The organism is Rhodococcus rhodochrous (assembly GCF_900187265.1).
GTDB lineage: Bacteria > Actinomycetota > Actinomycetes > Mycobacteriales > Mycobacteriaceae > Rhodococcus > Rhodococcus rhodochrous.
Window position 1 is genome coordinate 2,412,437 of sequence record NZ_LT906450.1, and the last position, 115,343, is coordinate 2,527,779.

The window sequence follows — 115,343 nt, forward strand, 5'->3', positions numbered from 1 at the left end:
GCCACGGAGCGGGCGCGGACAGGCCACAGGACGCGGTCCGGATCCTCGCCGCGACGCATCGCATCGACCACCGCATCCGCCGTGGACAGGGCGGTCGCCACCGCGTATCCCGTTGCGGGATGCATGAGGCCACCGCGAGCGCCGAAGCCGACCACCCCGGGTGCCGTCGGTGCGCCCTCGACGGCGAAGCGCACCCGTTCGACCACCTCGTCGCCGGTCGTACGCACGCCGCGCGCTTCGAGGCGGACGTGCAGGCGCCGTTCGAGTTCGCCGAGACCGAGTGCCGGGCGACCGACGAGGCAGGTCTCCTCGACGATCGTGCGTCCGTCACCGGCGGGCACCGCGTACAGGAAGGACGGCACGTCGTCGGGGCCGGTGCCGTTGTCGCGACGCCAGTCCATGAACCAGGCGGCGTGACCGTCGAGCGCCGGAGAAGCGATCGCATCGTCCACGATCAGCCCGAACGCCGTCTGCTGAGCGTGTCCCGGATCGGCGGGAACCCCGCGGGCATCGACGACGTAGCGCGCAGGCATCCTGCGACCGTCCCCGAGGACCACACCGTCCGCATCGACGTCGCGTACCCGGCCCGTCACCACCGTGACCTCATCGAGGGCGAGGAACTCCTGCAGGCGCGTCGTGTCCAGCACCCGGTAGGCGCGATCGACGGTGTGGGGTCCGGTCGTCCATGCTGCGGGGCTGTCGATGTGCGCTGCCACCACCTCGTCGGGCAGCCAGGCGGGTAGTTCGTCGGCCCACGCCGCGTAGGTCGCGGTCCACCGGCGCTGCGGGCGCACGTCGACGGCCGTCACCGACAGTCCGGCCGCGGCCGCCCGGAACGCCAGCGCACGGCCGGCGGGACCGAGTCCGGCCACGACGAGGTCGGTGGGGGGAAGGTGGGTCACGGGCGCCAGCCTAGGTCGCGTGCGGAGAGCTCCCTGGCTGCGCGTGGTCAGGGGTAGCGCATCTCACCGTGGGGGAGGGGCGCTGTCACGGTAAAATGAGTGGTTCGTGTGCCCGGCTGTTTGCCACCATGGCACCCAACCATCGTCTTTCTTCCTAGGAGCCCGTGCGTGATCACCGCTACCGACCTCGAAGTCCGCGCCGGCGTGCGGACGCTGCTCACCGCCCCCGGCTCGGGGCTGCGGGTGCAGGCCGGGGACCGGATCGGCCTCGTGGGGCGCAACGGTGCCGGCAAGACCACGACCCTGCGGATCCTCGCGGGTGAAGGCGAACCCTACGCCGGCACCGTGATCCGTTCCGGAGACATCGGGTACCTGCCGCAGGATCCCAAGGAGGGCAATCTCGACGTCCTCGCCAAGGAGCGCGTGCTCTCGGCGCGGGGTCTCGACGAGATCATGCGCAGCATGGAGAAGCAGCAGGCACTCATGGCGGAGGCCGTGGACGAGAAGATCCGCGACCGTGCCGTCCGTAAGTACGGTTCGCTCGAGGAACGTTTCGCGACGCTCGGCGGTTACGTCGCCGAATCCGAGGCCGCGAGCATCTGCCACAGCCTCGGTCTGCCCGACCGGGTCCTCGGCCAGCCCCTCCACACGTTGTCGGGTGGTCAGCGCCGTCGTGTCGAACTCGCCCGCATCCTGTTCGCGGCCTCGGACGGTTCCGGTGGGAAGTCCGACACCACGCTGCTGCTCGACGAGCCGACCAACCACCTCGACGCCGACTCGATCACCTGGCTGCGCGGTTTCCTGCAGAACCACGACGGTGGGCTCATCGTCATCAGTCACGACGTCGACCTGCTGGCCGATGTGGTGAACAAGGTGTGGTTCCTCGACGCGGTGCGCGGCGAGGCCGACGTCTACAACATGGGCTGGAAGAAGTACCTCGACGCGCGCGCCACCGACGAGCAGCGTCGTCGCCGCGAGCGCGCGAACGCCGAGAAGAAGGCGTCGGCTCTGCAGAAGCAGGCCGCGAAGCTCGGAGCGAAGGCCACCAAGGCCACGGCCGCCCAGAACATGGCCAAGCGCGCCGAGAAGCTGCTCTCCGACCTCGACGACGTGCGCGTCGCCGACAAGGTGGCCAAGATCCGGTTCCCCACGCCGGCCGCCTGCGGCAAGACCCCGCTGATGGCCAAGGAGTTGACCAAGGTCTACGGCTCCCTGGAGATCTTCACCGGCGTCGACCTCGCGATCGACCGGGGCAGCCGGGTCGTCGTCCTCGGACTCAACGGTGCCGGCAAGACGACGCTGCTGCGACTGCTCGCGGGTGTGGAGCAGCCTGATCTCGGCGAGCTCGTGCCCGGTCACGGTCTGAAGATCGGTTACTTCGCGCAGGAGCACGACACCATCGACGACTCGGCGACGGTGTGGGAGAACATCCGGCACGCCGCTCCGGACGCCGGCGAACAGGACCTGCGAGGCCTGCTCGGCGCGTTCATGTTCACCGGTCCGCAGCTCGAGCAGCCGGCGGGAACGCTCTCCGGTGGTGAGAAGACGCGACTCGCCCTGGCGGGACTCGTGTCGTCCGCGGCGAACGTGCTGCTCCTCGACGAACCGACCAACAACCTCGATCCCGTCTCGCGCGAGCAGGTGCTCGATGCGCTGCGCAGCTACGAGGGTGCCGTCGTTCTGGTCACCCACGATCCGGGTGCGGCCGAGGCCCTCGACCCGGAACGGGTGATTCTGCTTCCCGACGGAACCGAGGACCACTGGTCCCAGGAATACCTCGAGCTCATCCAGCTCGCCTGATCGGGCTGCCGGTCGGATCCGCCCCCTGATCCGCTCCCGCTGGTCCGATCTGCGTCCGCGCAACCTGACAGTCCTCTAGCCTGGGAAAGGGACCTTTGGCGAGGGCGCAGGGAGGATCCGATGGCGCGAAATTCCGGTGGTGGAGAGACGACCTACGCGAAGGGAGCCCGAGTTACAGGCGAATCGCGGGACCGCTTGCAGGAGGATCTGAAGCGCCGCTACGAGGAAGGCGCGAGCATTCGGAGGCTCGCGCAGGAAACCGGTCGATCCTACGGTTTCGTGCACAACGTTCTCGTGGAGTCGCAGGTGCGGCTGCGGGGCCGCGGCGGCCCGAACCGTCGTCGGGCGGCAGCGAGCGACGAGAAGGCGTGAGGAACGGATCCGGCGCGTCAGTCGCGGCGACGCACGGATTCCTCGACGAGGTCGAGAACCGCGACGAGGTCCTGTTCGGTGTGCCCTGAAGCGAGGCGGGCGACGAGCCCGTCGAGCACGAGGTCGAGATAACCCAGAACGACTTCGGTCGGCACGTCGTCGCGTAGCCGGCCCGCTTCGCGCTGCCGTTCGAGGCGCCCGACGGTGGCCTCGGTGAGTTCGGCCGAATGCTGCATCCACGCCTTCGCGAACTCGGGGTCGGTGCGGAGGCGGCGCGTGATCTCGAGCCGAGTCCCGAGCCAGTCGAACTGGTCGGGGGAGGACAGCATGTCGCGCATGACCTGCACGAGACCCTCGTTGGCCGCGACGTCGGCCATCCGTCTCGCATCCTCCTGGGCGAGGGCGAGGAACAGTCCGTCCTTGTCCTTGAAATGGTGGAAGATCGCGCCACGGGACAGACCCGTGGCGTCTTCGAGCAGTCGCACGGTCGCGCCGTCGTAACCGTATTCGGCGAAGCAGCGACGGGCACCGTCGAGGATCTGCCTGCGCCGCGCGGCGAGATGGTCCTCACTGACCTTGGGCACGCGCCACTTCCTTTCGGCTCGATGGAGACGGCGGGCCCGAGACGAGTCTCGTCCCGGGCCCGCCGCTTCACACGGATGTGACCGATCGGGTCACGAGCACTGCTCTCAGCCGCGGATCATGTTCCGCAGCACGTACTGCAGGATGCCGCCGTTGCGGTAGTAGTCGGCCTCACCGGGGGTGTCGATGCGGACGACAGCGTCGAAGGTGACCTTCTCGCCGTTGTCCTTGGTCGCCGTGACCTTGACGGTCTTCGGCGTGACGCCCTCGTTGAGCTTCTCGATGCCCTCGATGTCGAAGACCTCGGTGCCGGTCAGGCCGAGCGACTTGGCCGACTCGCCCGCCGGGAACTGCAGCGGGATGACGCCCATGCCGATGAGGTTCGAGCGGTGGATGCGCTCGAAGGACTCGGTGATGACGGCCTTGACGCCGAGCAGGCGGGTGCCCTTGGCGGCCCAGTCACGCGAGGAGCCGGAACCGTACTCCTTGCCACCGAGGACGACCAGCGGGATGCCGGCCTTCTGATAGTTCTGCGAGGCGTCGTAGATGAACGCCTGCGGAGCACCGTCCTGGGTGAAGTCGCGGGTGTAGCCACCGGAGACACCGTCGAGCAGCTGGTTCTGCAGACGGATGTTCGCGAAGGTGCCGCGGACCATGACCTCGTGGTTGCCACGACGCGAACCGAGCGAGTTGTAGTCCTTGCGCTCGACACCGTGGGCGTCGAGGTACTGCGCGGCCGGGGTACCCGGCTTGATCGGACCGGCCGGGCTGATGTGGTCGGTGGTGACCGAATCGCCGAGCAGCGCAAGGACGCGAGCGCCCTTGATGTCGCTGACCGCGTCCGGCTCCATCGTCATGCCCTCGAAGTACGGAGCCTTGCGGACGTACGTCGAGTCCTCGTCCCACGCGAAGGTGTCGCCCTCGGGGGTCTCGAGGTTCTGCCAGCGCTCGTCGCCCTTGAAGACGTCGGCGTAGGACTTGCGGAACATGTCCTGGTTGATCGCCGACTTGATGGTGTCGTCGATCTCCTGGGCGGAAGGCCAGATGTCCTTCAGGAAGACGTCGTTGCCGTCCTTGTCCTTGCCCAGCGCGTCGGTCTCGAAGTCGAAGTCCATCGTGCCCGCGAGCGCGTACGCGATGACCAGCGGCGGCGAGGCCAGGTAGTTCATCTTCACGTCGGGGGAGATACGACCCTCGAAGTTGCGGTTGCCGGAGAGCACCGCGGTGACCGAGAGGTCGTTGTCGTTGACGGCCTTCGAGATCTCCTCGGGCAGCGGGCCGGTGTTACCGATGCACGTGGTGCAACCGAAGCCACCGAGGTAGAAGCCGAGCTTCTCGAGGTACGGCCACAGGCCGGCCTTCTCGTAGTAGTCGTTGACGACCTGCGAACCCGGAGCCATGTTGGTCTTGACCCACGGCTTGGTGGACAGGCCCTTCTCGACGGCGTTGCGGGCGAGCAGTGCAGCGCCGAGCATGACCGACGGGTTGGAGGTGTTGGTGCAGGAGGTGATGCCCGCGACCACGACGGCGCCGTGGTCGAGGACGAACTCGCCGCGCTCCTCCGAGACGACCTTGACCGGCTTGGTGGGGCGACCGTGCGAACCGTTGGCGGCCGAGTGGACGTCGACTGCACCGTCGTCCGCGAAGGACAGCACGGCCGGGTCGGACGCCGGGAAGGACTCCTCGACGGCCTCGTCGAGCTTGCTGTGCTCGGCCGGGAGGTTCTCCTCCACGTAGTTGTGGATGTCCTTGCGGAAGGCGACCTTCGACTCCGACAGCAGGATGCGGTCCTGCGGACGCTTCGGGCCGGCGATCGACGGGACGACCGTCGACAGGTCGAGCTCGAGGTATTCGGAGAACTCGGGCTCGCGGCTCGGATCGTGCCACAGGCCCTGCTCCTTGGCGTACGCCTCGACGAGAGCGAGCTGCTCGTCGCTGCGGCCGGTCAGGCGCAGGTAGTTGATGGTCTCGCCGTCGATCGGGAAGATCGCTGCGGTGGAACCGAACTCGGGGCTCATGTTGCCGAGGGTCGCGCGGTTGGCGAGGGGGACCTCGGCCACGCCGGCGCCGTAGAACTCGACGAACTTGCCGACGACGCCGTGCTTGCGCAGCATGTCGGTGACGGTGAGCACGACGTCGGTCGCGGTCACGCCGGGCTGGATCTCACCGGTGAGCTTGAAGCCGACCACGCGCGGGATGAGCATGGAGACCGGCTGGCCGAGCATCGCGGCCTCGGCCTCGATGCCGCCGACGCCCCAGCCGAGCACGCCGAGGCCGTTGACCATCGTCGTGTGCGAGTCGGTGCCGACGCAGGTGTCGGGGTAGGCCTGGCCGTTACGGACCATGACGGTCGGGGCGAGGTACTCGATGTTGACCTGGTGGACGATGCCCATGCCCGGGGGCACGACGCGGAAGTCGTCGAAGGCGCCCTGGCCCCAGCGCAGGAACTGGTAGCGCTCACCGTTGCGCTCGTACTCGAGGTCGACGTTGCGCTCGAGAGCGTCGGCGCGACCGAAGTAGTCGAGGATCACCGAGTGGTCGATGACCATGTCGGCGGGGGAGAGGGGGTTGACCTTGTTGGGGTCGCCGCCCAGGGCCGTGACGGCCTCACGCATGGTGGCGAGGTCGACGACACAGGGGACACCCGTGAAGTCCTGCATGATCACGCGGGCGGGCGTGAACTGGATCTCGATGCTCGGGTCGGCGGAGGGATCCCAGTTGGCGATGGCCCGGATGTGATCGGCCGTGATGTTCGCACCGTCCTCGGTGCGCAGCAGGTTCTCGGCCAGGACCTTCAAAGAATAAGGAAGTTTCTCGGTGCCGGGGACGGCCGACAGGCGGAAGATCTCGTAGGAGTTGTCTCCGACCTGCAGCGAACCCTTGGCGCCGAACGAATCACTACTGGTGCTCACGTCAGCTCCACTCGTCGTTTCGGCTGGCCGCCGACGGGGCTGTGTCGACGGCTGAAGCGAGGCACACGACGTCCACCCGCGGCCCGTGGCCCGGATGCAGAAGTCGTGGCGTCTCGCACTCGATTCTAACAGTACGCTTGTCCTGTAATGAACCGAAGTCGGGTCCGTCGTCCCGACGAGGCGTCGCGCCGGCATCGGTCCTGCTCGAGGCGAGTGCTTGGAGCCGCCGTCGCGCGATCGCGTAGTGTTCTCCCTTGCCGCACGGGTGTGGCGCTTCGTGTCGTCTCCGCGCGGCCGGATCACCGTATCGCCCGGCTTCTGCCCCAGCACCACCGGAGAGAGATGTCTGCGCCACTGCTTCGCATACCGGGCCCTGCGCTCACGGATCTTCCTGCCGGGGTCTCGGTCGAAAAAGTGCTCGCCGATCTCGCCGACGACCAGGTGGCCGCACCCTCCCAGTACGTGGACGATCTCGTCGCCGAGGTGCAGCGCGCGCAGGAGAACGGCATCGACCTCAGCGTGGTCGTGCTCGATCGGGATCCCCGTATGGATTCGCAGCTGCGCGACCTCGCGACGGAGGTCGGCGCCGAGGACGGCGGAACTGTCCTGGTCCTCAGCCCCGGATGGGTCGGAACGTTCAGCGCGGATCTCGACCGCGTCACTCTCGAGGCAGCGCAGGATCGCACCTATACCGGCGATCCGGTGGTCTCCACTCGCAACTTCGTCGATTCGGTGCTCGAACCGTCACCGCCCTGGACTCTGATGACGTTGCTGATCGTCGCGGTGGTCGCCCTCGCGGCCGGCGCGACCTATCTCGCCAAACGCCGCCGCGCAGCCGGTGATGCGACCGTTGCCGGAGGTAACGGATCGTCATCGTCCACGGACGTCTGAGGTCTCTTTCGCGTCACCGCGGGCGTGATTTCGGGGCTGTCCGCGCCTCTTTCGCGACGGAACCCGGCAGGGAGGATCGTTCGGCATCCTCACGGTCTTCCTCGGTGTCCTCGCCGTGTTCGTTCGGCGTTCTTTCCGCCGATCTTCGTGACTGTCATGCGACATACCCCTGTGGTGTCGTACGGTTCTCATGACGCTCTTGGGGAAGGTGTGTCACAACCCGGCTCGTGGGGACGCTGCCCACGACCGGTGTACGACTGCAGCGTGTGAGCCGTGGGGCACCCACGGCCGGCGGATGCTGCCTGCCTTCCTCGGGTCGTCTGGCCGGATGTCTCGGCCACCAGGTGCGACCGAGGGAGACGCAAGTGAGACGGTTCGGTATCCACGGAGGGATTCCGCGACGGTCGGGGCCGGACGGCACCGCCACGACGCTCACTGCAGGCCGTCGACCCGACGGACCGGCACCCGGTCGCGCCCCGCGGACGCGTACCGGCACGCTCCTTGCCGGTTTGGGGTTGGTCACAGCCGTGCTCCTCACCGTGACCACCACGGCGTCCGCCGCACCGCCCCCGCCGCCGAACCCCTCCGACGCCGAGATCGACCGCGCGGGTGCAGCGGTCGCGGCCAACATCGATCGGGTCGGGCAGCTGATCGTCCGGATCGCCGACGCGGATCAGCAGCTCGCCGAGCTCGATGCGCAGGTCGCCATCCGCCGCGAGGACGTCAACCGGGCGCTCGTCGACCTCCAGAGCGCGCGCGACGCGGCGGACCTCGCCGAGCGGGTGGTCGTGGACTCCCGCCGCGCACTCGACGACGCCGCCGACCGGATCGCCGCTGCCCAGAAGAACTTCGACGCGTTCGTCCGCGACAGCTACACCCGCGGCGCCAACTCGGTCTCCCTCGCGGCCTTCCTCGATGTCGACGGGCCCGACGATCTGCTCGACCGCGCCCAGGTCATGCGACTGCTGTCGGCCGGGCGCACCGCAGTGCTCGATGCGCTCCAGCGCGCCCGGGCCCAGGAGGCCAACTCCCATTCGCGGGCACGCGCAGCCAAGCTCGAGGCCGATGCGGCAGCGGAGGCCGCCGAGCAGCGCAGGGCAGAGGCAGAGGCCGCGATCGCCGTCGCGCGAGCCGAACTCGGTCGGCAGGCCGTCGAGAAGTCACGTATCGAGCAGGAACGTGCGAGCGCGCAGAGCGAACTCGACCGGGCCCGCGTCAACGTCGCGGGCCTCGAAGGGCAACGCGCGCAGTACCAGGACTGGGAGCGTCGCCGCGCGGCCGAGGAAGCAGCTGCCGCAGCGGCCGCAGAGGCGGCACGGGTCGCGGCGGCGGAGGCGGCCGAGCGGGTCGCCGCCGACGCCGCAGCCCGAGCGCGCGCGGCGGAACTCGCCAACGGCCGGCGCCCCCACACCCTGATCGAGGAATCTCCGTCGACCGGCGGCAGCGACGTCACCTCACCGGGTGAGGTCACCACCGAATCCGGAGCGTCGGACGGCAGTGACACCGATGCGAGTGGCCCCGATAGGAGTGACACCGACGCGAGTACGCCGGATTACACCGAGGACGTCACCGTCCCCGATTACGGCGACCGGGGAAGCGTCCTGGACGACGTTCTGGACGACACGGACAGTGGAACGGTCCCGGATTACGACGACGGTGGAACCGTCCCCGATGACACCGACGACACCGTCCCGGACGATACCGACAGCGGCACGATCCCGGACGAGGACGACGACGAGGGCACCGGTAGCGACGGTGGGATCGACTGGGACAACCCGGATCCGGGCGACCCCGTCTTCGAATCCCCGGGATCGGGCACCGGAGGATCGGGTTCCCGTCCCTCCACACCGAATTCGACGCCCAGCACCCCGTCGCGTCCGTCCGTCACCGGTCCCGCTGCGGTGGAGATCGTCATCGACCGCGCGATGTCCCAGATCGGCGTCCCGTACGCCTGGGGTGGTGGAAACGAGAACGGCCCGACCCGCGGTATCCGCGACGGCGGCGTCGCCGACGTCCACGGCGACTACGCCAAGGTCGGCTTCGACTGTTCCGGGCTGATGATCTACGCATTCGCGGGCATCGGCATCTCGCTCCCGCACTACACCGGCTACCAGTACACGGCAGGCACGCAGGTCCCGTCGTCGCAGATGAGGCGGGGCGACATGATCTTCTACGGGCCCAACGCCAGCCAGCACGTCGCGTTGTATCTCGGTGACGGACAGATGCTCGAGGCGCCGCAGTCGGGATCGTTCGTGAAGATCTCGCCGGTACGCTGGGGCGGCATGACACCGTACGTGGTGCGCATGGTGTCGTGAGGGCGAGGTTTGCCGCGGCCCTCGCACCACCGAGGAGGGGCTTCATCCGGTCGTTTCCGGGTGCCGTCTCCCGGTCGGTGCAGGGGCGACGACACACCGAGCCGGCACCTGCAATAGTGGTGCAGCAGGTGTTTCCAGCGGAGCGACGTAGGCGAAAGCGGTGGATTGTTGGTGACCTCACGCGAGGGTGGGACGTCCGGTTCGGCAACGCCGGGCAACGAGGGCGGTAACGACGGACGCAAGAACAACCAGGCTGCGGCGGGCGCCGCGCCGGCGCCGAAGGCGGCCGGCGTGAACGGTCCGGCCCCGCAGGGGTCCGGTGCGAACGCCCAACCGGCTCCGCAGGGGCCCGGTGCGAACGCCCAGCAGGGACCTGGTGCGACCGCTCAGCCGGCAGCCGGCGTGAACACTTCGCCTGCTCCGCAGACAGCCGGCGCGAATATGCGGAAACCCGGCGACGCTCCCGCGAAGGCGTACGACCCGGCCGACGACGTCCGTCTCCTCGAACGGGCCATCTACGAGGTCAAGCGTGTGATCGTCGGCCAGGATCTGCTGGTCGAGCGGATGCTCGTCGGTGTGCTCGCGCGCGGGCACGTGTTGCTCGAAGGCGTTCCCGGCGTCGCGAAGACGCTGGCCGTCGAGACCTTCGCGAAGGTCGTCGGTGGATCGTTCTCGCGCGTGCAGTTCACTCCCGACCTCGTGCCGACCGACCTCGTCGGTACCCGCATCTACCGGCAGGGACGCGAGGAGTTCGACACCGAACTCGGACCCGTCGTCGCGAACTTCGTGCTCGCCGACGAGATCAACCGCGCCCCGGCGAAGGTGCAGTCGGCGCTGCTCGAGGTGATGGCCGAACGCCACGTCACCATCGGCGGCAAGACCTTCCCGATGCCCGAGCCGTTCCTCGTGATGGCGACGCAGAACCCCATCGAGAACGAGGGCGTCTACCCGTTGCCGGAAGCGCAGCGCGACCGCTTCCTCTTCAAGGTCCTCGTCGATTACCCGACGGTGGAGGAGGAACGCGAGATCGTCTACCGGATGGGTGTCGCCGCTCCCGAACCGAAGCAGGTGCTCGACAACGAGCAGCTCCTGCGCCTGCAGAAGATCGCCGGACGTGTGTTCGTGCACCACGCGCTCGTCGACTACGTCGTGCGGGTCATCTTCGCGACGCGTCGGCCCGCCGAGCTCGGCCTGCACGACGTGCAGGGCTGGATCGCCTACGGTGCCTCGCCTCGCGCGACGCTCGGCATCATCTCCTCGGCGCGTGCCCTGGCGCTCGTGCGCGGCCGCGACTACGTGGTGCCGCAGGACATCGTCGACGTCATTCCCGATGTGCTCCGTCACCGCCTGGTGCTGTCCTACGACGCGCTCGCGGACGATGTCTCCCCGGACCAGATCATCACGCGCATCCTGCAGACCGTGGGTCTTCCGCAGGTCGCCCCGCAGGCCAACGCACCCGTACCGACCGCGACTCCCGGCCCGGCGCCCGCGGATCCGCGGGCCGTTGCCGGTCAGCAGGCGCCCGTCGGTGCACCCGGTCCGCAGGGAGGTGCGGGCGCGCGGTGAGCACACGTCCTCACGACGGGTCGCCACCGCGGTTCCGCTCCGGTGAACTGCGCGATCCCGCGCTCACCGCCGCGCTCCGCACCCTCGAGCTCACCGTGCGGCGCCGTCTCGACGGCGTCCTGCACGGCGACCACCTCGGTCTGATCCCGGGCCCGGGTTCCGAACCGGGGGACGCCCGCGAGTACCAACCGGGCGACGACGTGCGGCAGATGGACTGGTCGGTCACCGCGCGCACGACGCACCCGCACGTGCGGCAGACGGTCGCCGACCGGGAACTCGAGACGTGGCTCGCGGTCGACCTGTCGGCCAGCCTGGACTTCGGTACCGGCATGTGCGAGAAGCGCGACCTGGCGATCGCAGCGGTGGCCGCGCTCGCACATCTGACCACCGGCGGTGGAAACCGGATCGGCGCGGTGATCTCCACCGGCAGCGAGACGATCCGCGTCCCCGCGCGCGGCGGACGGCTGCACGCCCAATCGTTGCTGCGTACCGTCGCGACCACCCCGCACGCACCCGACGGGACCCGTGGCGATCTCCAGGGGCTCGTCGAGTCGCTGCGACGTCCTCAGCGCCGCCGCGGTCTGGCTGTCGTGGTGAGTGATTTCCTCGGTCCGCTCGACTGGGAGCGATCCCTGCGGGCGCTGTCCGGCCGGCACGAACTGCTCGCCGTCGAGATCATCGACCGCCGCGACCTCGAACTGCCCGATCTGGGCGACGTGGTGCTGCACGACCCGGAGACGGGCCGCACCCGCGAATTCACGACCACTCCCGAACTGCGGGCCGATTACGCGCAGGCCGCCGCCGAACATCGCGCGGCCGTGCACCAGGCGCTGCGCAGTTCCGGTGCACCCGTGCTGACGTTGCGCACCGACCGCGACTGGATCGGCGACGTCGTCCGGTTCGTCGCGGCCCGGCGACACAGCTTCGGCGCACCCGCACGGCAGGGGGGACGATGAGCCTGTCCGGTTTCACCTCACCGTGGTGGTTGCTGCTGCTGTTCGTCGTCGCTGCCCTCGGCGGCGCCTACGTGCTGGTCCAACGCCGGCGCCAGACGAACACGCTGCGCTTCACCAATCTCGAGCTGCTCGAGAAGGTCGCACCCGCCCGCCCGGGACGCGCCCGGCACATCCCCGTCGCGTTGTTGCTCGTCGGCCTCGTCTTCCTCACCGTGGCGCTCGCCGGCCCGACCGCCGAACAGCGGGTGCCGCGCAACCGGGCCACGGTCGTGCTCGTCATCGACGTGTCGTTGTCGATGGAGGCCACGGACGTCGCACCCACGCGACTCGCGGCCGCGCAGGAGGCGGCCAAACAGTTCGCCGACGACCTGACGCCCGGCATCAACCTCGGTCTCGTCGCATTTTCGGGGACCGCCTCGGTCCTGGTCTCGCCGACCACCAATCGGGAGGCGACCAAGTCCGCGATCGACAACCTGCAGTTGAGCGAGCGCACCGCGACCGGTGAGGCGATCTTCACGGCGATGCAGTCGATCGACACGCTCGCCGCCGTGCTCGGCGGCAGCGACCAGGCGCCGCCCGCGCGGATCGTGCTGCTGTCCGACGGCAAGCAGACCGTCCCCGAGAGTCCCGACGATCCCCGCGGTGGGTTCACCGCGGCGCGACAGGCGGCGGAGAAGGGGATTCCGGTCTCGACCATCTCCTTCGGCACCCAGACGGGCACCGTCACCATCGAGGACGATCGGATCCCCGTGCCCGTCGACGATCCGTCGCTCAAGGAGATCGCGAACCTCTCGGGTGGGAGTTTCTTCACGGCCGCCAGCCTCGAGGAACTCGAGGACGCCTACAACACGCTCGAGGAACAGATCGGTTTCGAGACGACCCGTGGCGATGCCAGCCGTCCGTGGCTCATGCTCGGAGCGCTGTCGGTGATCGCGGGGCTCGGCGCGGCCATGGTGTTGCGCCAGCGGCTGCCCTGATCCACCTTGTGCACGCTCACTGAGCGTTTTCCGTACCGGACCGGCCACCAGATAGGTTGGAATGCATGACTGACGCAGAAAGTGCCGCAGCGTCCACGCGCGCGGGTGTCACCCCCCGATCCGTCCTCGTCACCGGCGGAAACCGCGGAATCGGCCTCGCCGTCGCCCGTCGCCTGCAGGCGGACGGCCACAAGGTCGCCGTCACCCACCGCGGTTCGGGCGCGCCCGACGGCCTGTTCGGTGTGCGGTGCGACGTCACCGACGCCGACTCGGTCGACGCCGCGTTCAAGGAGGTCGAGGAGCATCAGGGCCCCGTCGAGGTGCTCGTCGCGAACGCGGGCATCACCGACGACACCCTGCTGATGCGCATGACCGAGGACCAGTTCAGCTCGGTGATCGACGCGAACCTCACCGGCGCCTTCCGGTGCGCCAAGCGCGCCAACCGCGCGATGCTCCGCGCCCGCTGGGGTCGCATGATCTTCCTCGGCTCCGTCGTCGGCCTCGCCGGCCAGGCCGGCCAGATCAACTACGCGTCCTCGAAGGCCGGCATCATCGGTCTCGCCCGCTCGGTCACCCGCGAACTCGGTTCGCGATCGATCACGGCCAACGTCGTCGCTCCCGGCTTCATCGAGACCGACATGACCGCGGATCTGTCCGACGACCTGCGCGACACCGCGAAGAAGTTCATCCCGCTGCAGCGACTCGGCAAGCCCGAGGACGTCGCAGCCGTCGTCAGCTTCCTGGCCTCCGACGACTCCGCCTACGTCTCCGGCGCCGTGATCCCGGTCGACGGCGGCATGGGCATGGGCCACTGACGGTCTCGCGACCACATCCGAATCTCACTGGAGGACCGACACACTCATGGGCGGACTGCTCGAGGGCAAGACCATTCTCGTCACCGGCATCATCACCGATGCCTCGATCGCCTTCCACACCGCGAAGGCCGCGCAGGAACAGGGCGCGAAGGTGATCATCACCGGCTTCGAGCGACTCCGGTTGATCGACCGGATCGCACAGCGTCTCCCGCAGCCGGTGCCGCCGGCGATCAGCCTCGACGTGCAGAACCAGGAGGATCTCGACGGTCTCGCCGACAAGATCCGCGAACTCGCACCGGAGGGGATCGACGGTGTCGTCCACTCCATCGGCTTCGCACCCCGGTCGTGCCTGGGCAGCCCGTTCCTCGACGCGCCGTGGACGGACGTCGCGGTGGCGCTCGAAGTGTCGGCCTACTCCTACGGCGCGCTCGCCAAGGCCGTCCTGCCCGTCATGAACGAGGGCGGTTCGATCGTCGGAATGGACTTCGACCCGTCCCGGGCCGTTCCGTTCTACAACTGGATGGGTGTCTCCAAGGCGACGCTCGAGTCGGTCAACCGCTACGTGGCCAAGGAGGTCGGCCCGCGCGGTATCCGTTCGAACCTCGTCGCCGCCGGCCCGATCAAGACGCTCGCCGCCAAGGCCATCGCGGGCGACGCGACCGGCCCGGGCGCGGAGATGAACCGACTGAACGAGGGTTGGTCGGCCGCGTCCCCGATCGGCTGGGACGTCGACGATCCGACGCCTGTGGCGAAGACCGTGTGTGCGGTGCTGTCCGACTGGCTACCCGGGACCACGGGATCCATCGTCTACGTCGACGGTGGCTTCCACTCCCAGGTCGGCTTCGGTAGCTGACCGCACCACGGAAGGCACTTCCATGACGAACACCCCCGGGGCGTACGACGCGCTGCTGCTGCTGTCGTTCGGCGGACCGGAAGGACCCGACGACGTGCGGCCGTTCCTCGAGAACGTCACCCGCGGACGTGGGATCCCGCCGGAACGACTCGACGAGGTCGCGCAGCACTATCTGCACTTCGGGGGTGTCTCGCCGATCAACGCCCTGAACCGGGCGATCATCGACGACGTCCGCGCCGAGTTCGACACGCACGGTATCGATCTGCCGATCTACTTCGGCAACCGCAACTGGCATCCCATGGTCGAGGACACCGTCGCGCGGATGCGCGACGACGGGATCCGTAACGCCCTGGTGTTCGCGACCTCCGCATGGGGCGGCTACTCGGGATGCCGGCAGTACCACGAGGACATCGCCCGGGCGCGGGATGCCGTCGAGAACGCGCCCCGGCTGACGAAGCTCCGGCACTTCTACGACCACCCGTTGTTCCTCGACGCCGTCACCGACGCCGTGCGCGCCGCCCGCGTCGAGCTCGCCGACGAGGTGCGCGATTCCGCGCGTGTGGTGTTCACCGCCCACTCCGTGCCGACCTCCTTCGACGCGACCGGTGGTCCGCCGGAGGAGGGTGGCCGTCTCTACAGTCGGCAGGTCGCCGAAGCGGCGCGGTTGGTGGCCGAGGCTCTCGGCGAGGACGACTACGACCTGGTGTGGCAGTCGCGATCCGGTCCGCCGCAGGTGCCGTGGCTCGAGCCCGACATCGTCGACCACATCGACGCCCTGCACGAACGGGGGGTCCGCGCCGTCGTGGTCGTGCCGGTCGGATTCGTCTCCGATCACCTCGAGGTCGTGTGGGATCTCGACACCGAGGCCCGCGACCGTGCGGCCGAACTGGGCATGGGCTTCTCGCGTGCGGCGACGGCCGGAACCGACCCGCGCTTCGCGCAGCTGGTCCGCGAACTCGTCGAGGAACAGCGCGAGGGGGTCACCGCTCGCCGCTGCGGCACCGAACCGCTGCTCGGGTCCGCGTGCAACGGGAGCCTGTGCGCCGTGGGATGCTGCGAGCCGCCGAAACGCCCGTCCCGGCCGGCCGCGAACCGATAGATCCCCCCGCCTCACCGGGTGGCGTGCCCGGCCGGTGAGGCCAGAGGAGAGTCGAACCAGCGCGGCAGAGACCGGCGCAGAGCGCTCGGACCGTCGACGACCACGGCGCCCGAACGTAGTGCGTCCGGCCAGGTGGCTTCGCCACGCCAGATCTCGGTCAGCTCCCGCATCCCCGCCGTCACCCGGATCGAGACCTCGAATCCCGGATCCTCGTCGCACACGTCGACGTCGTGCGGCGTGATGACCATCCACCACCGGCGCGACGCGTGGGTGACCGCGGGGAAGACGAACTCCACGACCACCCTGGAGTCCGGCAGCGCCGCGTGGTCGACGTGCCGGTGCATGTCCCACATCAGCAGCCGCGGATCGAGGTCGACGTCGCCGAGCTTCCCGGTCCACCGCGTACCCCAGGCACCGAGTGCGTCGACGACGGCCTCGAGATCGCGTCCCGCGGGTGTGAGCACGTATCGGACGTCGGCCCCGTCCTCGAGACGCCGCACGATGCCCGCTGCCGTGAGCTGGTGCAGTCGCTTCGACAGCAAGGTCGGCGACATACGGGGCAGGCCGCGTCGGAGATCGTTGAACCGTTCGCTGCCGAGCACGAGTTCGCGCACCACGAGCAGCGTCCACCTCTCGTCGAACAGTTCCATCGCCTTGGCGACGGGACAGAACTGGTGGTAGGGCGGGCCCATGATCGGATCGTAGGCCGGTCGGACCGCGGTGACCAGCACGAATGTGCGGCCGTGCAGTACAGATTGTGTACTGGAGGACACTGCGCCCGCGTTCCTACAGTCGATCTGTGACCCGGACCGCCTCTCCGACGGCGCCGACGCCGGGTCCCTCGACAGGAGGAATCCTCTGATGACCGACATCTCGACGACACACGACGCCGATCTCGCCCTGAAGGCCAAGCACCGGGCGATGTGGGCCCTCGGCAACTATCCGGCGGTGGCGACCGAGGTCATCGCCGAACTCGGCCCCACTCTCGTGGCCGCCACCGGAATCGGTCCGGACGACCGCGTCCTGGACATCGCCGCCGGATCGGGCAATGCATCGATCCCCGCCGCGCTCACCGGTGCGACGGTGCTCGCGACCGACCTGACCCCGGAACTGTTCGAGGTCGGCCGCCGTGACGCCGAAGCGGCAGGTGCGACGCTCGACTGGCAGGAAGCCGACGCCGAAGCGCTCCCGTTCGACGATGCGAGCTTCGATGCCGTGATCTCCTGTGTGGGAGTGATGTTCGCGCCCCATCATCGGGCCGCCGCCGACGAACTGCTTCGGGTGACCCGGCGGGGCGGACGCATCGGCCTACTGAGCTGGACCCCCCGCGGCTTCATCGGGCAGATGTTCGCGACGATGAAACCGTATGCGCCACCGCCTCCGCCGGGTGCACAGCCGCCGCCACTGTGGGGCGACGAGGTGCACGTGCGCGAGCTGATCGGCGACCGTGTCACCGACCTGCAGGTACGCACCGACAATCTGCGCGTCGAACGCTTCGCGACCGGAGAGGACTTCCGCGAGTTCTTCAAGTCCGCCTACGGTCCCACGATCGCGGTGTACCGCAACATCGCGGACGACCACGAACGGGTCGCTGCTCTCGATCTCGACCTGCTCGAGCTCGCTCAACGTCACGATCTCGGTGGAGGAGCTATGGATTGGGAGTATCTGCTCGTCACCGCGCAACGGAGTTGATGCGCACTGCCGCCGCGGTCAGTGATGGTGCTCGGCCCGCAGAGCCGCCGCGACCGCACCGGTGCGGGCCTCGCGCACCGCGGCCCACAGGGGCTGCAGCGCACCATCGCGACCGGTGGTGGCGGACGCCGAACCGGCCCGCAGACCCCCTCCGCGGCCGGCCACGGTGAGGATTGCCGCGACCTGGTCGGCGGTGTCCAGCACGCGCACGGCACGTGGGGGCAGTGACGGGGGGTAGCGGTGCCGGGCGAGCTCGGCGGCCTCCTCGGCGATCTCCGCCCGCGGATCGGCGCGGCGACCGTCCGTTCCCACCGTCGGGATCCCGCTCAACGCGGAGGCGGCCTCACGCACCGCCTCTCGGATCGCGAACTCGGCCGCACCGAGACCACCGTCGACGGCGATCTCGGGGACCGCCGGCAGCGTGAAGACGTTCCACCGCAGGACGTCCGGGCCTTCGATCACGGGCACCAGACCCAGTCCGGGGGCGCCGGGCGCTCCCACCACGACGCCCTCACCGGCCGCGAGCGCCGCGGAGGCGAAGGCTGTACCGGCGGGCAGTGCGCGGACGTCGCCCGGGGCGGGAAGGACGAGATGCAGACCGGCGCCGGCGGCGGAGTCGACGCGGCGGATCAGGGTGAGCAGCAGGGCGGCACCGTCGGCCACACCCCGGTCGGGCAGACCCGCCGCGGAGGCCGTCGCCGCGTCGTGGGCACCCACGAGATGCATCGGCGCCCACTCGTGCAGCGCATCGATCACATCGTCGGGTGAGGCGTGACCGGACAGCCAGGACCCCGCCCACACGGTCAGCGTCAGGCTCGGAGAACTCACCCCGAAAGCATACGGCGACCCGGTGCAGCGGTCCGGCGTGGCAGCGTGAGCGGTCCCGCGCGATGTCCTAGGGTCGACTGGCGTGAGCCCACGCGATATCTACGGCGGCGACATCTATGCCGGTCACGCCCGCACCAAGAAGAAGGCCGTCCCCGAACTCGCGGCGGAGCGCGGTGTCGTCGTCGAGGACGCCGCATCCGGTTGGTGCGGCGCGATCGTGGGGATCGAGAAGACCTACGACGGCGACTTCGTGCGGCTCGAGGACGCACAGGGGCGCACCCGGTTGTTCGCGATGCGCCCTGCGGCCTTCCTGGTCGACGGAGCACCCGTCACCCTCGTCAAACCGAAGATCCGTCCCGCCTCCGTACCGACGAGATCCGCCTCGGGGTCCACCCGGGTGGACGGTCTGCGCGCACGCGTGGCGCGGGGGAGCCGGATCTGGGTGGAGGGCGTGCACGACGCCGCCCTCGTCGAACGGGTGTGGGGGCACGACCTGCGGGTCGAGGGCGTAGTCGTCGAACAACTCGAAGGCCTGGACAATCTCGGTGTCCGGCTCGCCGAGTTCGAACCCGGCCCGGGTCGGCGGGTCGGTGTCCTCGCCGACCACCTCGTCACCGGGTCCAAGGAAGAGCGCCTCACCGCGAATCTCGGTCCGCATGTGATGGTCACCGGCCATCCCTACATCGACGTGTGGCAGGCGGTGAAGCCGAAGGCCGTCGGCATCGACGCCTGGCCCACCATTCCCCGAGGCCAGGACTGGAAGACCGGTGTCTGCCGAGAACTCGGCTGGGGCACCCCGCAGGACGGCTGGCGGCGCGTCTACAACGCCGTGAACTCGTTCCGCGATCTCGAATCGCACCTCATCGGCGCCGTCGAGCGCCTCGTCGACTTCGTCACCGAACCCGACGAGGGCTGACCGACCGGAAACTCAGCGGCCCCCGTCCGCCGGCGCCGGCGCAGGTTCCGGCTCCCCGGTGCCGCCCGGCAGGCCGGTGCCCACCCCGCCGACGTCGGTGATGGTCCAGTCGGACGCGCGGTCCATCGTCACCGTGTAGGTCGCGGTGGCGGCGACACCGTCGGGTGTCTGCTTGCTCGTCGAGATCATGTCGACGAAGACCTGCACGACGAAGGTGTCGCCGTCGTTGCTCGCCACCTCGGCGGCGAGCAGACGGGCATCGGCGGTGTACTCCATCTGCGTCAGCCACGGAGCCACGACGTCCACGGCTCCTTCGAGTTTCGGTGCGAGTTGCTCGCTGACGCCGTCGGTGAGCGCCGCCCGCCAGGCGTCGAGGTCACGGAAGTCGACCTCGGAGACGCTCAGCGCGTAGTCGGAGGCGACGGCTTCGGCCTCGGCCTCGGTGTCGAGCCGGCTCTGCAGGGCCTGCAGCTGCTCGGACGAGTCGTCGGTCGCCCACAACACCCCGAAGGTCACCGCGGCGACGACGGCGAGCACCGTGACGACCGCGAGGGCACGCACCGACGACCACCACGGACCGCGGCTTCCCGCCTCGGTGGCAGTGGAGGTGGAGGTGGAGGTGGACGTGGAGGTGGCCTGATCCTGTTCGGTGAAACCGGTGTTCGAGGGGCCGGTGTTCGACATGACGCTGTCTTCCTTCTTCATCGGGGTACGTTCACGGTGAATCGGACACTGTCGCCCGGCATGGTCGCGATGGCCTGTTCGAGCAGGGTACCGAGATCCATCCGGCCCACCACGGAACCGGTGGCCTGGGTGACCGGGCGGAGCGCGACGCCGATCGCACCGAGTTCGGGCGCGAACCGCCGGAGGAAGTCGGCGAGTTCGATCTCCTCCTCGCGCCACGAGCCGAGGATCTCCTCACCCTTCAGGACCGAGGACCCCTCGAAGAGGTACTCGTACGAGACACCGAGCGTCTCGCCGAACCGATCCAGCATGGGAGGTGCCGCGACCATCGCGGGCCGGACCCAGTCGACATCGCCCATCATCCACATCAGGTCGCTCAATACCGTTTCCAGCGATCCCTCGTGCCGGGTCAGGGTCGACAGCAGCAGCTCGGCCCCACGTCCCGCCGCAGGCATCGTCTCCTCGAGACCCGCAACCGATTCGGTGAACGTCGCGACGAGCTCGTTCAGCGATTCGGCGTCGGTCTGTTCGAGCAGTTCCGAGGTGGTCGCGAGCAGATCGGGGACCGAGATGGGCAGCTCGACGATCTCGGTCAGGTGGGCGCCGTCCTCGAGATAGGGCCCCTCGGCCGAGGCCGGTAGGAACGAGAACACCGGTTCGCCCAGCGACGACAGGTTCTCGACGCGCATCGTGCTGTCGACGGGGATGCGGTGTTCGGCCTCGTAGGAGATGTTCATGCGGACGAAACCGTCGAGGTTCTCCATACCGTCGACCCGCCCGATGTTCACCCCGCGGTAGACGACGCTCGATCCGGTGCGCAGTCCTGCCGCGTCGCGCATGTCCACCACGGCGTGCGCGCGGGGCCGGGTCGGATCGATCTGCAGCACACCGACGACGAGATACCAGGTGCCCAGGATCATCACGAGGACCAGGGCGAGTGCGGACATCCAGGCCGGGATTCGGGTCACGGGATCGCTCCGATCATGCGCAGGAGAACCAGTCCGTCGGCCGCCGGACTCCCCTCGTTACCGGCGATGGTCACCTCACGGATGTCGATGCCGGGTTCGAGCAGGAAGGGGACGAGCTTCTCGTCGACGAGTTCGACGAGTTCTGCTGCGTTGCCGCGCAGTTCGGCGGCGCTCGGCGACGGTTCGCGCAGCAGCGGTGTGAGGATCTCGAGGTTGTCGTTGATGTGCGGGAGGCGGGGGATCAGCCATTCCAGGCCTGTGACCATGGTGTTCACGTCGATGACGATGTTGAGCACGGCCTCCATGAAGTACGGCACCCGGTCGAGACGTCGTCGCGCGGTGTCGGAGAACAGGAACCCCACGTCGTCGCGAGCGGCATCGAGCCGTTGGGACAGGTCCTCCGTCGCGACGACGATGCGATCGATCTGGTCCAGGTTGGCCGCTGCGTCGCTCAGATCATCGGAGACGACCGCCGACAACTCGCGGGTCTCCTCCGTGTCCTCGGGCAGCACGTCGTTCAGTCGCGCGAGCGAATCCTGCAGGCGGGTCAGGCTTCCGCCGTTGACGAACATCGCGATCCGTTCGAGCATGTCCTCGATCTGCGGACCCGGGTCCGTGTCCCGCAGTGGGATCGTGTCGCCGTCCTGCAAGGGCGCACCGCTGCCGTCCTTCGGCGGGAGCAGAGCGATGTAGATGTCGCCCAGCACTGTGTTCTGCCGCAGTTCGGCGCGGGTGCCCGCCGGCACGACCACCGACTCGCGTACGTCGATCCGGGCGACGGCGCTGTGCGGTTCGAGATCGATCGCCCGCAAGGTGCCGACGGAGATGCCTTCGGAGCGGACGTCCGCCCCGGCCGGCAGGCTCAGCAGCGATTCGAATTCGAGGTTCAGCCGGTAGGTCGGGCCGCGCACCCCGGACCCGGGCAGCGCGTGGTCGCTGGGATCGAAACTGCATCCGCACAACGTCACCAGAGCGGTGAGGACCGCACCGATGAGAAGGCGGGACGGGAAGAACGAACGGGTCACGGCGTTGCTCCGATCGTCGACAGGACCAGCTGGGGCAGCGGCACCGACACCGAGCGGGAGGACACCACGGTGCAGCTGTCGGGTGCGATCTGCTCGAGCGCCGTGCAGGTCAGCGCGGCGTCGGGAGCCGGCACTTCGGCACGGGCTGGGTCGAGTTCGAGGGCGATCGAGCCGGGACGGGTCTGCACCATGGTCTCGAGCATGGTGATCGTGCCCGGAATGGTGGCGAGCAGTTCGCTCGAGCTTTCCGCCTGCGTGCGCAGCATCGTCAGCGTGGGCAACGTCGAGTTCAGGGCGTTCATCAGGTACGGGAAGTGCTCGTTGAACAGCCGGTCGAGCGGTCCGACGGCCAGTGACAGCTTCTCGACGAGGATCTTCGCCACGACGAGCATCTGCTCGATGCCGGCCAGGCCCGGAGCGAACGTCCGGATCGTGGACTCGACGTTCTCCCAGTCGCCGGTGAGCAGGGTCGTCATCTCGGCCGAGTTGTCGAGGACCTGTCCCAACTGGTCCATGAAGTTGTCGGGGGAGGACAGCAGGTCTGCGAGGTCGCGCAGTTCGCGGTTGAGCGTCGGCCCCAGGTCTTCGAACTCGCGGCCCGCGTCCTTCAGCGCGGATTCGAGCGGCGCGGTCCCGTCGGGCCCGCGCTCGGTCATCTGACGCACGAGCTCGGAAAACGAGCCGAGCGCATCCGACACGCTCACGGGGGTACGGGTGTGCGCCGTGTCGATGCACGTCTCCGGAGACAGGGTCGGTCCGGGCCGGGGATCGGCGTCGACGAGTTCGAGCCTGCGGTCGGTGAGGATGGACGCGTTGGTGATCACCGCACCGGTCTCGGCGGGAAGTTCGCGGTCGCCGACGGTCATGTCGACGCGCACGCGCGCACCGTCGGGTTCGATCCGGTGCACGGTCCCGACCGAGATGCCGCGGATGGTCACCGGGGAACCGGGGTAGAGGCCGTAGGAATCCTCGAAGTACGCGCAGATCGAGGTGTCGTCCCCCGAGGTCGCGGCGAAGGCGGTCGCGCCGGCCACGGCCAGCGCCACGACCGTCACCGCGGGAACGAGTCGTCGTGTATTCGTTGTCGGTGTTCGCACGTCAGCACCGTGTTCCCGGCATCGGGAGACAGACGTCGGGTCGCTGGACCGTCAGTCCGCTCTGGTCGACAAGGGCCTGGCCTTCGGGACCGGCGACGGCCGCCAGTCCTGTGAGGGTGGAACGGAGGGATTCCGTCATCGACTCGACGGAGGCCGACAGTTCCGCGCTGCTGTCGGCGGCTTCGACGAGGTGCGGGATGATCGGTTCGACCTTCTCCTGGTACGGGCCGCTGAGGAAGTCGAACAGCAGCCCGGCGAGCCCGGAGAGTCCGTCGGCGAAGATCTTCACGTCCTGATGTGCCTCGACGATCTTCGGGCCGAGGATCGCGTAGCCCCGGATGATCTCGAGCGCGAGCTCCTTGTTGTCGTTGGCGGTGCGGAGATACTCGTTGGACAGCTCGAGCAGGCTCTCGATCTGGTCCTTCTGATTCGCGATGACGTCCATGACCGCTTCGAGATCGGTGACCGTGATCCGCACCGAATCCGGGGATTCGCCGAGCAGCGCCGCGGTCTTGTCCAGGGCGGTGCGCAGCGCCTCGGTGTCGAGTTCCTCCACCACCTCCGTGGCCTCCTCGAACATGTCGTTCACCAGGAACGGTAGTGCTGCGCGGTTCTCGGGGATCGGCTCTGTGAGCGGCTGCCGGCCGGCCGGGTGCACCGCGAGATACAGGCCCCCGATGGGGGTGAGCATCCGCACCGACACGGAGGACTGATCACCGACGAAATGCTCGGAGTCCACGGTGAACTCGACGTCGACGTGGTCGTCTGCCAGCTGCAGGCCGGTGACCGACCCGACCGGCACACCCGCGATGCGCACGTCGTCGCCCGCAGCGAGCCCCGCCGATTCCGGCAGTTCGAGTCGGTAGGTCGTCGAACCGACCGGTCGCAGATAGAGCACGAGGACGATGCCTGCGACGAGGGCGAGAACGATCAGACCCGACAGTGCCCACCACATCTGGGTGCGGGGATCGGCGTCCTCGGCGCCGAAGTCGAGTCGTCCGAACAGGCGGGTGCGCATCAGGCACCTCCGTTGCAGATGGTCAGGGGACGGCCCCGGAGCAGCACGTCGGCCTCGATCGGCAACTGCACCGCGCCGTTGCTGCACTGGCGGGACTCGTCCACCTGCGGCACCAGTGAGTTGATGCCCTCGAAGATCCCCGGCAGCACCGACAGGGTGTCGATGGCCGTCTGCGGGTCCGGGATCACCTGGTCCACCCGGACGATGAAATCGTCGTTGCGTTCGAGGAATCCGTCGTGCTCGGCGGGCGCACCGAGGCCGAGCCGGGAGAGCAGGTTCACCGTGCGGTCGACCTCCGCCATCTCGAGAGCACCGAGCTTGGTCAGGGACAGGAACTCGGTCATGCGCGTCACCAGCGGTGTGAAGATCGAATGGAAGACTTCGAGGATGTTCTCGAGGTTCTCGGACCGGCCTTCGAGTTGCTCGTTGAGGGCCGTGAAGTTGTCGAGCAGGGTGCTCATCAGGGCGCTGCGGTCCTCGGCGTAACTCGCGAGCTCGGCGATGTCACGCATCACCGGCGTCGGACTGGACTCGCTGCCTTCGATCAACGCGGCCACATTGGTCGCAAGCCGGTTGTAGACGGCCGGATCGGCTTCGCGCAGAAGTGGTTTGAGGCCGTTGAAGACCGTGGTGATGTCGAACGAGTCGACGGTGTTCACGACCAGCTCCGACGGGTCCACCTCCTGACCGCCCTCCTCACTGCGATCGAGTTCGAGATAGCGCTGACCCGTGAGGTTCTGGAACTTGACGAGCAGCCGGTCCGACTCGCGCAGGCGGTACTCCTCGAGCACCGTGAAGTCGACGAGCGCACGGTTGCCGTCGGACACCGAGATGTCGGTGACCTTGCCGATCTGTACGCCCCGCAGGCGCACGTCGGCGTTCTCCTTGAGGCCGAAGACATCACCGAACTGGGCCTTGTAGGCGACGGTCGATCCTCCGACGGGGCGTTCGATCGCCTGCACGATCAACACGACGATCAGGACGACGACGCCGGCGAGCAGGGCGAGCCGGACGGCTGCCTGGCGTGGAGTTCTCATCGGGTACCCCCGGTGGTCTCGAGCGGGACCCGGAAGGCCGGGAAGGTGTCGACGAGCACGTCCACCCCCAGGACCACCCGGTCGCCCTGGTGCTGCAGTGCGCCGTCGGCGCCGTCGACGAGCCGGTCGACCTGGTCGGGGGTGACCCCGCCCAGACTCTGGTTCAGCGGGATCAGGATGTCGAGGAGCATGTCGACGGCAGACGAAGTGGGGCCGAGCGCGCCGACGATCTCACCCGAGAGTGCGAGCACCAGATGCGAGACCTCGGTGATCGTCTCGCTCGCCTGCTGCGTGCGGAAGTCGTCCTCGAGTTCCTCGACGGACGCGATGGCCGACAGAGTGTTCAGTGCCGACGGAGTGAACGCCGCGACACCTTCGGAGACATCCGCGAATTTCGGCAGCAACTCACTGAGCGGCTCGTTCTGGGTGCGGGCGATGTTGCGCATGACGAGCAGCGACGAGGCGAGCAGCGGCGCCATCTGCTGGGTCAGTTCGGCGGCGCTGTCGATCGAGTCCGACAGCTGTGGCGTCACCACGTCGAGCAGGAGACGACCGGAATCGCGCAGCACCGTGGTGACGGTGTAGTCCCCGACATCGCCGAGGGCGAGGGTGCTGCCGGCTCGGATCGGCTCGCCGCCCGGCATCGGGATGAGCTCGAGTGCGGTGGAACCGAAGATGTTCGACGAGACGAAACGGGTGTGCATGGCCGTCGACAACTCGTCGACGCGGTTCTCGTCGACACTGAGCGTGACGATCTGTTGCTGCGGGCCCTGCGGTTCTACCTCGATCACCGATCCGATCGAGATGCCCCGCAGACGCACGGCGGTGTCGGTGGAGACCCCGTCGCCGAGATTCGATGCGGTGACGGCGAACTGCACCTCTCCGGAACGGTCGGGCTGCGAGGCCCACCAGGCCGCGGTGACGACGAGTGCGGCGGCGACCACGACGGCGAGCCCGCGGATCCGGAGTCCGCGGCGGCTGGGGCCGAAGCCCGAATACTGTGCTGCGCTCACTGGTTCCTCACCCCGAGAAGCTGATCGTCGCGTCGAGGCCCCACATGATGAGCGTGAGCACCATGTCGGTGGTCACGATCAGCACGAGGCTCGCCCGGATGGCGCGGCCCGAGGCGATCCCGACCCCCTCGGGACCACCGCTCGCGTGGTAGCCCTGATAGGCGTGCACGAGCGTCACGACCAGGACGAATACGACCACCTTGATCAGCGAGTAGAGCAGATCGATCGGCTCGGTGAACATATGGAAGTAGTGGTCGTAGGCACCCGCTCCCTGGCCCTGCACCACGGTGACGGTCGCGCCGGTGGCGGCGAATCCGAGGGCGAGCGCGATCAGGTAGGACGGGACGACGGCGCCGACGGCGGCGATGAGGCGGGTGGAGACGACGTACGGGATCGAGTCGATGGCCTGCGCTTCGAGCGCGTCGATCTCCTCCGAGATCCGCATGGCGCCGACCTCGGCTGTGATGCGGCAACCGGCCTGGGCTGCGAACCCGATCGCCGCGATGAGGGGAGCGAGTTCGCGGGGATTCGCCAGGGCCGACATGGCTCCGGTCAGCGGTCCCATGCCGAGCATGTCGAGTGCGGAGAAGCCGACGAGGCCGACCATCGCCCCGGCGACGATGCCGAGGATGGCCAGCACCGGTGCGACGCCTCCGCCGACGATGACTGCGCGGCCGTTGCCCCATGTCAGGTCGGTGAAGATGGCGACGGTCTGGCGGCGGTTGCGGCGCAGGGCGTGGCCGATGCCTCGGAACGAGACGACGACGAAGTGCAGGTGGAGCCCGAGGGCTTCGATCGGGTTCCACGCCCGGCCGGCGTGGCGGGTCCACCGCAGACCGCGGGGGCGATAGGGCGACGGCGTCGCAACGGGTCCGCTGCGCGTGGTGCTCATCAGAGGAACCTCATGGGGACGAACATCAGGACCACCTGGGTGATGAAGAGGTTGACGACCATGCAGGCGATGATGCTGAGCACCACGGCCGCATTGACGCTGTCCGCCACGCCCTTCGGGCCGCCTTTGGCCTCGAGACCGCGCTGGCTGGAGATGACCGCCACCACGTACCCGAAGACAGCGGCCTTGAACAGGCAGACGATCAGGTCGGTGGTCGAGGCGAAGCTGCCGAACGACAACCAGTACGAGCCGGGGGCGACCCCCTGACCGAGCGAGGCCACCGCGAAGCTCGCCAGAATGCTCATGAGGATGATCAGCACCGACAACATCGGGGCGACGACGACCATCGCCAGGATGCGGGGCGAGACCAGCCTGCGCTGGGGGTCGATGCCCAGGGTGCGCAACGCGTCGATCTCCTCCCGGATGGTTCGCGAGGCGAGGTCGGCGGAGATGGCCGAACCACCGGCACCACCGATGAGCAGTGCCGCGGCCAGGGGCGCGATCTGCTGCATCACTCCCATTCCGCCCACCGCGCCGGCCATCGAGTTGGCGCCGACGTTGTCGGTCATGCTGCCGACCTGCACGGCGATGACCACGCCGAGCGGTAGCGCCACCAGAACGGCGGGCACGGCCGAGACGGAGACGAAGAACCATCCCTGGACGATCGCCTCCCGCATCGGGAAACGACCGCGTGCGATGTCGACGATCAGGTATGCGGTGGCGCGGAACGCCAGACGGAGCGTGCGTCCGAATGTGCGTGTGGAGTCGGCGGTGCGTGTGACCACGGCACCCCCGAACGTCCGCTCGCCCCGGACGTCTGCGTCCGTGGGTTGCGAGGTCTTCATCGGGCCCCCTGATGAACTGCACCGAATCGATCGGTACTGGTCGGAACCGGCGCCGAAGCAACCGGATCTCCGGGTCGGGTATGTGCAGAACGGCCGACGACTGCACCATCGGCTCGCGTCCGCAGCGAGCGGACGCGTGTACGGGGATGACGACCGGTGGGTCAGACCCCCAGTGCGGCGCGGGCTTCCGGGATCGAGCGGAGGCGCTCGGGAACCAACCGGGAACCGACGTGCGCGAGTGCGAGGATTGCGCGGAACTCACGTTCGCGGGCCGCGCTCCACGGCACTCCCCAGATCCGGCGGACGGACTCGGGGAATGCGCCGAACATCAGCGTCTCCACCGGCCGCCCCGTCATCTTCCTCAGGATGGCGGGAAGGGGCCGGGGGAGTGCGGCGAGTTTCGGCTCGAGGGTTGCGATCACGTCCTGTTCGTCGACGAGTTGCTGCATCCGCCGGGTGCCGGGCGACATCGCGAGCTTGTCGGCGACCCCTCGGTCGACGTAGGCGCGAAGACCTGCCACATCGTCCGGCATGTCCTGCTCACGGACGCCGAACAGCATGCCGAGCCGGCAGCTCTCCCGGTGGAAGGCCTCCACCTCCGGTGCGGGTTGCGCACCGAAGCAGACCTCGATCGCGTAGATGAGCGATTCGATGGTGGTGAGGTGGACCCAGGTCCACACGTCGCGGTTCCAGGCGTGGTATCTCCGGCCGTCGTAGTCGAGTCCGGTGACAGGTCGGTGCATCTCCCGCAGTTCCCGTGCCGAATCGGCGACGTTCTCGCCGAAGTAGATGCGGTAGGTGTACGCGAGCGTGTTCTCTGCGCGTACCGACGGTTCGGTGAACGATTTCGAATGCTGTTCGAGCGCAACCATGACGGTGGGGTGGGTGCCCTGGAGCGACAGTGCCCGGAACAGGAACATGGGCCAGATGCGGCGGTCTGCCAGCAACCGGACGAAGGTGCGGTCGGCGACGGGTGCATCGCTTTCGATGTCGGTGCGAACACGTTGTGCGGGAGTGACTTCCATTGCCGGACTCCTCGGGTTCGATGGCGGGGAACGGATGCGGAGATCAGCTGTCGGTGGAGGGGTTCGAGGGCACGATCAGGAAGGACAGCATGGTCCGGGCCACCCGTCGTACCCCGTCGTCGGTCGCGGTGGCGTCACCCAGATCGGGTGCGAGCCACACACTTGCGAAGAACCGCGCGACGATCTCTGCGGCGGTGGCCGTGTCGAACGTGATCCCCGCCCGTTGTGCGGTGAGGTCGAGTTCGTGGCGGACCGAGGTGAGCAGTGCGGCGGTGATCTGGGGGTCGTGCAGAAGCGGGAGAGCGGCTCCGTCGACGACGAATCGTCGTGCGACCGGGTGGTTGCGAACGGTACGGACCGCTTCGACGATCCATTCGACTGCGCGCTCGTACGGGTCCTCGATGTCGTCGATGGCCGCGTGGAACCGCGTGACGAGCTGATCGAGCTCCCACGCGAATGCGCGACCCAGCAGTTCTTCCTTGGTGTCGAACCGCCGGAAGACCGTGGCGCGACCGACTCCGGCCTCCGCCGCGACGTCGGCCACCGTCGTCCGTTCGAGTCCGTGGTGGCTCAGGCAGCGGATGGTGGCCGCAAGGATTGCGGTGTCGGTCGGATCGGCGTCGGCGCTCTGGCCGATCAACGCGCCCACGAGGAGCGAACGCACGGGGGTGATACCCATAGTTCGGGGACGGTATCACCGATCTCACATCGGCAAAAGGATGTGTTTCGGCCAACTTCACTTATGAGCCCGTGGGAGTCCGAGCGGGACGGAAAACGGAAAAATATAGAACTTTCGGCCCGTGAATCTCCCCTCCGGAACCAGCATCGAGGTCGAGGAGTCCACAGGGCTTCCTCGACCAGGGCATCTGCCAGGATGTCCGATTTGTGGTTCGATGGTGACCGTGGCCGCATTGATTTGGTTGATCGCCGGAGTGGCGTTGGCGGCCGGCGAAGCGCTCACGGGCGATTTCGCGCTGCTGATGCTCGGCGGTGCAGCGCTCGTCACCGGGGGTGTCTCCGCGGTGACCGATCTGCCCGTCTGGATCGACGCGGTGATCTTCGCCGTGACCTCGCTGGTTCTGCTGGCCGGTGTCCGGCCGATCCTGAGGCGGCGGTACTCCCAGCCGCCCGCTCTGCCCACCGGGATCGACGCTCTTCCGGGAAAGCATGCGCTGGTCCTCGAGCAGGTGGGGGAGCATTCCGGGCGTGTGAAGATCGACGGTGAGGTGTGGACCGCCAGGCCGCTGGACGCCACCGAGGTGTACGAGCCGGGAACGACAGTGACAGTGATGCAGATAGACGGCGCGACAGCCGTCGTATGGAGGGGTGTCTGAGGATGGAAGCTCTGATCGTGCTCGCCGTGGTGGTGGCACTGGTCGTGGTGGTCGTGGCCAAATCGGTATCGCTGGTACCGCAAGCGGAGGCCGCGGTCATCGAACGTCTCGGCCGGTACTACCGGACGGCGTCGGGTCAGCTCACCTTCCTGGTGCCCTTCGTCGACCGCATCCGGGCGAAGGTCGATCTGCGCGAACGCGTCGTCTCGTTCCCGCCGCAGCCGGTCATCACCCAGGACAACCTGACGCTGAGCATCGATACGGTCGTGTACTTCCAGGTCACGAACCCGCAGGCGGCCGTCTACGAGATCAGCAACTACATCGCCGCGGTCGAGCAACTCACCGTCACCACGCTCCGCAACGTCGTCGGCGGAATGACCCTCGAGGAGACGCTCACCTCGCGCGACTCCATCAACGGTCAGCTCCGCGGTGTGCTCGACGAAGCCACCGGCCGATGGGGACTGCGTGTCGCGCGAGTCGAACTCAAGAGCATCGATCCGCCGCCGTCGATCCAGGAATCGATGGAGAAGCAGATGAAGGCCGACCGCGAGAAGCGCGCGATGATCCTCACGGCCGAGGGTCACCGCGAATCCGCGATCAAGACCGCCGAGGGCGACAAGCAGTCGCGCATCCTCTCCGCCGAAGGCGCGAAGCAGGCCGCGATCCTCGAGGCCGAGGCCGACCGGCAGTCGCGGATCCTGCGTGCGCAGGGTGATCGCGCGGCGCGGTACCTCGAGGCCCAGGGTGAAGCCAAGTCCATCGAGAAGGTCTTCGCCGCGATCAAGGCCGGCAAGCCCACTCCGGAGCTGCTCGCCTACCAGTACCTGCAGACCCTGCCGCAGATGGCCCAGGGTGACGCGAACAAGATGTGGGTGGTGCCGAGCGACTTCGGCAAGGCGCTCGAAGGCTTCGCGCGGACGCTCGGCGCACCCGGCGATGACGGCGTCTTCCGGTTCGAGCCGAGTCCTGTCGACGAAGAGCTGCAACGCCCCGAGGACGACAGCGCCGAGGTCGAGGACTGGTTCGCGACCAAGCGCGACCCCGAGGTGGCCCAGGCAGTCGCCGAAGCCGAGGCGGTCGCGCGCAAGCCGGTCGATCCCGCGGTCCGGACGGGTCTCGCCACGGAGGGTGCGCAGGGTGGTGCCGGTGAAGGACAGTCGGCGCTGCCCACCCCGCCGCCGGCCCAGCGCTGGATGGCAAACGACGCATCCGAGCAGCCGGCCGAGCCGCCGCAGCAGCAGTAACAGAACGGATTCGAGAGGGAGGGCGCGCCGGTCGGCCGCCCTCCCTCTCGTCATCTGCGGCCGGATGTCGGCCGTGTCATCGACGACCGAGCATCGGCAGGGCCATCGCTACCACGATGAGACCGGCGCCCGCGGCGGCGAGCACGGTCACGGACTCTCCGAAGGCGACCACGCCGATCATCAACGCGACCACGACTTCGAGGTAGGACAGGCCGGACAGTTCTGCAGCGCGAAGGTGCTTTCCCGCGACGACGAGCAGCCCCAGTGCGAACAGGCCGCAGACGACGAAGAATCCACCGGCCCACAGCCAGTTCGTCGCAGTCATCCCCGACATGTCGGGTCGGGTCACCGCGACCATCCCACCTGCCGCGACGGCACCGAAGACGAAGTTCCACAAGGACCGGACGTCGGACGGCATGTCGGTGCGATAGCGGTAACACAGCAGGGCCGCGCCGTAGAAGACTCCCGAGGCCGCGCCCAATACGGTGCCCAGCGTTTCGTGCTCACCCCCGGACGACTCACCGCCCACCAGACCGGCGGCGAGCAGCATCCCGGCGAACGCCGTGCCGATCGACAAGGCGTCGAGACGACCGACCCTCTCCTTCAGGAACACCCGGGCGAGAGCCGTCGCGACGACGGGACCGAGGTAGTGGAGAACCACGGCACGGGACAGGTCGGTCAACACCGTGGCGGACAGATAGGTCGCGAGGGACAATCCGAGAAGGACGCCTCCGCCGACAACCGACCAGGACAGGCGGGTCCGGCGCAACTGTCCGAGACGGCGGGACAACGCGATCAGGACGAGCATGCCGATCGCTCCGACTGCCATCCGGCCGAGTGTCAGTGCTTCACCGAGGACCGCGCCTTCAGGAGTGGCCTTGCGGCCGAACAACCCTGCGGCGCCCATCGCGGTCGCGGACAGCACGATCGCGGCGATCCCGAGTCGCCGATTCGTGCGTGGCGGCGACTTCGGAGCGGGGGAGGGAGGGAGAGCGGGGCCCCGCGACTCGGTCGGCGCAATGTCGGTGCGCTTCTGCTCGAGCAGCGCATCATCGGCGCGCAGGGGCACGGACAGCGCATCATCGGCGCGCAGGGGCGCGCCCAGGGAAACGGTCACACGTCTACCTCGGGTCCAGGGTGCACGAAACGAGCACCAGCGGGTGTTGTCGTTCCCCGCTCTGTCATCGGACCTGAGAGCTTTCGCGGACGGAGCCGCTTACACCTTCGGTGAACCCGGAAGAGTTGCTTTCCAGAGGAGCCTCGCCGTGGCGGTCTGGGGGCCTGAGAGATTCCCGGGGAGGTTGCTCCTTCGGCGCCCGCTGTGTGCGGGACTCTCCCGCCGCGGTTCGGTGGCTGTTCAGTTGTGGCGTCAAGTATGCCATGTGGTTCGACGCCGGTTCATCAGGACGCGCACGGGGTGGCGTGTCGCACATTTCGCCTGGTGAGAAGGCTGTCAGAAAATTCCGAGCGATACCTTCACAAATATTGGCATAATTGCTATGGTGTGCATCACACGGTCTCGCGACCGAGGGTTCGGTGCCCGGTGATCGCGAGCGCCGGTCGATTCGTCTCTTCTCTCGTACGGCAAGGCTTCTGAAGACAGGTGGTCATATGGGTATCGGGATGGTCCTCGACATGGCGTCCGCCGCCACCCCCGATCGGATCGCGATGGGTCCTCGCGCGAACGGCGTCACCTACCGCCGGCTCGACGAACTCGCTTCGCGCGGTGCGGGATTGCTCGGTGAGCTCGGAGCCCGACACGTCGTCTTCGTCGGAGTGAACGGTCCAGTCCTTCCCACGCTCATGTTCGCTGCCGGTCGTGCCGGTGTTCCACTGGCGCCCTTGAACTACCGGCTTCCGGCCGCGCAACTGCTCGAACTGATCGACAGGCTGGACGAACCGATCGTCGTTGCGGATGCCGACTTTGTCGGCAAGCTCGACGGGTGCGCGCACCGAATCGTCTCGACCGACGAATTCCTCGGTCTCGCGGAGGGTACGGACCTTCTGGAGGGCGACCGATCGGACGACGAGGGAACCGCGATCGTGCTGTTCACCTCCGGGACCACCTCGGCTCCGAAAGGAGTGCTGCTCCGGCACCGGCACCTGCTGTCCTACCTCATCAACACCGTCGAATTCGGCTCCGCAGCAGAGGAACAGGCCACTCTGGTCAGCACGCCGCCCTATCACATCGCAGGTCTCGGTGCCGTCCTGAGCAACGTCTACTCGGGTCGCCGCATGGTGTACCTGCCCGACTTCACGCCGCAGGGTTGGCTCGATCTCGTCCGCACCGAGGGCGTCACCAGCGCGATGGTGGTGCCCACGATGCTCGCTCGCATCGTCGACCACCTCGACGGTGCGCCGGCCGAGGTTCCGACTCTCGAGTCGCTCGCCTACGGAGGGGCGAGGATGCCCCAGCCGGTCCTCGAACGTGCTCTCGCGGCGTTCGGTGACACCGGATTCGTCAACGCCTACGGCCTGACGGAGACCAGTTCGACGATCGCGGTGCTCGGACCCGAAGAGCATCGGGAGGCCTTCGCGAAACCCGAACTGCGAGGGCGTCTCTCCTCGACCGGGCGGATCGTGCCCGGCATCGAAGCGCAGATCCGATCCGAGGACGGCGAACGCGTGCTGTCCGACGGGCAGACGGGTCTGCTGTGGGTGCGCGGGGCCCAGGTCAGCGGCGAGTACATGGGCAACGGTTCGGTTCTGGACGCGGAGGGTTGGTTCCCGACCAGGGATCGCGCCCGGATCGAGGACGGCTATCTCTACATCGGTGGCCGCGCGGACGACACGATCATCCGAGGTGGGGAGAACATCGCACCGGCCGAGATCGAGGACGTGCTGGCGCACCACCCGCAGGTGCGCGAGGTGGCCGTGATCGGTACTCCCGACGACGAATGGGGCGAACGGATCTGCGCGGTGATCGTGCCGGCCGTCGACAACCACGACGACGCCGATTCGATCCGCACGTGGTGCCGTGAACGTCTGCGCGGTTCGAGGACCCCCGACGACGTCGTGTTCGTCGACGACCTGCCCCGTACCCCCACCGGCAAGCTCGTGCGCCGCGATCTCGTCGAGCAGGTCACGGCCGGACTCGCGGGATGATCGCGCTGCCGTCCGCATCACGAAGAGAACGGGCATCCTTGTGACCGACACCGTGGACACCGAACTCGTCCGACGCGAATGGATCCTCCGGGCGCGCCCGAGCGGCCGTCCCCGTGACACCGACGTCGAGTTGGTCGGAACCGCTCTCGGCGTACCCGCCCCGGGGCAGGTCCGCGTGCGGAACCTCGTCATGTCCGTCGAGCCGTACATGCGGGGCAGGATGGGCGGTGAGGCGACCTACGCGGAGCCCTATGCACTGGGGGAGCCGATGCTGGCTCCGACGGTCGGGGTCGTGTCCTGGTCCGATCGACCCGAGTTGCCGATCGGATCGCTGGTTCTCCACGAGTACGGCTGGCGGACGGAAAGTTTCGTCGACCCGTCCGACTGCCGCAGGCTCCGGCACGACGATCTCCCCGCAGCCCTGCACCTGAGTGTCCTCGGCATCCCGGGTATGACCGCCTGGGTGGGAATCGAGCGGATCGCGCAGGTGCGCAGCGGCGACGTGGTGTTCGTGTCGTCCGCGGCCGGTGCGGTCGGATCCACTGCGGTCCAGCTGGCGAAACAGCGTGGTGCCGTGGTGATCGCGAGCGCCGGATCTCCTGAGAAGGTCTCTCTTGTCAGGGAACTCGGTGCCGACGCGGCGTTCGATCATCACGAGGGGCCGGCGAAGGACCTGCTGCGCAGCGCTATGGCCGAGGTCGGTGCCACCGCGCTCGACGTGTATTTCGACAATGTCGGGGGCGAACAGCTCGAAGCGGCCATCCGCGTGCTCGCCGACCACGCCCGAATCGCTCTGTGCGGGATGATCAGCGTCTACAACTCCGCGACACCCGTGCCCGGACCGAACAACCTGCTCAAACTGATCTGGCGTCGCGCCCGGATGGAAGGCTTCCTGCTGGCCGACCATCTCGATGCGCGCGATGCCTTCGAGGACGAGATGGCCGCGCTCGTCCGGAGCGGCCGGATCCGGCCCGTCCACACCGAGTTCGCCGGTGGTATCGGCGGTGCATGGGATGCCTTCGTCGGGATGCTCGACGGCGCCGCAACCGGTAAGGCCCTCGTCCCTCTCGTTCCCTCGACCTGACTCCGTCGGGACCGTCCCGACGTCGCTGCGGCGGCGCCGGTGTCCCGCCGCACCTTCTCACTCTTTCGGCGCCTTCGACGCCGACCTCATCGACAGGAGCCCGCATGACCACGCATCCCCGTCCGCTCGAAGGAAAGGTAGCGCTCGTCACCGGTGGCAGCCGCGGCCTGGGCCGCGAGATGGTTCTCGCCTTTGCGAACGCCGGTGCCGACGTCGTCATCGTCAGCCGCAAGGTCGACAGCTGCGAGAAACTCGCCGCGGAGGTCGCCGAGACCACCGGGCGCAAGGCCCTGCCTCTCGCACTGCACGTCGGTGACTGGGACGCCCACGAGCCGGTCGTCGACCGGGTCTACGACGAGTTCGGCCACCTGGACGTCCTGGTGAACAACGCCGGCATGGCGCCTCTGTACCCCAGCCTCGACCAGGTGACCGAGGAACTGTTCGACAAGGTGATCGGTGTCAATCTCAAGGGTGCCTTCCGTCTGACCGCCCTCGTCGGTCCCCGGATGGCGGCGGGTTCCGGGGGGTCGATCATCAACATCAGCTCCATCGCCTCCCAGCGGCCGATGACCACCGATCTTCCGTACGCGGCGGCCAAGGCGGGACTGAACACCCTGACCAAGGGCTTCGCGCAGGCATACGGTCCCAGCGTGCGGGTCAACACGATCATGGCCGGTGCCTTCCTCACCGACATCAGCAAGGCCTGGGACATGGACTCGGCCAACGAACTGTTCGGGGCGATGCCGCTCCGGCGTGCCGGAAATCCGGACGAGATCGTCGGCGCCGCACTGTATCTCGCGGGGCCCGGTTCCACCTACACCACCGGTGCTGTGATCCCCGTCGACGGCGGCCGCACCTCCACCCCCTGACCCGATCCGCGGCCCACGGGCCGACGACCAGGAGCCTCTCATGGACTTCATCCGAGCACCGCGCCGTACCCGGCGCACCTTCCTGTCGACCCTGACCGCCGCCGCGCTCGCCGCGACCCTCGCGGCCTGCGGTGGAAACGGTGGGGACGACCGCATCACCTCGGAATCGATCGGATCGACCGGCCCGGCCGGCGACGATGCCTGGCAGCAGGTGGTCGAGGCGGCCAAGGCGGAGGGCGAGGTCACGATCTACTCGTCGAACGCCGCGGACGCTCTCGCCGAACTGGGCCGCCGCTTCGAGGCCGACTACGGCATCCGCCTGAACGTCGTGCGTGACGTCGATGCGAATCTGCACCAGAAGATCGGTGCGGAGGCCGAGACCGGCAACCGGGTCGCCGACGTGGTCACGCAGGCGAGTGTGCCGTGGGCCGTGAGCCTCGGCGCGGAGGGGGAGTTCGCCGAGCCCGTCGGCCCGGCCTTCACCGACTCTGCCAGTGAGTACGACGTCACGACCCTGAAGGACGACACGGGTTACTTCGTCTCCAATGCGTCCGTCCTGACCTTCGGCTGGAACACCCAGCGCTACCCGGACGGCGTCGACAGCTACGGCGATCTCCTGGATCCGGCGCTCGGCGACGGCAGGATCGGCATCGTCCTTCCCACGTCGACCGCGCACGTGGATTTCTACGACAACTATCTCGAGCAGGTCGGAGGGGAGGGCTATCTCGAGAAGCTGGCGCAGCAGCGTCCGCGGATCTACCCCAGCGCGCTGCCGTTGGCGCAGGCCCTCGCCTCCGGTGAGATCGCCGCCGCCGCCTTCGTGCAGGACCAGAAGAGCGAGCAGGAGACCGGCGCCCCCGTCGACTCGGCCTTCGGAGACGTCGTGTGGGGCGCGCCCATGTACACCGCGATCCTCGCCGATGCCGTTCATCCCAATGCAGCCCAGGTCCTGGCCAACTACATGATCACCCCGGCGGGTCAGGAAGCGGTCTCGTTCCGCAATGCCTCCGTTCTGCCCGGCATCGGCTCGGCGGTCACCACCGTCGACAAGGTCGCCCCTCAGAACACGGACGCCATGACGCCGGAAGCACTCGAAGAACTCAAGGCCCGCTTCGGCCGTCTGTTCAACCAGTAGTTCCGGGTTCGCCGGAGAAGGAGTCACCCCCATGGGAAGAGTTGAAGGAAAGGTCGCACTGATCACCGGCGCGGCCCGTGGCCAAGGACGCGCGCACGCCGTGCGTCTCGCCGAGGAAGGGGCGGACGTCGTCCTCCTCGACGTGTGCAGGTCGATCGACTCGGTGCCGTACCCGCTTGCCACCGGGGACGACCTCAAGGAGACCGAGGCGCTCGTCGCCGCGACCGGCCGCCGGGTCCTGTCCCGCATCGCCGACGTCCGGGACCAGGCACAACTCGACGCTGCGGTCGCGGATGCGATCGGAACGTTCGGGCACATCGACATCGTCTGTGCCAACGCGGGCATCGTGGGCTTCCGGCCCACCTGGGAGTTGAGCGACGCAGAGTGGCAGGACATGCTCGACGTCAACCTCACCGGGGTGTTCCACACCGTCCGAGCCGTCGTCCCGGAGATGATCCGCGCCGGCCGCGGTGGATCGATCGTCATGACCAGCTCGATCCAGGCGATGCTCGGCTCGGCCAACATCGGTCACTACAACGCGTCGAAGAGCGGTGTCGTCGGCCTCATGCGGACTCTGGCCACCGAACTCGGCCCCCACGGCATCCGCGTCAACACGGTCAATCCGAGCGCCGTGGAAACCCCGATGCTGCACAACGAGGCGACCTTCCGGATCTTCGGGCCCGATCTCGAGAATCCGGGACCGGACGACCTGTGGGAGCGCTCGAAGGACCGCAATCCGATGGGCATCGGCTGGGTGGCGCCCGAGGACATGAGCAACGCCGTGTTGTTCCTCGCCTCGGACGAAGCACGATTCATCACCGGCGTGGCGCTGCCGGTCGACGCGGGGGTGCGACTGTGACCGCTCTGGACAACGAAACCCGGCCCGAGACCGCCCGGGTGCCGCGCAGACTCGAAGGTCGCCGGATCTTCGTGACCGGCGGTGGAAGCGGCATCGGTGAGGCCGTGGCGAAGCGACTCGCCGCCGAGGGTGCAGCGGTCGCGGTGACCGACGCCCGGGGCGAGGCCGCGGAGACCGTGTCCGCCTCGGTCGCGGAGACCGGCGCACCGACGCTGGGGCTGCGGTGCGACGTCGGCGACGAGACCTCGGTCGCGGACGCCGTGGCTGCCGCGGCCGACGAGTTCGGAGGCCTCGACGGCGTGGTGACCTGTGCGGGCATCAACGGGACGGCGATGCTCCACGAGATGGAACTCGCCCATTGGGAACGCATCCTGCGCGTAAACCTCACCGGCACCTTCCTGCCGTTGCGGGCCACCCTGCCCCACCTTCTCCAGGCCGGCGGGGGCTCGATCGTGACCGTCGGCTCGGTCGCGTCGCTGGTGGCGACCAACCTGAACACCCCCGGTTACGACGCGTCCAAGGGCGGTGTCCTGCAGCTGACCCGGTCGGTTGCCATGGGGTACGCCGACCGGAACATCCGGGCGAACTGCCTGTGCCCCGGCCTGGTGCGAACGGGCCTGCGCGTGAACTCGCAGGCGTTGCAGGGCCCCGAGCCCGAGGCGACCCGCAGCCGCGTGGTGGAGAACACCGCGCTCGGACGCTCGGCGGACCCGGCAGAGATGGCATCGGTGGTGGCCTTCCTGCTGTCCGACGACGCCTCCTTCGTGACCGGCGCGGCGATCGCCGCCGACGGCGGACTGACCGCGAACTGACTCCCCGCCCGCTGCGGCGGGCACGACACAGAGGTGACCCACACATGTCCACCGACCCGACCTGGCGCAGGGATGCCTGCGCCATTGCAGGAATCGGAACCACCGCGTTCTCCAAGGACTCCGGTGTCTCCGTGACAGCGCTCGCCGTCGAGGCCGCCGCGGCGGCCCTCGAGGACGCCGGACTGACCCCGGCCGACGTCGACGGCGTCGTCCGCAACGATATGGATCTCGTCTCGTGCGCGGCGCTCGCCGACGGCCTCGGCGTCCCGCACCTGACCTACTGGGGTGAAGCCGGCCCGGGTGGATCGGGACCGGCCGCGATGGTCGCCCAGGCCGTCGCCGCCATCATGAGCGGACAGGCGACCACCGTCGTCGTGTTCCGTTCGCTCAACGGCCGATCGGGCCGTCGGTTCGGCCTGTCTCCGGTCGTCACCCCCGAGGTGGGCGGCAACGAGACCTTCGAGGAGTTCTTCGGCCCGTACGGGCTGCTGTCGTCCGGCCAGTACTTCGCGCTCATGGCTCAGCGCTACATGACCGAAACCGGCCTGACCTCCGAACAACTCGCGCAGATCGCGCTGGTGACCCGCAAGCGCGCCAATGCGAATCCGGCCGCCCAGATGTACGACCGGACGATGACGCTCGACGACTACTTCGATTCGCGCATGCTGTCGTCGCCCCTGCGACTGTTCGACTACTGTCTCGAAACCGACGGTGCCGCAGCGGTCGTCGTCACCACCGCCGAACGCGCCAACGACCTGCGGCAGACGCCGGCACTCATCCGGTCGGTCGCGATGTCGACCTGCCGTCACCCCCAGCCGGGCCTGATGTACCCGACTCTCATGCGTGAGGACATCACCGCCCTGCCGTCGCGGGAATGCCAGGACACGCTCTACAGCCGTGCCGGTCTCGGTCCCGCGGACGTCGACGTCGCGCAGATCTACGACTGCTACTCGATCACGGCCCTCATCCAGCTCGAGGACTACGGGTTCTGCAAGCGCGGCGACACCGGCGACTTCCTCGCCGAGGGTCAGATCGACCTCGGTGGAGCGATACCGATCAACACCAGCGGAGGACACATGTCCGAGGGATACATCCACGGAATGAACCACGTCGTCGAAGGGGTGCGGCAGATCCGCGGTACCTCCACGAGTCAGGTCGAGGGTGCGCAGGTCTCCCTGGTCACCTCGGCCCCGCCCCCGGCGGCGTCCGCGCTGATCCTGGTGGCGGCATGAGCGCCGCAGCAGCCGCGAGCGCGGCGACCACCGACCGTCTTCGTCCCCTCGTCACCGAACGGGGCAGCGCCGGCTTCTTCTCCGCCGCCGCCGAGCGCCGCATCGAGATCCTCACCTGCGAGGACTGCGGGCGACGCATCCACCTGCCGCGCCCGCGATGCGTGTATTGCGCGAGCACCGAGGTGTCGTGGAAGCCGGCGCCCCACACCGGCACGGTGTACAGCCACACGATCGTCGAGCATCAGGTGCATCCGCTGTTCCCGGTCCCGTACACCGTGATCGTCGTCGACCTCGACGGAGAGCAGGCCGGCGTGCGCCTGATCGGCAATCTGCCCGGTCGTGCGGACGTCACCGCCGGAACCCCGGTCCGCTGCACCTTCGAGGACCTCGGCGAGGACGCGGCCGGAAACCCTGTGGTGCTGCCGGTCTGGGAGATCGACACCGAGCGCGCGAGCGCCGGAACCGGGGAGGACGAATGACCACGGCACCCACCCGACCGATCGACCCGCTCCTGTTCGTCGACGACGACCCGAACGTCGCCCTGCGCGGCGCCCGTTGCTCCCGCTGTTCGACCGTCACCTTCCCGATCCAGCACAGCTGCCCGCGCTGCGGGGCCGCGGAGATGAACCCCGAGGCACTGCCCACCGAGGGGGTGCTCTGGTCCTACACCGTGCAGTCGTTCGCCCCGAAGAAGCCCTTCCTGCACACCGAACCGTTCACCCCCTTCGGGGTCGGCTACATCGATCTCGGTGACGTGATCGTCGAGTCCCGCCTCACCGTGAACGACCCGGAATCGCTGGAGATCGGTATGCCGATGCGGTTGTGCAGCATCGTCAACCACGTCGACGACGACGGCACCGAGGTCGTCACCTTCGCATTCGCACCGAGCAAGGAGGAGGCGGCATGAAGGTCGCGATCGTCGGTATCGGTATCCACAGGTTCGGTCGCACCGAGGGCGTGAGCGGCCTGGACCAGGGCGCCTACGCGGCCCGGCAGGCGATGGCCGACGCCGGGGTCGAGTTCGAGGACATCCAGTTCGCCTACGGCGGCAGCGATTCCGCCGGCAACGCCGACACCCTCGTGTCGACCCTGGGCCTGACCGGACTGCCCTTCGTCAATGTCTCCAACGGCTGCGCCACCGGTGGCAGCGCCCTGACCTCGGCGGTCAGCCGGATCCGGTCCGGCGAGTCCGATCTCGGTCTCGTCGTCGGCTTCGACAAGCATCCGCGCGGAGCATTCAACCCTCGTCCCGAGGACAACGGGTTGGGCCGCTGGTACGGCGAGACCGGGATGATGGTCACCACCCAGTTCTTCGCCATGAAGATCCAGCGGTACCTCGTCGAGCACGGACTGCCGAAATCGCTGCTGGCCACGGTGGCGGCCAAGGCGTTCCGCAACGGCTCGCTCGCCCCCCATGCCTGGCGGCGAACTCCGCTCGGCGAGGAGGAGATCGCCGGGTCGACGATGGTCAACGATCCGCTCACCCAGTACATGTTCTGCTCCCCGGCAGAGGGCGGGGTCGCGCTCGTGCTCGCCCGCGCCGACCGGGCCCACCGCTACACCGACACGCCGGTCTTCCTCGAGGCCGCGGAACTGCGCTCGCGGTTGTTCGGTTCGTTCGAGGTGTTCAGTCCGTGGACCTCACCCGAACGTGCCGACGGGCCGACGGTGACCGCCTCCCGCGCGGCCTTCGAAGCGGCGGGGATCGACCCGAGCGACATCGACGTGGCGCAGATCCAGGACACCGAGGCAGGTGCGGAGATCATGCACCTGGCGGAGACGGGACTGTGCAAGCACGGCGAGCAGGAGACACTCATCCGCTCCGGCGCCACCGAGATCGGCGGATCGATCCCGGTCAACACCGACGGTGGATGCCTCGCGAACGGGGAACCGATCGGCGCGACCGGTCTGCGTCAGGTCTACGAGAACGTCGTCCAGCTGCGCGGTGCAGCGGGGGACAGGCAGGTGCCGGGCGACCCCAAGGTCGGATTCACCCATGTGTACGGGGCGCCGGGCATCAGCGCGTGCACCGTCCTCACACGCTGAATCGGCGACCGGATCGCCGACGAGAACTTTTCATCACACGGTAGGAGACGATCGACATGGCATGGGATTTCGAAACGGACCCGGAGTTCCAGGAGAAGCTGGACTGGGTGCAGACCTTCGTGAACGAAGAAGTCGCCCCCGTCGACCGCGTGATCGAACACGCCTGGGACGTGACCGATCCGACGCGCAACAAACTCATCCGTCCGCTGCAGCAGATCGTGCGGGAGAAGGGCCTGTGGGCCTGCCATCTCGGCCCGAAGCTCGGCGGTCCGGGCTACGGGCAGCTCAAACTCGCACTGCTCAACGAGATCCTGGGTGCCACCCACAGCGGTCCGGTGGTGTTCGGCTGCCAGGCGCCGGATTCCGGTAATGCCGAGATCCTCGCGCACTACGGCACACCGGAGCTGAAGGAACGCTACCTGCAGCCGCTCATCGACGGTGAGATCGCATCGTGCTACTCGATGACCGAACCCCAGGGCGGGTCCGATCCGACCAGCTTCGTCACCCGCGCGGTGCGCGACGGCGACCACTACGTCATCAACGGTGAGAAGTGGTTCTCCTCGCACGCACGGTTCTCGTCCTTCCTCATCGTGATGGCCGTGACCGATCCCGAGGCTCCCCGGACGAAGCGGGCGTCGATGTTCGTCGTCCCGATGGACACGCCGGGCATCGAGATCGTCCGGAACGTCGGTGTCTGGGGTCATCAGGAGTCCGAGGGCACGCACGCCTACATCCGGTACACCGATGTGCGGGTCCCGGCCGATCACCTCCTGGGGGAGGAGGGTGAGGGCTTCGCGGTCGCACAGACGCGTCTGGGCGGCGGACGGATCCACCATGCGATGCGCACGGTCGGCCTGGTCAAGGCGTCGCTGGACATGATGCTCGAACGTGCCGTGTCGCGGCAGACGCGCGGTCGTTCGCTCGCCGACATGCAGTTGGTGCAGGACATGATCGCCGAGTCGTGGGTCGAACTCGAGCAGTTCCGCCTGCTCGTGCTGCGGACGGCGTGGAAGATCGATCGGCTCGACGACTACAAGAAGGTCATCGCCGACATCTCCGCCGTGAAGATGGTGATGCCGAAGGTCCTCAACAACGTCGTCTCCCGCGCGATCCAGCTGCACGGTTCGCTCGGTATCTCCACCGAGATGCCGTTCGGCAAGTGGCTTCTCGAGAGCTACCACATGGGCTTGGCGGACGGCGCGACCGAGCTGCACAAGCAGCAGATCGCCAAGCAGTTGCTGAAGACGGCGACGCCGGCCGAGGGGCTGTTCCCGACGACCCATCTGCTCGCACTGGATGCTGCGGCAGAGGCCAAGTTCGGGTTGCCGGCGCTGGGGGTGCAGTGATGACGGGCGTCGCCGAAGAGTCGCGCGTCGAGGGCGTGGAGGAACCGCGGGTCGAGATAGCGCCGGTCCGTCCCGGGGAGGAACTCGACTGGGACGCGCTCGAGGCCTACCTGCGGTCGAACCTCGACGGTCTCGACGGAGAGTTCTCGGTGCTGCAGTTCCCGCGTGGTTCGGCGAACCTGACCTACCGGGTCGCCTTCGGTGATCGACTGCTGGTCGTGCGCCGTCCTCCCTTCGGGCAGATCGCACGCGGCGCGCACGATATGGCGCGCGAGCATCGGGTGCTCGCCCGCCTGTACCGCGCGTACGACCGGGCTCCGCGTGCGCTGCTGCACTGTGCCGACACCTCTGTCGTGGGCGCCGAGTTCTTCGTCTCCGAGTACCGCGACGGGATCGTGGTGTGGGACGAGATCCCGGAGTCGATGTCGCATCGTGCCGATGCGGGCAGGCGGATCGGTTTCGCCGTGGTCGACGGGCTCGCCGACCTGCATGCCGTCGATCCGGCATCGTGCGATCTCGCGGATCTCGGTCGTCCGGAGGGATACCTGGAACGGCAGGTCTCCGGATGGTCGGCCCGGTGGGACGCCGTCGCCGAGTACGTCTCCGACCGTGAGGTCGCCGATCTCGTCGAGGAGGTCGGCCTTCGGATCCGGGCCGACGTTCCCGCGAGTCAGCGGGCCGGCATCGTGCACAACGACTACAAGGTCGACAACTGCCAGTTCCCGCACGGCGACCCCGACCGGGTGAAGTCGGTGTTCGACTGGGACATGGCCACGACCGGTGATGTGCTCGTGGACCTGGGCACCCTGCTCAACTACTGGCCGGACCGGACCGTGGCTCCCGACTCGGACGCGGCGTTCATCGTCGTTCCCGGTATGCACGCGCTCGATCTGCCGTCGCGGGCGGAGATCGTCGAGCGCTACGCATCGGGCAGCGATCTCGATCTCTCGCGCATCGACTGGTACGAGGCCTTCGGTTGCTGGAAGACCGTGGTCATCCTGCAGCAGCTCTATGCGCGGTTCGTCCGTGGAGAGACCACCGATCCGCGGATGGGACAGCGAGGGGAGCTCGTCGCGCCGCTCGCGCGCCGAGCGCTCGGCCTGCTTCCTGCATGAGCGGAGATCCTCTCCGCACGGGGCACGTCCGGCGGTGCGAACCGCCCGGGCATGCCCTGTCTCCGTACCAGACCACGAGGAGAAGACGTGCCCACCATCGGATTGTGCACCTACGGAATCACGCCGCTCGAGGCGCTCGAATTGGCCCGCGCGGCCGACGAACTCGGGTTCGACGCGCTGTGGCTGGGGGAGCACGTGTTGCACCCGGCCGCGTACACGAGCGATCACCCGTCGACGGGAACCCGCCAGCATCATTCGGGACCGATCGTCGACGACACCACCGAACTCACCGATCCGCTCGCGCTGCACGCGTCGATCGCGGCGGTCACCGAGCGGTTGAAACTCGGCACGGCCGTGTACGTCACGGCGCTGCGTCACCCCTTGCACACCGCGCGTACCACGATCACCCTCCAGGAACTGAGCGGTGGGCGGCTGTTGTTCGGTGTCGGCGCAGGGTGGCTCGCAGAAGAGTTCGCCGCGCTCGACGTGCCCTTCGCCGGGAGGTTCTCGCGCACCGACGAATGCGTGGAGATCCTGCGCAAGGCGTGGGGCGGTGAGTCGTTCTCGCACGAGGGCGCCCACTACCGGTTCGACGAGGTGCGATCGCATCCTCGACCCGTGGCCGTGCCGGTCGTCTACGGAGGCAACGGACCTCGTGCGCTTGCGCGTGCGGCGCGTCTCGGCGATGCCTGGATCTCCTCGGGCACGCCGACCTTCGAGGAGGCCGTCGAGTTGGTGGACGTGCTGCGTCGGCACCGCGTGGAAGCGGGCGGGAATGCGGAGTTCCCGTGTTACGTGCGGGTCGAGGTCACCGAGGCGACGACGGCGGCCGATCTCGAATGCTACCGGGATCGTGGACTGGACGATCTGGTCGTGTGGGCGGATGCGGGTTGGAAGGGCGCCACCGTCGCGGAGCGACGCGAGAATCTCGCGGCCCTCGCGGGCCGGCTCGGTGTGCGATCTCCCGCGTATCTCCGGTGAACCGGATGCAAGAGGACCCCGCGGATTCGACCGCGGGGTCCTCTTGCGTCGGGGACCGGGATCAGTGATCGGATGTGGTTCCGGTGACGGGGATCAGCGCGCCGGTCACCGAGCGGGACGCGTCGCTCAACAGGAAGGTGATGACGTCGGCGATGTCGGCCGGGCGGGCCCACGACGAGGTGTCGGCGTTCGGCATCGCGCTGCGGTTGGCAGGGGTATCGATCATCGATGGCACGAGACCGTTGACGCGGATGGCGTCGGGTGCGTACTCGACCGCCATGCTCTGGACCAGCGCCGCGACAGCGGCTTTGGAGGCGATGTAGCCGGCGGCTCCGGGGAACGGGCGGGTTGCGGCGGCCGACCCGATGCACACGACCGATCCGCCACCGCGTCGGATGAGTTCGGGCAGTGCGGCCTGGGTGACGAGATAGGCGATCCGCAGGTTGAGGGAGAGCTGGGCGTCGAGCACCTCCACGGGTGTCTCGTGGACGCGGCTACCGGAGTGGAAGCCCCCGACGAGGTTGACCAGGCCTGTCAGGGGGCGGGACTCGTCGGCGGTGGCGAGGCCGAGCACCCGCTCGACATCGTTCTCGTCGGACAGGTCGGCCTTGACGAGGACGAGATCGGGGTGGGGTGTCAACCGGTCGGCTTCGGCCTCGTCGTACCAGGGGACGACCACCCGTGCGCCGGATGTGAGGAGGCGTTCGGTGACTGCGGTGCCGAGACCACCGGTTCCGCCGGTGACGACGACGGAACCGGATCCGAGGGAAAGTTCGCTCATGACGAGGCCTTTCGTGCCGTAGGCAGAAGAGGGAATCGACGATCAAAACATCGTCATATTTGGGATATTAGAGAGCATAGCGCGTGGAGTGGCCCACGTCACCCCCGGATCGTAGAGGGACTCCCGACAGTCGCTCGATCAGGGTCGCCCTCCCCGGACACAGCACGTCGAGGTCGCGGAGGCAGGCTCTTCCGGCCGAAGGCGAGGGCGCCCAGGCCGAGTGCGGTCGCGCCCGCCGCCGCGGCGAAGGGCACGGACGGAGCGGTGGCCTCCCCGAGCCATCCGGCGAGCCACGGCGCGCAGGCGCCCCCGCCGAAGCGGACGAAACTGTAGCTCGCCGCAGCTGTGGCGCCGTCCACAGGGGAGACGTGCATGCCGATCTCGGTCACCAGTGCGTTGAGCACACCGACGAACAGCCCGGAAACGACGATGCAGACCGTCACGACAGCTCTGTTCTCGGTGAAGACCGCGATGAGCGCGATCGTCGTCGCGAACAGGGCCAGTGCCGCTGCAACGGTCGGCACGGCACCGACGGAACCCCGCAGACGGGGTGCGGCCACGACCGACGCGAAGACCAGACAGACACCCCAGCCGGAGAACACGAAACCCGTTTGCGCGGGCGAGAACCCGAGCACGAACGGTGCGTAGGAGAACACCGTGAAGAGACCGAGATGGTAGAGCAGCGACACCGCCGCGACCGAGAACAGACCCCGGTGGGTGAGGGCTCGGAACGGCGCGACGAGCGAAGTCGGTTCGGCGGCACGCGGGGTACGGGGAAGTACGACCGCCAGAAGGGCGAAGGACAGTGTGACCAGAAGTGCGGATCCGAGAAAGGCGGCCCGCCACGAGATCTGCCCGAGGAGACCGCCGACGAGCGGACCGGTGGCGATGCCGGCCCCTACCGCGGCCTCGTAGTAGGTGATCGCACGTGACCGCCGTCCCGGCATCGCGGCCACGATCGCGGCCAGGGCCGTCGCGACGAACAGCGCGTTGCCGAGTCCCCAGCCCGCGCGGAAACCGATGATCGGTCCCAGCGCCCACGATGCACTCGACCCCACCGCGGCCACCGCGATCAGTGCCAGGCCGATCAGGAGAGTGGCGCGCACCCCCGTGCGGCTCGAGATCCAGCCGGTGACCACCATCGCCAGACCCATCACCGCCATGTAGCTGGTGAACAGCAGGGAGACCTGAGCGGGGGATCCTCCCAGTTCGTCGGCCAGGGACGGAAGGATCGGACTCACGACACCGATGCCCATGAAGACACCGACGGTGGCGAACGAGATCGCCCACGCCGCGCGGGGGAGCGCGATGCGTGGGCGTGTACGTTTCGGATCGGACGCAGCTTTCGGCGACACACGGACTCCGGTTCGATACGGCGACCTGCGTCGACGATCCGTCGGGCACGCAGGCACGCCGGGCCGTGGTTGATCGATGTTCAGGTCGCGGGCGGATGCCCGGATGCAGGTCGTCGCCGAGAGGGAGGGCTCAGCGCCAGTCCACGCGTTCGTCCAGCATCCGGGGGTTGAGGGCGGAGAGGCGATCGATGACCTCACGCATGTGTTCGCGGGCCAGGCGGCGGGCGCGTTCCGGTTCGCCGGCGGCGATGGCATTGTGGATCGCCTGGTGCGGCCCTTCGAATCCCTCGCGTTCCTCGTCGTCCCAGACGTCGGGGTGCGCCTCGAGCATGCGGAAGGTGTAGATGTGCGCGAGCGCCGATCCGGTGAGGGTGAGCACGTAGTTGCCGGACATCTCCCGCAGTGTCTGGTGGAACCCGACCGCGGTGTCGACGACCTCGTCGTCGGTCATCTCCGGCACGATCTGTTTCCCGGCCAGGGCATCGAGATCGACGTCCTCGCCGGCAGCGACCCGGTCGGCGAGCATCGCGGCTGCGAGCCCCTCCATCTCCAGTGCGGCCTCGGCGACCTCCCGGAATCGAACGCCTTTGGCCTGCAGGTACATCGACAGTGTGTCGCCGAATTCGCTCCCCGTGGGTTCGGAGACGATGGGGCCACCGCCGAGGCCTTGCCGGACCGTCACCAGGCCCTGGGCCTCGAGCAGTCGCAGCCCTTCGCGGACGGAGGCGCGGCCGACGCCGAAGCGGCGAGCCATCTCGGACTCGGCTTCGAGGGCCGAACCGGGAGCGAGCTGCCGGTCGGCGATCTCCTTGGCGACCATGCGTGCCACTGTGCGCGAAACCTTCTCGGTGCGAGTCATGGCTACCGCGCGTCGTCGCGCGGCGGTGTCCGACTGCGAGCTCGTGAAGTTGCGGGTCATGGTGTCCTCGTCGTCTCTGCAGGGGCCCGCACTCGTCCGAGCGGGGGTGAGCGTGCGGCCGAGTATAGGGAGGAAGCCCGGTGCTGAGGGCTACCCGGAAATATATGTATGTTTCGGTTAGTTGATGTTATACCACTCTCTATGACCCAGAACACACGTATACCCCGAGATTCTGCGAACTACACCGGCGCGGGCTCTCTCGCCGGGCAACACGTCCTCGTGACCGGAGGGAGCGAGGGCATCGGCTACGGCATCGCCGAGCGCCTGCTCGATGCCGGAGCGACGGTCTCCCTCGCGGCACGTCGGCTCGAAGTGCTCGACGCGGCGGTCGAGAGACTGCAGATGCGGTGCAAGGCTGCGGACCGGGTCTCCGGCGTCGTCGCGGACATCAGCGACGCGGACTCCATCGCCGCGATGTTCGAGACCGCGGAGGACCGGAACGGGCCGCTCAACGTACTCGTCGCCAATGCCGGGAGCGGGAGTGTGGTGCCCTTCCTCGAACTGACGCCGCGGCAATGGCAGGACTGCATCGATCTGAACCTGACGGGGACGTTCCTCTGTGTGCAGGCGGCGGCGCGATCCATGGTCGAGCGCACGGACGAGAACCGGTCCATCGTCGTCGTCTCCTCGATCCGCGCACTCGGTGCCCGGCCCTCGCTCGTTCCCTACGGCACCTCGAAGGCGGGCCTGAACCAGCTGGTCCGCCTCGCGGCCTACGAGCTCGCGCCCACGGGGGTGCGCGTCAATGCGCTGTCTCCCGGCATCACTGCGACCCCGCTCGCCCAGGACCGCAACAACCTGTTCGACGAGCGCGCCGCGACGGTCCCCATGGGTCGGGCCGGCACCCCGGCGGACATGGCCGCTGCCGCACTGTATCTCGCGAGTCCGGATTCGGCGTTCGTCACCGGCACGAACCTCGTGGTGGACGGGGGTGAGTCGCTCTACTGACCCGCCCTGCGTGGCGTCGCCTCGCGACCTCCCGAAAAATTGTGATGTACAACGCACAAAACATTGCTATAGTTACGGTGTTTTCAGCTCGCGTTCGAGCTTCCGCCGAATCCCCCGACCCGCATCTCACGGAGTCGCTCGGCGCTCACTTCCCATGCTGTGCGCGGCCTCTCGTGGCCGTGAGACGACGAAGGAGAACACTCGATGACCACGGTGATGAACGGGATCAAGGTCGTAGAGGTGGCGCTGTACGCGTTCGTCCCCTCGGCGGCCGCGATCCTCTCCGACTGGGGAGCCGACGTCGTCAAGATCGAGCACTCGGATTTCGGCGACCCCACTCGATCCACCGCAGCCTGGGGTGTCCCCGCCCAGGTCGACGGCCTCGCGAGCCTGTTCGAGATCAACAACCGCGGAAAGCGCGCTGTCGCACTGGACATCGCCCACCCCGAGGGGCGTGAGGTGCTCATGAAGCTCGTCGAATCCGCCGACGTCTTCATGACGAACTTCCTGCCCGACGCGCGCGCCAAGCTGGGTATCGACGTAGACGACATCTTCGCGCGCAATCCGCGGATCGTGTACGCCCGCGGCACCGCTCAAGGTGTGGCCGGCCCGGACAGCGACAAGGGCGGTTTCGACGGCATCACCTACTGGGCGCGCTCGGGTGCGGCCGGATCCATCGCCCCGGACGATCTGGACTGGCCTGCCAACATGCCCGGTCCGGCCTTCGGCGACTCCCAGAGCGGCATGGCCCTGGCCGGCGGCATCGCGGCGGGTCTGCTCCACCGCGAACGCACCGGTGAGGGCATCGTCGTCGACACGTCGCTGTTCTCGGTCGGCGCCTGGGCGATGCAGGCGACCATCGCGGGTTGCCAGATGATCGGTGCCGACGAACTGCCGTACCCCGACCGCTACAACCCGGTCAATCCCGTCTCGAACATCTACCGCACCAGCGACGGGCGCTACATCCATCTCGCGCTGCTGCAGAGTCAGAAGTTCTGGCCCGGCCTCTGCGAGGCGATCGGCCTGTCCCACCTGATCGACGACCCGCGGTTCGCGACGTTCGAGGACCGCGCCCGCAATTCCCGTGAGTGTACGGCGATCCTGACGGAGATCTTCGAGCAGCGCACCCTTGCGGAGTGGACCGACATCCTGGGCAAGCAGGAAGGGCAATGGGACGTCTTCCGCAAGCCGATCGACGTGCTGTCCGATCCGCAGGCCCTGGCCAACGGCTTCGTCCGCACCGTCGAATACGAGGACGGGCGGACCCTGGACATGGTGACGGCACCGACCTCCTTCGGCGGGGAGGCCCCGACACTGACGCGAGCCCCGCACCACGGCGAGCATACCGACGAGGTGCTGCTCGAGCACGGTCTGGATTGGGACCGCATCGTCGAACTCAAGATCTCCGGCGCGATCAAGTAACCCCTTCCGGGCGATCACAGAATCTTTCCCGGCTGCGACCGGACGTCGCCGCCCTTCCAGCGCACGTGCGCACCCGAATTTCCACTTCCCGATCTCCACAAGGAGGAGTTCTCGTGTACGACCTTCGCGATATCAAGATCATCGATACCGACACCCATGTCGTCGAACCGCCGGACCTGTGGACGTCCCGGATGTCGAAGAAGTGGGGCGATCTCGTTCCCCACGTGCGGTGGGACGAACAGCGTGGCGACGAGGCGTGGTTCGTCTCCGGTACCCGCATGAGCGCCGTCGGTGCGCCCGCGATGGCCGGCTGGCACGAGTACCCGCCGAGCTGCCCGCCGCGCTTCGCCGACACCGATCCGCGTTCGTGGGATCCCGCCAAGCGTCTGGCGCTGATGGACGATTACGGCATCCACGCACAGATCCTGTACCCGAACGTCGCGGTCTTCAGTCAGAAGACGCTGCAGTCCAACGGATCCAACGATCTGCAGCTCGAGTGTGTCCGTGCCTACAACGACTACCTCACCGAGTGGGCCCAGTTCGCACCCGGCCGCTACGTCCCGGTGGGCATCCTGCCCTTCTGGGACATGGAGGCGACCATCGCCGAGGTCGAGCGGGTCGCGGCTGCCGGGCACAAGGGCCTGGTGTTCACGCAGAACCCGGCCGCATTCGGATTGCCGGTACTGACCGACCCGTACTGGGACCGGCTGTGGGCGTCCGCGCAGGAGAAGAAGCTGCCGATCAACTTCCACATCGCCTCCGGCGAGGTCGATCTGAGCGGCTTCGGGCACGAGAGCAACGGTGTGGCGGCCAACTACGGCATGATGGGCATCTCGTTCTTCATGGACAACGCCCGCACGATCTCGCAGCTCATCTTCGGCGGCATCTGCGACCGGTTCCCCGAATTGAAGTTCGTCTCCGTGGAGTCGGGCATCGGCTGGATGCCGTTCGCGCTCGAGGGCATGGACTGGCAGTGGCGGAACAGCGGCGTGCACAAGGAGCACCCGAACTACGAGCTTCTGCCCAGCGAGTACTTCAAGCGGCAGATCTACGGCTGCTTCTGGTTCGAGCAGGATTCGGCGCGCAGCGCGATCGAGCAGCTCGGTGCCGACAACGTGCTCTACGAGACGGACTACCCGCACCCGACCTCGATGTCCCCGGGGCCGGCGAGCGATGCCGTGCGGCCGGACGACTACCTGCGTCGCAACTTCGCGCATCTCTCCGAGGCGGACGCGCGAAAGATCCTGCACGACAACGCTGCGGCGCTCTACAACCTGGACTGACGTCCTCGAGTCCCAGGTGCCGGCCCGTGCCCTCCAGGGGCGGGCCGGCACCGGCGGTTCGCAGCCGGTTCCCGGTCCTCGGCGGGGTGACACGCATCTCTCGCATCACTGGACTGTGACTTAAATCTCCGTTAATATGCGTATGTTCCTAATGGATGCCGAGCGGGTAGCTTCTGCCACCGGCCGCGGACCGACCAACAGCCCGATCGCCCCACACGGGACGATCTCAGCCAGTGGAGTATTCATGTCCCTCTCGGAATTCGAGACCCGCGCCCGCACCTGGGTGACCGACACCCTGGCCCGACTGGCGTTCACCGTCCGCGACGACGAGTACGACGTCTCGGTCTTCCACGATCTCCCCGAAGACGAGGAGCGGGCGCTCCTCGACCGCCACCGCACCTGGCAGCGCGAGAAGTTCGACGCCGGCTACGGTGCGCTCGGATGGCCGATCGAATACGGCGGCACGGAGACCGGAACCGAGGTTGCGGAAGCCTTCGCGCGCATCGAGAACGAACTGTGCCCGCTCCCGCCGCACGAGCTCGTCTCGGTCACCCTGCACCTCATCGCCCCCACCATCAGGCTCCTCGGTACCGACGAACAGAAGCAGCAGTTCCTGCCGAAGATGCTTCGTGGTGAACTTCTTGCGTGCCAACTGTTCTCCGAGCCCGACGCCGGCTCCGACCTCGCGAATCTCGGAACACGCGCGGTGCGGGACGGCGACGACTGGATCGTCTCGGGGCAGAAGGTCTGGACGTCGGGCGCGCAGTTCGCCGAATGGGGCGAACTCATCGCCCGCACCGATCCCGACCAGCCCAAGCACCAGGGCATGACCGCCTTCCTGATTCCTCTCGACGCTCCCGGTGTCGAGATCCGCCCGATCCGGCAGATGTCCGGGGGCAGCAGCTTCAACGAGGTCTTCCTCGACCGGGTCCGCATCCCCGACAGCCTCCGTCTCGGGGAGGTGGGCAAGGGGTGGTCCGTCGCCCTGACCACACTTGCCTTCGAACGCGAAGGCGGGTCCAACACCGCCAATGTCGGCGGGCAGTTCGATCAGCTCGTGGCCACGGCCCGGCGCCTCGGGCGCGACGAGGACCCGCGTGTGCGTGAGCAACTGGCCCGGGTGTACCTGCGCCAGCAACTCGCCGCGGTGGACCTGCTGCGGGACCGCCAGGCTCGCGACGGCGGAGCGGCGCCCTCGGCGATCGGATCCGTCCGCAAGATCCAATGGGTCGACAAGCTCGCCGCGGTCTCCGCTGCGGCACGAACCGTGCTGGGGCGTAACCTCATCGCGGACACCGGCATTCCCGGTACCTACGAATGGAATGCGCACGTTCTCGGCGCCCCCGGTTACAGCATCGCCGGCGGGTCGGATCAGATCCAGCGCAACATCGTCGCGGAACGACTTCTCGGGCTCCCCGCGGAGGCTCGTGCGGACCGTGGCCTGACCTGGCGCGAAGCGCGTAATCGCGTCCACGGTCGGGTCGTCTCCGGAAGCTGAGCATCCCGGCCGTCCCACCGCATCGCCCTTGTGCCTCCCGGCGCACGGTCGCTCGACTCTTCAGAAAATCGAAAGGTCTGCCATGAGATTTCCGTCGCTTCGTCGCTCGATTGCCGGAATCGGCATCGCCGCAGTGACGTTCGCTGCTGCTGCGTGCGGGTCCGGTACCACGGAGGTGTCCGCGGAGGATCTCGGTCCGGCCGGCGACAGCGCCTGGGAGGAGCTGGTCGAGGCCGCGAAGCAGGAAGGCTCGGTCACCTATTTCACCGGGCAACCGACGGACAACCTCCAGGAAGTCGCGGCCCGATTCGAGTCGGTGTACGGCATCGGGGTGGAGATCGTCCGCGACAACGACGCCAACCTCCAGACCAAGCTGGCGGCGGAGGCGGAAACCGGTCGCCACACGGCCGATGTCATCGCCACCGCTTCCCAGCCCTGGGTGGACACACGGCTGACCGAGGACTACTTCGTCCCGGTCACCGGCCCCGCCTTCGACGCCTCCGAGTTCGACCGCGAGAAGTTCCTGCGGGACGACGACCGGATCTTCCTCTCGTCGGCTGCGGTGCTCACCTACGGCTGGAACACCGGCCGGGTCCCGGACGGCATCGACGGATACGAGGACCTGCTCGATCCCTCCCTCGCGGACGGGAAGATCGGTGTGATGCTTCCGGTGTCCTCGGCCATCGTGGACTTCTACGACTTCCTGGGAGACACGGTCTCACCCGACTACGTCGAGAAGCTCGCCGGGCAGAAGCCCCGCACCTACCCGGGCGCCCAGGCGATGGCCCAGGCACTGACCTCCGGTGAGATCGCCGCGGCCCTCTACACCATGCCGCTCACCGCGGAGAAGGAAGCCGGTGCTCCGGTCGACTCCGGTCTGCCCTCGCCGGTCTTCGGTGCCCCCTTCCTCACAGGGGTCCCGGCGACCGCACCGCACCCCAACGCCGCACAGTTGTTCGCAAACTTCCTGGTGACCAAGGCCGGCCAGGAGGCCGTCGCCGACCGCGCCGGCTCCGTGCTGCCCGACATCTCCACGGCGGCGACATCCGCGGACGACATCTGGGTCAACAGCCGGATCGTCACCGCCGACGACACCGAGGCCTTCCGCGCCGAGTTCGCCCAGCTGTTCGGCTCCAGCCAGTAGAACCCACCGCCGCCGGCAGTGCCGCGTCCGGCACCCGGCGAGCCCTCCGGAGACCCGGATCGGTCCCGGACACGAGAGGAAAGAAACATGAAGGTCGGAGAACGTCTCAAGAGCCCCGTGTGCGGTGCCGAAGTCGTGGTCGTCCGAGTCGACGATGCGGTGACCGGACCTCTGTTGTGCGGGGGAGAGCCGATGTCCGCCGATGCCGCACCGGCTTCCGACGCGGCCGCAGGCCAGGGTCTTCTCATCGGCAAGCGATACGAGGGTGGGGGAGTCGAGGTGCTGTGCGTACGTCCCGGCACCGGACCCCTCGCGATCGGCGACGCGGTTCTCGCCGAGAAGCAGGCCCGGCCCCTTCCGTCCTCGGATTGAGCAGATCCAGACGCCGGCAGCAGCTCCCACGGCCGGCATCCCCAGGAAAGGCGACACCATGATTCTCTCGAGCGCGACCGGCGCGGAGGATACGGCGCTCCTCGTCGACACCGTCCGAGCCGCCGTCGGCCGGGCCGACCCGGCCGACGGGCGGACCGATCGGGTCTACCGCGACGGTGCCCTCGACCGCGAACTGTGGTCCGTGCTCGGCCGCGAGATCGGAATCGGCGCTCTCGCCGTCCCCGAGAACCTCGGCGGTCTCGGCACCTCTTTCGCAACCGTGGCAGCCGTTCTCGAAACCCTCGGTGCGGAACTGACCCGGGTCCCCGTCCTCGGCGGTGTCGTCGCCGCCGCGGCTCTCACCCGCTGCACCGAGCACCCCCTCGCCGGGGACCTCCTCGAAGGGATCGCCTCGGGCGCACGAATCGTCGCCACGGTGGTCCCCGGGGACGAGTGCGACGCTCACTCCACCGAGAGCGCCTTCCGCGCGGTCGAGGGAGGATCAGGCGTGACCCTCACGGGCCGAGCCGATTTCGTGCTCGACGGAACTGTGGCGGATACGCTTCTGATCCATGCCGTCGATCGGTACGGAGCCCTGGGTCTCTACGCAGTCGACCGCGTCCATCTGACGGTCGAACCGATGGAGGCCACCGACGCCACCCGAGACCTGGCCCGTGTCCACGCCGAGAACGCCCCGGCCACCCTGCTCACCGACCGGCCCGAACCGGGCCGCGTACGCGATCGGGCTCTCGTCGCGCTGGCCTGCGACAGTCTCGGCGTCGCCCGGGCGTGCCTCGACGCCGCGGTGGCCTACGCGAAGGAACGTGTGCAGTTCGGCCGCCTCATCGGCGAGTTCCAGGCCGTGAAGCACATGCTCGCCGAGGTGGCCGTGGCCGTGGAACTGGCCGACTCCGCTGTGGCACACGCGGTGTGGGCAGTCGAGGAGGGCACCGACGACGAGCTCGCCGAGGCAGCGGCCATCGCGGCGATCGCGTGCGGAGACGCAGCCGGCCTTGCCACGGCGACGAATGTCCAGGTGCACGGAGGCATCGGTTTCACCTGGGAACACACCGCCCATTTGTACTACCGCCGGGCCCTGAGCTCGAGCGTGCTGTGGGGCACCGCCGACGAACACGCACAGCGGCTGTATCGGCTCGCGACCGGCCGCGCAGACCGGGACGGCGGCACCCCGTCCCCTGAACCCGTCCGCGAACCGGCACCCGCCCTGTTCGCCACCGAGCACTGATCTCCGATGGTCGGAAAGTGAGTACACGATGTCCCATGTCTCGATACGCCAGCTGCTGAAGAACTTCGACGGCAAGCCCCCGACGGTGGCCGTGGATCATCTCGACCTCGAGATCGAGGACGGCGAATTCCTGGTACTGCTGGGCCCGTCCGGGTGCGGTAAGACGACGACGCTTCGATGCCTGGCCGGCCTCGAACAGCCTGCGAGCGGCTCCATCACCCTCGGCGACGAGGTGGTCTTCGACGGTGCCCGCCGTGTGAACCTGCCGCCCGACAAGCGCTTCATCGGCATGGTCTTCCAGTCCTACGCGCTGTGGCCGCACATGACCGTCCGCAAGAACATCGCCTACCCGCTCAAGTCCCGCAAGCTCACCGACGCGCTCGCCGACGGCCGGGTCGAGGAGACCGCGGCACTGGTGGACTGCGAACGTCTGCTCGACCGGCTCCCGGCGGAACTGTCCGGTGGGCAGCAGCAGCGCGTCGCTCTGGCACGCGGCCTGGTCTCCCACCCCGATCTCGTCCTGTTCGACGAGCCGCTCAGCAACCTCGATGCGCGCCTGCGCGATCAGGTCCGGGCGGAACTGCACGACCTGCACCAGCGCAAGCCGTTCACGGCGGTGTTCGTGACGCACGACCAGAGCGAAGCCCTCGCGCTGGGCACCCGCATGGCCATCATGCGCGCCGGCCGGATCGTCCAGATCGGGCCGCCGCGCGAGGTCTTCGAGGAGCCGGTCGACGAGTACGTCGCAGGCTTCACCGGTATGTCGAACCGGGTGCCCTGCGAGTACGTCGACGGACGCTGGTACGCGCTGGGCACCGAGATCCACGGCATGCAGCCGCGGGCGGAGGCTTCGGTGGGTTCGTTCGTCCTGCGCCTGCGACCGGAGAAGGTCCGGCTGGTGACCGACGTCGCGGACCTGCTGCCCGGTGAAGCCGGGATGGCCGTGCACATCGACGATGTCGAGTACGGTGGCCTGCACTTCGACGTCATGTGCTCGGTGGTGGGCGACGGATCGGTGCGCCGCCAGCTGCATGCCCGCATCCAGACATTCGACACGGCGCGCATGCCGCGCACGGTGAATCGCGGCGCGACGATGATCTTCGCGTTCGATCCGCTCGACGCGCGCACCTTCGACACCGACGGCACGGCACTGGCAATGCCCCGACAGGCGCTGACCGGCGCTCTGGTGGGGTGAGGCGGACATGGCTGTCATGACGTTGCCGACCGCCGAGGTCGGTGAAGCCCCTCCGAGCGTCCCCCGCGGGCCCGGGAACGACGCGGTGCGGGTCGTCGCGCGCCGCCTCGGCGTCGTCGCCTTCGTGGCGCTGCTCTGCTACCTGGTCGTGCTTCCGGTGGTGCGATTGCAGGCGACGGCCTTCGAGGACGGAGCCGCCGGCTACGACCGTGCCTTCGGTCTGCCCCGTATCGGTCAAATACTCTGGAACACGGTCGGTCTGGCGTTCGGGTCGTTGGTGATCGCGATGGTTCTCGGTACGGCACTGGCGTGGGCGGCGAACCGGCTTCCCCGACGCCTGGCGGTGTTGCAGATCCTGCCGATCCTGCCGATCGTGATTCCGGCCGTCGCCGCGATCGTCGGCTGGGCGTTCCTGCTCTCACCCCGTCCCGGCTACCTCAACGCGATGCTGCGGAACCTGCCGTGGTGGTCGCATCTCGAAGAGGGCCCGATCGACATCTACTCGATCCAGTGGATCGTGATCATCACCGGGTTCTCGCTGAGTTCGTTCGTGTACATGTTCGTCCGCTCGGGTTTCGAGAACATCAACTCGGAGATGATCGAGGCCGCCCAGGTCTCCGGGATGCCGGAATGGAAGGTGTTCTTCAAGATCACCCTGCCCTTGTTGCGTCCCACGCTCATCTACGGCGCGGGCGTCGCGCTCCTGCTCGGGCTCGGGCAGTTCACCGGCCCGCTGTTGCTGGGCACGAACACCGGGGTCAGCGTGCTGACCACGGAGATGTACTTCCAGATCAGCGACTCGCCGGCGCAGTTCGCCACCGCCGCGGCCCTCGGCTCGCCGCTGCTGATCGTGGGGATCGTGGTGGTCTTCGCGCAGAAGGCGATGCTGGGCAATCAGCGTCGCTTCGTCACCCACGGCGGCAAGGCGTTCCGTTCCCAGGGGCGCCCGTCGAAGACCGGTGTGGCGATCATCCTGCTCTTCTCGCTGCTGTCGACGGTACTGCCGCTGCTGGCACTGGTGTTCGTGGCCCTGTCGCGTTACTGGAGTGGCACCGTCAACTTCTCCGCGCTGACCTTCGAGAACTTCCGGACGATCTTCTCCGGCACGGCGGTGCCCGCTGCGGTGGGCAACAGCGTGATGTTCTCCCTGATCGCGATGGCGATCGTCCTGCCGCTCGGCTTCGTCGCCGCGAACCTCATCGTGCGTGGCACGAAGTACCCGGTGCTGCGAGTGGTCACCGACGTGCTCGTGTCCATGCCGTTGGGAGTGCCGGCGGTCATCTTCGGTGCCGCCTTCCTGCTGACCTACACGCAGGGGCCGATCGTCCTCTACGGCACGTCGTGGGTGGTGATCCTGGTGTACGTGACGCTGATGCTGCCGTTCGCGACCCGCATGCAGCTGTCCTCGATGCTCGCCCTCGGCGAGACCTACCTCGAGGCGTCCCGGGTGAGCGGTGCCGGTTTCGTGGCCACCAACGTGAAGATCCTGTTGCCGCTCATGCGCGGCAGCCTCGGCGGGACCGCGGCCCTGTTGTTCGTCCTGCTCACCCACGAGTTCACTGCGTCGCTGCTGGTGCGGGCCTCGCAGACGCAGGTGATGGGCACCATCCTGTTCGAGTACTGGTCCAACGGCGGTTACCCGCTCGTCGCCGCCGTCGCCCTGGTCATGACCGGGGTCACCGCGGTCGGTGTCGCCGCGGCGATGCTGGTGGGCGGAACCGACGCGCTCAGCAAGATGTGACCACACGGATCGAGATGTCATCACCGGGCCCGGCAGCGAGTCGCTCGTTGCCGGGCCCGGTCTCGCCTGCCGCCTCGGCAAGGCCGGGGCCGGCACGAACGGAAGGACGCCAGTTGACGTACAGGACGGCTCCGGATCATCTCCGGGACGCGGGTGTCGTCGTCACGGGAGCCGGTAACGGTATCGGCCGGGCTCTGGCCCACCGCCTCGCGCAGGCCGGCGCCCGTGTCGTGGTCAACGATCTCGACGCCGACGCGTGCGCCCGCGTCGCCGAGGAGATCGGTGGCATCGCAGTACCGGGGGACGCGGCAGGGGAGCAGGGCGTCGCCGAGTTGGTCGCCCGCTCGCTCGCCGCTCTCGGATCCGTGGACGTGTGGTTCGCCAACGCCGGGGTCGAGACGGGAGCGGCCGAGAGCGAGGCGGCATGGCAGCTGTCCTGGGAGGTCAACGTCATGGGGCACGTCCGCGCCGCCCGGGCACTGCTGCCGGAGTGGCTCGAGCGGGGTGCCGGACGGTTCGTGGTGACGGCCTCGGCGGCGGGACTGCTGACCATGCTCGGTTCCCCGGCGTACTCGGTGAGCAAGCACGCTGCCGTCGCCCATGCGGAGTGGCTCTCGGCGACCTACGGGGACAAGGGCGTGATCGTCCAGTGTGTGTGCCCGCAGGGCGTCGCGACGGATCTGCTGCCGACCGACGCTGCGGGCCGGGTGATCTTCGAGAGTGGGGTGCTCACCCCGGACGAGGTCGCCGACCATATCGTCGGAGCGCTCGGCGACGACCGGTTCCTGATCCTTCCGCACCCCGAGGTGGCGGAGTACTACCTGCGGCGAGCATCGGATCCGGATCGGTGGCTGCGTGCGATGCGGCGAGTGCAGGATCGCATCGAGGTCGTCGCGGAAGAGGAGGAGAAGCGTCCGCTCCGGACGACCGGGTGAGCGGATGACACCTCCGGCGCGGTGACCGCTCCTGGTCGAGGTGTTCTGCGGAAGTCGGGTTGCCGGAACCGTGCGCGTCGATAGCGTGGTCGGCATGAGTGCTCTGCCGAGATCGTGGATGCAGTTGCGGCTCGCCGCGGGTGAGTACCGATTCCGGGAGAGCCTGTTCGCGCTGCCCGCGCTGGTCGTCGTCGCCGGAGCTGTGCTCGCCGAGGTGAGCGGCTACATCGATCGGACCTTCGGCCCCTTCCCGTGGGGCATGAAGATGAACAGCAACGCGGCGATCTGGCTGCTGAGCACCGTGGCGGGCGCCACGATCACCACCGCCGGCGTCGTCTTCTCGTTGACCGTCGTGAGCCTGCAGTTGGCGAGCAGCCAGTTCTCACCGCGGGTGATGCGGTCCTTCATCCGGGATCGGGTCAGCCAGACGGTGATCGGGATGCTGGTGGCGACCTTCGTCTACTGCGTGCTGACGCTGCGTCACATCGGCGCGGACGACGCCGCACCTGCCCCGACACTGTCGACGACCCTCGCGCTGGTCCTCGCGGTGTCGACCGTGGTGCTCATCATCGCCTATCTCAACCGGCTGGCCCACGGTCTGCAGGTCGGGGAGGTGGTGCGCAGCATCGCCTCGGAGGCCGAGAAGGTCATCTCGAACACGAGTCGGAGTGCGCACCGTGAGATCCACGTCGACCGGGCGCCGGAGCCGGATTTCGATGAGGGGGCGACGGTGCACGCCCCGCGCGACGGCTGGGTGACCCAGGCACCGGCCGAACTCGTTCTCGCCGTGGTACCGCCGGGCGCGGTGGTGCGGATGGAGACACGTCCCGGCGCGTACATCCACCGCGGGGAACCGTTGCTGCGGATCCATCCGAAGCCGGAGCGGACCGTGATCCTGCGGCGGCTCGAGGCGGCCGTGGAGATCTCGAACGTGCGCACCATGCAGCAGGACGTGGACTTCGCATTGCGGCAGCTCGTCGACATCGCGTTGCGCGCGCTGAGCCAGGCGATCAACGACCCGACGACCGCGACCGAAGTGGTGCTCCGGCTCGGCAGTCTGCTGCGCACCCTGCTGGTCACCGACAGTCCGGCGCCGGCGATCGAGGGTGCGGAGGGTCGGATCCTGCTGCGTCCGTGGATCCTGTCGCCCGACGAGTACATCGAGCACGCCTTCGAGCAGATCCGGCAGGCCGGTTCGGCGCAGTTGCACGTGGCGACGGCACTGGCCCGGGTGTTGCGCATGCTCATGGATCACCTTTCGACGGAGGGGCGCACCGAGTCGGTGCCGGCCTTGCAACACCAGTTGCGTCTGCTCGTCGACGCGGTGGTCGACCGGCCCGAGTTCCGTCCGGAGGACCTGGAACGGTTCCGCGCCGTCGCGGAGGGGTCCGCGGATCCTGCGGAGCATCGAACGGTCCGACCGACCGGGGTGTAGGACCGACGGGAGACGGCTATCCGACTGTCACAGGAAGCGGGCCGATCGGGAGGACGACGACATGGCGACCCACTTCTCCATCGGTGACCACGTCCGATGGAACTCCGAAGCCGGATACGTCGAGGGCGTGATCATCGCGAAACACACGAAGGACGTGGAGTTCAAGGGACGTACTCGGCGGTGCAGCGAGGACGAGCCGCAGTACGAGATCCGGAGCGACAAGACCGATCACGTCGCGATGCACAAGGGCAGTGCACTGAAGAAGATCTGACAGCGGTATTCGGGATCAGGTGATCAGCGCCTGTCCGACGCCGCACACCGCGACCGCCCACAGCACCGAGGTGGACGTGCCGATGATGAACTGTTCGGAGGCGTTCGGTTCGCGCAGTTCGGGATAGCGGGCGAGACCCTTCACCGCCATGATGACCGCGATCCCTTCGGGCCATCCGGCGAGGATGGAGGCGGTGACCGCTCCGCGTTCGAGCACGCCGATGACCCGTCCGCCGCGGAGCGGACCCGGGGGAGGGGTGGGCTCGGGACCGGCGTCGGGTTGCCTGCGCGCGATCCGGAACGCCACGAGAACCGCGGGTCCGCCTCCGGTGATCGCCGCCGTGGCGGTGAGGATGAGCGTGGCCGCGAGCGCGATGCCCTGAACCGGGGTGGTCGCGGTGGCGGCGAGCGCGGCCCCGGCGAGACCCGCGATGCTCAGCGACGCGGCCGGCCACAGCGGCAGGCTCGGACCCAGGGCGAGCGCGGGTGCGAGGGCGGCCACTGCCAGGCACACCAGTGAGAGGACGGTCAACGATCGGCCCTTTCCAGGAGTCGGCGTACGAGTTCACGTCCGGCGAGTTCGGCCTGCCATCCGGCGGTGGCGAGACGCTGGGACACCGCTTGCTTGCTGATGCCGAGACGCTCCGCTATCCGCGCCTGCGACAGACCCTGACGCGCGAGGTCGACCGCCTCGTGTCCCTGTTCGGTCCGGCGTAGGACGACGGTGGCGAGCAGGGTGAGCGCGGCGTCGACGTCGGCAGTGGCCTCGGTGTCGTCGCCTTCGGCCGCGACCTGCCCGGGTGCGTTCTTGGCGCGTTCGACGGCGATACGGGCGTGTTCGAAGGCGGGTCCACGACCGGCGCGTGTCTGTTCGGGGAGCGGGGTCTCCACCGGCCCGACCCCCACCCCGATGCTCCAGCGTTCACGCCGGAGGAGGTCGAGGACGAGATCGACGACGAGGGCGGGATCGTCCGCGACGGCCTGGACTTCGTCGCCCGCGGTGCGATCGAAGGGACGTACCAGCGGAACGTCCTGCAGGTCGGTGAGAAGGTCCGCCACACGGTCGATGTCTCGGCGGCTGCTCCGCTGGTCGACCGTCAATACGAACATGTGTCAAGTGTGAGGGCTTGATTTCCGATAATCAAGACCCTGAGCTTGACGATGATGTGCGGTGGGGGTCGCGTACAGGCTATCTGGCCGGTTCGTTCCCCGTCAGCTCGTGATGTGTGGTGATCGCGTCCACCGCATCGCCGTCGTATCTCATCCGTTTCGCGATGGTGAGGCGGAGTGTCGAGGGCAGGGCCGGGGCGAACTTCTTGAAGTAGGCGCAGAGCCATTCCTGGCGTCCGACGAGAAACGGGAAATCGGTCGTCATCATGTTGCGGGCGACCAGCATCGGTAAGGGGGCGTCGAGGGGATGGAAGTCGTGATTCCACAGTCCCGGCTGGGTGCAGCCCGGGTAGAACTGGCCGAGCATGAAACCGTGTTCGACGAACTGCGATTTGAATTCCGCGTGGACGACGTCGATCACCTCGAAGCCGGTGAGGTCGGGCAGTACGGTCACGAGCGTCTTCAGGCTTCGATCGCGATCGTCTTCGCGTGAGAGCGTCGTGTACAGGTCGAACTGGTCCTCGACGATCGTGCCGAGGGCTCGGGCATCGATTCCGGATCCGTGGACGAAGGCGGCTCCGAAGAGTTGCTTACCGATGGAGGGGCGAACGAACGGGCAGACGGGTCCACTGCGGCCGAGTTCGGGGTTGGGTTCGGTGAGATACCCGCTCGCCCATCCTCTCAGCAGATCGGCGCTCGCTTCGCCTGTGTATTCGGAGGTTTCACCGAACAGGTCCACCCAGACCGTGCCCGAGCGGGGTCCGACTCGTCTCTGGATCGGCATCTGCGCTTCCTCCCTCCCGGGGACGGATATCGCGGCTGAGACGGGAGCGGCCGGGTCGGGAGCTGCGGAGGTCTCCCGGAAGGATTTGTAGCGAGGCCGTTTCGGACAACAGGAGTACGAACGACGGAAAACGTTGCAGCGCAACATTGTCGAATGTCTCGGTCCGGTCGCGTGCATCGTCCGCTCGCGCGGCTCCGGTGCCCGTGCGACCGTCGGGCCGACGTGAAGTCTCCTTCGTGCGGAGTTTACCGAAAGTGTTGCATTCTAAGTTTGTAAAACGAGCATAGCGCGAACGGGGGGTTTCTATCCATCCCTCAAACAAACCTTGGGTTTATGGAGTGAATATTCCGAATGTCGGAATGCGCGAATGCGGCCGTCTACGGAATGTCCCGGTCGCATCTCGATCTCGTTCTCCCGCAGAGCATTGCAGCAACCCCACCCTCGTCCTACGCTGACGCATACGTTTCGAAGCGACGTGCCGACTCGGTCGTCCCTACTCGCGAGCTACGCACGGTACTCGATGGCATCCGGCTCATCGAGACGTCCCCGTTCGACACTGCCGCTGCACGCACATGCAGCTACTGCATACACATCCTCGTGAAGGGGGCGCTGTGGCCACTCCCGTCGTAGGCGCCGCGCAGAACTCCGACGACGAGCGCGCGGGTGCGTTTCCGCTGACTCCGGCGCAGTACGGTATCTGGCTCGCTCAACAGCTCGTACCCGACGTCCCTTTCGTCATCGCCCAATATGTGGAATTCCGTGGGGAACTCGACCTCGATCTGCTGAAGTGGGCGTCGACGACCGCCGGGCGGGAATTCGGGACCGCCTTCCTGCGCCTCGTCGACGTGGACGGCCGTCCGTGCCAGGTCGTCGACCGGGACCTCGACGTCCCCACCGAGGTCATCGATCTCCGTGACGAACACGATCCGGAGAAGGTGGCCGAGGAGTGGCTCCGGCGGGATGCGGAAGCACCGATCGACCTCATGGCGGACCGGTTGTGCCGCATCGTCGTTCTGCGAACAGGTGATGCCGGTTATCTCGTGTACGTCAAGGCCCATCACATCGCGCTCGACGGGTTCGGAGCGATGATCATCGTGCGCAGGGGAGCCGAACTCTATTCCCGGGCACTCGCCTCCCGGAGTTCCGGCCGGGACGAGATACCGACCCCGGACAAACCGCCGGCCGATCTTCGGACGCTGTACGAGAAGGACCGGCAGTATCGTGCGTCGAAGCGGTTCGTCGCGGACCGTGAGTACTGGAGCGAGCGGGTCCGCGACCTGCCCGAGGCCGACACCACGGAGGTTCCACCGGCGGTCCGGACCCTCACGGCGGAGACGGATCTGTCGGCCGCTGCGGACGCCTGCCTGGCGGGGTCTCCGGCGATGCGGGATGCCTCCTCGGCCGCTGTGGTACTCGCGGCCGCCGCCTGTTTCTTCTCGCGGCGGTCGGGACGGTACGACGTGCTCGTCAATATTCCGGTGTCGGCGCGGACGACAGCCGAGCTGCGACGGTCCGCCGGAATGCTCGTCAACGTGGTTCCCCTGCGGATCCGGGTGGATCCGAACGAACCCGTGGAGGATCTCGTCCGGCGGATGCAGGTCGAGCTGGTCGGAGCCCTCCGACACCAGGCGTGTGGACTCGACGACATCCGCCGAGCGACATCCGAACGGGTGTCCCGATTCTCGGTACCCCTGGTCAACGTCATGCTGTTCGATCAGCAACCCGTACTGGGTGACATCGTGGGAACGCCGCACGTCCTGTCGCGCGGGCCCGTCGGGGACCGGCTGATCACCGTCCACCGCCGCAGCGCGCCGGCCGGCACCGTCATCGAGTTCCGGGCGAATCCGAACCGCTACGAGGAAAACGAGATACAGGCGCAGTGCATCTGTTTCACGGAGATCCTCGAGCAGTTCGTCGCAGCCGACCCTCGAACGCCGGTCGGTTCGATCCACCCGCCGAGTGCCGGGGCGGCCGCACCTCGTTACCGACGGAACACCGTGCTCGATCACTGGCGGCGCATTCTGGCGGGCGCACCCACACCCCCCGCCCTGACCCCGGCCGGTGGACGGACGGGCGGCGTGGGATCTGCTCCGGTGTGGGAGCAGTTCGTTCATCCCCTCGGGAGTGCACTGCGTCGAGCGAGTGCCGGATGTGCCGACGATTGTTTCCCGATGCTGCAGGCTGCGACCGCGATTCTCCTCGCCAGGTCGACCGGTACCGACGATGTCGTCCTCGGCTTCCCGGTCCCGGCCGGTACCACTCCCGTTCGCACGGTGCTGCCCCTGCGTATTCGAGTGCGCCCCGACGCGTCGTTCCGAGATCTCCTCGAGGGCATCTCCCGTGGGACTCGGGACGCTCTCGCACACGCCGACGTCCCTGCGGTGGCGCTGCTCGAGGCGCTGGCTCCGACACGGAACGGATCGCACGCCCCGCTCTTCCGCATCACCGTCGAAGGTCGAGGCGATGTGGACAAGGAGGTGGAGCGCGCCGTCCTCGGCGACGTCGACCTACGTATCGATCTGGAGCGTCCGCAATCCGGCGACGGTGCCGGGCGCGAGGTGACGTCCGCGGACGTGCTCCGCATCCGGTACGTCACCGACGCATACACCGCGCCGATCGTCGAGCGCATCGCTCGCCGATTGGAGCGGATCCTCCTGGCTGCCGAAGACGATCCGACGATGTGGGTCGGCGACATCGATCTGCTCGACGCAACCGAACGGACCACGCTCGTCCCCGTGACGGGTCCGCCGTCCCTGCCCGAACGTCTGCTCCCGGAGATCCTTGTCGACGCTGCCCGCCGTGTCCCCGAGGCGACCGCACTGTCGTGCGGCGACACCCGATTCACCTACCGAGCACTCGATGAGCGGTCGAATCGGCTGGCCCGCATGCTCATCGAGCGGGGTGCAGGCCCGGAACGTTTCGTCGCGGTCGGCATGGCCCGGTCCGTCGACTCGATCGTCTCGATCTGGGCGGCGGCGAAGGCGGGTGCGGCCTTCGTTCCGGTGGACCCCTCTTATCCGCCCGCCCGGATCGAGTACATGCTGCGCGACTGCGGCGCCGTGCTCGGACTCACCACCACCGGCGAGCGGTCCCTGCTTCCCGCCACCGTGCCGTGGACGGCGGTCGACGATCCGGACATGGTCGCGGAGACGAAGCGATACAGCGCGGCGCCGGTGGCCGACGCGGACCGGTGCGCGTCCGCGCGTGCGGATCAACCCGCCTACCTCATCTACACCTCCGGATCGACGGGACACCCGAAGGGCGTGGTCGTCACCCACCGCGGTCTGGCGAACCTCGTCGCGCACACCCGCACGCTCGCCGACGCCGACGCGCGGGTCCGGCACGGAACCTCGCCGAGCTTCGACCTGGCGGTGCTGGAGCTGCTCGTGGCGTTCGGCTCCGCTGCGCACCTGGTGATCGGCCCGCCCGACGCGTCCGCCGGTGACGACCTCGCACGTGCCTTGCGCGCCGACCGGATCACCCACTTCTGCACCACGCCCGCGGTCCTCGCGACGATCGATCCGGTGGACGCCGAGAAGCTCTCGTTCGTGAGCGTCGGTGGTGAGGACTGCCCGGCCTGGCTCGTGGAGCGGTGGGCGCCGGGCCGTCGCATGGTCAACGGGTACGGGCCGAGCGAGATCACCGTGCAGATGTCATCGGACGAGCTCGTGCCCGGTAGACCGGTCACGGCAGGCACTCTCGGACCCGGATTCCGGGCCGTCGTGCTCGACGCACGTCTGAATCCGGTGCCGACCGGAGTGATCGGAGAGCTGTATCCGGCAGGGCCTGCTCTGGCACGGGGATACCACCGGCGACCGGGGACGACGGCGACGCGGTTCGTCGCCGACCCGTTCGGGCCACCGGGGTCGAGGATGTACCGCACCGGTGATCTCGTGCGGTGGTCGACGGGTGGCGGCGACAGCCCGGACGACGACAACACAGCGGCCGCCCCGGATCTGCGGCTGATCTACGCAGGTCGCGCCGACCTCCAGGTCAAGGTGCGGGGGCGGCGTATCGAACTCGGCGAAGTGGAAGCAGCACTGCTCCGCCACCCCGACGTCGAGCGGGCCGCGGCGGTGGTTCGGCGCGAGACCGGATCCGACCGGGTGGTGGCGTACGTGGTGCCGCGCACCGGAACGGTCCCGGATGCCGAAGCGATTCGTGATGCGCTCGCGGCGGAGCTCCCGGATTTCATGGTCCCGGCCGTGGTGGTGCCGCTGGCAGCGATGCCGATCACGGCCAACGGCAAACTCGACCGTGCCGCGCTGCCGGCCCCGGAGCGCCGTGGCGTGCTCCATCGCCCTCCTCGCACGGGGCCGGAACGAACTCTCGTGGGGGTCTTCGCGGACGTTCTGCATCTGTCCCCGGATCGTGTCGGCGTCGACGACAATTTCTTCGAACTCGGGGGTGATTCGCTGTCGGCGACCGGTGTCGTGGCGGGGATCCGATCCGCGCTGCACGTCGAGACACCCATCAGGATGCTCTTCGAAGCACCGACGATCGCCGAGTTGGTACCGCGGCTCGCGGACTGTGGTGTCGCCCGGGCACCGTTGATGCCCCGGCGTCGACCGGACCGGATCCCGTTGTCCTACGCGCAGTCCCGGTTGTGGTTCATCCACCGCTACGAAGGTCCGTCGCCGACCTACAACATCCCCATGGCGGCGCGGCTGACCGGACGGGTGGACGTCGACGCGATGAGGGCCGCGTTCGCCGATGTCGTGGTGCGCCACGAGTCCCTGCGCACGGTGTTCGAGGAATCCGACGGAATTGCCTTCCAGCGCATCCTGCCGATCGAGCAGACCTCGTTGTTGCTGCCCGTGCGGGCGGTGCCTGCCGACGAGGAGCAGCCGGCCGTGAGCGCCGAGGCGCGGCGGACCTTCGACCTGTCCACCGACATCCCCGTGCGCGCCACCCTGCTGCGGACCGGGTCCGACGACCACGTGCTGGTGCTCGTGCTGCACCACATCGCCGGCGACAGTGCATCGATGGTGCCGCTGGTGCGCGACATGCTGCTCGCATACGCGGCCCGATCGGCGGGGACCGAACCGCGATGGGATCCGCTGCCGGTGCAGTACGCCGACTACGCACTGTGGCAGCGGGACGTGCTGGGCGACGAGGGCGAGCCGGGAAGCATCCTGCACAGGCAGTTCTCCTACTGGCGGGAGGAACTGGCCGGGGTCCCGGAATGCCTCCCGCTTCCGCTCGACCGCCCCCGCCCAGCGGTGCAGTCCTTCCGCGGCGGCCGGGTGGAGTTCACGATCCCCGCACAGTTACGCCTCGCGGCCGACGAACTGGCCGCCGAGCACGGAGCCACCGCGTCGATGGTCTTCCAGTCGGCACTTGTGGTGCTCCTGCACGAATTCGGTGCGGGAGACGACATCACGATCGGAGGCCCGGTGGCCGGGCGGACCGACGAGGCTCTGACGGATCTCGTCGGATTCTTCGTCAACACCTGGGTGCTGCGCGTGAACGACATCACCGGACGATGGACACTCGCCGATGTCCTCGACCGCGTGCGGACCAAGGCGCTGGCCGCCTACGAGAACCAGGACGCGCCCTTCGAGCGGTTGGTGGAACTGCTCGCCCCGGCGCGCTCGACCGCCCACCACCCGCTGTTCCAGGTCGCATTCGCGTTGCAGAACAATCCGTTGCCGAACCTGGACCACCCCGACATCCACGTCGAGATGCTGCCCGTCGCGACCGAGGTCGCGCGGTTCGACCTGTACATCAGCGTGTCGGAACGTGCGTCCACCGACGACGACGGGATGCTCGGGAGCATCGAGTACGCGAGCGATCTGTTCGAGCACGACACGGTCGAACGGTTCGCCGATCGGTATCTCCGCGTCCTCGATGCCTTCGTGAGGTCGCCGCACCGGCGGGTCGACGGTGTCGAACTTCTCGATCGCTCGGAGCGCGATCTGCTCCTCGTCGCGTGGAGCGGCCCGGCTGCCACCACTGCCGATCTGACGGTTCCGGCGATGCTCGCCGAGCGGGTCGCGGCGACACCGGACGCACCGGCGCTCACCGGCGTCGTCGGCCGATGGACGTACCGCGACCTCGACGCCCGGGCCAACCGACTGGCTCGCCTGCTCGTCGACCTGGGCGTGGGGCCCGAGTCCGTGGTGGTCGTCGCCCTCGACCGATCCCCGGCACTGGTCGTCGCCCTTCTCGCGGTGTCGGCGGCGGGTGGCGCCTATCTGCCGTTGGACCCCGCCTATCCGAGCGAACGCACCGCTTTCGTCCTCGCCGACGCCGCGCCCCGCGTGCTGATCACCGACAGTCGTTTCACCTCGCGCGCGGACCCGGCCGTCGCGGTGATCCTCGACGAGACGGGCCGCCCGACGTCCCACGACCTGCCGGACGACGCGCGACCGCTCACCGACGTCGACAGGAACGCGCCCCTGCGCCCGTCGAACACCGCGTACACGATCTACACCTCCGGTTCCACGGGCGTCCCGAAGGGCGTGGCCGTCACGCATCGGAACCTCGTGCACCTGATCGAGCACGGCTGGACCGAGTCGCGACCGCGACACCGGATGTCGCTGGTGTCCTCACCGGGCTTCGACGCGTCGGTGTACGAGATCTGGCCCGCCCTGATCGGCGGTACCGAACTCGTGCTCGCCCCTTCCGGTCTGCTCGATCCGTCGACCGTCGCGCACATGATCTCCGAACACGGTGTGACGACGATGTTCGTCCCGACACCGCTGTTCCATGCCCTAGCCGACCCCGCCGTCGTCCCGGCTCGGGTGTGGGACGGAGTCGACCAGGTGGTCACGGCCGGGGACGTGCTGTCGCCGGATGTCGCACGCCGTTTCCACGAATCACATCCCTCGACGCTGCTCGTCAACGCGTACGGACCGACGGAGACCACGGTGTGCGCGACGATGTATCTCGTCGGGGACGCGTTCGCTCGGGGGGATCGTGTGTCGGTCCCGATCGGCACGCCGATCCCGGGCATCACGGTCTTCGTCCTCGACGCCGGACTGTTGCCGGTGCCTCCCGGCGTCCCGGCGTCCCGGGCGAGTTGTACATCGCCGGCGACGGGGTCTCCCGCGGATATCCCGGTCGTCCGGCCACGACCGCGGCACGATTCGTGGCCTCTCCGTTCGGTGGGCCGGGGGAGCGGATGTACCGCACCGGCGACATCGTGCGGTGGATCCTTTCGAAGATCGGCGCCGACCCCGAGTGCGCAGGAGGGCACCTGGAATTCGTGGGCCGTTGCGACGACCAGGTGAAGGTCCGCGGTTTCCGGGTCGAGCCCGGTGAGATCGAAGCGGTCCTGGGTGCGCATCCGGCGGTGGCCCGCGCCGCCGTGGTCGTCCGGGACACTCCGGGCCCTCACGAGACCGGACGACTGGTCGCGTATGTGGTGCTGGACCGGGAGCAGACACTGCTCGCCGATCCGACTCGCGCGATCGGCACCGTCGAGCGGTGGAGAGCCGTGTACGACGACGTGTACTCCGCGCCACCGTCCGAGGACACCGGCGCCTTCGCGGGCTGGAACGCCACCGACACCGGGAAGCCCATTCCGCTCGAGCAGATGCAGGACTGGCGCGACGCTGCCGTGCGGGCCGTTCGGCGGCTCCGGCCCCGGCGTCTCCTCGAGATCGGGGTGGGCTCGGGTCTCCTGCTCCGCGAACTGGCTCCCGACTGCGCCGAGTACTGGGGCACGGACTTCTCGGCTCCGACGATCGAGACGCTGCACTCCGCCGTGCGATCGCAGCCGTGGGCCGACCGGGTGACGCTGAGGACGCAACCGGCGCACGCGACCGAGGGATTGCCGCAGCGGTACTTCGACACCGTCGTGCTCAATTCGGTGATCCAGTACTTCCCGGATGCGGCGTACCTGCTCGAGGTGCTCCGGAAGGTCCTGCCGCTGCTCGCACCCGGCGGATCGATCCATCTCGGCGATGTCCGGAACCAGGCGCTGCTGCCGTACTTCGCCGCCGCTGTGGAACTCGCCCGTGCCGACGGAACCGAGAGCGCGGACACGATCCGCGAACGCGTCCGCCGTGCCACGCTCTCCGAGCGGGAACTGCTGCTCGCCCCCGAGTTCTTCGCCGGCCTGGCCGGTCGTCTGCCCGGTGTCACCGGGGTCGACATCGAACTCGGCCGGATGCGGACGGCCAACGAACTCGGCCTGTACCGCTACAGCGTGGTGCTGCAGACCGGTACCGGACCCAGGTCGCTCGCCGATATTCCGTTCCGGTCCTGGTCGGGATTCGGAACCCTCGCCGCGTTCGCCGACCACCTGCGGACCGCCCGTCCCGCTGCCCTGCGCGTGACCGGTGTACCGCACACCGCCCTGCGGTCGGTGATCGCCGCGGCGACCGCCCTCGATGCGATGCCCGGACACGCACTCGTGCCGGAACCGGACCTCCGACCACGATCGGACCGCATCGGTCCCGCGGACTTCGATCTGCTCGGCGCCGAACTCGGCTACCGGGTCGCCGTGACCTGGTCGCAGGAACCGGGATCGATGGAGGTGGTCGTCCTCCGCGACGACCCGGACGACAGGGTCGATACGGCGCTGACCGACGTCTTCCGTCCGGCCGACGACGTGGGCAGCCTCGCGCGCTACGTCAACGACCCCGCCGCGGAGGAGCGACTCGACGACGTCCGACGCTTCGTGCGGGAACGGTTGCCCGACTACATGGTTCCGGCCGCGTTCGTCCACATGGCCGATCTGCCGGTGACGGTGCACGGCAAACTCGACCGCCGCGCACTGCCGGTCCCGGAGGTCGCGACGCGCAGCGACAGCTACATCGCACCGACCACCGACACCGAACGGTCCCTGGCCCGGGTCTTCGCGGACGTGCTCGGCGTCGACCGGGTGGGAACACAGGATTCGTTCTTCGCCCTCGGCGGCGATTCGATCATGTCGATCCAGTTGGTCGCACGGGCGAAGGCCGCAGGTCTGGTGTTCTCGCCCCGAGATGTGTTCGAACACAGGACCGTTGCAGCGCTCGCCATGGCAGTCACCCCGGCCGGCCCGACCGCGTCGATGCTCGAGGAACTGCCCGGCGACGGCGTCGGCGACGTTCCGCTCACCCCGATACTGCGCTGGCTGGTCGAGCGCGGCCGAACGTATCCGGGTTTCTGCCAATCGGTATCGGTTCCGCTGCCGGACCGACTCCGCGAGGCCGACCTTCTCGCGGCGCTGCAGGCTGTCGTGGATCGGCACGACATGCTGCGGGCGCGCCTGCACGCAGTGCCCGGAGTCGCCGACGACCTGCGCCTCGAGACACGGCCGATCGGATCCGTCTCCGCATCGTCGATCCTGCGCTGCGTCCGGGTCGATGATCCGACAGGGCCCGAATTCTTTGCGATCGCCGCCGCCGAACATGCCGCCGCGACCGGACGACTGGATCCCGGCAGGGGAGTGATGCTGCAGGCGGTCCGGTTCGACGCCGGATCCGCCTCGCGGTTGTTGCTCGTGGCACACCATGCCGTGATCGACGGTGTCTCCTGGCGCATCCTGCTGGGCGACCTCGCTGCTGCGGCGGCTCGCCTCGAACACGGACTCGCTCCGGATCCCGCACCGACGGGCACCTCGATGCGCCGCTGGGCGCACGGTCTCGTCGAGGTGGCCCGCCGCGGCACGCGCACTCACGAACTGCCGTTCTGGGTGTCGACGCTGTCGGGTCCGGATCCGCTGCTCGGCACCCGAGAGGTGGACCCCGCGGTCGACGTCGGGGCCACCGTCGACACCGTCACCGTCGAGGTACCCGCCCCGACGACCGCCGCGTTGCTGACCGTCCTTCCGGCGTCCTTCCACGGGAACGTGATGGACGGTCTTCTCGCAGCACTGGCCGGAGCCGTCGTCGCGCAGCGCGCCGACCGGGGGATCGACCTCGCCCAGGTGCTGGTCGGGCTGGAAGGGCACGGCCGGGAGGAGCAGGCCGTGCCGGGAGCCGATCTGTCCCGGACGATCGGATGGTTCACCACCGCCTATCCGGTGCGACTGGACCTGACCGGTATCGACGTGGAGGCCGTGGCATGCGGCGGCACTGCAGCGGGGACCGCGATCAAGACCGTCAAGGAACAACTGCGTGCCGTTCCCGACCACGGGATCGGATACGGAATGCTGCGGTACCTCGATGACGAGGGGCGCGCCGCGCTCGAGCCTCTGCCGACGCCCGAACTCACCTTCAACTTCCACGGCCGGAGCACGACGCCGGACGCCGTCACGGACATCGAGTTCGGCGGTGGTCTAGATCCCGCCCAGCCGGTACCGGCGGTGATCTCCGTCAACGCCATGGTCGTCCACACTGCCGACGGTCCGGTGCTGCGCGCGGATCTCGCCTATCCGACCGGGGTCATCGCCCGCCCGGAGGTGTCCGACCTTGCCGAGCGGTGGCGCCGCATGCTGAGCGGACTCGCCCGGCACGTCGCGGAGCCGGGAACGGGCGGGCGCACGCCGTCGGATCTGCCACTGGTCCCGATGACCCAGGAACGCCTCGACGAACTCGAGCGCCGCTACCCCGGCTTCGAGGACGTGTGGCCCCTCACCCCCTTGCAGCACGGCTTCCTGTTCCATGCCCTCCGGAACGATTCGATCGACGCGTACACGGTGCAACTGACCCTGCACCTGGGCGGTGTCGTCGATCCGCGACGTCTCCGGCGGGCGGTGGCCGCCATGTCGGCACGGCATCCGAACCTGCGGGTGAACTTCGTCTTCGACGGGGAGTGGCCACCCGTGCAGGTCGTGCAGGCGTCGGTCGAACTGCCGCTGCGGGAGCGGGATCTGACCGATCCGGACCCCGACGCCCGTGCGGCGGAACTGGCCCGTCTGCAGGCGGAGGACCGGACGCAGCGTTTCGACACAGCTGCCGGACCGCTGGTGCGCCTGAGCCTGATCAGGATGGGACCGGACGATCACCGGTTGGTGTTCACCAATCACCACATCCTGCTCGACGGCTGGTCGGCGCCGTTGCTACTGAAGGAACTCCTCGTGCTGTACGGAACCGATGCGGACACCGGTGCTCTCCCGCCGGTACGTCCCTACCGGGACTATGTGCGGTGGCTCGTGCAGCAGGACCCGGCTCCCGCCCGCGATGCCTGGTCGCGGTACCTGGCCGGTCCGGATCGCCCCACGCTGGTCGCTCCGGAGGCGGAGCAGGCCTCCGTGCAGGCCCTGTCCGAGGAGACCGCACGGGCACTCGATCCGGTGGACACCCGGCGCCTGGAAGGCTTCGTCCGGGACCACGGGCTCACCGTCGGCACGGTGGTGCAGGTCGCGTGGGGCATCGTGTTGGCGAAGCTCACCTCGCAGTGCGACGTCGTGTTCGGATCGACCGTCTCCGGGCGGCCCGCAGACGTCGATGGGGTCGAGGAGATGATCGGCCTGTTCGTCAATACGGTTCCCGTGCGGGTCCGGCTCGACCCGTACGAGACGCTCGCCGCGCTCGTCGAGCGGATCCGCGCCGAGCAGACCGCACTGCTCGACCGGCACCATCTCGGCCTCACGGAGATCCAGCAGGTCGCCGGACCTGCTGCCGGATTCGACACCCTGACGGTGTTCGAGTCGTATCCGATCGACCGTGCGGCTCTGTCCGATGCGGTCGACATCGCCGGCATGCAGGTGCGCGATGTGACCGGACACGACGCCGGTCATTATCCGCTGACCCTGATCGCTCACGTCGACGACTCACTGCGGCTGCGATTGAGCTACCGTCCCGACCTGTTCGATCGGGTGGCAGCGGAGACGATACTGTCGCAGGTCGCCCGGGTTCTCGAGGTCGTCGTCGGCCGGCCGCAGGTGCCGCTCGGCCGCCTCCGCCTGTTCGGGGACGAGGTGCCGGTCGTGTCCGCTCCCGGCTCCGCCCGTACGCGGACGTGGAGGGAGATCCTCGACGACTGGATGTCGGGTTCCCCGGAGGCCGTCGCCGTCGTCGACGCGGGCCGGCAGTGGACCTACGCGGAACTGGACGCGCGAGTGGAGCGGCTCGCGCAACTGCTCGTCGTCCGCGGCGCGGTACCGGAGACCACCGTCGTCGTGGCGATGCGGCGTTCGTTCCTGCGGGTCGCCGCGATGCTCGCCGTCGTCCGCGCCGGTGCCGTCTACGTACCGGTCGACCCCGACCAGCCCCGTGACCGTGTCACCGCGATGATCCGGACGGTCGCGCCCTTGTGCGTGCTTGTGGACGGCCCGGAACCGGCGGTGCCCGACGAGATGTCCGTCGTGCCCGTTCGGGATGTCGACCTCGACGGTGGGCCGGCAACACCGGTGTCGGATGTTCATCGCCGCGCGCCGGTGCGCGCCGGCAACCGTGCACCGGTGCGCGCCGACAACGCCGCGTACGTGATCTTCACGTCCGGATCGACGGGCACGCCGAAGGGGGTGACGGTGACGCATCGCGGTATCGCCGAGCTGGTCGATCGGATCTCGACGATCGCCGACGGCGATTCGCGTGTCGCACAGTCGATGCTGCCGGTGTTCGATGCCTCGCTGCTGGAGACGATCGTTGCGTTCTCGGCCGGGGCGCGGCTCGTCGTCGTGCCGCCCGGCATCGCCGCCGGCGACGACCTCGAGCGTGTCCTCGCAGACGAGGAGGTCACGCACCTCTACACCACACCCGCGGTGCTGGCGACGCTGAATCGGGACGCGCTGCCGGCCCTGACCTTCGTGAGTGTCGGCGGTGAGGCGTGCCCGCCGTCCCTGGCGGAGACGTGGGCCCACGGTCGTCACATGGTCAACGGCTACGGTCCGAGCGAAGCGACGGTGATGTCGAACCTGCTCGATCCGCTCGTCCCCGGTGGGAATCTCACCGTCGGGCCGCCGATGCCCGGCTTCGACGAGTACCTCCTGGACTCGTACCTGCAGCCCGTGGCCGGCCGCGCGGTGGGGGAGTTGTACCTCACCGGACCGGGTCTGGCGCGAGGGTATGCCGGACAACCCGGCCTGACCGCGACGCGTTTCGTCGCCGACCCCCTCGGCGTACCGGGACGCCGGATGTACCGCACCGGGGATCTGATGCGCTGGGTGCGTACCGCGGCGGGCCCCGAGCCCGTTTACGTGGGGCGCAGTGATTTCCAGATCCAGCTACGCGGTCTGCGCATCGAACTCGAGGAGGTCGAAGCGGTCCTGCTCCGGCATCGGGCCGTCGCTCAGGCGGTGGTCGTGGTGCGTGACGACGGCAGCGGTGACCGGCTCGTCGGATATGTGGTGCCCACGGGGGTCGTTCCCGTCGAGGCGCCCGAGATCCTGCACTTCGCGGCCACCCGATTGCCGCGGTACATGGTTCCGGCGGTGATCGTCGTGCTGCCCGGACTGCCGGTCACTCCGAGCGGGAAGGTGGACAGGTCGGCGTTGCCGGCGGCCGCGCCCGTCGGGGCCGCCTACCGGGCGCCGCGCACACCGAGCGAAGGGGTCGTCGCCCGCGCGTTCGCCTCCGTCCTCGAACGCGATCGGGTCGGGATCGACGACAACTTCTTCGACCTCGGCGGCAATTCGCTCGCCGCGACTGCCGTGGCGTCGAAGCTGCGCAGCGAGCTGGGCAGGGAGGTTCCGTTGTCCCTGGTCTTCCTCGACCCCACCCCGGCCGGATTCGCGGATCGCCTCGACGAACCGCCGGCGACCGCTACTCCGACGACCGGGATGTTCGATGTGCTGATTCCTCTGCGCGGGCACGGTCACCGCCCACCGGTGTTCTGTGTGCATCCCGCGATCGGCCTGTCCTGGGTCTATGCGGGACTACTGCGCTACCTGCCGGACCGGCCGGTATACGGGCTGCAACTGCCGTACCTCTCGGGCGGATCCCTCGACGCGACGCCTGCCGAACTGGCGCACCGCTACGTCGAGGAGCTACGGGTCGTGCAACCGGAGGGCCCCTACACCGTGCTCGGCTGGTCCCAGGGCGGGCTGATCGCCCACCACATGGGTGTCGAACTGCGCGCCGCGGGGGAGACCGTCGACCTGGTCGTTCTCGACTACTACCCGCTCGAACGCGAACGGCGTGCCCACGCCCACGCGGAACTGCTGGCGGGGCTGGGCATCGAACTGCCCGGTGCCGAACCGGACGAGGTGACCTCCGATCAGCTGCTCGACGCGGTGAACCGCGGTCTCGGGCACGAGACCGGACTGTCCGCCGCGGACCTGGAACGGATTCTCACGGCCTACGCGCAGGTCCACCGGGCGGCGCCGGCGCTCGACCTCCGACGTTTCGACGGCGACCTGCTGTTCGTCGCCGCGGCGCGATCGCTCGGCACAGGCGACGGTGCGTCACCGGCCCTGTGGCGCCCGTGGGTGTCCGGCACGATCACCGATCACACGATCGATTGCGATCACCTGGAGATGATGACCCCGGCCGTGCTCGCGGTCCTCGGCCCGATCCTGGCCGGCTATCTCGCCGCCGGGTCCTGATGCGGATCGACGACGGCGTCGAGCGCCGAGCCGGCGGGTTCGGGGAGCCGGGCCTCGAGCAGCAGTCCGGCGAGACCGAGCGCGATGCACACCCCGGTGATCACCATCAACCGCGGATCGGTCTGACCGGTCAGGGCATCGCCGAGGAGCACGACGGCCACGGTGCCCGGCAGGATGCCCACGATCGTCGCGAGCGTGTAGGGGACGAGACGGACCGCCGAGACCGCGCAGCAGCAGTTCACGACGAAGAACGGGGCGGCGGCGATCAACCGCAACGAGCCGACCGCGAGCCATCCGCGGCGTGCCAGCCGCAGATCGATCGCTTTCGCCGCCGGGTGCGTGAGACGCGATTCCACGGCCTTGCGTCCGACGGCCCGCACGAGCAGGAACGCGAGGACGGCACTGACCGTGGAGGCGGCGACCGTCACGCCGATGCCGACGGCACTGCCGAACAGCACGCCGGCGCTGAGCGTGAACACCGTGCGCGGAATCGGGGCGATCGTGGCCAGGGCGTGGACGGCGAAGAACACCAGGACCAGTGCCGGACCGTGCACCGATTCGGACCATTCCCGGATCTGAGCGATCGTCGGATGCGGCACCACGAGAGCTACGACGACGAGCGCCGCCACCAGGCCCAGGATGCCGAGCACTCTGCGGTCTGCGGCAAGCCTCGTCACGAGCGTCCACACTACCGGCCGAGCAGTGACTGCTTCCCCGCGAGCACAGTGAGGAAGACGGCACGATACCGTTCCGATCGAGGACGTCGTTATCGAACGCTAGAAAAACTGTGGTGATCCCCACAACGACCGCACGGTGTGTGGGGATAGCATCACACCGAAGGCAACCTACCCTTTTCGAGGTTGTCCACCTCCGGCCGACAACGCCGTCCGTACAAAGCCTGCAAACCCGCAGTAGGAGGAATCGCCCGTGTCATTAGCTGCAGAAGCCGAGAATGCCGCGCGCGCATATGCGCAGTGGCAGGACGCGGTGGCGGGGGTGCTGGCCAAGTCCCGACGCGTTGACCCGGCCGAACTCGGACCCGAGCCGCAGCGTCTGCTCGAGACCACGACCTACGACGACGTCACCGTCGCGCCGCTGTACGGCGTCCGCGACGAGCGCGACGAAGCGCCGCTGCCCGGTGAGTTCCCGTTCGTCCGCGGTGGCTCGTCCACGCGCGACGTCAACACCGGCTGGCTCGTGGACGTCCGGTTCACCGGCACCGACGCGGCCTCGGTCAACGAGCGCATCCTCGACGCCCTGAACAACGGCGTCAGTTCGGTGTGGCTCGGTCTCGGCGCCGGCGCGGTCCCCGTGGACGCCCTCGACACCGCGCTCAACGGCGTGCTCCTCGATCTCGCGCCGGTCCGTCTCGACGCCGGTGCCGACGCGGTCGCAGCGACCACCGCCGTGTACTCCGTGCTCGACAACCGCACCGATGTCGAGGACCGCGCCGCCGTGCGCATCTTCCTCGGTGCAGCGCCGCTCACCAGCGAGTTCTCCGAGCGTCCCGACGTGTCTCTCGCCGAGGCCGTCGAGCTGGCCCGCGCCGCCGCGGACCGCACCGAAGCGGTGCGGGCCCTCACCGTGGACGGCACCGCCTTCCACAACGCCGGTTCGTCCGACGCCGAGGAACTCGGTGCCGCGATCGCCGCCGGCCTCGACTACGTGCGAGCACTCGTCGACGCCGGGGTTCCCGTCGCTGCCGCGCTCGGTCAGCTCGAGTTCCGTCTCGCCGCGACCGACGACCAGTTCCAGACCATCGCCAAGTTCCGCGCGGGTCGTCAGGTGTGGGCGCGCGTCGCCCAGGTCGCCGGTGCCCCCGAGGCCGGCAACGCTCCGCAGCACGCCGTGACCTCCGCGGCGATGATGGCCCAGCGCGATCCGTGGGTGAACATGCTGCGCACGACCCTCGCCGCCTTCGGTGCGGGTGTCGGTGGCGCCGACGCCGTCACGGTCCTGCCGTTCGACTCCGCACTGCCGGCCGGTGTGCTCGAGGTGTCCGAGGCGTTCTCCGCGCGGATCGCCCGCAACACCCAGCTGCTGCTGCTCGAGGAGTCCAACCTCGGTCGCGTTCTCGATCCCGCCGCCGGTTCCTGGTACGTCGAGGAACTGACCGCGCAGATCGCGGAGAAGGCGTGGGGCTTCTTCCAGGAGATCGAGGCGGCCGGTGGCTACCGCGCCGCTCTCGAGTCGGGGCTGATCGCCGAGCGTGTCGCGCAGACGCGTGCCCGCCGCGAGTCCGACATCGCGCATCGCAAGTTCTCGGTGACCGGTGTCAACGAGTTCCCGAACCTGGCCGAGAAGCCGCTGCCGGTCGGTGTCGCCGAGGCCGGCGCCTCCGCCGCGCGGTACGCCGCGCCGTTCGAGGCGCTGCGCGACCGCTCCGACACCTACCTGGCCTCGCACGGTGCCCGCCCGCGGGTGCTGCTCGCCCCGCTCGGACCGATCGCCGAACACAACGTGCGTGCGACCTTCGCCGCGAACCTGCTCGCCGCCGGTGGCATCGAAGCGGTCAATCCCGGACCGCTCGATCTCGACGCCGACCTGTCGTCCCTGGTGGGCGACACCGGAACGTCCGTGGCCGTGCTGTGCGGCACCGACACCCGCTACGGCGAGCAGGCCGGTACGGCCACCGCTGCGCTGCGTGCGGCGGGGATCACGACGGTGCTGCTGGCCGGACCCGAGAAGGCCGTGAAGGACGCGCAGGGCGACGATCGTCCGGACGGCTTCCTCACCGCGCGCATCGACGCCGTCGCCGCCCTCACCGACCTGCTGAACACTTTGGGAGCGTAAGTGAGCATCGAACACGAAATCGGCAGCTTCGCCGACGTCCCGTTGACGGACCCGGCCGTGCCGGCGCCCACCGCTCCCACCGCGGAGCAGGCCGCCGCGCTCATCGAGTCCGTCGCCGAGGCGAACAACTACGGCACCGAGGACGTCGTGTGGTCGACGCCCGAGGGAATCGACGTCAAGCCGGTCTACACCAAGGCCGACCGCGACGCCGTCGTCGCCGAGGGTTACCCGCTCGGCAGCTACCCGGGTATCGCCCCGTTCGTGCGTGGGCCGTACCCGACGATGTACGTGAACCAGCCGTGGACCATCCGGCAGTACGCCGGCTTCTCCACCGCCGCCGAGTCCAACGCCTTCTACCGGCGCAACCTCGCCGCCGGTCAGAAGGGTCTGTCGGTGGCCTTCGACCTGGCCACGCACCGCGGCTACGACTCCGATCACCCGCGCGTGCAGGGTGACGTCGGTATGGCCGGTGTGGCGATCGACTCGATCCTCGACATGCGTCAGCTGTTCGACGGCATCGATCTGTCGCAGGTGTCGGTGTCGATGACCATGAACGGCGCGGTGCTGCCGATCCTGGCGCTGTACGTCGTGGCGGCGGAGGAGCAGGGCGTCAAGCCCGAGCAGCTGGCCGGAACCATTCAGAACGACATTCTGAAGGAGTTCATGGTCCGCAACACCTACATCTACCCGCCGAAGCCGTCGATGCGGATCATCTCCGACATCTTCGCGTACACCTCGGCGAAGATGCCGCGCTTCAACTCGATCTCGATCTCCGGCTACCACATCCAGGAAGCCGGTGCGACGGCCGACCTCGAGCTCGCCTACACCCTCGCCGACGGCATGGAGTACATCCGCGCCGGACTCGACGCGGGCATGGACGTCGACAAGTTCGCGCCGCGCCTGTCGTTCTTCTGGGCGATCGGCATGAACTTCTTCATGGAGGTCGCGAAGCTTCGCGCAGGTCGCCTGCTGTGGAGCGAGCTCGTCGAGAAGTTCGGGGCGAAGAACCCGAAGTCGAAGTCGCTGCGTACCCACTCGCAGACCTCCGGCTGGTCGCTCACCGCGCAGGACGTCTTCAACAACGTCGCGCGTACGTGCGTCGAGGCGATGGCCGCGACGCAGGGCCACACCCAGTCGCTGCACACCAACGCGCTCGACGAGGCGCTGGCGCTGCCCACCGATTTCTCGGCGCGCATCGCCCGCAACACCCAGCTGCTGCTGCAGCAGGAGTCGGGCACCACGCGGCCCATCGACCCGTGGGGCGGCTCGCACTACGTCGAGTGGCTCACCCACGAGCTCGCCAACAAGGCCCGCGCCCACATCGCCGAGGTCGAGGCCGCCGGCGGTATGGCGCAGGCCATCTCGGAGGGCATCCCGAAGCTGCGTATCGAGGAGGCGGCCGCCCGCACCCAGGCGCGCATCGATTCGGGTCGCCAGCCGGTCATCGGCGTCAACAAGTACCAGGTGACCGAGGACCACGAGATCGAGGTCCTCAAGGTCGAGAACTCGCGTGTGCGGGCCGAGCAGCTGGCCAAGCTCGAGCAGCTGCGCGCCGACCGTGACGAGGAGGCCACCCGCGCCGCCCTCGACGCACTCACCCGCGCCGCCGGTGCGCAGAGCCAGGGTCTCGACAACAACCTGCTCGCGCTGGCCATCGACGCGGCCCGGGCGAAGGCCACCGTCGGTGAGATCTCGGACGCGCTGGAGAAGGTCTACGGCCGCCACCAAGCCGAGATCCGTACGATCAGCGGCGTGTACCGCGACGAGGCCGGTAAGGCCACCAACATCACCGCCGCGACCGAGCTGGTCGAGAAGTTCGCCGAGGAGGAGGGCCGTCGCCCCCGCATCCTCGTCGCGAAGATGGGCCAGGACGGTCACGACCGAGGCCAGAAGGTGATCGCCACGGCCTTCGCCGACCTCGGATTCGACGTCGACGTGGGACCGCTGTTCCAGACCCCCGAAGAGGTCGCCCAGCAGGCGGCCGACAACGACGTGCACGTCATCGGCGTGTCGTCGTTGGCTGCGGGTCACCTGACGTTGGTTCCTGCCCTCAAGCAGGCACTGGCCGAGGTGGGCCGCGAGGACATCATGATCGTCGTCGGTGGTGTCATCCCGCCGGGTGACTTCGACGAGCTCTACGCGGCGGGTGCGGCGGCGATCTTCCCGCCCGGCACCGTGATCGCGGATGCGGCGACCGGTCTGCTGACCAAGCTCGCCGCGCAGCTCGGCCACCACCTCGGAGGCTGACGTCGGCATGAGCGACACCTCGGTCGGCGCCGCGCAGACCCGCCGACGGCAGATCGACGTCGACGCCCTCGCCGAGGCCGTGCTCGCCAACGAGCGGGCCGGCCTCGCGCGGGCGATAACGCTGATCGAGTCGACCCGCGACGACCATCGGGAGCAGGCGCAGCAGTTGCTGTTGCGCTTGCTCCCGAAGGCGGGCAACGCGATTCGTGTCGGTATCACGGGTGTGCCCGGTGTCGGCAAGTCGACCTTCATCGACGCGCTCGGCATGTATCTGCTCGAGCAGGGGCATCGGGTCGCGGTGCTGGCCGTCGACCCGTCGTCCACCCGCACGGGTGGGTCGATCCTCGGCGACAAGACGCGGATGGCGCGTCTCGCGGTACAGCGGGACGCCTACATCCGCCCGTCGCCCTCGGCCGGCACGCTCGGCGGGGTCGCGAAGGCCACCCGCGAGACCATGGTGCTGCTCGAGGCCGCCGGATTCGACGTGATCCTCGTCGAGACCGTCGGTGTCGGGCAGTCCGAGGTGACCGTGGCCAACATGGTCGACACCTTCTGCTTCCTGACCCTGGCCCGCACCGGCGACCAGCTGCAGGGCATCAAGAAGGGCGTGCTCGAACTCGCCGATCTGGTGGCGGTCAACAAGGCCGACGGAGAGTTCGAACGCGACGCGCGGGTCGCCGCCCGCGAACTCGCCGGCGCGATGCGCATGGTGCATCCGCACGACGCGATCTGGAAGCCGCCGGTGATCACCATGAGCGGCATGACCGGCAACGGTCTGGACACCTTCTGGAACACCGTGCTCGAGCACAAGAAGGTGCTCACCGAGGCGGGTCTGTTCGACGAGAACCGGCGCCGCCAGCAGGTGGACTGGACGTGGACGATGGTGCACGACCAGCTGTTGCGTCGTCTCGAGACCTCCCCGCGTGTGCGGGCGATCCGCAAGGACGTCGAGGCCGGGGTGCGCGATGGTTCGTTGACCGCCGCGCTCGCCGCGCAACGTCTGCTCGATGCCTTCGACGGGGTGAACGACCCCGGAACATCCGGCGAGGATTCCTGAGCCCATGAGCCGCCGCACGATCGCCGTCACCGTTCTCGGTGCGTTCGCGATCGTCGCGGCGGCTCATCTCGTCTCCCAGGTGATCGCGCCGGATTCGGCGTTCACCGACGTCTCGCAGTGGTTCCTCATGCCGCTGCTCGCGCTCGGACCCGTCCTCGTCACCTCCGCGCCGCGCGACCGGTTGGTCGTGGGTACGCTTGTGGCACTGGGGTTCTCGTGGCTGGGGGACACCGCGCCCGATCTCGTCGACGGGGATGCCTCGTTCCTGGTGCTGGTGGGCTTCTTCCTGTGCGCCCAGCTCACCTACATCGTCGCGTTCCTGCCGTACCGGCGGTCGAGCGTGGCGCGGACCCGCCCGTGGGTGGTCGGTCTCTACGCCCTCGCGGTGATCGCCATGGTCGCCGTGTGCGCTTCGGCGGCAGGGATTCTCGTGGTCCCGATGGCGATCTACGCGTCGTGTCTCGCGGCGATGGCGGTGCTCGCCACCGGTGTGAACCGGACGGCGGCGGTCGGCGCGATGCTGTTCGTCGTCTCCGATGCGCTCATCGCCGTGCGTGCCTTCGTCGACGCGGATCTTCCTGCCATGGGGCTGTGGATCATGGCCACCTACATCGCGGCCCAGGCCCTGATCGTGCGCGGTGTGCTCACCGCGCACGATCGGAGCGGGCGGGCCTACAGGTCGAGCAGTTCCTTGGCGACGGTCACCGATGTCGCGGCGTCGAGCGACGGATAGTCGCCCCACTGCCCGCCGGTGATGGACACCTCCACGTCGGGCAGCTGGATCTGGGTGACGGAGACGGCGGCGACCGAAACGGCCTCTCCCATGGTGTAGGCGACGCCGCCGGCGGCCTCGATGTCGGCGTCGGGAAGCAGTTCGAGACCGCCGGTTTCGAGGTCGCTCGCCGACGGAACGTTCCCGGATCCCGGCGCCAGCACGATCTCCACCGACCGGATCTCGTCGAGGTTCGTCGCGGTCTCCGGGGTCTCCCACGCGCAGTAGACGCTGTACTCGTCCACCCCGCTCGACGAACGCAGGCTCAGTCCTTCGATGTAGGGGGCGACGGCGGGCGCGACATCGTCGCACGAGTCGAAGCGGGCGAGGATGTCGCTGCCGAGGCCGGTCGGTTCGCCGAGGGCGTCGGCGTCGAAGGTGGTGGTGTCGAAGGCCGCGGAGTCGGCGTCCGAGGCGGTGGTGGAGGACGAGGCGTCGTCGCCGGAGGAGCACGCTCCGAGGAGCAGGGCGCCGGCGAGGGCCGCGGATGCGGCCGCGTATCGGGTCGGATTCACACGGCGCATCGTAGCGTCCGTACGAGTTGTATGTGATCTTGGTTCCGCCCGGGCGGTCGAGGGCCGCGACACCGCGCGTTACAGCCCGAGAAGTTGCTTGGCGACCGCCACGCCGCCCGCCGGATCGAGGACCGTCGCGGCGTCGCGGCCGCCGACGGTGATCGACACGGAGGCCTGGGGGAGTTCGACGCCGGTCGCGGTGAAAGCGGTGCCGGCCATATTGATCGGCATGCTGTGCGCGAAACCGCCGGCCGCTTCGATGGCGGAATCGGGAAGCACCACCAGGCCGGTCTTCGCCGCGGTGGCGGACGTGACGGTCTCGGGTTCGACGACGACCTCGACGGAACGGAGTCCGGAGGGCGGCTCACCGGCTGCGGCCTCCCACACGCAGTTCACGCGCTGGGAGCTCACGATGCCGCCGGGAGCGGGCGTCAGCCCGTCGATGTAGCGCTCGAGGGTCGCGCCGATGGCCTCGCAGCTGGGGAAGTTCTGCGCGATCTTCACCAGATACGGCGATTCGGCGGAGGCGGAGGTCGGGGAGTTGATGTCGGCTGCGTTGCGGATGCCGACCGTGGAATCGTCCGAGGAACAGGCCGTCAGGGCGACGCCGGCGGTGAGAAAGACGAAGGCACCAGTATGTATTTGCTTTTGTCGCACGCGGGCATAATAGCGATTATCGAGCGCCGTCGGGGAAGCGTGGTGACGGGGTGGAATCGAGGCGAGTTTCGTTGTGTCCGGGCACCTCCCGACGCTCCGGACGGGCACCTGCGAGAGGCGCCGCGTCGGCGCCTTCGAGCAGCGCCACCGGCGTCGGCTGCGCCAGCGGTTCGAGCGAACCGCTCTTCTCCGCCGGGGTGAGGCGCGAACGCTTCCAGGACACGATCAGCAGGGTGAGCCAGGCGGCGACGATGGCGAGGTAGAGCACCGCCAGTGCCGTCCCGGAGAGATCGAAGGTCTTGGCGAGCTTGTGCGCGTTGGTCAGCACGATGACACCGCCGACACCGGTACCGAGCAGGGTCGCGGGGACCCGGCTGACCAGCCACGCCGCGACGGGCGCCGCGAGAGCACCGCCGAGGGCGAGACCGGCGACGATGACCAGATTGCCGAGCGAGTCGTGGCCGAGCCCGAACAGGAAACCGATGCTCGCCGCGACCGCGACGAGGAACTCCGAGGCGCTCACCGATCCGATCACGGTGCGCGGCGCCGTCTTTCCGCGGGAGAGCAGAGTGCTGGTGGTGATCGGTCCCCATCCGCCACCGCCGCTCGCATCGATGAACCCACCGAAGAATCCGAGCGGGGACAGGAATTTCGCGGTGTGCGGGGAGGTGCGGGCATGCGCGACCGCAGGAGGCCGCACCGAGAAGCGCAACGCGACGTACACGCCGATGGCCAGCAGGATCCCGGCGGTCACCGGTTCGGCGGCCTCGGTCGACAGCCCCGACAGCACGGTCGCGCCGAGGAAGGCGCCGATGGCACCGGGCACGCCGAGCCGCAGCACGACCTTCCAGTCGATATTGCGGAAACGCCAGTGCGAAGCACCCGAGACGAGGGTGGTTCCCACCTCGGCGAGGTGCACCGCGGCGCTCGCGTGCGCCGGACCGACACCGCTGAACAGCAGCAGGGTGGTCGCGGTGACACCGAAGGCCATGCCGAGTGCGCCGTCGACGAGCTGTGCGCCGACACCGACGAGCGTGAAGATGAGCAGATTGAACATGCGTTGGCTCCGAAAGCTGGAAGAACCCGAAAAGCTGGACGAGCGCCGAAGCGCTCAGCAACACTCCCGGGTGCAACACAGACAATCGAAGCAGGCGCCGCGACGGGTCGGCCAGAACGGCATGAGCGCGAGGCGAGCGGCCGGAGCCATCTCGGTACTCGTCGCAGCCATGGTCACGTCCTCAGGTCTCGTTCCGCGCGCGGATCGTTCGGTCCGGTCGAGCATAGCCCGTTCCCGCGGCGGAGCCACACTCGGCGGGCCCGGCGCGCCCCGGTCGGCGCGCCGGACGCGAGGTCATCCGAGGCGGCGGGCGGAGATCTCGAAACCGGCCGCGCGGAGCCGTTCGCTGAGCACGTCCCCGAACGCCACCGCAGGGGTGAGGACACCGCCACCGGCGTGCAGGGCCGCGCCGCCGAGGGCGAGCGAGAGGGCGGACTCGGCGAGCATCACGGCCGTGGCCTTGTAACCCGGGTCGCCCTGCGCGGAGAACCGCGCGGTGTAGCGGGCGCCCGACTCGGTCGAGGCGTACAGGTCCACCGTGAAGTGACCGTTCTCGCGGGTCTTCTCCGACGGTCCCTCGCCGGGGGCGGGCAGGAGCTTGTCGAGGACGAACCGCGTGGGCGGGAACGACAGGCCGGCGGCGAGGGCGCCCGTCCCGAGTCCGACGAGCCCCGCGAGGACGGGGGAGAACGGCGAGGAGCCGACGCTCATCACTTCCCGGTAGCGGAAGCGGCGTCCGTAGGCCCAGTCGCGCAGCGCGTTGCTGCGTCGCACGATGCGGGTGTTGTAGGAGGCCATCACGAACGGGGCGAGCCGGCCCGAGACCTCCGGCGCGACGGACTTGCCGTCGACGAACGCGAAGTCGTTCTGGCGACCGAGATCGGGTTCCCGAGCCGGGGCGGGGGACAGCGAGTACGGGCGCGCGGCGATCTTCCGGGCGGTGGAATCCTTGCGGATCGCGTCGAGTTGTTGCCGGAGCGAATCGATGGTGCCGCCGCTCACGCCGCCGCGGAAGGATCGGAGCACGAAGGTCGTGTCGGTGAGCGGCAGGTTGCCGTCGGCCTCCGCGGCGCGGTAGAGCACGTGGACGCCGAGATCGGACGGGACCGAGTCGAATCCACACGAGTGGACGATGCGGGCGCCGGTGCGCCGGGCCACGTCGTCGAAGCGGTCGATGCTCTCGCGGTGGAAGAGCACCTCGCCGGTGAGGTCGACGTAGTCGGTGCCGGCCTCGGCGCACGCCTGCACGAGTGGCAGTCCGTACGCGGCGTAGGGACCGACCGTCGTGATCACGACGCGGGTGGATTCGGCGAGCGCGGCCAGCGAGGCGGGATCGTCGGCGTTCGCCTCGATCAGCCGCCAGTCGGTTCCGAGGTCGGCGGCGAGCTTCTCGAGTTTGGTGCGTGAACGTCCTGCGAGTCCGACGGCGACGCCGTCGGGGAGGTTCTCGGCGAGATAGGCGGCGGTGAGGCGCCCGACGAAGCCGGTGGCGCCATAGACGACGATGTCGAGATCCCGGGAGACAGTCATGTCCCCACCCTACTCAGGAGTAAGTCTCGGGGGCGACCTTCGTCACACGGACGCGGCGCCACAGCACCACCCACGAGACCAGCACGGCGAGGGCGGCGAGGACGCGGACCGCACCGAGTGCGGACTCCGGGTAGATCACTCCGGTGAGGTAGTGGTCGATGAATCCGCTCGGCGGCAGACCCTCCTGACCGGCCTCGTGGCGTGCCCAGTTCTCCACCGCGGTCAGTGGGCAGTCGAACCCCACGGCCACCGAGGCCGCTCCCCACACCACCGCGGCGACGTGAGCGACGATCGTGCGGGGCCACCGCCACGCGAGGAAACCACCGAACGCGACGTAGAGCACGAACAGCAGATGCACGAAGGCCGTGAGGTCGGCGACCACCCGGAACGCCATGTGCCCAGGGTAGAACGAACGGCCGCGGAACGGACAGGGTTGCCGGAGGGCAGGCGGCGTCTCAGCCGGCCTTGATGACGAGCACCGGTACCGACGACTCGGTGATCAGCCGCTGTACCGCTCGCTCGACGAGGAACTTGCCGGTCGCGGTGCGCCCGCGGCTGCCGATGACCACGCGTTCGGCGCCGCTGCGCGCGAGCAGTTCGACGGTCGTGCCGACCGGATCGCCGTCGTGGACGGCAGAGAGCAACTCCCAGCCGTCGGTGCCGGCCACCTGGCTCACCTGTGCCCGCACGCCCTCCACCTCGTCGGGCTCGTCGAGCGGGTGGAGCACCACCAGCGACTGCTGCCGGTCGGCGGCCTCCCGCACCGCGGCCTGCAGAGCGACCCGGCCTTCGGGGGTATCGGCGTGAACGACAGCGACAGTCATGACTCTCCTCGTGCGGGCCTGCGGGGACGTCCTCCATTATCGCCGTGACCGGGAGGGCGGGCCACGATCGACGGTGTGGAACCGGTCTCCCCTGGACCACGGCGCCCCCGGACCACGGCGCCCCCGGACCACGGCCACCCGGATCACGGCGTCCGGATCACCAGGGTGCCGGGCGGAAGTCCTTGAGGAAGCATCCGTACACGTCCGTGCCGGCCTCGCCCTGGACGATCGGGTCGTAGACGCGGGCGGCGCCGTCCACGAGATCGAGCGGGGCGTGGAATCCCTCCTCGGCCAGCCGCATCTTGGTGTGGTGCGGCCGTTCGTCGGTGATCCACCCGGTGTCGACGGCGGTCATGAGGATACCGTCGGTGAGCATCTCCTCGGCGCTGGTGCGGGTGAGCATGTTCAACGCGGCCTTGGCCATATTGGTGTGCGGATGCCCGGCGCCCTTGTAGCGGCGGCCTCCGAACTGCCCTTCCATCGCCGAGACGTTCACGACGTACTTGCGGCGGGCCGGGGACGCGGCGAGCGCGGGACGCAGGCGGTTGACGAGGATGAACGGCGCCACCGAGTTGCACAGCTGCACCTCGAGCAGTTCCAGCGGCTCGACCTCGCCGACGGTCTGCACCCAGCTGTTGGTGTGCACGAGATCCGGCAGCAGGCCGCCGGCGTCGACGGCGACCCCGGCGGCGACGCGCTCGGGTGTCGCCGACCCGGCCACCAGTGCCAGGGAGGTCAGCGAGTGTGCCGACAGTTCGGCCGGCAGCGATCCGGCGAGGGCGGCGGGGTGAGCGTCCGAGGGCTTGCCGAAGGTCAGGACCTCGGGGCGCGGACCGGCGGGCAACGGATCGGCTTCCGCCTCGGCCAGCGCCGAGTAGGCGCCGGGGGAGCGGCGCACCGTCTGCGCGGCGTTGTTGATGAGGATGTCCAGCGGACCCTGCGCGGCGACGTCGTCGGCGAGGGCGACCACCTGGGCGGGGTCACGCAGGTCGATGCCGACGATGCGCAGCCGGTGCAACCAGTCGCCGCTGTCCTCCATGGCGCTGAAGCGGCGGATCGCGTCGTTGGGGAACCGCGTGGTGACGGTGGTGTGCGCGCCGTCGCGCAGCAACCGCAGCGCGATGTACATGCCGATCTTGGCGCGACCACCGGTGAGCAGGGCGCGACGGCCCCGCAGGTCGGTGCGCGCATCGCGCTTGGCGTGGTTCTCCTCGGCGCAGGTCGGGCACAACTGGTGGTAGAAGGCGTCCACCTGCGTGTACTTGTCCTTGCAGATGTAGCAGTGCCGCGGCCTCAGCAGCGTTCCCGCGCTCGCACCGCGGGTCGCCGAGGCCAGCGGGAGTCCGGCGGTCTCGTCGTCGATGCGGGTGGGGGAGGCGGTGGCGGTCGCGGACAACACCTGACGATCGGCGTCGACGCGCTGCTTGCGGGCCTCGTTGCGGCGCAACCGCTTGAACTTCTTGAACATGTGCCCCACGGCGCGCTGCACGGTGATCGCGTCGGGATGTTCGGCGTCGAGACCCGCGGCCTGGTCGAGCACCCGCAAACAGGTGGCCAGATCGTCGGGGTCGATGCGGGTGAAGCCGTCGGTGGCGGGCTCGGCGGTGGTGTCGCTGTGGGGGTTCATCTGCCTTTTTCCGTGTGCTGCTGTGGTCCCGATCGTATCGGGCAGGATGATCGTGTCCGAATCACCACGGAAGTACCGGAGGAACGATGAGCCCGAGCTCACCCCTGTCCAAGAAGAAGTTCGCCGAACTGAGCCGCCCCCAGCAGGTTCTGGTGGTCCTGCTCGCAGCGGTGCAGTTGTCGCTCGCCGTCGCGGCGTGGGCCGATCTGGCGAGGCGACCGGCCGACAAGGTCAACGGCAGCAAGCTGCGCTGGGCGCTGACCATCGCGGTGAACTTCTTCGGCCCGATCCGTTACTTCCGCAAGGGCCGCCGGGACTGAGCGGTCCGCTCGCGCCGACCCCCGGACGAACCGAAGGCCCCGAACCGATATCGGTTCGGGGCCTTCGGGTTTCGGTGTGTCCGAGGGGGGACTTGAACCCCCACGTCCGTTAATAGGACACTAGCACCTCAAGCTAGCGCGTCTGCCATTCCGCCACTCGGACCGACGCCCACACGGGGCATGTCGGTAGAACCCGCTCCCGCGGGCGCTGAAGAAACAGTAGCGCATGGGGCGCCCGATCCCCAAAACGGCACTTCAGGCGCGCTCGTGACGTTCGGCGGGTCGGGCCTCACCCGGATCCGCTCGCTTCTTCGTCATCTGCTGCAGCAATTCGTTGGTTGTCAGGATGGTCGTGAGACATCCTGACAACCAACGCGGGGATCGGAGCGACACAGATGTCCGACCTCATGACCATCCCCGTAGGACGAACCCAACAAGGCCACCGCGCGTTCTCCATGGCCTACAAAATCGAGTTCTTGCGCCGATGGGACACCTGCGTCGAACGCGGCGCCAAGACCCGACTGCTGCGCGAGAACAATCTCGCCCAAGGCACCGTCCGCCGCTGGCTGCAGGCCCGCGATGAGGGACACTTGCAGAAGTCGATGGTCGAAGCAGCAGACAAAGCGAGGGACCGATTGGACAGTCGAGACCGCGCGGAGCTCGCCGAACTCCGCCGCGAAAACGAACGCCTCCGCGACAAAGTCGCCCAGAGCGACGCCGCCGTGGAGATCCTGGGAAAAGCATTCGAGCTCTTGCAGGGGATCCACAAGACCTCGACCGACGAGACCACCGAGATCCCGCCGGCATTGATGAGCGCACGCGAGTACGCGCTGTGGCTCGAGCGCAAAGCGTTGTCCTGACCGACATCGTCACCGAACTGACCGAGGCGGGAATGTCGGTCACCCGGGGATGTGCGCTCGTGGGGATCGCCCGGTCGAGCTATTACCGGCGGGCCCACCACTACCGGCACTATCGGCCGGTCACCGATCCGATCCCGCAGCGACAGCGGCAGCAACCAGCGGCACTGTCGCCGGCCGAGAAGGCCACCATCGTCGCGTTGATCCTCGCCGAGGAGAACGCGGATCAGTCTGTGTGTCAAATCTATTGGCGTTCGTTCGATGACGGATTGGTGGACTGCTCGGAGGTCACGTTCTATCGGGTGGCCCGGGCCGAGAAGCTCACCGGGGACCGGCGTCGCAGCCGCACCGGAGGACCGTCGACGCCCCGCTGCGCACCGGTCGTCGAGGCCATCGACGTCGGGGACCTGTGGTCGTGGGACATCACGACACTCAAGGGGCCCCGCACGCAGGACCAGTTTCGGTTGTATCTGGCAATCGATGTGTACTCACGGTTTCCGGTGGCGTGGCGCATCGAATACCACGAGGACAAGGCCAAGGCGGTAGAGATGTTCACCGAAGCGTTCACCGCGTTCGGGGCGCCGGGGGTGTTGCATGCCGACAACGGGGCATCGATGCGGTCGGGGTTGTTGCTCGATGCCCTCGCCGCGGCGGGGGTCGTGTCGTCGTTCTCCCGTCCGCGGGTCAGTGACGACAATCCCTTCTCGGAGTCATTGTTCAAGACCATCAAGTACGACCTGACATGTCCGGATCGGTTCGATGATATCGATCATGCTCGGCGGTGGACCGAAGACTTCATGAACCGGTATGCGCTCGAGCACCGGCACGCAGGGCTGGGGCGGTACACGCCGGTGTCGGTGTTCCTCGGCAGTGCCGCCGAGGAACACCGACGTCGGCAGGAGCGTCTCAACCGGATCCACGAAAAGTATCCGCATCGGTTCCGGCGTCGACCGGCAGCGCCGGCGTTACCGCAACCGACGGGAATCAACACACCTGATCTGTCTCAGACAGGTTGACAACTTCCGAATTGCCGCAGCGGATGACGAAAGTGGTAGCGGCTGTCGCCGGTTCGATCTTCTTCCGACAACGACGAAGGCCCCGAACATGATGTTCGGGGCCTTCGTCGTCTGTCTCGACTCAGAGTGTCCGAGGGGGGACTTGAACCCCCACGTCCGTTAATAGGACACTAGCACCTCAAGCTAGCGCGTCTGCCATTCCGCCACTCGGACCTGATGCTCACGCCCACTCGTCGTGGGCGCTGTGAAAGAGTAACCCACCGCGCCCACGGTCCCAAATCGCCACCTCCACCTGCGGTGATCCGAACTGTCGTGATGGCGGACCGGCGGTGGTAGACATACGGCCATGGCCATTGACACGCGCGCCCACCAGCCGTCCCGGGCGGAAGAGGAGGTCGTCGACCTCGTCTCCCGCCTCATCCGGTTCGACACCTCGAACACCGGCGAACCAACCACCACCCGCGGCGAACGCGAGTGCGCCGAATGGGTGGCCTCCGTGCTCGAAGAGGTCGGCTACGAGACGACCTACGTCGAATCCGGAGCGCCGGGCCGCGGCAACGTCTTCGCGCGTCTGCCCGGCTCCGACCCGAGCCGCGGTGCCCTCATGCTCCACGGCCACCTCGACGTCGTGCCGGCCGAAGCCGCGGACTGGAGCGTGCACCCGTTCTCCGGGGCCGTCGAGAACGGCTACGTGTGGGGGCGCGGCGCGGTCGACATGAAGGACATGGTCGGCATGATGATCGCCGTCGCCCGCTACTTCAAGGTCGAGGACATCGTGCCCCCGCGCGATCTGGTGTTCGCGTTCGTCGCCGACGAGGAGGCCGGAGGCAAGTTCGGTTCGCAGTGGCTGGTCGAACACCGGCCCGAGCTGTTCGAGGGCGTCACCGAGGCCGTGGGGGAGGTCGGCGGGTTCTCTCTGACCGTGCCGCGCCCCGACGGCACCGAACGTCGCCTGTACATGGTCGAGACGGCGGAGAAGGGCATGCGCTGGATGCGCCTGACCGCCATGGGCGTCGCCGGGCACGGCTCGTTCCTGCACGAGGACAACGCCGTCACCGTCCTCTCCCGCGCGGTGGCACGGCTCGGCTCCCACACCTTCCCGCTGGTCGTCAACGATTCCGTCGCGGAGTTCCTCTCCGTCGTGAGCGAGGAGACCGGCCTGGACTTCGACCCGGCCTCACCCGATCTCGAGGGGACGCTCGCCAAACTCGGGTCGATCGCCCGCATCGTGGGCGCGACCCTGCGCGACACCGCGAACCCTACGATGCTCGACGCCGGGTACAAGGCCAACGTCATCCCGCGCACCGCGCATGCCGTCGTCGACTGCCGCATCCTGCCGGGCCGGCTCGCCGAGTTCGAACGCACCGTCGACGAGCTGATCGGCCCGAACGTCACCCGCGAGTGGATCACCGGACTCGAGCCGTACGAGACCACCTTCGACGGCGACCTCGTCGACGCGATGAATGCCGCGATCCTCGCGCACGACCCGATCGGCCGGACCGTGCCGTACATGCTCTCGGCCGGCACCGACGCCAAGGCGTTCGCCAAGCTCGGCATCCGCTGCTTCGGTTTCGCGCCGCTGCAGTTGCCGCCCGACCTGGACTTCGCCGCGCTGTTCCACGGGGTCGACGAGCGTGTCCCCGTCGACGCACTGCGCTTCGGCACGCGGGTCATGGAACACTTCCTCATGCACGCCTAGAACACTCGAAACGTCACGAAAGGACCGGAATGGCTTTCGATTACGACCCGTACAAGTTCCTGCCCGAGCTGCCCACCTTCGAGGTGACCAGTGCGGACTTCGCCGAGGGCGAGGAATGGAAACTCCCGCAGGCCAGCGGTGCGTTCGGGATCCCCGGGGGCGGCGACGTCTCCCCGCAGCTGTCCTGGTCGGGTTTCCCTGCCGAGACGAAGAGCTTCGTCGTCACGGTGTTCGATCCGGACGCTCCGACGGCGTCGGGTTTCTGGCACTGGGCCGTCGCGAACATCCCGGCCTCGGTCACGGAACTGCCGGCGGGCGCGGGTAGCGCCGACTCGGACGCTCTTCCGGAGCAGGCCGTGACGCTGCGCCACGACGGCGGCGCCCACGGGTTCATCGGTGCCGCTCCGCCGGCCGGACACGGCTACCACCGCTACATCGTGGCAGTGCACGCACTCGACGTCGAGGTGCTCGAGGGTGTCACGCCCGAATCGAGCCCGGCCTTCCTCGGTTTCAACGTCTTCGGGCACGCCATCGCCCGCGGTCTGCTGACCGGCACCTACGAGGTGCGCTGACGGATCGTGACGGACGGGGCCCGGGTCGCATTCGACCCGGGCCCCGTCCGTTGCAGATCAGACCTGTGCCGTGGCGCCGACCGCGTCGGCGATGGAGCGGTAGCCGTGTGCGCGCAGCTTGCGGGCGATGCCCTTGTTGATGCGCCGCGCCCAGAACGGACCGCCGTAGATGAACCCGGTGTAGCCCTGGACCAGCGACGCGCCGGCGAGGATGCGCTCGAACGCCTGCTCCGGCGTCTCGATGCCACCCACCGAGACCAGGGTGAGTCGATCGCCGACCCGCGCGCGCAGTCGGCGCAGCACCCCGAGGGATCGCTCGGCGACCGGGGCGCCCGACAGGCCGCCCGCGCCGATCTCCTCGATGCGGCTCTGCGGGGTGTTCAACCCGTCGCGGCGGATGGTGGTGTTGGTGGCGACGATGCCGGCGAGGCCGAGTTCGAGCGCCAGGTCGGCCACCGCGTCGACGTCCTCGTCGGACAGATCCGGGGCGATCTTCACAAGCACGGGCACGGTGACGGTGTCCAGCACCGCGGCGAGGATCGGGCGCAGCGACTCGACGGCCTGCAGATCCCGCAGGCCCGGGGTGTTGGGGGAGGAGACGTTGACGACCACGAAATCGGCGAGCGGGCCGAGGAGGCGCGCGCTCTCGGTGTAGTCCTCGGCGGCCTGCTCGGCCGGCACGACCTTCGTCTTGCCGATGTTGGCGCCGATGGGAACGGTGCGGCGGCGCTGCCGGAGCCGGTTGGCGGCCTCCCCGGCGCCGTGGTTGTTGAAGCCCATCCGGTTCACGATCGCGCGGTCCTCGGGGAGGCGGAACAGTCGCGGCTGCGGATTGCCCGGCTGTGCCTGGGCGGTGACGGTGCCGATCTCGGCGAACCCGAAACCGAGCGGCCCCCACACGTCGACACCCGTCGCGTCCTTGTCGAAGCCGGCCGCCAGACCCACCGGGGTGGGGAACTGCACGCCGAAGACGGTGTTGCGGAGAATGGGGTCGTCGGTGACGAGCACCTTCGCGACCAGGGCGCGCAGCGGCCCGAAGCGTGTCGACCAGCGCATCGCGAGGAAGGCGAGATGGTGGGCTCGTTCCGGCGGCAACAGGAACATGAGCCGAAGAAGATAGCGGTACACGAACTACTCCCTGCAAGCCCGGTCCACGACGGTCCGGGATCTGTTAACAACCAACGGTGGGTTCGGGGACGTGATGAGCGGTCTTGCGGCGGCGCAGCAGCACCCGCCGGCTCCCGTCCGGATACAGACGCACCCGGGTGAGTTCCCAGCCGTGGAATTCGGCGGAGATCGCCAGACGCATCGACGCGCTCACCCGGGACACGTCCCGGGGCAGCTTGAGCGGCACGTATTCGTATTCGTCGTTGCTGGTGTCCCAACCGACAGGCATCCGGGTGAGCCGGCCGAGTCGCTCGTTCGCCATCACTGTCCTTCGATCGGGATCCGTTGCAGTCCGTCACCGGTTGCCGACGCGATCACCAGTGCCGCATCGGCCGGATCGACGGCGATCGAATTCGGTTGCCGCACCGTTGCGAAGCGGTGGCGTTCTCGCGGGATCCCGGTCGAAAGATCGTAGCCCACGACCTCGTTGCTGCCGGTCAGAGTCACCCAGATCAGGTCCCGCGTCTCGTCGTAGGTCACAGCGTACGGGGCGGGGCCGACGGGATAGCGCTGCCGCAGGACGATCGCGTCGAGGGTGTAGACGAGCAGTTCGTCGCCGGTGGTGTCGGTGACCACGACGCGCCCGAACGGGTCGGTGGTCAGCTGTGTCGCGCCTTCGCCGGCGCGCAGTGCGGGACCGAGATGGGCGTCGGCGAGGTCGAGTTCGGTGAGGGAGGTCTGCCGACGGTCGAGCGCCGCGACGGCGTCACCGGTGACGGCGAGGGCGTCGACGGAGGCGAGGCCCCCGATGGTGGTGGCCACCTCACCGGATCCGGGATCGACGACGAGCACGCGGCCGTTGTCGGTACCGACCGCCCAGCGGCCATCGGACAACACGGCCGCCGACGCGGCGTTGCCGTCGACCGGGACCTCGGTGATGGTGCCGTCGGCGACGTCGATGCGCAGCACGGCCCCGGACACGGGCGCGAGCACACTGCCCTCGGGTCCGGTCACCACGGTCGCGGCGGACGAGGGCAGGTCCACGAGGTGCGGTTCCGTCCCGGGACCGTCGAACGTCGTGTCGTCGAACAACGCGAGCCGTGCTCCGTCGTCGACGAGGGCGGCGAAGGTACCCGTGGACGGTTCGACGACCAGCGCGTCGACCTGCAGGTCGAGCGGACGGACGTCGCCGGCGGGGGACGGGCCGACCTCGGGGGCGGCCGCGGGGGCGGCGGGTTCGATGGTCTGCAGCACGTCCGGGGTGCTCTCCGACGAGCAGCCGGCCAGCACGACCATCGCGATCGCGCCCACCATCGTGACCGCTCGGATCCCCGCTCTGCCCATCGTTGCTCCTCGTCCTCGGATTCGATTCGCACCTGCCGGACGCGTCCCGGCGCCCGGCGCGCCGACCTTCAGTGTTCCTGATGCCGGTCGCGGGGAAGAAATCAGTGGGTCGTCCCACGGGCCGGATGTGACCTGCTGCTCAGGTCTGTGCCGACGCGGACCGGTCGCGGTCCGGACGTCGCGGCACCACGAGCGGGGTGCCGGTCTCGGGGTGACGGCCGATCGCCACCGGGTACTGGTAGACGCGGCCGAGGAGCTCTTCGGTGAGGACGTCGTCGGGGGCGCCGTCGGCGACGATGCGGCCCTGTTCGAGCACGCAGACGCGATCGGCGTAGGCGGCGGCGAGGCCGAGATCGTGCAGCACGACCACCACGGCGTGCCCGTGGTCGGCGCGGGCCCGCACGACCTGCATGACCGCCTCCTGGTGGCCGATGTCCAGTGCCGCGGTGGGTTCGTCGAGCAGCAACGTCTCGGTATCCTGGGCCAGCACCCGCGCGAGCGCCACCCGGGCGCGTTCGCCACCGGACAGCGCGGGGAACGGCCGGTCGGCCAGATGGGCGACGTCGCAGGTCGCGAACGCCTCGGCGACGATGCGATCGTCGTCGTCCTGCCGAGGGGTGCGCGCCCACGCGGCCCGTCCCATCCGCACGACCTGCCGGGCGGTGAACGGGAACCCCACGGCGTGCTGCTGCGGCAGCACCGCGCGACGGCGGGCCAGGGCGATCGACGACCACCGCTCGAGGGGACGGCCCTCGACCTCGACGGTGCCACCGCTGATCGGATGGTCGCCGGACAACGCTGCGAGCAGGGTGGACTTGCCGGCCCCGTTGGGGCCGACGAGCGCGACGACCTCGCCGGTGCACACCTCGAAGTCGACACCGTGCAGGATTTCCCGCTCTCCGCGCCGCAGCCGCACACCCACCGCGCGCATCGTCGCGGTGCCGGGCGCCGAGCGGGCCGGGACGGCCGTCGCCGGGGATCCGAGGGAACGGGGGAGCAGCCTCATGCCCATCCACCCTGCTTCGCGCGGGTGCGGCGCAGCATGAGGAAGAAGACCGGGCCGCCGATGAGTGCGGTGATCATGCCGAGCGGTAGGTCGGCGTTCTCGACCAGCGTGCGCGCCGCGAGGTCGGCGGCGAGCAGGACGACCGCGCCGGCGAGCACACTCGCCACGACGAGTACCCGGTGGGCGGGGCCGAGCGCCAGGCGCATCAGGTGCGGCACGACCAGTCCGACGAACATGATGATGCCGGTGAAGGCGGTGGCGCCGCTGACCAGCACGGCGACCGCCAGGATCGACAACTGACGGACGCGTTCGACGTCCACACCCAGATGCCGGGCGACGCTCTCGCCGAGCGCGAGCAGGTCGAGTTTCGGGGCGAGCAGCACCGCGACGAGCACCCCGGCGAGGGTCAGCGGGGCGACCACCGCGACGATGTCCCAGGTGGCGCCGCCGAGACTACCGAGCTGCCAGAACACGATCTGGTCGCGGGCGGCCGGACTGGCGACGAAGGTGAAGAACGCGATGAGTCCACCGGCGACGGCGTTGACGGCGACACCGGTGAGGATGACCGTGACCACCTCCGTGCGTCCGTTGGACCGGGACAGCACGTAGACCAGCACGGTGGTGATCAGGCCGGAGACGAGTGCGGCGCCGGCCAGTGCCCAGCCGGCGGTGAAGGCGCCGCCGAGCACGATCACGGCGGACGCGCCGACGGCGGCGCCGGAGGACACGCCGATCACGCCGGGTTCGGCGAGGGGATTGGCGAAGATGCCCTGCAGCAGCGCCCCGGAACAACCGAGGGCGGCACCGACGAGCATCGCGAGCACCACGCGCGGGAAACGTACCTCCCACAGGGTGACCTCCCCGGCGGGGTGCGCGGGCACCGGCCCGAGGTCCAGTCCCGTGCGGTGCAGCAGACTGCCGACCACCTCGGCCGGGCTCGTGGGCACCTGGCCGAGGCACGCCGACGCGACGGCCAGGGCGAGCAGGGCGACGACGAGACCGACGAGGACGACGGTGGTGCGTCCCCGTCCGGCCTTCCGCAGTGCCCGTTCGGGCAGGCCGGTGGATTCGGTGACTTCTTCGCTCACGGACATCCGGCGATCACGACCGGTCCGACGGGTAGAACGCCTCCACCAGAGCGGCCAGGACCTTGCCGGTCTGCGGGCCGAAGCTGAGCAGGGTCGAATCGTCCATGTCCACGATGGTGCCCGTCTTCCCGGCCGGGGTCTGCGCGACGCCCGGGAGCTGTGCGAGTCCGTCCGGTCCGCCCACCGAGTCGAGGCTGTGCGTCATCACCAGGATGATGTCGGGTGCCGAGGCGATCATCGCCTCGCTGGTGATCGGCACGAACTGCGAGTCGAGGCCGGCGAGGATGCCGGCGTCGCGACCACCGGCGGCCGCGACGAGCGCGTCGGCCCCCGAACCGGGACCGCCGAGCATCTTGATCGCCGCACCGCGCAGGTAGAGGAACGCGACGGTGGGTTCGGGATGGTCGGCGGGGATCGAGTCCTTCGCCGCGGCGATCTCGTCGAGCGTCCGCTGCGCGAGCGCGGCGCCGGCCTCGGGCACACCGAGCGCGGCCGCGACCGCCTCGATGTCGTCGGCGACGGTGTCGAGGGAGCGTTCCGGGTCGACGAACACCACCGGCACGCCGGTCGCGCGGATCTGTTCCTGCACCGCGAGCGGACCGATGGAGGTGTCGGTGAGCACGACGGTCGGGTTCAACGCGAGGATCGCCTCGGCGTTGAGACCGTGCCCGCCGGGGGTGACGTTGGGGACGTCCTGGATCGCGGGGAAGGACGCGGTGGAGCGGCCGACGAGCTTGTCGCCGAGTCCGAGGGCGTACACGGTCTGCGCCAGGGTGCCGGAGCGGTCGGCCACCACGATCCGGGAGATGTCGGTGATCGTGGTCTCGACGCCGTCCACGCCGCGCACCGTGGCCGGCAGCGCGGGTGCCGGGTCGGTGGTGATCGGCTCGGGTTCGGCATCGACGACGGCGGTGCGCGGACCGGTCGCGACGTCGGTGACGGTCGTGCCGTCGGTGGTGGGGGCGCTGCATGCGGCGACGAGGAGGACACCCAGCACTGCGATCAGCGCGACCGGGAGGCGGAGGAGGGAACGGAACATCGGTCAGGCACGCACCCGATACCGGTCGATATCGCGCGCGAGGTCGGCGAACAGGGCACCGTTGAGCCCGTACACGAGGTTCGCCTCGTCGATGACGGTCTGTTGCTGGTCGCCGTCGAGCGGTGCGGCGTCGAGCTTCGCGCGGTAGGCGTCCTTGAACGGCTTGGTCTTCGGGATCCCGTCGAAGATGTAGAAGCGCAACCCGTCGCGCTCGTAGCCGTAGGCGCGTTCGAGCATGCGGCGGATGATCTGGCCGCCGGACAGGTCGCCGAGATAGCGCAGATAGTGATGTGCGAGGAAGGCTTCCGGGGACACCGCCGCGACCTGCTCGAGCCGGTCGACGTAGGCGACGGTCGCGGGCAGCGCCGCGATGCGGTCGCGCCAGTCGGAGCCGACGAGGAAGTCGAGGTCGGCTTCGAGCGCGGCGGTGCGGAGCAACGCGTCGCTGAGGAAGGGACCGGCGATCGGATCGTCGGTGTAGCCACGACCGATCCGCTCGAGGCTGTCGTAGACGAACCAGGTCTGCGCGATGAGCGCGGCGTGAGCTTCGGTCGACAACTTGCCCCCGAGCAGTTCCGAGACGAACACCGAGTTCTCGGTGTCGCTGTGGGCCTGCTGGGTCTCGAGCCGGATGCGCTCGGCGAATCCGACGACTTCGGTCGCGGCCATCGACCGACCTCCCTCACATTGCCTGTACCGAACGTACTCGGGAGGCTAGCCTAACCTTCGTGAAAAGGGCAGGGGGCAGTCGGTGTGGTCGGGATCACGCGCTCACGTCGTCGAGCGCCGCGGCGATCGCCGGCGGCAATGCCAATTCCTCCGCGACGAGCACTCCGGTGAGCTGCGCCAGATCCCGGGCACCCACGAGCGTCGAGGCGACGTGCGGACGGTCGCGCACCCACGCCAGTGCCACGGCAAGCGGCGAGGTGCCCAGACCGTCGGCGGCCGTGGCGACCGCATCGACCACGCGCACCGCGGATTCGGTGAGATAGCGGCGCACCTCCTCGGTGTGCACGTCGTCGGCGCCCCGCGAATCCGCCGGCACCCCCGACCGGTACTTACCGGTGAGGACACCGCCGGCGAGAGGAACCGCCGCGAACACACCCACTCCGTGGTGGGCGGCTGCGGGGATCAACTCCTCCTCGACCCCGCGGGCGAGCAGGGAGTACTCGACCTGCGTGCTGATCAGCGGCGCGGGGCGCCGGGCCGCCGCGGCGGCGGTGGCGAGCTGCCAGCCGAGATAGCCGCGCACCCCGACGTATCGCACGCGCCCGCTGGTGACGGCGAACTCGAGAGCGTCCATCACCTCGTCGACGGGGGTGTGCGGATCCCACGTCGCCACCTGCCACACGTCGAGGTGATCGGTGCCGAGTTCACGCAGCGTCGCGTCGAGTTGGTTGAGCAGACCCGAGCGGGAGCAGTCCACCCGGCCGGAACCGAGTGTGGTGGTGTCGATGCCGGAACTGCCCGACAGCACCAGTTGGTCGCGGGGCACCACGTCGTCGAGCAGTTCGGCGAGGATCCGTTGCGCGACCCCGTCCCCGTAAGCGGGGGAGGTGTCGACGAGCGTGCCGCCCACATCCACGAAGGCCGACAACTGCGCTGCGGCCTCGTCGCCGTCCGTTCCGCGACCCCACGTCAAGGTGCCCAGGCCGAGCCGTGAAACCCGCAGGCCGCTCGCACCGACTGTCCTGTATTCCATAACCGTCCGCGTTTCCTCCCGACACGACGGGACGTCGCCGCGCTCGGCCACGACCCCGGTACTGCACCCTAATGCGCGACAGGCGCGCGACAGCGTCCGGCGCGCCGACCGGACGGCTTCCACGTACCCTTCGGCGAGTGAGAACTGCTCCCTGCATCCGCGACCGTCGACCCGTCCCCACCGCAGGCTCCGTGCCGGGAGTCGCCGCATGATCGGCGAATCGATGACCTGGCTGCAGACGATCGTGCTCGGCATCGTGCAGGGGCTCACCGAATTCCTGCCGATCTCGTCGTCCGGCCACCTGCGGATCGTCTCGGAGATCTTCTTCGGAGAGGACGCGGGCGCGTCGTTCACCGCGGTCACCCAGCTGGGCACCGAGGCCGCCGTGCTGGTGTTCTTCGCCGGCGACATCTGGCGGATCCTGCGGGCCTGGTTCCGCGGCCTGTTCCACAAGGAGCACCGCGCCGATCACGATTACAAGATGGGCTGGTACGTCATTCTCGGCACCATCCCGATCGGCATCCTCGGCGTGCTGTTCAAGGACGACATCCGCACCGTCGCCCGCAACCTGTGGCTCGTCGCCACCATGCTCATCCTGTTCTCGATCGTCATCGCGGCCGCCGAGTACTTCGGCAAACAGCGGCGCGACGTGAGTCAGCTCACCCTCAAGGACGGCCTGATCATGGGTTCGGCGCAGGCGCTGGCCCTGATCCCCGGCGTGTCCCGCTCCGGCGGCACCATTTCGGCCGGTCTGTTCCTCGGACTCACCCGCGAGGCCGCCGCCCGGTACTCGTTCCTGCTCGCCATTCCCGCCGTCGTCGCCTCCGGTCTGTTCAGCCTGCCCGACGCCTTCGAACCGGCCGGTGAAGGGCTGAACGCGTCCGGGGCGCAGCTGCTCGTCGCGACCGTGATCGCCTTCGCGGTCGGCTACGCCGCGATCGCCTGGCTGCTGCGCTTCGTCGTCAACCACTCGATGTACTGGTTCGTCGGCTACCGCGTGATCCTCGGCGTGATCGTGCTCGGACTGCTCGCAACCGGCGTGGTCTCCGCCACCTGACCGGCTGCCGGCAGGCGGTACCTCTAGGCTGGGCGCATGACGGTCATCCTGCTGCGGCACGGGCGGTCGACGGCGAACACCTCGCACGTGTTGGCCGGTCGTTCCCCCGGTGTCGAACTCGACGAGGTAGGCCACGTCCAGGCGAAGAATCTCGTCACCCGGTTCGCCGGGCTCGAGATCACCGAGATCGTGCGGTCGCCGCTGCTGCGGTGCCGGCAGACGGTGCAGCCGCTGGCGACCGATCGCGGACTCGAACCGGTCGTCGACGAGCGGCTCGCCGAGGTCGACTACGGGCAGTGGACCGGCCGTGAACTGAAGGAACTGGTCAAGGAACCGCTGTGGGCGGTCGTGCAGCAACACGCCTCCGCAGCGGTCTTCCCGGACGGTGAAGGGCTCGCACAGGTGCAGTCCCGCGCGGTCGCCGCGATCCGCGAACACGACCGGCGCCTGCGCGACGCGCACGGCAAGGACGTCGTGTGGATCGCGTGCAGTCACGGCGATGTGATCAAGTCGATCCTCGCCGACGCGTTCGCGACGCACCTCGACAGCTTCCAACGGATCGTCGCCGAACCGGCGTCGATCAGCATCGTCCGCTACACCGACACGCGGCCGTTCGTGCTGCGCGTGAACGACACCGGTTCGGACCTGTCCGGGCTTGCTGGGCCGTCCGAACCCAAGTCCGTGCCCGGCGGCGAAGTGCCCGGCGCGGTCGAGGAACCCGGCGACCCACCGCAGGGGCACCGACAGGAGACGGCACGCGGATAATGACAGTGTCCGTCATGGCAGAGTGTGGGGACTCGAGGAGGTGCGATGGCCCGCGCGATACACGTGTTTCGAACACCTGATCGGTTCATCGCCGGCACTGTCGGTGAACCGGGCGACCGGGTGTTCTACCTGCAGGCCGTGCACGAGTCCCGTGTAGTGAGCGTGCTTCTGGAGAAGCAGCAGGTGCAGATCCTGGCCGACCGGATGGGGCTGTTGCTCGAAGAGGTACAGCGCCGCTTCGGCACCGTGATCCCAGACGACCCCCAGGTCGACGTCAGCCCGTTGGTGACACCGATCGAGGCCGAGTTCCGGGTCGGCACCATGGGGCTGGGCTGGGACGCCGACGCCGGATCGGTGGTGGTGGAGCTGCTCGCGGTCACCGACACCGAACTCGACGAATCGGTGGTACTCGACGACACCGAGGAAGGCCCCGACGCGGTGCGGGTGTTCCTCACCCCGGTGCAGGCCCGCGAATTCGCGGCCCGCTCCGAACTCGTCGTCTCGGCCGGGCGCGCGCCCTGCCCGCTGTGCGGCGAACCGATCGGCGCCGACGGACACATCTGCGTCCGCACCAACGGTTACCTGCGTACGCCCGGATTCGATCCGGCCGCGTGGTTCGGCGAGGAAGAAAGCTGACCGCGTGACGGCGCCGGACGTGCGGAGCGTGCTGACCGACGGCGATCTCGACGTCGTCGGGCAGATCGCGCACGCGAGCAACGCGACCCTCGTGTGCGACGCGCAGCTCGACGACACCGAGGTGCGGTGCGTCTACAAACCCGTCCGCGGGGAGCGGCCGCTGTGGGACTTCCCTGACGGCACCCTCGCCGGACGCGAGGTCGCCTCGTACCTGATCTCCGAGGCACTCGGCTGGGACGTCATCCCGCTCACCGTGCTGCGCGACGGCCCGTACGGCCCCGGCATGGTGCAGCGCTGGATCGACACCGTCGACACCGCGCAGGGCGGAACGGAACGGCTCGACCTGGTGGACCTGTGCCCGGCCGGCGCGGTCGCGCACGGGTGGCTGCCGATCCTGCGTGCCCGCGATCTGGACGGCGCCGAGGTGGTGCTCGTGCACGCCGACGATCCGCGCCTGCAGCGCATGGCGGTGCTCGACGTCGTCCTCAACAACGCCGACCGCAAGGGCGGGCACGTCCTCGAAGGTCTCGACGGGCACGTCTACGGCGTCGATCACGGCATCTGCTTGCACCAGGACGACAAGTTGCGCACCGTGCTGTGGGGGTGGAGCGGCGACCCGGTCGAGCCGATCCTCCTCGCCGACCTCGACAAGCTGCTGCGCCGGTTCGACGGCGGCTTCGCCGAGGAGCTGTGCGAGCACATCACCGCCACCGAGGTGCGTGCCCTGCAGCAAAGGATCATCCGCTTGCTCGAGCATCCCGTGATGCCGCATCCGCGCGGCGACCGGCGCATTCCCTGGCCCGCCTTCTGACGTCCCAGCCGTTCGCCTGCCGCACGCCCGGGTGCCCGCGCGGAGCACTCCCGCGACTCCATTAGGCTCGTAGTCATGCAATCTTGGTCCGACGTCGCGATCCCGTCCGTCCCCGGTCAGGGGCCTCCGTTGCGGTTGTTCGACACCGCGGACCGAGCGGTGCGTCCGGTCACCCCGGGCGACACCGCGACGATGTACGTGTGCGGCATCACCCCCTACGACGCCACGCACCTCGGCCACGCCGCCACCTACCTGACCTTCGATCTGGTCAACCGCATCTGGCGCGACGCCGGCCACGACGTCCACTACGTGCAGAACGTCACCGACGTCGACGACCCGCTGTTCGAACGCGCCGAGCGCGACGGTGAGGACTGGGTCGTCCTCGGTATGCGCGAGACGGCCCTGTTCCGCGAGGACATGGAGGCGCTGCGCGTGCTGCCGCCGCGCGACTACATCGGTGCCGTCGAATCGGTGAACGAGGTCGTCGAACTCGTCGAGAAGCTCGTCGCCTCCGGTGCCGCCTACATCGTCGACGACGCCGAGTACCCGGATGTCTACTTCCGGACCGACGCCACCGAGCAGTTCGGTTACGAGTCCGGCTACGACCACGACACGATGATGCGGTTCTTCGCCGAGCGCGGCGGCGACCCGGAGCGCCCCGGCAAGCGCGACCCGCTCGACGCCCTGCTGTGGCGCGCGGAGCGTCCCGGCGAACCGGCCTGGCCGTCGCCGTTCGGTGCCGGACGCCCCGGCTGGCACATCGAGTGCGCGGCCATCGCCCTCAACCGCATCGGCTCCGGCTTCGACGTGCAGGGCGGCGGCAGCGACCTGATCTTCCCGCACCACGAGTATTCCGCCGCGCACGCCGAAGCCGTCACCGGCGACCGGCGTTTCGCCCGGCACTACGTGCACACCGGCATGATCGGCCTCGACGGCGAGAAGATGTCGAAGTCGCGCGGCAACCTGGTGTTCGTCTCCAAGATGCGCGGTGAGGGCATCGACTCCGCTGCCATCCGTCTGGGTCTGCTGTCCGGTCACTACCGCGTCGACCGGCCGTGGACGAACGAGGTGCTCGAGGCTGCGCAGGCGCGACTCGCGCTGTGGCGTCAGGCGGCCGCGCTGCCGTCGGCAGCCTCCGCCGAGGACACGATCGCGCGCCTGCGCCAGCACCTCGCCGACGACCTCGACACCCCGAAGGCCCTCGACGCCCTCGACGGGTGGGCGACCTTCGCCGTCGAGCGTGGCGGCGACGACGCTGCCGCACCGGGCCTGTTCGCCGACGCCGTCGACGCGCTGCTCGGTGTGAACCTGCGCTGACGCGTCGGTGCGTGGTGTTGGTAGCAGGCATTACCAGGACCACGCACCGTAGCTACGCCAGCAGGGCGCGGATGTCGTCGGCGGTCAATGCCGACGAGAACATTTCTCCGTCGTCGACGACCGACGAGAACAGCTCCGCCTTGCGTAATTGCAGCGCCCGCACCTTCGCTTCGATGGTGTCGCGGGCGATCAGCCGGTACACCATGACGTTGCGGGTCTGCCCGATGCGGTGGGTACGGTCGACGGCCTGCGCCTCCGTCGCGGGATTCCACCATGGGTCGAGCAGGAAACAGTAGTCCGCTTCCACCAGATTCAGGCCGAATCCGCCGGCCTTGAGGCTGATGAGAAACACCGGTGCCGCTCCGGACTTGAATTCCTCGAGTACTTTTCCGCGTTTGCGGGTCTTGCCGTCCAGATACAGGTAGTCGATTCCGGCGGCGTCGAGCCGTGCCCGGACGCGGTCGAGGAACCCGGTGAACTGGCTGAACACCAATGCTCGGTGCCCGCCGACGATCACGTCGTCGAGCTGTTCGAGCAGCGCATCGATCTTTGCGGAGCCGACCTTGTTATGCGCGTCGTCGACGAGGGCCGGATCGAGGCTCATCTGCCGCAGCAGGGTCAGCGACCGCAGGATCGTGAAGCGGTTGTTGTCGAGGTCGTCGACGAGCCCGAGAATTTTCTGCCTCTCGCGCTGCAACTGCCGGTCGTAGACGGCACGGTGTTTCGGTGTGAGTTCCACCTCGAGTACCTGCTCCTGTTTCTCCGGCAGGTCGGTGGCGACCTGTTCCTTGGTGCGACGCAACATCAGCGGTTTGATGCGCTGCCGCAGCTGCACCAGCAGTTCGGGGTGGCTGCCGCTTTCGATGGGTTTGCGGTAGTAGTCCTGGAACTTCGTCGGATGGGGGAACAGGCCGGGTGCGGTGATCGATAGCAGCGACCACAACTCCATCAGGTTGTTTTCCATCGGAGTTCCGGTGATCGCGACCTTCAGCGGTGCCTCGATCTGCCGCACGCACTGATATGCCTTCGCCCGGTGGTTCTTGACGAACTGTGCCTCGTCGAGCAGCAGCATCGACCAAGCCCGTTCGAGATACTCGTCGATATCCAGGCGCAGCAGCGTGTACGACGTGACGACGACGTCGATCCCGTCGAGCAGATCACCCAGCGACACACCGCGTTTGGCGGATGTCTCGGTGATCGCCACGACGTTCAGGTCCGGTGCGAATCGCCGGGCTTCGGTGGCCCAGTTCGGAACCACCGATGTCGGCGCGACGATGAGTACCGGAGCATCCGCGGGTCGCTTCGCGCGAGCGTGGCAGATCAGTGCAAGCGACTGCAGGGTCTTGCCGAGGCCCATGTCGTCGGCGAGGATTCCGCCGAGTCCGTGCGTCCACAGGAACGTCAACCACCGGAATCCGTCGAGCTGGTACGGCCGCAGCGTCGCCTGTACCGCCTTCGGCACCCGGGTCTTCGCTGTCGCCTTCATGTCGAGAAGGCCTTGTACCTGTTTCTTCCAGGCTGCGGCCTGCTTGTCGACGACACCGAGCGCCGCCAGTTCCTCCCAGATCCCGGCTTGGAATCGGCTCAGCTGCAATCGATCCGGATCGTTGTTTTCGTGCAGTGCGCGGGCTTCGTCGACGAGTCGGCGCAGTTGTTGCAGTTCGGGTTTGTCCAGGGGCAGGTAGGCCCCGTCGGGCAGCATCAGAGTTGCCGCGCCCTCGCTGAGTGCGGTGAACACCTCCCGGAAAGGGAGGGTGGCCCCGTCGAGTTCGATGGTGATGTTCAGGTCGAACCAGTCGGAGTCGGCGGTGGCCTCGGTGGACAGTCCGATGCGCAGGCTGTCGCCGACGTCGCGGTAGTCGGCGGGGGTGCCGTCGACGCGCACCTGCACGTCGTCACGGCCGGTCAGCAGGGGCAGCAGTTCGGACACCAGTCGTGCGGTGTCGAGGTCGGTGATGGCGACGCGGGGGAACAGCCGCCGGTCGACGGAGTTGTCCAGGCCGAACGGGGCGACCACCGGCCGGATCTCGGTGAGCAGCGCGTCCTCGGCGTCGCGGTCGCGGACGGTGTCGCCGAGACGTTCGTACAACTCGACCGTGTACTCGCCGTCGCCGACGGTGTAGCCGAACTGCCAGTGCAGATCGGCGCGATGTTCGGGACGGAAGGCGACGTGTAGGAGCAGCGTCGGCCCGCTGACGGTCGGTGCTGTGAACGATCCGTCGGTGGAGGTGACGGTCGCTGCTCGGTGCAGGCGCGGGTAGTAGGTGGTCGCGAACCGCGGCACCTGATCTGCCGGCACGGTGAGCGCACCGCCGCTCTGCAGCAGTTGCTGCATGCCGGCGGCAACGGGGTTGCGGAGTTGCGCGAGACGGAACGGTAGATCTGCCGGCGCGCTGCCGTCGTGATCCCCGGACGGGAGGTAGACGACGCCGTGGGCGGGGGCGCCGATAAACGCGACCGCGGTCCCGGTCGAATCGTCGCCGATGTGCAGGGCTGGGGTGACGGTCAGGCCGTCACCCGAATCGGCGACGTCGACATGCACATCTGCGGTGCCCGGCGGCGGCACCGCACCGTGCTTCTTCTTCGCGTAGCGTAGTTCGATCCCGAGACGGTGGGCATCGTCGAGCAGTGACCACAGTCGCGATGACACTGCGGACAGGTCGAGGGCGGTCGAGGCGGAACTGTAGTAACTCCGTGTCGAGGCGTGTACCAGTGCCGCGAACTCGAGCAGCAACTGCCGGTGTTGCTCGTTCACGTCGTAGGCGTAGGCCACGTTCTGCCACGAAATGTTGCCGGACACCCACCCGGTGCGTCCGGGCCGCAGCACCCGCGCGGTGAGTGCCGGTATGGGAGTGTGGGCTCGTTGGGTCAACGCCAGTTGCAGTGCGAGGGGCACACCGCTACCGGTCTCGTGGTCCTCGAAGAGAGCTTCGAACGGTGCTTCCCACGAGGGTGTGTCCGGGGGCATGTCCTCCTGTGGGGCAAGCAGCGCAAGCAGAAGCGCCACGGTGTGCTTGCAGTCGTAGCCGACCGGGCACGAGCATTCGCCGTGCTCGTACTCGAGTCCCCGTGGCCCGGGGTGCAGTTGAACGACGGCCTGATACATCCGTGTGCCGGCGATTCTTCCGAAACCGACGAGATCGTCCTCGTCGAATCCGCAATCGACGACCGCGCCCCGCTCGGCGTAACGGCTGCCGCGGTCGAATGTGGGCCCGCCGACCGCGGCGATCAAGGACCGGATGAGGTGGTCGAAGGCGGGATTCCCGGACATGGGTGAGCAGTCTATGTCCAGCACCTCGTGCGCGAATGCGACCCCCAGCGCAACCGGAAGCACGCCCGAGGCGGCAACCGGCCGCGCGTACTGGCCGCACGTGCCACGACACGCTACGATTGCGCCGATGACAACTTTCTCTGATCAAAGATTGGGGGCCCAGTTCGCACACGGTGAGTGCTGATGCACCCTCCGACCGCGAACGGGATCGACCCCCGACTGTCCTTCTGGCTGCGTGTGCGCGAGTTTGCCGTGCCGCCGACCATGATCGAGGCCGCGACCGACCGACGTCGTGCCGGTGACTGGCGCGGTTCCTGTGCCGCAGCGGGTTTCGACGTCGACCTCGACCTACGCGTACTGCGCAACAGGCACGGCGTCGACGTTGCGTCGCAGGTCCTCGACGATCTACGTCACCTGGCTCCCGACCTGCTGCGCTGGCACCTACCGCGCGTAGCTCCCGACGGACTACTGCGTCCGGGGCTGACCATCTCGCTGGCCCGGTACGGGCCGCATGAGCACAGAAAACGCTGCGGTGCGAACAGTTCCATGCATCTGATCGTTCGGACCGCTCCGGCCTGGGCGGATGCGGGGCAGCGGATCGCGCTGACGTTGTGGGACGGCTCGGATTTGACGAACCATCCCCATCCACGCCCCAACAGACGGTTCCGCCTCGACCTCTACCGGCACCTGTGGGATGTCCGCAGGTCCGCTGAACTGCGATTACGCGGTGGCACAGGGCAGGTGCCGGCCACCACCGCGTTCGCCCCCAGTCTGGCCGCGATGATCCCGGAGAACTGCGCCGTCGACCGCTGGGCTGCAGAATCCGGCATCCTGCTCCGCACGGACGGGCACCGTGACGGTCCCGTGCGGGTGCGATGCGGGGGTCGACTCGACGTAGTGGTGGAACCGGTCGGCGGTACGGATCCCGTGGCATTGCGTGTTGTGGACGACTACCCGCGCGGTCGGCTCGCTGCGCTGCCGGTGCTGCCCGAGGCCGCGATCTGGGTGCCGCCCGACCTGACGTTGCTCCGGTCGGGAGCAATCACCGCCGACGGTCTGCACCCGCTGGTCGCGGCAGCGCTGGATCCGGGTCGGCCACCGCCGCAAGCACCCCGGATACCGAAGCGGGGGAATCGAACTCACCTGATCGATTGCCGTGGTGAACGGCACCGGCTCGGGCTGGTCGACGGCGTCCTGACCGCGCTCGACCATGATCCCGCCGAGATCCGGCGCGAAGAACTGCTCGCCCGACTGGGCGGCACTCCATTGCCGTGTCTTCACGCCATCGACCAGGCGCATCGCCGTCCCGACTGCCTGCCGGGCGTTCGTGAACGCCTGGATCACGGAGATGCCGCCGGGGCGCTGGCAATCGTCGAAGGGCTGCTCGGTCCCGACGCGATCCTCCGTGACGGACCTCTGCTGGACGAACTCCGGACCTCCGCGGACCGCCGCAACATCTACGACCGGTACGTCTCCGAGCCGGTGGAACCACCGCCCGCATCGCGACCCCGCAGACTCGGACGGTCGCGCCGCACCCGATCACACTGAATCTCCTTCCTTCTCGAAGCGCACTGTTCCGCAGGGCGTCCTACGGGTCGTGTCCTGCTGTCCCTTCCGACATCACAGGTGATGCACATGTCTTCCACACTCCTTCCTGCCCGGTCCCCGAACAACGAACTCGACAGTGCTGCAGCGTTGTCGGCGATGCTCGACGCGGTCACCACCGAGCCTCGCCCCAACGACCAACTCGAAGCCCTCGCCGTGGCGGTCGCCGCGGATCTACCGGTACTGCTGTGGGGTGAACCGGGAATCGGCAAGACCGCCGCCCTGACCCAGCTCGCCGAGACCGTCGACCTGCCGCTGACCACTGTCATCGCGAGTGTGCACGAGCCGTCGGACTTTTCGGGTCTGCCCGTTCTCGGCGACGATCCCGCAACTCACGGAGTCCCCATGGCACCCCCGGACTGGGCGGTCCGGCTCGTGCAGGCCGGGCGGGGACTGTTGTTCCTGGACGAATTGTCGACGGCACCACCCGCCGTGCAGGCGGCCCTGCTCCGTATCGTCCTCGAAAGACGAATCGGGGCACTGCAACTCCCGACCGGTATCCGCATCGTCGCCGCCGCCAACCCACCGTCCTCGGCAGCGGACGGCTGGGAGCTGAGCCCACCGTTGGCGAACCGATTCGTGCATCTGAACTGGACCTACGACCACGACGTGGTCGTCCGAGGTCTCGGCGGAACCTGGCCACGCGCGACGCTGCCGCGCCTCGATCCGGAGAAGTTCTCCGACGCCGTGACGTTCGCCCGCCGCGCGGTCTGTGAGCTCCTCGCGGCCCGGCCCGCCCTCGTACATCAACTCCCCAGCAGCCAGGCCCGTCGTGGCAGTGCCTGGCCGTCGCCGCGGAGCTGGGACACGACCGTGCGGCTGATCGCGTTCGCCACCGCCACCTCGTCGTCGAAGGACGTGCTGTCCCTCCTGGTTCGGGGGAGTGTCGGTGACGGACCCGGTTTCGAGCTACTGGCCGCCATCGAGCGTATGGACCTTCCGGATCCGGAGGCGCTGCTCGCCGATCCGGCGGCTGCCGATCTTCCCGAGCGCGGCGATCTGCGCCAGGCCGTGCTCGATGCGGTGGTCGCCGCGGTCCGCCGACGGCCGGACAAATCCCGCTGGGACGCGGCGTGGGCACTGCTGGCCACTGCGGTGGAATCCGGGCCGCCCGATCTCGTGGTCGTGCCGGCGACCACACTGGCCACCTTGCGCCGCGACGACTGGGAGGTGCCGGCATCGATCGACGAGCTTGCCGGTGTCGTCTCGGTCGCGCGATCAGCGGACGACGCTGCCGAGCAGGTCGGTCGATGACGACGTCACCGGCATTCGACGCGAACAGGATCTACGCCGCACGGTTGTATGCCGTTCGCGCCCGGCCGTATCTCGCGACCGCCTTGTACGCGCTGCACATCGTCGCATCGCCTCGCGTACCGACCATCGGTGTGGACCGGCACTGGCGCTGCTACATCTCACCCGTCTTCGTCGCTCAGCGGCCGGTCGAGGAACTGGCGTCAGTCCTTGTTCACGAGGTCTCGCATCTGCTGCGCGATCACCACGGCCGCAGCGACCGTTACGCCCGCACACACGACCTGGACGGTCGCGCCGATCGACTTCGCATGAACATCGCCGCCGACGCGGAGATCAACGACGATGCGTTCGGTGACGGATTGCCACTACCCGACGACGCCGTTCTGCCGTCGACCCTGCAGTTGTCCGCCGGTCAGCTCATGGAGGACTATCTGCAGCAGTTCGGCCTCGGTCCGTGCACCGACAGGCTGGCCTGGCTCGACTGCGGCAGCGGTGCCGACGGACTGAGCCGAGAGTGGGAGTGGGGGCCGGAAGGGGCGAACGCGCTCAGTGACGAGCAACGGGACGCTGTGCGCTTCCGGGTGGCGCACAGCATCATCGGGCAGCCGGGCAGTGCACCCCGCGGGTGGCAGCGGTGGGCGGAGGAGGCTCTGCACCCGCCGCAGCCGTGGCGAACTCTGTTGGGGGCGGCGATCCGCTCGGCCACCTCCGCGTCCGGCGCCGGTGACGACTACACCTACCGCCGGCCAGCGCGGC

General features: G+C 68.6%; 96 protein-coding genes, 2 tRNA genes, 1 pseudogene and 1 riboswitch (2 of these 100 running past the window's edge). Of the genes and pseudogenes, 57 read left to right on the forward strand and 42 right to left on the reverse strand.

The genetic code is table 11. The features are described 5' to 3' along the window. A protein-coding gene (locus tag CKW34_RS11050; RefSeq protein ID WP_059381407.1) for a lycopene cyclase family protein crosses the window boundary here: on the reverse strand, nucleotides 1-902 show its 5' portion. The gene continues 214 nt to the left of window position 1, outside the view; only the first 902 of its 1,116 coding nucleotides appear in the window; its start codon is at nucleotides 900-902; its stop codon lies beyond the left edge, outside the window. Nucleotides 903-1,070: 168 nt separating this feature from the next. On the opposite strand from CKW34_RS11050, the gene CKW34_RS11055 reads away from it, so the two are divergent. Together CKW34_RS11055 and CKW34_RS11060 are read left to right on the forward strand one after the other, a co-directional pair. Beyond that, nucleotides 1,071-2,702 carry an ABC-F family ATP-binding cassette domain-containing protein gene (locus CKW34_RS11055; protein ID WP_059381408.1) on the forward strand — a complete coding sequence of 544 codons (1,632 nt, stop codon included), beginning with the start codon at nucleotides 1,071-1,073 and terminating at the stop codon, nucleotides 2,700-2,702. 120 nt (nucleotides 2,703-2,822) lie between these two features. Then, nucleotides 2,823-3,074: a helix-turn-helix domain-containing protein gene (locus CKW34_RS11060; RefSeq protein ID WP_026061044.1), complete on the forward strand. Its 252-nt coding sequence runs from the start codon at nucleotides 2,823-2,825 to the stop codon at nucleotides 3,072-3,074. A gap of 17 nt (nucleotides 3,075-3,091) precedes the next feature. Here CKW34_RS11060 and CKW34_RS11065 read toward each other — a convergent pair whose 3' ends face one another. After that, nucleotides 3,092-3,658 carry a TetR/AcrR family transcriptional regulator gene (locus CKW34_RS11065; RefSeq protein ID WP_016691734.1) on the reverse strand — a complete coding sequence of 189 codons (567 nt, stop codon included), beginning with the start codon at nucleotides 3,656-3,658 and terminating at the stop codon, nucleotides 3,092-3,094. Nucleotides 3,659-3,763: 105 nt separating this feature from the next. Beyond that, on the reverse strand, nucleotides 3,764-6,568 hold the full coding sequence (gene acnA / locus CKW34_RS11070; protein WP_059381409.1) for an aconitate hydratase AcnA: 2,805 nt from the start codon (nucleotides 6,566-6,568) through the stop codon (nucleotides 3,764-3,766). A 342-nt stretch (nucleotides 6,569-6,910) separates the two neighbouring features. Between acnA and CKW34_RS11075 the strand changes: the two genes are divergently transcribed. From CKW34_RS11075 to CKW34_RS11110, 8 genes are all read left to right on the forward strand, one after another. After that, a complete protein-coding gene (locus tag CKW34_RS11075) occupies nucleotides 6,911-7,459 on the forward strand; it encodes an Rv1476 family membrane protein (protein ID WP_226949812.1) in 549 nt (182 codons plus the stop codon). A gap of 365 nt (nucleotides 7,460-7,824) precedes the next feature. Continuing rightward, complete coding sequence (locus tag CKW34_RS11080) at nucleotides 7,825-9,774, forward strand: NlpC/P60 family protein (protein WP_059381411.1); 1,950 nt, start codon at nucleotides 7,825-7,827, stop codon at nucleotides 9,772-9,774. Between the two features lie 171 nt (nucleotides 9,775-9,945). Then, entirely contained in the window at nucleotides 9,946-11,340 is a 1,395-nt protein-coding gene (locus CKW34_RS11085) for an AAA family ATPase (protein WP_080968168.1), read from the forward strand. Then, nucleotides 11,337-12,296: a DUF58 domain-containing protein gene (locus CKW34_RS11090; protein WP_059381412.1), complete on the forward strand. Its 960-nt coding sequence runs from the start codon at nucleotides 11,337-11,339 to the stop codon at nucleotides 12,294-12,296. The genes CKW34_RS11085 and CKW34_RS11090 overlap by 4 nt, the downstream gene beginning before the upstream one ends. Next, the gene (locus CKW34_RS11095; protein ID WP_059381413.1) at nucleotides 12,293-13,273 is read left to right on the forward strand and encodes a VWA domain-containing protein; all 981 of its coding nucleotides are present in this window, start codon (nucleotides 12,293-12,295) and stop codon (nucleotides 13,271-13,273) included. The genes CKW34_RS11090 and CKW34_RS11095 overlap by 4 nt, the downstream gene beginning before the upstream one ends. 65 nt (nucleotides 13,274-13,338) lie before the next feature. After that, the gene (gene fabG1 / locus CKW34_RS11100; protein WP_059381414.1) at nucleotides 13,339-14,088 is read left to right on the forward strand and encodes a 3-oxoacyl-ACP reductase FabG1; all 750 of its coding nucleotides are present in this window, start codon (nucleotides 13,339-13,341) and stop codon (nucleotides 14,086-14,088) included. Nucleotides 14,089-14,134: 46 nt separating this feature from the next. Continuing rightward, nucleotides 14,135-14,941 carry an NADH-dependent enoyl-ACP reductase InhA gene (gene inhA, locus CKW34_RS11105; protein ID WP_016694069.1) on the forward strand — a complete coding sequence of 269 codons (807 nt, stop codon included), beginning with the start codon at nucleotides 14,135-14,137 and terminating at the stop codon, nucleotides 14,939-14,941. Nucleotides 14,942-14,963: 22 nt separating this feature from the next. Next, nucleotides 14,964-16,040, forward strand: coding sequence for a ferrochelatase (locus CKW34_RS11110; protein WP_059381415.1), 1,077 nt, complete (start codon nucleotides 14,964-14,966; stop codon nucleotides 16,038-16,040). A gap of 11 nt (nucleotides 16,041-16,051) precedes the next feature. Here CKW34_RS11110 and CKW34_RS11115 read toward each other — a convergent pair whose 3' ends face one another. After that, on the reverse strand, nucleotides 16,052-16,732 hold the full coding sequence (locus CKW34_RS11115) for a winged helix-turn-helix transcriptional regulator (protein ID WP_059381510.1): 681 nt from the start codon (nucleotides 16,730-16,732) through the stop codon (nucleotides 16,052-16,054). 169 nt (nucleotides 16,733-16,901) lie between these two features. On the opposite strand from CKW34_RS11115, the gene CKW34_RS11120 reads away from it, so the two are divergent. Next, nucleotides 16,902-17,732: a class I SAM-dependent methyltransferase gene (locus CKW34_RS11120; RefSeq protein ID WP_059381416.1), complete on the forward strand. Its 831-nt coding sequence runs from the start codon at nucleotides 16,902-16,904 to the stop codon at nucleotides 17,730-17,732. Between the two features lie 18 nt (nucleotides 17,733-17,750). Here CKW34_RS11120 and CKW34_RS11125 read toward each other — a convergent pair whose 3' ends face one another. Continuing rightward, nucleotides 17,751-18,560, reverse strand: a complete 810-nt coding sequence (locus CKW34_RS11125; RefSeq protein ID WP_059381417.1) for a hypothetical protein — start codon at nucleotides 18,558-18,560, stop codon at nucleotides 17,751-17,753. Between the two features lie 82 nt (nucleotides 18,561-18,642). On the opposite strand from CKW34_RS11125, the gene CKW34_RS11130 reads away from it, so the two are divergent. After that, nucleotides 18,643-19,476 (forward strand): DUF3097 domain-containing protein, encoded by an 834-nt coding sequence (locus tag CKW34_RS11130; protein WP_059381418.1) that lies wholly within the window; start codon nucleotides 18,643-18,645, stop codon nucleotides 19,474-19,476. Nucleotides 19,477-19,488: 12 nt separating this feature from the next. Here CKW34_RS11130 and CKW34_RS11135 read toward each other — a convergent pair whose 3' ends face one another. The 11 genes from CKW34_RS11135 to CKW34_RS11185 all read right to left on the reverse strand — a co-directional run bounded on the left by CKW34_RS11135 (nucleotide 19,489) and on the right by CKW34_RS11185 (nucleotide 29,759). Next, nucleotides 19,489-20,181: a hypothetical protein gene (locus CKW34_RS11135; RefSeq protein WP_059381419.1), complete on the reverse strand. Its 693-nt coding sequence runs from the start codon at nucleotides 20,179-20,181 to the stop codon at nucleotides 19,489-19,491. Continuing rightward, the gene (locus tag CKW34_RS11140) at nucleotides 20,178-21,128 is read right to left on the reverse strand and encodes an MlaD family protein (RefSeq protein ID WP_059381420.1); all 951 of its coding nucleotides are present in this window, start codon (nucleotides 21,126-21,128) and stop codon (nucleotides 20,178-20,180) included. The genes CKW34_RS11135 and CKW34_RS11140 overlap by 4 nt, the downstream gene beginning before the upstream one ends. Further along, nucleotides 21,125-22,153 carry an MlaD family protein gene (locus tag CKW34_RS11145; RefSeq protein WP_059381421.1) on the reverse strand — a complete coding sequence of 343 codons (1,029 nt, stop codon included), beginning with the start codon at nucleotides 22,151-22,153 and terminating at the stop codon, nucleotides 21,125-21,127. The genes CKW34_RS11140 and CKW34_RS11145 overlap by 4 nt, the downstream gene beginning before the upstream one ends. After that, nucleotides 22,150-23,250: an MCE family protein gene (locus CKW34_RS11150; protein ID WP_080968169.1), complete on the reverse strand. Its 1,101-nt coding sequence runs from the start codon at nucleotides 23,248-23,250 to the stop codon at nucleotides 22,150-22,152. The genes CKW34_RS11145 and CKW34_RS11150 overlap by 4 nt, the downstream gene beginning before the upstream one ends. 1 nt (nucleotide 23,251) lies before the next feature. Continuing rightward, nucleotides 23,252-24,268, reverse strand: a complete 1,017-nt coding sequence (locus CKW34_RS11155) for an MlaD family protein (protein WP_059381423.1) — start codon at nucleotides 24,266-24,268, stop codon at nucleotides 23,252-23,254. Then, entirely contained in the window at nucleotides 24,268-25,305 is a 1,038-nt protein-coding gene (locus CKW34_RS11160; protein ID WP_059381424.1) for an MlaD family protein, read from the reverse strand. Before CKW34_RS11160 ends, CKW34_RS11155 begins: the two co-directional genes overlap by 1 nt. Next, complete coding sequence (locus tag CKW34_RS11165; RefSeq protein WP_059381425.1) at nucleotides 25,302-26,318, reverse strand: MlaD family protein; 1,017 nt, start codon at nucleotides 26,316-26,318, stop codon at nucleotides 25,302-25,304. Before CKW34_RS11165 ends, CKW34_RS11160 begins: the two co-directional genes overlap by 4 nt. A gap of 7 nt (nucleotides 26,319-26,325) precedes the next feature. Next, a complete protein-coding gene (locus tag CKW34_RS11170; RefSeq protein WP_059381426.1) occupies nucleotides 26,326-27,210 on the reverse strand; it encodes an ABC transporter permease in 885 nt (294 codons plus the stop codon). After that, nucleotides 27,210-28,055: an MlaE family ABC transporter permease gene (locus tag CKW34_RS11175; protein WP_226949813.1), complete on the reverse strand. Its 846-nt coding sequence runs from the start codon at nucleotides 28,053-28,055 to the stop codon at nucleotides 27,210-27,212. The genes CKW34_RS11170 and CKW34_RS11175 overlap by 1 nt, the downstream gene beginning before the upstream one ends. Nucleotides 28,056-28,216: 161 nt before the next feature. After that, nucleotides 28,217-29,080: an oxygenase MpaB family protein gene (locus tag CKW34_RS11180; protein ID WP_059381427.1), complete on the reverse strand. Its 864-nt coding sequence runs from the start codon at nucleotides 29,078-29,080 to the stop codon at nucleotides 28,217-28,219. Nucleotides 29,081-29,123: 43 nt separating this feature from the next. Continuing rightward, complete coding sequence (locus CKW34_RS11185) at nucleotides 29,124-29,759, reverse strand: TetR/AcrR family transcriptional regulator (RefSeq protein WP_059381428.1); 636 nt, start codon at nucleotides 29,757-29,759, stop codon at nucleotides 29,124-29,126. A 214-nt stretch (nucleotides 29,760-29,973) separates the two neighbouring features. On the opposite strand from CKW34_RS11185, the gene CKW34_RS11190 reads away from it, so the two are divergent. Continuing rightward, nucleotides 29,974-30,414, forward strand: coding sequence for an NfeD family protein (locus CKW34_RS11190; protein WP_059381429.1), 441 nt, complete (start codon nucleotides 29,974-29,976; stop codon nucleotides 30,412-30,414). A gap of 2 nt (nucleotides 30,415-30,416) precedes the next feature. Further along, complete coding sequence (locus CKW34_RS11195; protein WP_059381430.1) at nucleotides 30,417-31,658, forward strand: SPFH domain-containing protein; 1,242 nt, start codon at nucleotides 30,417-30,419, stop codon at nucleotides 31,656-31,658. A 76-nt stretch (nucleotides 31,659-31,734) separates the two neighbouring features. Here the strand turns inward: CKW34_RS11195 and CKW34_RS11200 are convergent, their stop codons facing one another. Then, the gene (locus CKW34_RS11200) at nucleotides 31,735-32,775 is read right to left on the reverse strand and encodes a DMT family transporter (RefSeq protein WP_059381431.1); all 1,041 of its coding nucleotides are present in this window, start codon (nucleotides 32,773-32,775) and stop codon (nucleotides 31,735-31,737) included. Between the two features lie 142 nt (nucleotides 32,776-32,917). Next, a riboswitch (glycine riboswitch) is annotated at nucleotides 32,918-33,007 on the reverse strand. A 262-nt stretch (nucleotides 33,008-33,269) separates the two neighbouring features. Here CKW34_RS11200 and CKW34_RS11205 point away from each other — a divergent pair. From CKW34_RS11205 to CKW34_RS11265, 13 genes are all read left to right on the forward strand, one after another. Next, the gene (locus tag CKW34_RS11205) at nucleotides 33,270-34,763 is read left to right on the forward strand and encodes a class I adenylate-forming enzyme family protein (RefSeq protein ID WP_059381432.1); all 1,494 of its coding nucleotides are present in this window, start codon (nucleotides 33,270-33,272) and stop codon (nucleotides 34,761-34,763) included. 40 nt (nucleotides 34,764-34,803) lie between these two features. Next, a complete protein-coding gene (locus tag CKW34_RS11210) occupies nucleotides 34,804-35,847 on the forward strand; it encodes an NADP-dependent oxidoreductase (protein ID WP_229580037.1) in 1,044 nt (347 codons plus the stop codon). Between the two features lie 104 nt (nucleotides 35,848-35,951). Further along, entirely contained in the window at nucleotides 35,952-36,716 is a 765-nt protein-coding gene (locus CKW34_RS11215) for an SDR family NAD(P)-dependent oxidoreductase (RefSeq protein WP_059381433.1), read from the forward strand. A gap of 40 nt (nucleotides 36,717-36,756) precedes the next feature. Beyond that, nucleotides 36,757-37,851: an ABC transporter substrate-binding protein gene (locus CKW34_RS11220; RefSeq protein WP_059381434.1), complete on the forward strand. Its 1,095-nt coding sequence runs from the start codon at nucleotides 36,757-36,759 to the stop codon at nucleotides 37,849-37,851. Between the two features lie 31 nt (nucleotides 37,852-37,882). Beyond that, nucleotides 37,883-38,710 (forward strand): mycofactocin-coupled SDR family oxidoreductase, encoded by an 828-nt coding sequence (locus CKW34_RS11225; RefSeq protein ID WP_059381435.1) that lies wholly within the window; start codon nucleotides 37,883-37,885, stop codon nucleotides 38,708-38,710. Further along, nucleotides 38,707-39,522 (forward strand): SDR family NAD(P)-dependent oxidoreductase, encoded by an 816-nt coding sequence (locus CKW34_RS11230; RefSeq protein WP_229580036.1) that lies wholly within the window; start codon nucleotides 38,707-38,709, stop codon nucleotides 39,520-39,522. Before CKW34_RS11225 ends, CKW34_RS11230 begins: the two co-directional genes overlap by 4 nt. A 44-nt stretch (nucleotides 39,523-39,566) precedes the next feature. Continuing rightward, nucleotides 39,567-40,754, forward strand: a complete 1,188-nt coding sequence (locus CKW34_RS11235) for a thiolase C-terminal domain-containing protein (RefSeq protein WP_059381436.1) — start codon at nucleotides 39,567-39,569, stop codon at nucleotides 40,752-40,754. Continuing rightward, complete coding sequence (locus tag CKW34_RS11240) at nucleotides 40,751-41,233, forward strand: Zn-ribbon domain-containing OB-fold protein (protein WP_059381437.1); 483 nt, start codon at nucleotides 40,751-40,753, stop codon at nucleotides 41,231-41,233. The genes CKW34_RS11235 and CKW34_RS11240 overlap by 4 nt, the downstream gene beginning before the upstream one ends. Continuing rightward, the gene (locus tag CKW34_RS11245; protein WP_059381438.1) at nucleotides 41,230-41,661 is read left to right on the forward strand and encodes a Zn-ribbon domain-containing OB-fold protein; all 432 of its coding nucleotides are present in this window, start codon (nucleotides 41,230-41,232) and stop codon (nucleotides 41,659-41,661) included. Before CKW34_RS11240 ends, CKW34_RS11245 begins: the two co-directional genes overlap by 4 nt. Continuing rightward, nucleotides 41,658-42,800: a thiolase family protein gene (locus CKW34_RS11250; RefSeq protein ID WP_059381439.1), complete on the forward strand. Its 1,143-nt coding sequence runs from the start codon at nucleotides 41,658-41,660 to the stop codon at nucleotides 42,798-42,800. The genes CKW34_RS11245 and CKW34_RS11250 overlap by 4 nt, the downstream gene beginning before the upstream one ends. A 56-nt stretch (nucleotides 42,801-42,856) precedes the next feature. Then, nucleotides 42,857-44,146: an acyl-CoA dehydrogenase family protein gene (locus tag CKW34_RS11255; RefSeq protein WP_059381440.1), complete on the forward strand. Its 1,290-nt coding sequence runs from the start codon at nucleotides 42,857-42,859 to the stop codon at nucleotides 44,144-44,146. After that, complete coding sequence (locus CKW34_RS11260; protein WP_059381441.1) at nucleotides 44,146-45,261, forward strand: phosphotransferase family protein; 1,116 nt, start codon at nucleotides 44,146-44,148, stop codon at nucleotides 45,259-45,261. The genes CKW34_RS11255 and CKW34_RS11260 overlap by 1 nt, the downstream gene beginning before the upstream one ends. A gap of 87 nt (nucleotides 45,262-45,348) precedes the next feature. Then, nucleotides 45,349-46,242 (forward strand): TIGR03619 family F420-dependent LLM class oxidoreductase, encoded by an 894-nt coding sequence (locus CKW34_RS11265; RefSeq protein WP_059381442.1) that lies wholly within the window; start codon nucleotides 45,349-45,351, stop codon nucleotides 46,240-46,242. Between the two features lie 61 nt (nucleotides 46,243-46,303). Here CKW34_RS11265 and CKW34_RS11270 read toward each other — a convergent pair whose 3' ends face one another. From CKW34_RS11270 to CKW34_RS11280, 3 genes are all read right to left on the reverse strand, one after another. Next, entirely contained in the window at nucleotides 46,304-47,023 is a 720-nt protein-coding gene (locus tag CKW34_RS11270; RefSeq protein WP_059381443.1) for an SDR family NAD(P)-dependent oxidoreductase, read from the reverse strand. Nucleotides 47,024-47,121: 98 nt separating this feature from the next. Beyond that, the gene (locus CKW34_RS11275; protein ID WP_064059837.1) at nucleotides 47,122-48,378 is read right to left on the reverse strand and encodes an MFS transporter; all 1,257 of its coding nucleotides are present in this window, start codon (nucleotides 48,376-48,378) and stop codon (nucleotides 47,122-47,124) included. 130 nt (nucleotides 48,379-48,508) lie between these two features. Further along, nucleotides 48,509-49,297 carry a FadR/GntR family transcriptional regulator gene (locus CKW34_RS11280; RefSeq protein ID WP_059381444.1) on the reverse strand — a complete coding sequence of 263 codons (789 nt, stop codon included), beginning with the start codon at nucleotides 49,295-49,297 and terminating at the stop codon, nucleotides 48,509-48,511. A 219-nt stretch (nucleotides 49,298-49,516) separates the two neighbouring features. Between CKW34_RS11280 and CKW34_RS11285 the strand changes: the two genes are divergently transcribed. The 12 genes from CKW34_RS11285 to CKW34_RS11340 all read left to right on the forward strand — a co-directional run bounded on the left by CKW34_RS11285 (nucleotide 49,517) and on the right by CKW34_RS11340 (nucleotide 62,787). Next, nucleotides 49,517-50,245 (forward strand): SDR family NAD(P)-dependent oxidoreductase, encoded by a 729-nt coding sequence (locus CKW34_RS11285; protein ID WP_306303670.1) that lies wholly within the window; start codon nucleotides 49,517-49,519, stop codon nucleotides 50,243-50,245. 204 nt (nucleotides 50,246-50,449) lie between these two features. Then, complete coding sequence (locus CKW34_RS11290; RefSeq protein ID WP_059381446.1) at nucleotides 50,450-51,667, forward strand: CaiB/BaiF CoA transferase family protein; 1,218 nt, start codon at nucleotides 50,450-50,452, stop codon at nucleotides 51,665-51,667. 113 nt (nucleotides 51,668-51,780) lie between these two features. Further along, nucleotides 51,781-52,950: an amidohydrolase family protein gene (locus CKW34_RS11295; RefSeq protein WP_059381447.1), complete on the forward strand. Its 1,170-nt coding sequence runs from the start codon at nucleotides 51,781-51,783 to the stop codon at nucleotides 52,948-52,950. A 244-nt stretch (nucleotides 52,951-53,194) separates the two neighbouring features. Further along, nucleotides 53,195-54,448 carry an acyl-CoA dehydrogenase family protein gene (locus CKW34_RS11300; RefSeq protein WP_059381448.1) on the forward strand — a complete coding sequence of 418 codons (1,254 nt, stop codon included), beginning with the start codon at nucleotides 53,195-53,197 and terminating at the stop codon, nucleotides 54,446-54,448. Between the two features lie 82 nt (nucleotides 54,449-54,530). After that, the gene (locus CKW34_RS11305; RefSeq protein WP_059381449.1) at nucleotides 54,531-55,592 is read left to right on the forward strand and encodes an ABC transporter substrate-binding protein; all 1,062 of its coding nucleotides are present in this window, start codon (nucleotides 54,531-54,533) and stop codon (nucleotides 55,590-55,592) included. 87 nt (nucleotides 55,593-55,679) lie between these two features. Beyond that, nucleotides 55,680-55,964 (forward strand): hypothetical protein, encoded by a 285-nt coding sequence (locus CKW34_RS11310; protein ID WP_059381450.1) that lies wholly within the window; start codon nucleotides 55,680-55,682, stop codon nucleotides 55,962-55,964. Between the two features lie 58 nt (nucleotides 55,965-56,022). After that, complete coding sequence (locus CKW34_RS11315) at nucleotides 56,023-57,210, forward strand: acyl-CoA dehydrogenase family protein (protein ID WP_059381451.1); 1,188 nt, start codon at nucleotides 56,023-56,025, stop codon at nucleotides 57,208-57,210. Nucleotides 57,211-57,238: 28 nt separating this feature from the next. Then, nucleotides 57,239-58,405 carry an ABC transporter ATP-binding protein gene (locus tag CKW34_RS11320; RefSeq protein WP_059381452.1) on the forward strand — a complete coding sequence of 389 codons (1,167 nt, stop codon included), beginning with the start codon at nucleotides 57,239-57,241 and terminating at the stop codon, nucleotides 58,403-58,405. A 7-nt stretch (nucleotides 58,406-58,412) separates the two neighbouring features. Then, nucleotides 58,413-60,146 (forward strand): ABC transporter permease, encoded by a 1,734-nt coding sequence (locus CKW34_RS11325; RefSeq protein WP_059381453.1) that lies wholly within the window; start codon nucleotides 58,413-58,415, stop codon nucleotides 60,144-60,146. A 113-nt stretch (nucleotides 60,147-60,259) separates the two neighbouring features. Then, nucleotides 60,260-61,081 (forward strand): SDR family oxidoreductase, encoded by an 822-nt coding sequence (locus CKW34_RS11330; RefSeq protein ID WP_059381454.1) that lies wholly within the window; start codon nucleotides 60,260-60,262, stop codon nucleotides 61,079-61,081. 94 nt (nucleotides 61,082-61,175) lie between these two features. Continuing rightward, nucleotides 61,176-62,516 (forward strand): DUF2254 domain-containing protein, encoded by a 1,341-nt coding sequence (locus CKW34_RS11335; RefSeq protein WP_228525578.1) that lies wholly within the window; start codon nucleotides 61,176-61,178, stop codon nucleotides 62,514-62,516. A gap of 61 nt (nucleotides 62,517-62,577) precedes the next feature. Next, a complete protein-coding gene (locus CKW34_RS11340; protein WP_059381455.1) occupies nucleotides 62,578-62,787 on the forward strand; it encodes a hypervirulence associated TUDOR domain-containing protein in 210 nt (69 codons plus the stop codon). Nucleotides 62,788-62,802: 15 nt separating this feature from the next. On the opposite strand, the gene CKW34_RS11345 is transcribed toward CKW34_RS11340, so the two are convergent. From CKW34_RS11345 to CKW34_RS11355, 3 genes are all read right to left on the reverse strand, one after another. Further along, complete coding sequence (locus CKW34_RS11345) at nucleotides 62,803-63,318, reverse strand: hypothetical protein (protein WP_059381456.1); 516 nt, start codon at nucleotides 63,316-63,318, stop codon at nucleotides 62,803-62,805. Beyond that, entirely contained in the window at nucleotides 63,315-63,896 is a 582-nt protein-coding gene (locus CKW34_RS11350; RefSeq protein WP_059381457.1) for a SatD family protein, read from the reverse strand. Before CKW34_RS11350 ends, CKW34_RS11345 begins: the two co-directional genes overlap by 4 nt. Nucleotides 63,897-63,975: 79 nt before the next feature. Next, complete coding sequence (locus CKW34_RS11355) at nucleotides 63,976-64,680, reverse strand: DUF6875 domain-containing protein (RefSeq protein ID WP_059381458.1); 705 nt, start codon at nucleotides 64,678-64,680, stop codon at nucleotides 63,976-63,978. 572 nt (nucleotides 64,681-65,252) lie between these two features. On the opposite strand from CKW34_RS11355, the pseudogene CKW34_RS24960 reads away from it, so the two are divergent. Continuing rightward, nucleotides 65,253-79,045, forward strand: a pseudogene (locus CKW34_RS24960) (amino acid adenylation domain-containing protein). On the opposite strand, the gene CKW34_RS11365 reads toward CKW34_RS24960, so the two are convergent. Next, nucleotides 79,024-79,695, reverse strand: coding sequence for a TVP38/TMEM64 family protein (locus tag CKW34_RS11365; protein ID WP_059381459.1), 672 nt, complete (start codon nucleotides 79,693-79,695; stop codon nucleotides 79,024-79,026). The pseudogene CKW34_RS24960 and the gene CKW34_RS11365 sit on opposite strands and share 22 nt — an antisense overlap. A gap of 277 nt (nucleotides 79,696-79,972) precedes the next feature. Here CKW34_RS11365 and mutA point away from each other — a divergent pair, with 277 nt between their 5' ends. Genes mutA through CKW34_RS11385 form a run of 4 tightly spaced genes read left to right on the forward strand, consistent with a single transcriptional unit; the run spans nucleotide 79,973 to nucleotide 85,875 of the window. Beyond that, a complete protein-coding gene (gene mutA / locus CKW34_RS11370; RefSeq protein WP_059381460.1) occupies nucleotides 79,973-81,838 on the forward strand; it encodes a methylmalonyl-CoA mutase small subunit in 1,866 nt (621 codons plus the stop codon). Then, entirely contained in the window at nucleotides 81,839-84,085 is a 2,247-nt protein-coding gene (gene scpA / locus CKW34_RS11375; protein ID WP_059381461.1) for a methylmalonyl-CoA mutase, read from the forward strand. 7 nt (nucleotides 84,086-84,092) lie between these two features. Beyond that, complete coding sequence (gene meaB, locus CKW34_RS11380) at nucleotides 84,093-85,142, forward strand: methylmalonyl Co-A mutase-associated GTPase MeaB (RefSeq protein WP_059381462.1); 1,050 nt, start codon at nucleotides 84,093-84,095, stop codon at nucleotides 85,140-85,142. A gap of 4 nt (nucleotides 85,143-85,146) precedes the next feature. Continuing rightward, nucleotides 85,147-85,875, forward strand: a complete 729-nt coding sequence (locus CKW34_RS11385) for a lysoplasmalogenase (RefSeq protein ID WP_059381463.1) — start codon at nucleotides 85,147-85,149, stop codon at nucleotides 85,873-85,875. Here CKW34_RS11385 and CKW34_RS11390 read toward each other — a convergent pair. The 7 genes from CKW34_RS11390 to CKW34_RS11420 all read right to left on the reverse strand — a co-directional run bounded on the left by CKW34_RS11390 (nucleotide 85,815) and on the right by CKW34_RS11420 (nucleotide 92,124). After that, nucleotides 85,815-86,438, reverse strand: coding sequence for a hypothetical protein (locus tag CKW34_RS11390; RefSeq protein WP_059381464.1), 624 nt, complete (start codon nucleotides 86,436-86,438; stop codon nucleotides 85,815-85,817). The genes CKW34_RS11385 and CKW34_RS11390 overlap by 61 nt on opposite strands. Before the next feature lie 69 nt (nucleotides 86,439-86,507). Beyond that, nucleotides 86,508-87,086, reverse strand: coding sequence for a hypothetical protein (locus CKW34_RS11395; RefSeq protein ID WP_059381465.1), 579 nt, complete (start codon nucleotides 87,084-87,086; stop codon nucleotides 86,508-86,510). Nucleotides 87,087-87,102: 16 nt separating this feature from the next. Continuing rightward, the gene (locus CKW34_RS11400; protein ID WP_059381466.1) at nucleotides 87,103-88,143 is read right to left on the reverse strand and encodes a sulfite exporter TauE/SafE family protein; all 1,041 of its coding nucleotides are present in this window, start codon (nucleotides 88,141-88,143) and stop codon (nucleotides 87,103-87,105) included. A gap of 294 nt (nucleotides 88,144-88,437) precedes the next feature. Beyond that, nucleotides 88,438-89,673, reverse strand: a complete 1,236-nt coding sequence (locus CKW34_RS11405) for a saccharopine dehydrogenase family protein (RefSeq protein WP_059381467.1) — start codon at nucleotides 89,671-89,673, stop codon at nucleotides 88,438-88,440. A gap of 13 nt (nucleotides 89,674-89,686) precedes the next feature. After that, a complete protein-coding gene (locus CKW34_RS11410; protein WP_059381468.1) occupies nucleotides 89,687-90,067 on the reverse strand; it encodes a DUF2784 domain-containing protein in 381 nt (126 codons plus the stop codon). Between the two features lie 61 nt (nucleotides 90,068-90,128). After that, nucleotides 90,129-90,497, reverse strand: coding sequence for a universal stress protein (locus tag CKW34_RS11415; RefSeq protein WP_059381469.1), 369 nt, complete (start codon nucleotides 90,495-90,497; stop codon nucleotides 90,129-90,131). 157 nt (nucleotides 90,498-90,654) lie between these two features. Continuing rightward, nucleotides 90,655-92,124, reverse strand: a complete 1,470-nt coding sequence (locus CKW34_RS11420) for an SDR family NAD(P)-dependent oxidoreductase (protein ID WP_059381470.1) — start codon at nucleotides 92,122-92,124, stop codon at nucleotides 90,655-90,657. Nucleotides 92,125-92,210: 86 nt separating this feature from the next. Between CKW34_RS11420 and CKW34_RS11425 the strand changes: the two genes are divergently transcribed. Continuing rightward, nucleotides 92,211-92,444, forward strand: coding sequence for a PLDc N-terminal domain-containing protein (locus CKW34_RS11425; RefSeq protein ID WP_059381471.1), 234 nt, complete (start codon nucleotides 92,211-92,213; stop codon nucleotides 92,442-92,444). A 77-nt stretch (nucleotides 92,445-92,521) separates the two neighbouring features. On the opposite strand, the gene CKW34_RS11430 is transcribed toward CKW34_RS11425, so the two are convergent. Further along, a tRNA-Leu gene (locus CKW34_RS11430) sits at nucleotides 92,522-92,607 on the reverse strand. A gap of 244 nt (nucleotides 92,608-92,851) precedes the next feature. On the opposite strand from CKW34_RS11430, the gene CKW34_RS11435 reads away from it, so the two are divergent. Both CKW34_RS11435 and CKW34_RS11440 read left to right on the forward strand, forming a co-directional pair. Then, nucleotides 92,852-93,304 (forward strand): hypothetical protein, encoded by a 453-nt coding sequence (locus CKW34_RS11435; RefSeq protein WP_059384853.1) that lies wholly within the window; start codon nucleotides 92,852-92,854, stop codon nucleotides 93,302-93,304. Then, entirely contained in the window at nucleotides 93,277-94,317 is a 1,041-nt protein-coding gene (locus CKW34_RS11440; RefSeq protein WP_226949771.1) for a DDE-type integrase/transposase/recombinase, read from the forward strand. Before CKW34_RS11435 ends, CKW34_RS11440 begins: the two co-directional genes overlap by 28 nt. Nucleotides 94,318-94,444: 127 nt before the next feature. On the opposite strand, the gene CKW34_RS11445 is transcribed toward CKW34_RS11440, so the two are convergent. Beyond that, nucleotides 94,445-94,530, reverse strand: a tRNA-Leu gene (locus tag CKW34_RS11445). A gap of 133 nt (nucleotides 94,531-94,663) precedes the next feature. Here CKW34_RS11445 and CKW34_RS11450 point away from each other — a divergent pair. Both CKW34_RS11450 and CKW34_RS11455 read left to right on the forward strand, forming a co-directional pair. Then, a complete protein-coding gene (locus CKW34_RS11450; RefSeq protein WP_059383572.1) occupies nucleotides 94,664-96,016 on the forward strand; it encodes a M20/M25/M40 family metallo-hydrolase in 1,353 nt (450 codons plus the stop codon). Between the two features lie 29 nt (nucleotides 96,017-96,045). Continuing rightward, nucleotides 96,046-96,588 carry a YbhB/YbcL family Raf kinase inhibitor-like protein gene (locus tag CKW34_RS11455; RefSeq protein ID WP_059383571.1) on the forward strand — a complete coding sequence of 181 codons (543 nt, stop codon included), beginning with the start codon at nucleotides 96,046-96,048 and terminating at the stop codon, nucleotides 96,586-96,588. Nucleotides 96,589-96,645: 57 nt separating this feature from the next. On the opposite strand, the gene CKW34_RS11460 is transcribed toward CKW34_RS11455, so the two are convergent. The 8 genes from CKW34_RS11460 to CKW34_RS11495 form a co-directional block, all read right to left on the reverse strand. Then, nucleotides 96,646-97,716: a quinone-dependent dihydroorotate dehydrogenase gene (locus tag CKW34_RS11460; RefSeq protein WP_059383570.1), complete on the reverse strand. Its 1,071-nt coding sequence runs from the start codon at nucleotides 97,714-97,716 to the stop codon at nucleotides 96,646-96,648. A 43-nt stretch (nucleotides 97,717-97,759) separates the two neighbouring features. After that, entirely contained in the window at nucleotides 97,760-98,017 is a 258-nt protein-coding gene (locus CKW34_RS11465; protein ID WP_059383569.1) for a DUF5703 family protein, read from the reverse strand. Next, a complete protein-coding gene (locus tag CKW34_RS11470; protein WP_059383568.1) occupies nucleotides 98,017-99,039 on the reverse strand; it encodes an NHL repeat-containing protein in 1,023 nt (340 codons plus the stop codon). The genes CKW34_RS11465 and CKW34_RS11470 overlap by 1 nt, the downstream gene beginning before the upstream one ends. 139 nt (nucleotides 99,040-99,178) lie before the next feature. Then, the gene (locus tag CKW34_RS11475; protein ID WP_228525577.1) at nucleotides 99,179-100,045 is read right to left on the reverse strand and encodes a heme ABC transporter ATP-binding protein; all 867 of its coding nucleotides are present in this window, start codon (nucleotides 100,043-100,045) and stop codon (nucleotides 99,179-99,181) included. After that, nucleotides 100,042-101,139: a FecCD family ABC transporter permease gene (locus CKW34_RS11480; RefSeq protein WP_059383566.1), complete on the reverse strand. Its 1,098-nt coding sequence runs from the start codon at nucleotides 101,137-101,139 to the stop codon at nucleotides 100,042-100,044. The genes CKW34_RS11475 and CKW34_RS11480 overlap by 4 nt, the downstream gene beginning before the upstream one ends. Nucleotides 101,140-101,146: 7 nt before the next feature. After that, nucleotides 101,147-102,172: a heme/hemin ABC transporter substrate-binding protein gene (locus CKW34_RS11485; protein WP_059383565.1), complete on the reverse strand. Its 1,026-nt coding sequence runs from the start codon at nucleotides 102,170-102,172 to the stop codon at nucleotides 101,147-101,149. Between the two features lie 3 nt (nucleotides 102,173-102,175). Continuing rightward, nucleotides 102,176-102,841 carry a biliverdin-producing heme oxygenase gene (locus tag CKW34_RS11490; RefSeq protein ID WP_059383564.1) on the reverse strand — a complete coding sequence of 222 codons (666 nt, stop codon included), beginning with the start codon at nucleotides 102,839-102,841 and terminating at the stop codon, nucleotides 102,176-102,178. A 94-nt stretch (nucleotides 102,842-102,935) separates the two neighbouring features. Beyond that, nucleotides 102,936-103,874, reverse strand: coding sequence for an aldo/keto reductase (locus tag CKW34_RS11495; RefSeq protein WP_059383563.1), 939 nt, complete (start codon nucleotides 103,872-103,874; stop codon nucleotides 102,936-102,938). A 211-nt stretch (nucleotides 103,875-104,085) separates the two neighbouring features. On the opposite strand from CKW34_RS11495, the gene CKW34_RS11500 reads away from it, so the two are divergent. From CKW34_RS11500 to mshC, 5 genes are all read left to right on the forward strand, one after another. Next, nucleotides 104,086-104,931, forward strand: a complete 846-nt coding sequence (locus tag CKW34_RS11500) for an undecaprenyl-diphosphate phosphatase (RefSeq protein ID WP_174479658.1) — start codon at nucleotides 104,086-104,088, stop codon at nucleotides 104,929-104,931. Nucleotides 104,932-104,967: 36 nt separating this feature from the next. Beyond that, nucleotides 104,968-105,696: a histidine phosphatase family protein gene (locus tag CKW34_RS11505; RefSeq protein ID WP_059383561.1), complete on the forward strand. Its 729-nt coding sequence runs from the start codon at nucleotides 104,968-104,970 to the stop codon at nucleotides 105,694-105,696. 45 nt (nucleotides 105,697-105,741) lie between these two features. After that, nucleotides 105,742-106,332, forward strand: coding sequence for a DUF3090 domain-containing protein (locus CKW34_RS11510; protein ID WP_059383560.1), 591 nt, complete (start codon nucleotides 105,742-105,744; stop codon nucleotides 106,330-106,332). Between the two features lie 4 nt (nucleotides 106,333-106,336). Then, nucleotides 106,337-107,143, forward strand: coding sequence for an SCO1664 family protein (locus tag CKW34_RS11515; protein ID WP_059383559.1), 807 nt, complete (start codon nucleotides 106,337-106,339; stop codon nucleotides 107,141-107,143). Between the two features lie 75 nt (nucleotides 107,144-107,218). Continuing rightward, nucleotides 107,219-108,460: a cysteine--1-D-myo-inosityl 2-amino-2-deoxy-alpha-D-glucopyranoside ligase gene (gene mshC / locus CKW34_RS11520; protein ID WP_059383558.1), complete on the forward strand. Its 1,242-nt coding sequence runs from the start codon at nucleotides 107,219-107,221 to the stop codon at nucleotides 108,458-108,460. Between the two features lie 52 nt (nucleotides 108,461-108,512). Here mshC and CKW34_RS11525 read toward each other — a convergent pair whose 3' ends face one another. Further along, nucleotides 108,513-111,731 carry a DEAD/DEAH box helicase gene (locus CKW34_RS11525; protein ID WP_059383557.1) on the reverse strand — a complete coding sequence of 1,073 codons (3,219 nt, stop codon included), beginning with the start codon at nucleotides 111,729-111,731 and terminating at the stop codon, nucleotides 108,513-108,515. A 177-nt stretch (nucleotides 111,732-111,908) separates the two neighbouring features. On the opposite strand from CKW34_RS11525, the gene CKW34_RS11530 reads away from it, so the two are divergent. From CKW34_RS11530 to CKW34_RS11540, 3 genes are all read left to right on the forward strand, one after another. After that, entirely contained in the window at nucleotides 111,909-113,279 is a 1,371-nt protein-coding gene (locus CKW34_RS11530; RefSeq protein ID WP_197700696.1) for a hypothetical protein, read from the forward strand. A gap of 81 nt (nucleotides 113,280-113,360) precedes the next feature. Beyond that, nucleotides 113,361-114,590: a sigma 54-interacting transcriptional regulator gene (locus tag CKW34_RS11535; RefSeq protein WP_059383556.1), complete on the forward strand. Its 1,230-nt coding sequence runs from the start codon at nucleotides 113,361-113,363 to the stop codon at nucleotides 114,588-114,590. Next, nucleotides 114,587-115,343, forward strand: the 5' portion of a protein-coding gene (locus CKW34_RS11540; protein ID WP_059383555.1) for a vWA domain-containing protein. The gene runs 482 nt beyond the window's last position; 757 of the gene's 1,239 nt are visible here — the first part of the coding sequence; it begins with the start codon at nucleotides 114,587-114,589; the stop codon falls past the right edge of the window. Before CKW34_RS11535 ends, CKW34_RS11540 begins: the two co-directional genes overlap by 4 nt.

Bases quoted from the DNA above. Each gene is read 5' to 3' on its own strand.
- CKW34_RS11385 (WP_059381463.1), top strand. From the start codon at position 85,147: ATGAGCCGCCGCACGATCGCCGTCACCGTTCTCGGTGCGTTCGCGATC.
- CKW34_RS11390 (WP_059381464.1), bottom strand. From the start codon at position 86,438: ATGCGCCGTGTGAATCCGACCCGATACGCGGCCGCATCCGCGGCCCTC.
- CKW34_RS11255 (WP_059381440.1), top strand. From the start codon at position 42,857: ATGGCATGGGATTTCGAAACGGACCCGGAGTTCCAGGAGAAGCTGGAC.
- CKW34_RS11420 (WP_059381470.1), bottom strand. From the start codon at position 92,124: ATGAACCCCCACAGCGACACCACCGCCGAGCCCGCCACCGACGGCTTC.
- CKW34_RS11470 (WP_059383568.1), bottom strand. From the start codon at position 99,039: ATGGGCAGAGCGGGGATCCGAGCGGTCACGATGGTGGGCGCGATCGCG.
- CKW34_RS11175 (WP_226949813.1), bottom strand. From the start codon at position 28,055: ATGAAGACCTCGCAACCCACGGACGCAGACGTCCGGGGCGAGCGGACG.
- CKW34_RS11320 (WP_059381452.1), top strand. From the start codon at position 57,239: ATGTCCCATGTCTCGATACGCCAGCTGCTGAAGAACTTCGACGGCAAG.
- CKW34_RS11205 (WP_059381432.1), top strand. From the start codon at position 33,270: ATGGGTATCGGGATGGTCCTCGACATGGCGTCCGCCGCCACCCCCGAT.
- CKW34_RS11135 (WP_059381419.1), bottom strand. From the start codon at position 20,181: ATGAAGAAGGAAGACAGCGTCATGTCGAACACCGGCCCCTCGAACACC.
- CKW34_RS11405 (WP_059381467.1), bottom strand. From the start codon at position 89,673: ATGACTGTCTCCCGGGATCTCGACATCGTCGTCTATGGCGCCACCGGC.
- CKW34_RS11455 (WP_059383571.1), top strand. From the start codon at position 96,046: ATGGCTTTCGATTACGACCCGTACAAGTTCCTGCCCGAGCTGCCCACC.
- CKW34_RS11220 (WP_059381434.1), top strand. From the start codon at position 36,757: ATGGACTTCATCCGAGCACCGCGCCGTACCCGGCGCACCTTCCTGTCG.
- CKW34_RS11075 (WP_226949812.1), top strand. From the start codon at position 6,911: ATGTCTGCGCCACTGCTTCGCATACCGGGCCCTGCGCTCACGGATCTT.
- CKW34_RS11350 (WP_059381457.1), bottom strand. From the start codon at position 63,896: ATGTTCGTATTGACGGTCGACCAGCGGAGCAGCCGCCGAGACATCGAC.
- CKW34_RS11095 (WP_059381413.1), top strand. From the start codon at position 12,293: ATGAGCCTGTCCGGTTTCACCTCACCGTGGTGGTTGCTGCTGCTGTTC.
- CKW34_RS11435 (WP_059384853.1), top strand. From the start codon at position 92,852: ATGACCATCCCCGTAGGACGAACCCAACAAGGCCACCGCGCGTTCTCC.
- CKW34_RS11485 (WP_059383565.1), bottom strand. From the start codon at position 102,172: ATGTTCCGTTCCCTCCTCCGCCTCCCGGTCGCGCTGATCGCAGTGCTG.
- fabG1 (WP_059381414.1), top strand. From the start codon at position 13,339: ATGACTGACGCAGAAAGTGCCGCAGCGTCCACGCGCGCGGGTGTCACC.
- CKW34_RS11180 (WP_059381427.1), bottom strand. From the start codon at position 29,080: ATGGAAGTCACTCCCGCACAACGTGTTCGCACCGACATCGAAAGCGAT.
- CKW34_RS11280 (WP_059381444.1), bottom strand. From the start codon at position 49,297: ATGACCCGCAACTTCACGAGCTCGCAGTCGGACACCGCCGCGCGACGA.
- CKW34_RS11415 (WP_059381469.1), bottom strand. From the start codon at position 90,497: ATGACTGTCGCTGTCGTTCACGCCGATACCCCCGAAGGCCGGGTCGCT.
- CKW34_RS11185 (WP_059381428.1), bottom strand. From the start codon at position 29,759: ATGGGTATCACCCCCGTGCGTTCGCTCCTCGTGGGCGCGTTGATCGGC.
- CKW34_RS11495 (WP_059383563.1), bottom strand. From the start codon at position 103,874: ATGGAATACAGGACAGTCGGTGCGAGCGGCCTGCGGGTTTCACGGCTC.
- CKW34_RS11160 (WP_059381424.1), bottom strand. From the start codon at position 25,305: ATGAGAACTCCACGCCAGGCAGCCGTCCGGCTCGCCCTGCTCGCCGGC.
- CKW34_RS11060 (WP_026061044.1), top strand. From the start codon at position 2,823: ATGGCGCGAAATTCCGGTGGTGGAGAGACGACCTACGCGAAGGGAGCC.
- CKW34_RS11450 (WP_059383572.1), top strand. From the start codon at position 94,664: ATGGCCATTGACACGCGCGCCCACCAGCCGTCCCGGGCGGAAGAGGAG.
- CKW34_RS11115 (WP_059381510.1), bottom strand. From the start codon at position 16,732: ATGGGCCCGCCCTACCACCAGTTCTGTCCCGTCGCCAAGGCGATGGAA.
- CKW34_RS11355 (WP_059381458.1), bottom strand. From the start codon at position 64,680: ATGCCGATCCAGAGACGAGTCGGACCCCGCTCGGGCACGGTCTGGGTG.
- CKW34_RS11120 (WP_059381416.1), top strand. From the start codon at position 16,902: ATGACCGACATCTCGACGACACACGACGCCGATCTCGCCCTGAAGGCC.
- CKW34_RS11310 (WP_059381450.1), top strand. From the start codon at position 55,680: ATGAAGGTCGGAGAACGTCTCAAGAGCCCCGTGTGCGGTGCCGAAGTC.
- CKW34_RS11475 (WP_228525577.1), bottom strand. From the start codon at position 100,045: ATGAGGCTGCTCCCCCGTTCCCTCGGATCCCCGGCGACGGCCGTCCCG.
- CKW34_RS11300 (WP_059381448.1), top strand. From the start codon at position 53,195: ATGTCCCTCTCGGAATTCGAGACCCGCGCCCGCACCTGGGTGACCGAC.
- mshC (WP_059383558.1), top strand. From the start codon at position 107,219: ATGCAATCTTGGTCCGACGTCGCGATCCCGTCCGTCCCCGGTCAGGGG.
- CKW34_RS11170 (WP_059381426.1), bottom strand. From the start codon at position 27,210: ATGAGCACCACGCGCAGCGGACCCGTTGCGACGCCGTCGCCCTATCGC.
- CKW34_RS11260 (WP_059381441.1), top strand. From the start codon at position 44,146: ATGACGGGCGTCGCCGAAGAGTCGCGCGTCGAGGGCGTGGAGGAACCG.
- CKW34_RS11535 (WP_059383556.1), top strand. From the start codon at position 113,361: ATGCACATGTCTTCCACACTCCTTCCTGCCCGGTCCCCGAACAACGAA.
- CKW34_RS11315 (WP_059381451.1), top strand. From the start codon at position 56,023: ATGATTCTCTCGAGCGCGACCGGCGCGGAGGATACGGCGCTCCTCGTC.
- CKW34_RS11110 (WP_059381415.1), top strand. From the start codon at position 14,964: ATGACGAACACCCCCGGGGCGTACGACGCGCTGCTGCTGCTGTCGTTC.
- CKW34_RS11510 (WP_059383560.1), top strand. From the start codon at position 105,742: ATGGCCCGCGCGATACACGTGTTTCGAACACCTGATCGGTTCATCGCC.
- CKW34_RS11155 (WP_059381423.1), bottom strand. From the start codon at position 24,268: ATGCGCACCCGCCTGTTCGGACGACTCGACTTCGGCGCCGAGGACGCC.
- meaB (WP_059381462.1), top strand. From the start codon at position 84,093: ATGAGCGACACCTCGGTCGGCGCCGCGCAGACCCGCCGACGGCAGATC.
- CKW34_RS11245 (WP_059381438.1), top strand. From the start codon at position 41,230: ATGACCACGGCACCCACCCGACCGATCGACCCGCTCCTGTTCGTCGAC.
- CKW34_RS11325 (WP_059381453.1), top strand. From the start codon at position 58,413: ATGGCTGTCATGACGTTGCCGACCGCCGAGGTCGGTGAAGCCCCTCCG.
- CKW34_RS11340 (WP_059381455.1), top strand. From the start codon at position 62,578: ATGGCGACCCACTTCTCCATCGGTGACCACGTCCGATGGAACTCCGAA.
- CKW34_RS11240 (WP_059381437.1), top strand. From the start codon at position 40,751: ATGAGCGCCGCAGCAGCCGCGAGCGCGGCGACCACCGACCGTCTTCGT.
- CKW34_RS11490 (WP_059383564.1), bottom strand. From the start codon at position 102,841: ATGGCCGCGACCGAAGTCGTCGGATTCGCCGAGCGCATCCGGCTCGAG.
- CKW34_RS11270 (WP_059381443.1), bottom strand. From the start codon at position 47,023: ATGAGCGAACTTTCCCTCGGATCCGGTTCCGTCGTCGTCACCGGCGGA.
- CKW34_RS11465 (WP_059383569.1), bottom strand. From the start codon at position 98,017: ATGGCGAACGAGCGACTCGGCCGGCTCACCCGGATGCCTGTCGGTTGG.
- CKW34_RS11410 (WP_059381468.1), bottom strand. From the start codon at position 90,067: ATGGCGTTCCGGGTGGTCGCCGACCTCACGGCCTTCGTGCATCTGCTG.
- CKW34_RS11235 (WP_059381436.1), top strand. From the start codon at position 39,567: ATGTCCACCGACCCGACCTGGCGCAGGGATGCCTGCGCCATTGCAGGA.
- CKW34_RS11215 (WP_059381433.1), top strand. From the start codon at position 35,952: ATGACCACGCATCCCCGTCCGCTCGAAGGAAAGGTAGCGCTCGTCACC.
- CKW34_RS11190 (WP_059381429.1), top strand. From the start codon at position 29,974: ATGGTGACCGTGGCCGCATTGATTTGGTTGATCGCCGGAGTGGCGTTG.
- CKW34_RS11525 (WP_059383557.1), bottom strand. From the start codon at position 111,731: ATGTCCGGGAATCCCGCCTTCGACCACCTCATCCGGTCCTTGATCGCC.
- CKW34_RS11195 (WP_059381430.1), top strand. From the start codon at position 30,417: ATGGAAGCTCTGATCGTGCTCGCCGTGGTGGTGGCACTGGTCGTGGTG.
- CKW34_RS11225 (WP_059381435.1), top strand. From the start codon at position 37,883: ATGGGAAGAGTTGAAGGAAAGGTCGCACTGATCACCGGCGCGGCCCGT.
- CKW34_RS11290 (WP_059381446.1), top strand. From the start codon at position 50,450: ATGACCACGGTGATGAACGGGATCAAGGTCGTAGAGGTGGCGCTGTAC.
- CKW34_RS11335 (WP_228525578.1), top strand. From the start codon at position 61,176: ATGAGTGCTCTGCCGAGATCGTGGATGCAGTTGCGGCTCGCCGCGGGT.
- CKW34_RS11480 (WP_059383566.1), bottom strand. From the start codon at position 101,139: ATGTCCGTGAGCGAAGAAGTCACCGAATCCACCGGCCTGCCCGAACGG.
- CKW34_RS11305 (WP_059381449.1), top strand. From the start codon at position 54,531: ATGAGATTTCCGTCGCTTCGTCGCTCGATTGCCGGAATCGGCATCGCC.
- inhA (WP_016694069.1), top strand. From the start codon at position 14,135: ATGGGCGGACTGCTCGAGGGCAAGACCATTCTCGTCACCGGCATCATC.
- CKW34_RS11505 (WP_059383561.1), top strand. From the start codon at position 104,968: ATGACGGTCATCCTGCTGCGGCACGGGCGGTCGACGGCGAACACCTCG.
- CKW34_RS11425 (WP_059381471.1), top strand. From the start codon at position 92,211: ATGAGCCCGAGCTCACCCCTGTCCAAGAAGAAGTTCGCCGAACTGAGC.
- CKW34_RS11250 (WP_059381439.1), top strand. From the start codon at position 41,658: ATGAAGGTCGCGATCGTCGGTATCGGTATCCACAGGTTCGGTCGCACC.
- CKW34_RS11400 (WP_059381466.1), bottom strand. From the start codon at position 88,143: ATGTTCAATCTGCTCATCTTCACGCTCGTCGGTGTCGGCGCACAGCTC.